Consider the following 113,369-nt stretch of genomic DNA (forward strand, 5'->3'; position numbering starts at 1 on the left):
GTCGCCCGGCTGCACCTGGACGCGCTCGGGGTCAACCTCACCCGCATGACCAAGGCCCAGGCCGAGTACATCGGCGTCGACGTCAACGGGCCCTACAAGCCCGAACACTACCGCTACTGATCCCGAGTGAACGGACTGTTCGTCCCACTAGATCGGTCACACGGTCCGTTCACTCGGCACGGTCGGCCACCGCCCGGAGCCGCAGCGCCCGGGCGGTGGCGGGCCGGAAACCCCAGCAACGCCGGTCGAGGAGGCGGCGGTCGGCGGGGCGCCGTCATCGGCCCAAGTGGGTCTCCTGGAAAACGCCCATCCGCAGCGCGTTGTGGTAGCGGCCAGCGGAGAAGAACTCCTCCTTCAGCTCGCCTTCCACGACGAATCCGAGCTTTTCGTACACGCGGATCGCCTTGCGGTTCTCGGTGCTCACCAGCAGGTAGATCTTGTGCATGTTCAGCACCGAGAAGGCGTAGTCCAGCGCTCTGCGAGTCGCTTCGGTGGCCAGCCCGCGCCCCTGGTGATCCGGCGCGACGATGATCTGGAACTCCGCGTTGCGGTGGATGTAGTCGATCTCCACCAGTTCCACCAGACCGCCCCGCGCGCCGTCCACCTCGATCACGAACCGCCGCTCCCGCGTGTCGTGGATGTGCCGGGCGTAGATGTCCTGCAGCTCGACCAGCGCTTCGTACGGTTCCTCGAACCAGTAGGTCATGATCTGCGAGTTGTTCGTCAACCCGTGCACGAACGGCAGATCCTCGCGCTCCAGCGCGCGCAGTCGAAGCGTCATGGGTGCATCCTCACCGATGCCGCGCCGGCCGACAAAGCAGGCGGAAGGGCGCGGCAACGTACGATCCCGCGAATGCGCATCGACCTGACCGCGCTGGTCGTCGACGACTACGACCGCGCCATCGAGTTCTTCGTCGACGCCCTCGGGTTCGAGCTCATCGAGGACAAGCCGTCGCTGACCAACGACGGCCGCCCGAAGCGGTGGGTCGTCGTCCGGCCGCCAGGAGCGGAAACCGGCATCCTGCTCGCTCGCGCCGATGGCCACGAGCAGGCCGCCGCCGTCGGGCACCAGTTCGCGGGCAGAGTCGGCTTGTTCCTGCGCGTTGACGACTTCGACGCTGCTCACGACCGCATGACCGCGGCAGGCGTCGAGTTCGTCACCGCGCCGCGCGCCGAACCCTACGGGCGGGTCGCCGTCTTCCTGGACATCGCGGGCAACCGGTGGGACCTGCTCGGTCCGGCCTGACAGCGCCCGCAGCCCCTAGCCCGCGGAACCGCCGCGCCCGTCTCCGCTGATCTTGCGGGAGTCGTGGGTCTGCGGATAGGAGAGCGGTTCGACTCTGATCAGCACCCGGTTCGCGCTGTCGAGCAGCCGATGCATCCGATCCGGCGCGGCCGGTTGGAGGCGGGCGCTGAACAGTGGGAGCACCGCGTCGAGCGTCTCGCGGTCGCGGTGCACCGCGGCGCGTCCCCGCACGCGGACCATCCGGCGGCCGGGCAGATCCGTGCCGAGACTGCTGATCACCAGGCCCACCCGCGGGTCGGACTCGGCGCCCACGACGTGCGCGCGGCCGGACACCGCGGTGAGCCAGAAGACCTCGTCGTGGAAGAGGTGGCTCATCGTCACGCCGCCCGGCCAGCCCTCCGCGTCCAGGAACAGGAAGGTGCATTCCCGCGCTGCCTCGAACAATTCCCGGCGCGCGGCCATGTCCAGCCGGGCCTGATCCATCCGCTCGAGGTCGTTCTCGCCCACAGCCATGCGCGGCAGTACACCGCACTGCGACCCGCGCAGACCACACCCGGCGGTTCACCGTTCGAGCCGCGAACCGCCGGAGTTCCCACCCACGGCGATCGGGATCGTCCGCTCGGCCGGGAGGTCCAGCTCGCCGCTCATCCGCCGCTTCACCGGCAACGTCGAAGCAGCAGCGGTGCCGCGAGCGCGCTCCGCCCGGGCCACCGGCAGACAGCAGGCGAAGGCGAGCGCACCTGCCGCGCCCATCAGGACGATCGACAGCGCCGGCGGGAAGACCGCCGCCATGGGACCGGCCAGCAGCGGCCCTGCGGACTGCCCGGCGAGCAGGAAGCTGTTGGCCGTGCCGATCAGACCGCTGCGGCGATCCGCGGGCGCGTGCCTGCTGACGTGGAAGAACAACGACTGGGCCAACCCGGCGAACGCGGCTCCCTGCACGAGCCGCAGCAGTGCCAGTCCCACCGCGCCGAGTGGAAGCGCCTGCGCGGCGATGCTCACCGCGCAAACACCGGAGGCGATGGTCAGCGCGCGCACCGGCCGCTGCGCCAGGTCGTTGTGGCGGCCCCACCAGAACGACCCGAGCAGCGTCGCGCCCCAGGTCAACGACTGGAACACGCCGACCCACATCCCGGCGCCGTCCGCCGGATAGCTCCGCTGGACGTGCTCGGCGAAAACCGGGATCAAGCCGTACACGCCGAAGTAGGCCGCCACCGCCGCCACCGCGAGCGGCAGAGCACCGGGTAGCCGACGGAACCCGCCGCGCGACGCGTGCCCGGTGCCGCGAACGGCGGGTTCGGCCGAGCGCGGTTCGCGCAGGCCCGCGGCGCACGCCACCGCGAGCAATCCCGCAATGGCCCCGACCGCGAGCATGAGCCCGCTGAGACCGCCGGCGCCGACGAGGAAACCCCCGGCCAGCGGACCGATCAGCGATCCCGCGGCGGTAGCGCTGAACGACTTCCCCAGCGCGGCTCCCCGCTTGCCGCCCGGCGCGGCCGAGCCTGCGAACGCCTGGGCCGCTTCCACGACGCCACCCAGGCTCCCTTGCAGCAGTCGCCCGGCGACGAGCACCACCGGGTTCGCGGCCAGGGCCATGACCACCATCGACAGCGCCAGGCCCGCCAGGGCGCGAACCACCATCCAGTGCCGCCCGATCCGGTCGCCGAGCCTGCCCCACAGCGGGGTGGCCGCGGTCAGCGCCAGCGCCGGGGCCGCGATGGCGACTCCGGCCCAGGTCTGCACCTGCGCCGTGCCGGTCACGCCCATTCCCTCGATGTAGAACGGCATGATCGGCACCAGCATCATCAAACCGGCGGTGTTGGTGAACTGCCCGGCCCACAGCAGCGCGATGTTGCGCCGATGGCGGTGCTCGGCGGTGCTCACGGCGCCTCCGCCAGGTCGCTGCCGACGTCGTCGCGCAGCACTTGTTCGGCCCACGCGTCGTCGTAGACGGTGTCCAGGTAGCGCTCGCCCCGGTCGGGCAGCAGCGCGACCACCCGCGCCGACTCCGGCAGGCGGGGCAGCAGCCGGTCCAAGGCGGAGATCACCGCGCCGGAGGAACCGCCGCCGAGGACGCCTTCGGTCCGGACCAGCCGCCGGCATCCGGTGGTGCTGGCGGCGTCGCCGACGTGCAGGACCTCGTCGACTTCCGCGGCGTTGAGGATCTCCGGGACCCGGCTCGCGCCGAAGCCGGGGATGCGGCGAGTGCCGGGCTCCGCCCCGAAGATCACCGATCCGACGGCGTCCACCGCCACGACCAGCATCGCTGGATGGACCTCCCGCAGGCGGCGTGCGGTGCCCTGCAACGATCCCGTCGTCGAGACGGGGGCCACGAGGCAGTCGATCGGCCCGCTGACCGCGCTGAGGATCTCAGCTCCCACCGATTCGTAGTAGGCGCGCCAGTTGCGCTGGTTCGCGTACTGGTTGATCCAGACGACGCCGGGGTCCGCCTGCGCGTGCGCCTGCGCGCGGCGCACGCGGGTGTGCAGGTAGCCGCCCGCGTCGTCCGGCTCGGTGACCATGTCGACGTCGGCGCCGAACAGCTCCAGCAAGCGGAGGTTCGTCGTCGAGGTGTTGGGGTCGACCACGGCGGTGAACGAGAGCCCGTGCGTCCGGGCGGCCACGGCGAGCGCGATGCCGAGGTTGCCGGAGGTGCTCTCCACCAGCCGCATCCCCGGCACCAGGGTTCCCTCGCGCAGGCCCTGCTCGACGATGTAGCGGGCCGGGCGGTCCTTCATGCTTCCGCACGGGTTGAGCATTTCCAGCTTGGCGAGCACGTCTCGGCCCGGGAAGCATCGGCGCAGGCGCACCAGCGGGGTGGCGCCGACGCAGTCCAGAACGGAGTCGAATTCCACTGCGACACCCTCCCGGCCGCGCAGGTTCCGGCCGCGCGGCCGAATTCACGGGAAACACCGCCGCCCACACGCGGGGGCGGTGCACGAACGGAGAAATACGGGACGCGGCCGTGCGGCGGCGAAGGCGCCGCACGGATCATCACCGGTGAAATGAGAAAAGCGCCGCGACCGCTCAGGGAATTCTCAGCTGGAATTCAGCGAACAGCGCAGCGCCGGGGCGCGAATCAGGTGCGCGACACGCCGAGGGAGATCAACAGGGGGAAGCCGGCCAGCGGCCGTCGCGGTCCGGTCGACCAGGACGACACCGGCCGCGATGAGCCGGGGCGCAGCAGGCCCGCCGCGACGATCAGCGCCAGAGCGAGCAATCCCAGCAGCTCTAGCTGCGAAGACTGGGACGGTGGCAGCGGGACGGCAACGTGCGAACCACCGACGGCGTGGCACACCGGGCCGGTGCCGGAGTGGTCGTCGTGCCCGTGCGCGGCGCCTGGTGAATGTGTGGAACCGGAGTCGTCCGCCGCCGGCGCGGAAGCGGAAACGGCGGCCGCGTTCGCCGCCGGACTCGCTTCGGCGTGCGGTGCGTGCGGCGGCAATGCGCACATCAGGAAAGCTGAAAGGGCGAACAGTACCAGCGGGGCGAACCGCCGCTGGGAAAACCTGATCCCTTTCCGCATGACGCCAGCCTAACAATGCCTTCTCCGATCACGGGCCGGGCATGGTGGTCGTCACTCGGCCGGGATTTCTCGGCGCACCTGCAACCGGCATTCCCGGCGTGCCGCGCGATCTCCCGGCGGGGGCGGCACGGTGGAACCGGCGCTCGTGCGGTTCGCGGCCGAACCGCCGCTCGGAATCCCGGCGGCCCGCTCGTGGTTGGCGCCCGGTGTGGATCGGCAACAACGAGGAGGCCCGAATGGCACGCGCTTCCGGCACCCCGTCGGACGGCTTCCGAGCTGACGCGGCTGGGACGCGTCCGGACCGCGCCCGCGGGCAGGTGACGGGATGGCCCGCGGTCGCGCTGGTGGCCGTGGCGTTCGGGGTCGCGATGCTCGGCACGACGCTGCCGACGCCGCTGTACCCGTTGTACGAGCAGCTGTTCGGGTTCGGCGGGCTGATGACGACCGTGGTGTTCGCGGTCTACGCCGCCGGGGTCATAGCGGGCCTGCTGCTGTTCGGGCACTGGTCGGACCAGGTGGGGCGGCGCCGGATGCTGGCTGCCGGACTGGTGCTCTCGGCGGTCTCGGCCCTGGTGTTCGTGCTGCACCCCGCCGTGGGCTGGCTGCTGGTGGGGCGGGTGATCTCCGGGTTGTCGGCCGGGATCTTCACCGGGACCGCGACGGCGACGATCGTCGACCTCGCGCCGGATCCGAAACGGGCCGGACTGGTCGCGGCGGCGGTCAACATGGGCGGGTTGGGCGCCGGGCCGCTGCTGGCGGGCGCGGTGTCGCAGTACTTGCCGCTGCCGCTGGTGATGCCGTTCGTCGTGCAAGCGGCGTTGGTCGTGCTCGCACTGCTCGCACTCGTATTCGTGCCGGAGCCGGTGCGCCCGGTCGACCGTCCGCAGTTGCGGCCGCAGCGCGTCCAAGTGCCCGCCGAGATGCGCGGCGTGTTCATCCGCGCGGGCATCGCGGGATTCGCCGGGTTCGCGGTGCTGGGGCTGTTCACCGCGGTTTCCCCCTCGTTCCTGGGCGAACTGCTGGGGGAGCACAACCGCGCGTTGATCGGCGGTGTGGTGTTCGTGCTGTTCCTCGCGTCCACCGCGGGGCAAACGCTGTCACCGCGGCTGGGCGGGCAGCGCGCTTTGATCACCGGCTGCGGCGGGCTCATCGCCGGGATGGTCCTGGTCGGTTCGAGCCTGCCTGCGCGCTCGCTCGGCCTGCTGCTCACCGGCGCCGTCATCGCCGGGCTGGGGCAGGGGCTCAGCTTCCGCGCCGGACTGGGATCGGTCACCGCGGCCGGTCCCGCCGCGCGGCGCGGCGAGATCACCTCGAGCTTCTTCGTGCTGCTCTACGTCGGCATCGCCATCCCGGTGATCGGCGAGGGCGCCGCGTCCGAAGCGTTCGGGCTGATCCCGTCCGGCATCACCTTCGCCACTTTCGTGGCCGCACTAGCCGCGACCGCCGTCGTGCTGCTCACCCTGCGCGCCCGCGCGGACACTCCCTAGTCCCGGTGCGCGGTGCGCACAAGCGGCCACTCATATGAAATTCCGTGAGATTCCGCGCACCGATGCCGGATAGCCGCGATCGCCGTGTCAGGGTGTGGCCCCATGCGAGTGGAGCAGGTGGTCACGTGGATCGCTGCCGGACTGGCGATCATCGCCGTGGGCGTCGCCGGCTGGCAGCTGTGGCTGGCCCGCCGGGAGGCCCGGCAGGCGATGCAGCGCTCGGAGTCGATCCGCCGCATGGCCGCGGCTTCCGAGAGCAACGCCGAGAAGGCCGCCGAGGCGGCCCGCAACTCCCACACCCAGGCGGAACGGGCCTGGGAGCAGGTCAAGCACGCCCGCAGCCAGCTCGAAGAGGCGCGCCAGGAACGCCGCGCCAGCACGCAGGCCGAGCAGTGGGAATGGGCCTACGCGGTGACCATGAGCGCCCGCGAACTGCTCGACACCAGCAATGAGCTGGTCCGCGTCGCGCTGGACTCCGGGGTGGCGCCGCACTACCGGCTCGCCGCGGACCGGCACTACCACCAGTCCGCCCAGCGGTGGCAGGAAACGATGGTGAAGGCGGTGGCGCGCACCGGGCCGGACCTGGAGCTGCAGCAGCAAGTGATCACCTTCAGCACGGTGCACCAGCGGTTGCACGGCCACCTCGGAGTGCTCCTGCGCGCGATCGAAACCGGGTCGCTGGCCGAGGGGGACAAGCTCACCGACCAGGTCAACGGCTTGCGCAAGGAGCTCGGCAACGCGCATCGGCACTTGCAGCGCACCGTCAGCGCCAGCTTGGCGACGCCGGACACCCCGACGCAGCAGATCACCGCCGCGCGTTCGCAGCAGCCGTCGACCGAGCAGTCCTCAACCGGTCGGCCGCCGACCGGTCAGTCGCCGACAAGCCAGCCGTCGGCAAGCCAGCCCTCGACAAGCCAGCCGTCGGCAAGCCAGCCCTCGGCAAGCCAGCCCTCGACCAGCAGGACGACCGGCTAGGACGCCGACCGCTCAGCTTCCGGCGATGTCGACGACGACCCGGCCCCGGGTGCCGCCCTGCAAAATCTCGCCGGCCAGCCGCGGCACGTCGTCGAACGAGTGGACCGTCGTCGACTCGTCCAGCTGCTCCAGCGGCAGGTCCCGCTCCAGCCGCTGCCACGCCTTGGTGCGCACCGCGGTGGGGCACTGCACCGAGTCGACGCCGTGCAGTCCGATGCCGCGCAGGATGAACGGCATGATGCTGGCGGGCAGATCCGTGCCGCCCGCCATCCCGCACGCCGCGACCGACCCGCGGTAGGAGGTCTGCGCGAGAACGTTGGCCAGCGTGCTGCCGCCGACGGTGTCCACCGCCGCCAGCCAGCGCTGCTTGTCCAGCGGCCGACCGGAACCCGCGGCCAGTTCCTCGCGGCCCACGAAGGCGCTCGCGCCCAGTCGGCCCAGGTAGTCGTGCGCTTCCGGGCGGCCGGTGGCGGCCGTGACGCGGTAACCCAGGTGCGCCAGGATCGCGACGGCGACGCTGCCGACACCGCCTGCCGCGCCGGTGACGAGCACTTCGCCGTCGAGGTCGGGGGACAGGCCTGCTTCTTCGAGTTCCAGCACGCACAGCATCGCGGTCAGCCCGGCCGTGCCGATCGCCATCGTGCGCAGCTGCGTCAGGGCCTCCGGTTTGCGCACCAGCCAGTCCGAACGCACGCGCTGGCGCTCGGTGTACCCGCCGGGGTGCGTTTCGGACAGGCCGCAGCCGGTCAGCACGACCTCGTCGCCGGGCTCGAACTGCGGGGAGTCCGATGCGGACACGGTTCCGGCCAGGTCGATCCCGCAGACCATCGGGAACCGGCGGGCGATCTTGCCGTTGCCGGTGACGGCGAGCCCGTCCTTGTAGTTCAGCGAGGAGTACCGCACGTCGACCGTGACGTCACCGTCCGGCAGGTCGGTCTCGGAGAGTTCTTCGAACCGGGCCGGTCCGTCGCCGTGCGAGACCAGAGCGCGATGGGTTGCCATGCCGCCGTTCTACCCTGGCGGCCGCGGCACTGCCAACACCGGCCACCGTGGACAGGATGCTCCGCGCGGCCCGCGCGAGTTGATCGTAATAGCCTGCGAACGGTCAGTTCACACGATGCGATCGAGGAGGGGCAGCTGTGGCGAAGCCACCGGTTCCCGAAGCGGTGAAAGAACTTCTGGAGAAGCCGAACCCCGCGGTCATCACCAGCGTGCGCCCGGACGGCCAGCCCGTCTCGGTGGCCACCTGGTACCTGTGGGTCGACGGCCGCGTGCTGGTCAACATGGACGAAGGCCGCAAGCGGCTGGACTACCTGCGCAGCGAGCCCCGCACGACGCTGACGGCGCTCGACTCCGACGACTGGTACACCCACATCAGCCTGCAGGGCCGGGTCGTCGAGCTGGTGGACGATCCCGACCTGTCGGACATCGACCGGATCGCCCGGCACTACACCGGGAACCAGTACCACGTGCGGGACCGCAACCGGATCAGCGCGTGGATCGAAGTCGACCGGTGGCACGGCTGGGGCTCGATGGAGAACAAGGACGTCGCGCACCACTAGGAGTCCGTCGACAGGGCTTGCGCAGCGATACCGGTTGCTCGGGTGATCGCTGCTCAGCGGCTCCGCCGCTGACAAGAGCAAGACCAAGAAGTGAGCGGACCGCCGCCCCGGAGCGCGAGGTCCGCTCACTCGTCGCTGATCGGGTGTGTGCCCATGGCTGTGCGTGCGGTGCTGGTGACGCCGTTGTCCGGAGCGCTGGCGGAATACGGCCGGGCCGGCGCCGCGGGACTGCGGTTGTGGGCCGATCGGTTCGCCGATCCCGGGCCGGTGCGCCTCGCGGTCATCGATGCGCACCCCGATCCGCGGGCAGCCGTGCGGGAGGCCGAACAGCACGAGCCGGACCTGCTGTTCGGTCCGTACGGCAGCGGCCCGATGGCGAAGGTCGCGGCGGCGACCGAACTGCCGGTGTTCAACCACGGCGGCGCACGGTTGGAACCGCGGGAGCACGTGGTGAACGTTCTCGCACCCGCGGCGAGCTACTTCCGCGGGGCGTTGGAAGCGCTGCAGCGGGAAGATCCCGGGATTCGCCGTGTTTCGGTGCTGCACGGCGAAACCGGCTTCGGTCGCGGTGTCGGCCGGGGTGCCGAGAAGACCGCGGAACGGCTCGGTCTTGCCGTCGAGCGCGTTGCCCTGCCCGTCGAACCGCCCGACGCCGACGTGCTGCTGGTAGCCGGCCGGTTCGAGGAAGAACTCGCCGTTGCGCGCCGGCTTCGGCGGGGGAGATGGGCGGCTTTCGTCGGTGCCGGAGTCGATGAAGTCCTCGCGGAACTGGGAGATCGCCGGGAAGGACTTCTCGGCCCCGCGCAGTGGCTGCCGTCCGCCGCGCCCGAACCCGACGAGGGGCCGACAGCGGCGGAATTCGTTGCCGCGTACCGGAATTCGACCGGCACCGAGCCGCCTTACCCCGCGGCGCAAGCGTTCGCTTCGGGAATCATCGCCGCCCGCTGCTTGCGCGAGGCCGGTGTACCGGACCGTTCCGGGTTGCTGGCGGCGGCGCGAAGGCTCGACCGCACGACGCTGTTCGGCCGCTTCCGGCTCGATCCTGCGAGCGGGCGGCAAGTCGGGCACCGCGTGCTGACGGTGCAGTGGCAGGACGGCGAGCGGGTCGTGGTGTGGCCGCCGGAGCAGGCGCGCGCGACGCTGCGCCGGCCACGAGCTAGGTAGCCGGTTCGATCAGGCTGGAGATCGACGTGGCGACCGCGTCCAGCGCGTGCGTGTCCCGTGTGGACAGTGCGATCACGAACGCGCCCTGGATCAGCGCGAGGATGCTGTCGGCCAAGTCGCCGGTGCTGCTGTCGGTGCGCACGTCGCCGCGTTCGCGGCCGCCTTCGAGCAGGTCGACCAGCTGCTGCTTCCACTGCAGCAGCTGCTCGCCGAGCCGGGCGCGGAACGGCTCCGACGCCGCGGCGACCTCGGTGGACAGCTTTCCGGCGAGGCAGGCGCGCTGGTGGCCGGATTCGACGAACAGCTCCGCCATCTCGCCGAAGTAGCCGGTGATCCGCTCAGCGGTGCGCAGCTCGTCGCGGGCGGACCAGCGCTCCAGCAGCTCGGCCTGGAACCGCCCGTAGCGGTCCAGCACGGCCTGCGCGAAGGCGTCCTTGGAACCGAAGTGGTGGTAGAAGGAGCCCTTCGGCACGCCGGACTCCGCCAGCAACGCGTCCACGCTGGTGCCGTGGAAACCGTTGGCGTAGAGCATCTTCATGCCCTGGCGCAGCAGTCGCTCCTTGTGCGACATCCCCGCCGTGCGCGTCGTGTTCATCCGGTCAGTCCTGTTCCTGGGGAAGCGAGCCTGCTCGGATCCTATCTGTTGACGGTTCCGTCTAGACGACTTAGTCTAGCGCCGCTTCCGATCGCTCGAACCCGCCGGGCAGCAGGCAGTTCCGCGCCCGGCCGCGAAACCCCGAAACACAGGAGCGGCAGTGCCCGACCAGGACGAGCCCGGCACCGTGACGATGCGGACCGAGGGCCGCATCGCGGTGATCACCGTTGAGAACGAGGCGAAGAAGAACTCCTACACGCCGGAGATGATCGAGCAGCTCAGCGCGCACCTGACCGCCTTCGACGAGGACGACGAGCTGTGGGCGGCGGTGTTCTGCTCGGCCGGTGAGCACACCACGGCCGGGCTGGACATGCCGAAGTTCTTCGGCCCGGACGCGACGGCGAAACCGCAGCGCGACGACATGGTCGACCCGTTCGGACTCGGCGAGCGGCGCTGCCGCAAACCCGTCATCGCCGTCGTGCAGGGCATCACCTACACCGTCGGCATCGAGATGATGCTGGCTGCCGACATCGTGGTGGCCGCCGACACCGCGCGGTTCCAGCAGCTCGAATCCCGCCGCGGCATCGCACCGCTGGGCGGTGCGCACTTCCGCTACCTCACCCGCACCGGATGGGGCAACGCGATGTACCACCTGATGCTCTGCGAGGAGTTCGACGCGCAGCGCGCGCGGGAGATCGGGTTCGTCCAGGAGGTCGTGCCGTACGGGCGGCACGTCGAGCGGGCCTTGGAACTCGCCGCCAAGATCTGCGAGAACGCGCCGATCGGAATCCGCGCGACGAAGCAGGCGGCGCGCACCTTCATCGACACCGCCGAAGAAGCCGCCATCGCCGAAATCCCCCGCATCCGCGGGCAGGTCTTCGACACCGAAGATTTCGGCGAAGGCATCAAGTCCTTTGTGGAGCGCAGGCCGGCGGAGTTCCGCGGCCGCTGAGCGCACGGCGGGTGCGGCGCAGGCGGGACGCCGCACCCGCTGCGATTCCTACACCGGCTCGGGTTCGGTCAGGGCGTCGATGCGAACGCCGTTGGCGGTGTTGCCCTCTCGTTCGATCATCACTTCGACCAGCACCGGCCTGCTGGTGGCCGCGGCCTCCGCGCGCGCCCACTCGATCGCCTCGGCCAGCTCGCCCGGCTCGTCGACCCGGCGGCCCGAGCAGCCGTAGGCTTCCATCACCTTGACGTTGTCCGTGCCGCGCTCGTCGTAGTGGATGTCCACTTCGGTGTTCATGCCGTAGCCTTCCTCGGCCATCCGGATCAGGCCCAGGTACTCGTTGTTGAGCATGATGAGCACGAACGGCAGCCGGTACTGGGCGGCGACGGCGAGTTCCTCCACCAGGAACTGGAACGAGTAGTCCCCGACGACCGCCACGACCTCGGCATCCGGCTCGGCGGATTTCACCCCGATCGCGGCCGGGATCTCCCAGCCGAGCGGGCCGGTCTGCCCGCACACCTGGTAGTGCCGTGGCCGGTGGGTGCGCTGGAACTGCCCGGACCAGATCTGGTAGAGCCCGATCGCGGTGACGAAGTAGGTCTCCGGACCGAAGATCTCGTTGATCTCCTTGAACACCCGCGGAGCCTTGATCGGGGTGGTGTCGTAATCCTCCGGCCGGGTCAGGGTCTTCTTCAACTCACCGATCCGGTCCAGCCACCGCGAGTAGTCCGGCTGCGCTTTTCGCCGCCGTGCCGCGGAGATCAACGCTCGCAGGAACAGCTCGGTGTCCGACACGACGCCGAGGTCCGGGCCGAACACCTTCCCGATCTGCGTCGGGTCGATGTCCACGTGGATGAACTCCCGCTGCCCGCGGTAGACCTCCAGCGCGCCGGTGTGCCGATCGCCGAACCGCGCACCCAGCGCCAGCACCAGGTCGGATTCCAGGAACGACTGGTTGCCGTAGCGCTGGCTGGTCTGGATCCCGGTCATCCCGGCGAAGCGCTCGTGATCCTCCGGGAACGAGCCCTTTCCCATCAGCGTGACCTGCACCGGAATCCCGAGCAGGTCGCTGAGTTCGCGAAGCTGCTCGTGCGCGTCGGCCAGCACCACTCCGCCGCCGGCCAGCAGCAGCGGACGCTGCGCCGCCAGCAGCATGTCCAAGGCGCGTTCCACCCGCGGCTGGTGCGGCTCGACGGGATGCGCGGGAAGCGGTGCGTCCAGCGCCGAATCCCACTCGATCTCCTGGCGTTGGACGTCCAGCGGCAGGTCGATCAGCACCGGGCCCGGTCGACCGCAGCGGGCCGTGCGGAACGCCTCGCGGAAGATCCACGGCGCCTGCGCGGCCTCTTTGACCTGCACCGACCACTTCGTGACGGGTTCGGCGACCGAGACGATGTCGACGGCTTGGAACGCCTCCTGGTGCAGCTTCGACGACACCGCCTGCCCGGTTATGCAGACCATCGGGATGGAGTCGGCCTGCGCGGTGTACAGCCCGGTGATCATGTTGGTGCCCGCCGGGCCGGACGTGCCGATGGCGGTGCCGACGCGGCCGTTGGTGCGCGCCCAGCCGTCGGCCATGTGCGTGGCGCCCTCTTCGTGCCGCACGATCAGATGTTTGATGTCGCGGTGCTGCAGCGCCTGGTACAGCGGCAGGATGGCCGCCCCTGGACAGCCGAAGACGGTGTCCACGCCCTCGGACTCCAGCACGTCGGCGACGGCCTGCATGACAGGGACTTTCGGCATGGTGTAGAAACCCCTCTCGGGTGCGGTCCGCGCACCCAGGCCGGGTGCGGGTGCGGGTGCATCGGTGCTCGGAGCGGGTGGGGCGGTTCGGATGCTTGGCGGCGCTGGACCGCCCACTCGCGGCTGGAGCGGCGCATCACTCCCGTCCGCTGAGGCGGGCGATCTGGCGCTGCAGCGCGGAGTGGTCGAGCGCGCCGTCGCCTTGCGCCAACGCCGCTGCCATCAGCTGCGCGGCGACGGCGGTCATCGGGGTGACCACGCCGCGTTCCCGCGCCGCGCTCTGCGCGATGCCGAGGTCCTTGTGGTGCAGTTCGACCCGGAATCCCGGCCCGAACTCGCGATCGCGCATCTTGGCGTTCTTGGCCTCCAGCGCTTTGCTGCCCGCCAGTCCGCCGCCGAGCACGCGGAACGCCGATTCGGTGTCGACGTCGTGGGCTTCCAGGAACGTCAACGCTTCGGCGATCAGGCTCAGGTTGCCCGCGACGATCAGCTGGTTGGCGGCCTTGACGGTCTGCCCGGAACCTGCCGGTCCGACGTGGACGATCGTTTTGCCGACGATGTCGAGGACTTCCCGTGCGGCCGCGAAGTCCTCGGCCGACCCTCCGGCCATGATGGACAGCGCACCGTCGATCGCGCCCTGTTCACCGCCGCTTACCGGGGCGTCCAGCGCCCGGATTCCGCGTTCCGCGGCGGACTCGGCCACCTGCCGGGACACGTCGGGGCGAATGGTGCTGAAGTCGATCAGCAGCGCGCCTTCGCGGGCGTGCGCGAGAACGCCGTCCGCGCCGAGCACGACCGCTTCGACGTCCGGGGAGTCCGGCAGCATCGTGGCCACGACATCGGCGTCCTGCACGGCTTCGGCCACCGACGCGGCCGCCTTGCCGCCCCGCCCGACCAAATGGTCCACTTTGGACTTGCTGCGGTTGTAGCCGATCACTTCGTGTCCGGCCGCGGCGAGGTTGGCCGCCATCGGGCCGCCCATGATGCCCAGTCCGACGAAACCGATCCTCATGCGTTGCCTCCGTTCAGCTCGTTGATCCAGTCGAAGCTCGCGGCGCTGGCGCCGCTGGGTTTGTACTCCAGTCCGATGTGGCCTCGGTAGCCGGTTCGGGACAGCGCGCGGAAGTAGTGCGCGAAATCGATCTCACCGGTGCCGGGTTCGTTGCGTCCCGGGGCGTCCGCGATCTGCACGTGCCCGATCGAGTCACCGCTGCGCTCGATCACCGCGGTCGCGTCGTCGCCGTTGACCACGAGGTGGTACAGGTCGAGCAACAACCGCAGATTGCCCACCGGACCGGCCCGGTGCACGCGGTCGATCACCGCCAGCGCGTCGGCTGCGGTCTTGAGCGGGTAAGCGGGTGTTCCGCTGACCGGCTCGATCAGCACGGTCGCGCCGATGCGCTCGGCAGCCCGCGCCGCCCGCAGCAGGTTCTCGGTCGCGACTTCGTCCTGCTCGGCGGGTTTCGCCTCGTCGAGGCGGTTTCCGTACAGCGCGTTGAAGGCGCCGCAGCCGAGGCGTTCGGCGATGCCGACGGCCACTTCGACGTTGTCGGCGAACTCGCCGGAGCGGGCGGGGTGCGAGAGCACGCCGCGCTCGCCGCCCGGCATGTCACCGGCGAAGAAGTTCAACCCGGTCAGCGACACCCCGGCTTGTTCGATCGCGCGCGCGAACCGGTCCACTTCGTGGTCGGACGGCACCGGTTGCGGGAACGGCCACCAGAACTCGACCGCGTCGAAGCCGGCGGCCTTGGCTGCCGCGGGGCGTTCGAGCAGGTCGAGTTCGGTGAACAGGATCGAGAGGTTGACGGTGTAGCGGCTGGGATCCATCGGCCACCTGCCTTCGTCGTGTCGGGAGCGGGTTCCACGATTCGGCTTCCGCGGACTCCGCAGAGCGGAATCATAAATTTCGTAATACGAAAATATACTTTCGTGTGTCGATAGATTAACGACCCGGGTTTCGATGGTCAATGACGCGCTGTGATCACTTGCGGTGCCGGTCGGTGCCGGTCCTCGAGTACCGGCGGCTCGACGACGACCGTCCACAGTGGGCACCTGATGGGCCGTCCGTGGACGGAGATGTCGGCGCGGCGCTGGTCGTCCGGGAAGCGGCGCCGCTCGGAACGGCCCGGCACGGCGTGCCAGCACGCGCCCTTTACCTGCGAATGATTATATGCTTTTCTCGGTTCCATGCCGGGTTCGCGGAATGCCGAGGACACCAGCATCGGAGGCTGGCTCACCGGCGCCGCCGGGCGTGCGCGCGACCGCGCGACACTGCTGGTCGACGGTGCAACCATCCGCTGCGGCGAGCTGGACGCGGCGGCCGAGCGGCTGGCCGGCGGGTTCGCTGAGCTCGGATTGCGACCGGGCGACCGCGTCTGCCTGATGATGCGCAGCAGCACCGCCGCGTTGCAGGTGTGGTTCGCCGCGGCGAAGGCGGGTCTGGTCGAGGTGCCGCTGAACGTCTCCAGCGGCAGGTACCTGCTCACCTACTTCCTCCGGCAAGCGGGCGCCAAAGCCGTGGCCTGCGACGCCGAGTTCGAGCCGTTGGTCGCGGAGTGCGCGGCCGAGGTGCCCGAGATCGTCCACATCGTCGTGCACGGCGAACCCGAAACCGGTCAGCGGCTCGCCGACCTGGCCGCGCACTCCGCCGGACCGCTGCCCGCGGTGCGGCCTACCGACCCGGCGGTCGTGCTCTACACCTCCGGCACGACCGGCCCGCCGAAGGGCGTCGTGCTCAGCCACCGCGCGAACATCAACCTGGCCAGGCACACCGTCGAGCTTCTCGGCTACACCGCGGCCGACCGGCTCTACAGCGTTTTCCCGCTGTTCCACAGCAATGCCCGCTACTGCAGCGTGATGGCCGCCATCGAGGCGGGCGCCGATCTGGTGCTGGACCGGCGGTTCTCGGCGAGCGGGTTCTGGGACATCTGCCGGGAGCACGGGATCACGGCGTTCAACTACCAGGGCGCGATGCTCAGCATCCTGCACAAGCAGCCGCCGCGGCCGGACGACGCCGACAATCCGGTGCGGCTGGCCTTCGGCGCGCCCTGCCCGCCGGAGATCTTCGCGGACTTCGAGCGCCGGTTCGGGCTGCGGCTCACCGAGATCTACGGCAGCACCGAGGTTTCCATCGTCACCGACATGCCACCAGGCAGGCGCAAGATCGGCACAGCCGGCAAGGAGTCGGCGAACTACCAGGTGGCGGTCGTCGATGAGCGCGACGAACCGGTTTCTTCCGGCACCGCAGGGGAAATCGTGGCCCGGCCGAAGAAGCCGGGGTGGATGTTCGACGGCTACCACGACATGCCCGAGGCGACCGCGAAGAGCTGGCGCAACCTGTGGTTCCACACCGGCGATCGCGGTTTCCTCGACGAGGACGGGTTCTTGGTGTTCCTCGACCGGCTCAAGGACACGATCCGGCGGCGTGGCGAGAACATCTCGACTTGGGAGGTCGAGCGGGTCGTCGCCGACCATCCCGCCGTGGCTCAGGCCGCGGCCTACGGCGTGCCGTCCGAACTGTCCGAAGAGGACGTGATGGTCGCGATCGTGGTGCGCAACGGGAAGCTGGTTGAACCGGCCGAGTTGCTGCGGCACTGCACGAGCGGCCTGACCGATTTCGCGGTTCCGCGCTACGTGCGGGTGCTCGACGAGCTGCCGATGACACCGAGCCAGCGGGTGGAGAAGTACAAGTTGCGCGAACAGGGCGTCACCGCCGATACGTGGGACCGGGAGAGCTCATGACCGACGAGCTGCTGCGCTTCACCCGCAACCAGAACGGGAACGTCCTGCTGTTGACGATGGATCGTCCCGAGAAGCTCAACGCCATGGACCGCACCTGGTTCCGCGAGCTGCGCGAGATCATGCAGGAGGCCGGGGTGGGCGACGACGTGCGCGCGATCGTGCTCACCGGATCCGGGCGGGCGTTCTCCGCGGGCGGGGACATCGACATGTTCCACGACCTCGCCGGTGACGTGGAAAAGGTGCGCCCGCACCTGAAACTCGTGTACGAAGCGTTCAACTCGGTGGAACGGTGCGCGGTTCCGGTGATCGCCGCGGTAAACGGTCTGGCCTACGGCGGCGGGACGGAGCTGGCGCTGGCCTGCGATGTCGTGCTGGCCGGGGAATCCGCGCGGTTCGCGTTCAAAGAACCGCACGTCGGACTCATGCCGGGTTACGGGATCGTGCGCGGGCCCGAAGTGATGGGGCGGCATTGGACGCGATACCTGGCTCTGTCCGGAAGGACCATCGACGCGCAACGTGCGGTGCGGGCGGGTCTGGTGCAGGAGGTCCACTCCGACGAGGCGCTGCTCGCCGAGGCGATGGGGCTGGCGGGCGAGATCGCGGCGAACTCACCGCTGTCGGTCCAGGTGGGGAAGTCGTTCATCAACCGCGACGCGGTCGGCGGATTCGCCGAATCCACCGAGGCGACGGCGCTGCTGTTCGGCTCCGGCGAACACCGCGCGGCGGTCGAAGAATTCCGACGCGCAAGGGGTCGGTGAGACCTCTTCTGAGACGATGGAGCGAACGGACCGTTGGTCCCAATAGATTGGGCGAGCAGTCCGTTCACTCGGAACGACGCAACGATTGCTCAGAGCGCGAACCGCTCCCTGTCCTCGGCCGCGACGAGGTCCAGGTAGTCCGGGTGCTTGGCGATGAACCCCCGCACGAAGGCGCAGAACGGCTGGACCTTGAGGTTCCGCTGCCGCGCATCGTCCAGGGCGCCCCGGATCAGTTTGCTGCCGAGTCCTTGGCCGGAGTAGGCCGGGTCGATCTCGGTGTGCAGCAACGCCATGAGGTCCCGGTGCAGGTGGTATTCGACGTGCCCCGCGGCCGCGCCGTCGGCGGTGAGCTCGTAACGGGTGCGGTCGGGCTGGTCGTTCACCTCGGTGTGCACGGGAGCTCCTCGGTTGCCGGATCGCGAGCTGCTGCGCCCCCATGGTGCTGCTCGGCGGCAGCGGAGGCCACCGGCTGTCAGGCGCATCACTCGGCTGCCTGCGACGCGTGATCAGCCCGTCAGCGGCGATGTCCAGGGATGACGCGGGACGCCGGAGCGGCCGAGTTCCGGCCACCCCGGCCCCACGATCTTCGATCACGACAACCACGAGCCTGCGAGGGCTCAGTCCGCGATCCGGCACAGCGCGGCACCTTGCGCGATGGAGTCCCCGGCCGCGGCCTCCAGCCCGCTGACCGTTCCGCTCTTGTGCGCGGTGATGGAGTTCTCCATCTTCATCGCCTCGAGCACCAGCAGCAGATCACCGGTTTCCACCTGCTGGCCGTCCTCCGCGGCGATTTTGACGACGGTGCCCTGCATCGGCGCGGTGACCGAGTCGCCCGAGGGCTGGGTGCCCGAACCACGCCGCTTGCGCGCCGGAGCCGGTTTGGCGCGCTGGGCGGGGGGAGCCGGAGTCGCCGCGAAATCCGCGGGCAGCTTGACCTCCAGCCGCCGGCCGCCGACCTCGACGACGACCTCACGACCGTCCTGTGCGGACTCCGGAGCCTCCGGCGCGGGAGCCGGCGAGATCGTGTTGGCGAACTCGGTCTCGATCCAGCGGGTGTGCACGTCGAATCCGGATTCCGCGGTGAACGCGGGATCCCGCACCACGGCACGGTGAAACGGCAGCACCGTGGGGATTCCTTCGACCGTCATCTCCTCCAGAGCGCGGCGCGCCCGCTGCAGCGCCTGCGCGCGGGACGCGCCGGTGACGATGAGCTTCGCGAGCAGCGAGTCGAAGTTCCCGCCGATCGTGGTGCCCTCGTCGATGCCGCCGTCCACCCGGACACCCGGGCCGGACGGGGTGCGCAGGCGGGTCACCTTGCCGGGCGCGGGCATGAAGTCGCGTCCCGGATCCTCGCCGTTTATGCGGAATTCGATGGAGTGGCCGACCGGCTCCGGATCGGTGGTGTGCCGCAGCCGCTCGCCCTCGGCGATGCGGAACTGCTCGCGCACCAGGTCCAGTCCGGTGGTCTCCTCGGAGACCGGGTGCTCGACCTGCAGCCGGGTGTTGACCTCCAGGAACGAGATCGTGCCGTCCTCGCCGACGAGGAATTCCACCGTGCCCGCGCCGGAGTAGTGCGCTTCGGCGCAGATCGCCCGCGCCGCCTGGTGAATCCGGTCGCGCTGCTCGCCGGTCAGGAATGGGGCCGGGGCCTCCTCGACGAGCTTCTGGTGCCGCCGCTGCAGGGTGCAGTCGCGGGTGCCGACCACGACCACGTTGCCGTGCTGGTCGGCCAGCACCTGGGCTTCGACGTGCCGCGGCCGGTCCAGGTAGCGCTCCACGAAGCACTCCCCGCGGCCGAACGCCGAAGCGGCCTCGCGGAACGCGGACTCGTAGAGTTCGGGGATTTCTTCCAGCGTGCGCGCGACCTTCAGCCCGCGGCCACCGCCGCCGGATGCGGCCTTGATGGCGACCGGAAGACCGTGCTCGGTGGCGAACCGCACGACCTCGTCGGCGTCGCCCACCGGGTCCTTGGTGCCCGGCACCAGGGGCGCTCCCGCGCGGTCGGCGATGTGCCGCGCGGTGACCTTGTCGCCGAGGTCGCGGATCGCCTGCGGGGACGGGCCGATCCACACCAGACCGGCGTCGAGCACGGCCTGGGCGAAATCGGCGTTCTCGGACAGGAATCCGTAACCGGGGTGCACCGCATCGGCACCGGAGCGCCGCGCGGCGTCGAGGACCTTCTCGAAGTCCAGGTAGCTGTCCGCGGCGGTCTGCCCGCCGAGGGCGAACGCCTCGTCGGCCAGCCGCACGAAAGGTGCTTCGGCGTCCGGCTCGGCGTAGACGGCCACGCTTGCGATCTCCTCGTCCTGGCAGGCGCGGACCACGCGCACCGCGATCTCGCCGCGGTTGGCGATCAGCACCTTCTTGAGCGCAGCGCTGGGCAGGTCAGCGCTGGACTGGTCGCTGTGAGGCATGTTCGTTCTGCTCCCGCAAGTAGTCGCCGAGCGGTGCTCGGTGTCGGAAACTCCCGCTGCGCGGTGTCGGAAATGCGCGAGGCGCGGTGTTTGATGTGCGCGTCGCGCGGTGTTTGATGCGCGCGTCCGCGCGGTGCATCCTCACCAGGAAGCGGGTGAGGGCGACCAGGCGTTCGGCGGCTGGTAGCCGAACACCTGCCAGCGCGCGGGGGTCGTGGGTCGTGGTTTCGCGGGCTCCGGCGCGGAACCGGCCGCCGCGCCCAGCGCGATCAGCGCCGCGGCGAGCTCGGGATCGTCCGGATTGCCGCGCAGTACCCGGAAGTTCTGCTCGTCGTGCATGTCGGTGTCCACTTCGGTCACATCGGCGGGATGCCGTGCCTGCGGTGCGGCAGGCTCGCCTTCTTGCGGCGCAGCATTTCCAGCGTGCGGGCCAGCACGTGCCTGGTCTCGGCCGGATCGATCACGTCGTCGACCAGGCCGCGCTCGGCCGCGTAGTAGGGGTGCATGAGTTCTTCGCGGTATTGCTCGGTGAGGTCGGCGCGCGCTTGCTCCGGATCCTCGGCCGCGGCGATCTCCTTGCGGAACACGATGTTGGCGGCACCGTCCGCGCCCATCACGGCGATTTCGTTGCTGGGCCAGGTGAACGACACGTCGGCGCCGATGGAGCGCGAGTCCATCACGATGTACGCGCCGCCGTACGCCTTGCGCAGGATGACCTGCACGCGCGGAACGCTCGCGGAGCAGTAGGCGTAGAGCAACTTGGCTCCATGCCGGATGATTCCCTGGTGCTCCTGATCGGTACCGGGGAGGAAGCCGGGCACGTCGACGAGCGTCACCAGCGGAATGCCGAACGCGTCGCAGGTGTGCACGAACCGCGCGGCCTTCTCGGACGCGTTGATGTCCAGCGCCCCGGCCAGCGTCTGCGGCTGGTTGGCGATCAGCCCGACGGGATGCCCGTCGATGCGGGCGAACGCGCACAGCACGTTGTTCGCCCAGTGCTGGTGCACTTCGAGGTAGTCCCCGTCGTCGGCGACCTCGTCGAGCACCGCGCGCATGTCGTAGGAGCGGTTCGGTTCGGCGGGCACCAGCTCGGTCAGCGAGTCGTTGCGCCGGTCGGCGGGGTCGCCGCTGTCGCTCACCGGCGGCGTTTCCTGGTTGTTGGACGGCAGCAGCGTAACCAGGTACCGCACGTCCTCGAGGCATTCGCGCTCGTCGTCGTGCACGAACGCGGCCACTCCGGACCGGGTGGAGTGCACGTCGGCTCCGCCGAGCTCGTCGTGCGTGACCGCTTCGCCCGTGACGGCCTCCACCACCTCGGGACCGGTGATGAACATCTGCGAGATGTCCCGCACGATGAACACGAAATCCGTCAGCGCGGGGGAGTAGGCCGCGCCACCGGCGCACGGTCCGAGCATCACGCTGATCTGCGGGATCACCCCGGAAGCACGGACGTTGCGGCTGAAGATGCCGCCGTAGCCGGCCAGCGCCGTGACGCCCTCCTGGATCCGGGCGCCCGCGCCGTCGTTGAGACTGATCAGCGGCGCACCCGCCGTCTCGGCCATGTCCATGATCTTGTGGATCTTCTGCGCGTGCGATTCACCGAGCGAGCCGCCGAAAACGCGGAAGTCGTGCGCGTAGACGAACACCGTGCGGTCGTCGATCTTGCCCCAACCGGTGATGACGCCGTCGGTGTGCGGGCGGTTGCGTTCCAGTCCGAAACCGGTGGCGCGGTGCCTGCGCAGTCCTTCGACCTCGACGAACGAATCAGCATCGAGCAGGGCCTCGATCCGTTCCCGGGCGGTGAGCTTGCCCTTGGCGTGCTGGCGCTCGGTGGCCTTCTCGCCAGGCCCGTCGTGGACGGTCCGGCGCTTTTCGTGCAGCTGGTCCACTCGGGAACGCATGTCCTGGGGGATGGACGTCTCCGGCGGTGCCGGAGTGCTGTCCTGGGCGTCGTTGACGCGGGTCATGGAAGAACTCTGCCAATCAGGGAAGCAGGGGCGATCATGGATGAGCGGCCGATCGAGGAGCGGCCGACATGTTGGCTCGACACCGTCCGATGAGGACCGATGCGATCGATTTGCTGCACCGTCCGGCACCCGCACCGGACATCGTCCGGGACGGGCGCCGAGCGGCGCGGATTTTCCGGCGGCGGAGGGAAACGAGGTGGTCAGCCTCCGCCAGGCGCCCCATTGCGCGGTCGTTGCGGCACCCGCGGTCCCGCGGATGCCGCGATCTCAGGCGGGGACCGGGGTTTCGCGGTCGGTGACCAGCCGGGCCCGCCGCTGCCCGTGCCCGCTCGCCTGCTCGAAGGCGTACCCGATCCGCAGCAGGTCGAGATCGCGCTGCGGCGGGCCGACCAGCTGCACGCCCATCGGAAGCCCGCTTTCGGTGAAACCGGCCGGTACCGACAGCGCGGGCAGGCCGGTGACCGAGACCCACGAGCACGAGCGCATCCAGTCGAGGTAGCTCTCCTGCGGGATTCCCGTGATGCGCTGCGGGAATTCCTGCGCGAGGTCGAACGGCGCAACTTGGCTCACCGGCAGCGCCAGCACGTCGTAGTGCTCGAAGAACGCCTGCATCGTGTGGAACAGCTTGGTGTGCAGCATCGCGGCCCTGCCGATGTCCGGCCCGCTGAGCCTGCGGCCGTGCTCGATGTTGCGCGCCAGGCTGGACTTGACGTGCTCGCGGTGCTTGTCGAACAGCTCGCCCAGGGTCATCTCCAGGCTCCAGGACCGCAGCACCTGGAACGCTTCGTCGGCGCCGGTGAAGTCCGGGCAGGTGTCGTCGACCTGGCAGCCCAGTTCCTCGAACACGGCAGCCTGGCGCTGCACCAGCTCGGCGGCCTCCGGCTCCACCGCCAATTCCCCGCCGAAGTCGGGGGAAACGGCGACGCGCAGTCCGCGAACATCGCTTTGCAGCGGCACGGCGAACTGCTCGCCCGGATCGTTCAGCGACTGCGGGCAGCGCTGGTCCGGCCCGGCGATCACGGACATCGCAAGTGCCACGTCGGACACCGAGCGGGCCATCGGCCCGTGCACGGTCAGCCGGTCCCAGCCGTACTTCGCGCGGATCGGCACCCGTCCCGGGGAGGGCCGGAACCCGACGACGTTGCAGAACGCCGCGGGGAACCGCAGCGAACCGCCCATGTCGCTGCCGTCGGCGAGGGGATGCATCCCGGCGGCGAGAGCGGCCGCGGCACCGCCGCTGCTCCCACCCGGCGTGCGGGTGAGGTCGTAGGGGTTGCGGGTCGGTCCGAACAACGGGTTGAACGTGTGCGCCCCGGCGGAGAACTCCGGGACGTTGGTCTTGCCGATGGTGATCGCGCCCGCGGCCCGCAACCGCTCGACGATCAGCTCGTCGCGCTTCGGGGTGCGGTCCCGCAGGATCGGCGAACCGGATGTCGTGCGGATCCCGGAGGTGGCGTGGGTGTCCTTGTGCGCGATGGGAATTCCGTGCAGCGGGCCCACTTCGGCCCCCGACGCGAGCTGATCGTCGGCGGCGCGGGCCTGCTCCATCGCCTGTTCGGCGACGAGGGTGACGATCGCGTTCACGTGCGGGTTGAGTTGCTCTACCTGGTCGAGGTGGCTTCGCACCACCTCGCGGGCGCTGAGCTCGCCGGACCGCACAGCGGCGGCGAGTTCACCCGCGGTTTGCCAGTGGACGGGGGTCATTGTTTCCTCCAGCGCAGCCGGCGACGGCCCGCGCGGCGGTGAGCGGGCTGGAGTCGGAGCGGACGACGTGAGCAACACTAAAGACGAAATTTTGCGAAAAGTTGAACAGGGGGCGCACAGCGTCATAATCAGGACACCGCCGGACAATCGTGCGGTATCGCGACCTGCGAGGACAATCTTCCGCGCGGCATTGAGTGACTTCGACCACGCCCTATTGGGTGCACCGCGGAGAGTACTGGATTTCCGGCTGGATTCGGCTCGGATCAGTGCGCGGAAGCGTTCAGGTGCCTGGCCATTTCGAGTCCTGCGGTATGGGCGTGACCTGCTGCGATCGCTTCGGCGATGCGTGCGTGCTCGGCCGCGGCCGACCCGCTGCGGGGTTCGCAGGGCGGGCTTTCCGCGTATTCCGCGGCTTCCCGCGCGAAATCGGCCAGCAGTGGGTTGTGCGCCGCCTCGCGCACCGTTTCATGAAAATGTTCTAATATTCCTTGACCGTGCGCGGTCACTGCCGAGTCAAGGCTTGCGAGATCGGTGTCACCGCGATTCCGCGCGGCGAGTTCGGCGAGCTTCACCTCCAATGCCCGGTGCGCCTCGACCGCGGTCTCCGCGGCGTCCCGATCCGTGCGCGGTTGCGCGCCCGCCGCGTCGAGGTCGGTCCGGAGGTAGGTGCCGTTGCCGTGGCACACCTGCACGACGCCCTCGGATTCCAGTGCCACGACGGCTTGTTTGACCGAAGCGCGGCTCACGCCCAGCAGTTCGGCGAGCCTGCGTTCCGGTGGCAGGCGATCGCCCGTGCGCAGCCCTTCCGCGGCGATGTGCTCGCGCAGTTGGGCCAGCACCTGCTCGTAGAGCCGGGAGCGGTTCACTTCGCGGAAAACGGTCGGCAAGTGGCACCTCGCTGGAGTCGGGCACTTCGGACGATCCCGAATTTAGACAGCCGAAGTGGCCGAGTGGCTGAACCAACTGTGACGCGCCGGTTAACAGAGCTCGCGTAAGGATGAGATCTGCCGCACAGGACGGTGTCCTATGTGGACCGTCCGCACAATTCGGTTGGTGCGGAGCGCGGCGCTACTGGTGCCAAGCGCGGCGAGGCGTTGCGGAGCACCGGCCGGATTCAGTGCAGCCGGTCGCTGTTGTCCAGGATGGCTGCGGAAAGCGCCGCGGCGGGCCCTTCGTCCGTGCCGTAACCGCCCAGCAGCACGAACTCCACCTCTCCCGGGTCGGGAAGCCGGGCGTGCGCGGGCAGCTGGCGCAATCCTTCCGGCACCAGGCTGCGAGCGTGCACCGCGACCCCCAGCCCGGCCAGTGCCGCGGCGCGCAATCCGCTGAAGCTCCCGCTGGTGCACGTGATCCGCCATGAAAGTCCTTGCCGTTCCAGCGTTTCCAGCGCCTGCGCGCGCGTGATGCTCGGCGGCGGGTACAGGATCAGCGGCACCGGCTCGCCCGGATCCAGCGACAGATCCTCGCGCCCGATCCACACCAGCGGTTCCCGCCACACCAGCCTGCCCACCGACTGCCCGGGGCGGCGCTTGCCGAAGACGAGGTCGAGTTCGTCGTTGTGCAGCTGCTCGTGCAGCGTGCCGCTCATCCCGACGGTCAGCTCCAGGTCGACCAGCCGGTGCGAACGCCGGAACTCGGCCAGGATCTCCGGCAGCTTGGACAGCACGAAGTCCTCCGAGGCGCCGAAGCGCAACCGCCCGCGCAGTTCGGAACCGGCGAAGTAGCTCGTCGCGCGCTCGTTGGCCGCGAGGATGCTGCGCGCGAAACCCACCATCGCCTCGCCGTCGGCGGTGAGCGCGACGGCGTGCGTGCTGCGGGTGAACAGCCGCCGGGACGCGACCTGCTCGAGCTTGCGGACGTGCTGGCTGACTGTGGATTGCCGCACACCGAGCCGCTGCGCGGCCTGGGTGAAGCTCCGCGTCTGCGCCACCACGAGGAACGTCCTGAGCAGGGCCGGAGGGAACATCGACGGCCACGTTATCGCGCTTCGCGATAACCGTCACCACGGAAATCGTGGTTCACAGCCAACCGAGCGGTGGCTGAGACTCGCGGCGAGTCAACCCGTCCGGTGAGGAAGGCACATGAGCACGCTGCTGCGCCGTCTGCGCCCCGATCCCTACGTCCTCGCCTTGCTGGCCACCGTCGGCGTCGCCGCGCTGGCGCCCGCCAGCGGTGCGGGCGCGACCGTCGCCGACAGCGTCACCGACGTGGCCATCGCCGGGCTGTTCTTCCTCTACGGCGCGCGGCTTTCATCCCGCGCCGTCCTCGATGGACTCAAGCACTGGCGGCTGCACGTCGTGGTGTTCCTGTGCACCTTCGCACTGTTCCCGCTGCTCGGGCTCGGCGCGAACCTGCTGGTTCCGGTGGTGCTCACGCCCGCGCTCTACAGCGGTGTGCTGTTCCTGTGCACGCTTCCGTCCACTGTGCAGTCTTCGATCGCTTTCACCGCCACAGCGGGCGGAAACGTGGCGTCCGCGATCTGCTCGGCGTCACTGTCCAACATGGCCGGTATCGCGCTCACGCCGTTGCTCGTCGCACTGCTGATGGGTGGCGACGGCGGCGGGATCTCCGCGAGCTCGGTGCTGAGCCTGGTCTTCCAGCTGCTGCTGCCGTTCGTGGTGGGACACCTGTCGCGGCGCTGGATCGGCGACGGGATCGAGCGGCACAAGAAGGTGCTGAGCTACTACGACCGCGGCTCCATCCTGCTGATCGTCTACGTCGCGTTCAGCAAGAGCATGGCGGGCGGTATCTGGCAGCAGATCGGCGTGCTCCAGCTCGCGGCGCTGTTCGCGGTGATCGCGGTGCTGCTGACCGCGGTGCTGCTGATCACCAGGGGAGCCGCCCGCGTGCTCGGGTTCGACCGCGGCGACGAGAAGGCGATCGTGTTCTGCGGCTCGGTCAAGAGCCTCGCCACCGGGTTGCCCATCGCGAACGTGCTGTTCCCCAGCACCTTGGTCGGGCTGGTCGTGCTGCCGGTGATGCTCTACCACCTGACGCAGCTGATCGTGTGCGCGGTGCTGGCGCAGCGGCAGGGCAGCGCCGCCGAGCCGCAGCGCGCGCCGGAACCCGAGGTCGCGGCCGCACGCTGAGCAGCCGCGCACCCGTGCTGCGCGTACCGGTGACGCTCCTTGCCAGCTCCGCGCGCTTCTCCGTAGCGTAATCGTCGTGAACTGGGCCACGGGGCGGTCCAGGTGTCTGTCGTTCCGCGGTGATCCCGTCGGCGCCCGCGACCCGATCCGCGGCACTCGACCACGGGCTCGACGAGGAGCACGATGATGACGACGCGAGCAGCCGAGCAAGCACCGGCACATCCGCTCGACCGCCTGCAACCGGCAGAAATCCGCACCGCCCGCGAGGTCCTGCGCGAAACCGGAGCCGCCGGAGCATCGACCCGCTTCGCCTACCTCGGCCTGGAGGAACCGCCGAAGGCCGACGTGCTGGCGTTCCGGGACGGCGACCCGGTACCGCGCCGCGTCAAGGCGCTGCTGCTGGAGACCGGCAGCGGCCGGGTCACCGAGGCCGTGGTGTCGCTGCCGGATCGCGCGGTGGGATCGCTGCGCGAGGTGGACGTGGTCGCCGAAGGGCAGCCGCCGATCCTCGGCGAGGACCTCGCAGGTGTCGGCGAGATCGTCGCCGCCGACGAGCGGTGGACCTACGCGCTGGCCCGGCGCGGCATCAACGACACCGCGCAGGTGCGCGCCTGCCCGCTGTCCGCGGGCGTGTTCGACATCCCCGGCGAGCAAGGCCGCCGGATGGTGCGCGTGCTCAGCTTCCTGCAGCACCGCCCGGAGGATCACCCGTGGGCGCACCCGATCGACGGCCTGGTCGCCTACGTGGACCTGATCGAGCGCAAGGTCCTCGACGTGATCGACCACGCGCTCGTGCCGATCCCCGCCGAGGAGGGGAATTTCGACGATCCGGAGCAGACCGGGCCGGCCCGCACCGACTTGCGGCCGATCGAGATCAGCCAGCCGGAAGGACCCAGCTTCACCGTCTCCGGCGATGCGGTGAGCTGGCACGACTGGCGGTTCCGGATCGGCTTCGACGCCCGCGAAGGCTTGGTGCTGCACCAGATCCACTACCGGGACGGGGACCGGCTGCGACCGATCGTGCACCGCGCGTCGATCGCCGAGATGGTCGTGCCCTACGGCGATCCGGGCCCGGTGCGGTTCTGGCAGAGCTACTTCGACGCCGGGGAGTACCTGCTGGGCAAGCAGGTGAACTCGCTGCGGCGCGGCTGCGACTGCCTCGGCGAGATCCGCTACTTCGACGTCACCGTCGCCGACGACCACGGCGAACCGCTGACCGTCGACAACGCGATCTGCCTGCACGAGGAGGACGCCGGGCTGCTGTGGAAGCACACCGACATCTTCACCGGTTCCAAGCAGGCGCGGCGGCAGCGCAGGCTGGTCATCTCCTTCTTCGCCACCATCGGCAACTACGACTACGGCTTCTACTGGTACCTCTACCTGGACGGCACGATCCAGTTGGAGGTCAAGTCGACCGGTGTCGTGTTCACCTCCGCTTACCCGGGGACTGCGGACCCGGGGGCTGCGGACCCGGGGGCTGCGTACCCGGACGGCGGGTATCCGTGGGCGAGCGAGCTCGCGCCGGGCCTCGGGGCGCCGTTCCACCAGCACCTGTTCGGCGCGCGGCTGGACATGATGGTGGACGGGCTGCGCAACGCCGTCGACGAGGTCGAGGTGCGGCGGGTGCCGATGGGCGCGGAGAACCCGCACGGCAACGGATTCACCCGCACCTCGATCCGGCTGGAGACGGAATCCGGGCGGATGGCCGACAATTCGGTCGCGCGGAGCTGGCGGGTGACGAACCCGGAAGTCACCAACCGGCTCGGCCGACCGGTCGGCTACGTGCTGCATCCGCAGGGGCAGCCGACGTTGCTGGCCGATGACGACTCCCCGAACGCGCGCCGGGCGGTGTTCGCGACCAAGCACCTGTGGGTGTCGCGGTACCGGGACGGGCAGCGCTGGCCCGCGGGTGAGCACGTCAACCAGAACGCGGGCGGTGCCGGGGTTCCCGAGTACGTCGCCGCGGGCGAATCGATCGACGGTGCCGATCTGGTGCTGTGGCACACCTTCGGCACGACGCACTTCCCGCGCACCGAGGACTGGCCGGTGATGCCGATCGACACCTGCGGATTCACGTTGAAGCCCAACGGATTCTTCGACCGGAACCCCACATTGGACGTTCCCGCACCGCCCTGCCACTGACCCTCCCACTGCCACGAGCCTGGAGCGAACGGCCTGTTCGCCCAATCTATTGGGACCAACGGTCCGTTCACTCCGGTATGAGTGCGCGGATCGAGCGGCGCCCGCGTGTGTCGGCCGAGTGCCCCTGATCGCGGAGTGAACGGCCTGTTCGTCCAATCTATTGGGACCAGCGGGCCGTTCACTCCGGGCGCAACGTGCTCGGAAACCGCGTACCCGGCGCGGTTAGGGTGGCGTGCCGGACACGCAGGGAGGGCATCACCGGATGGCACAGCAAGGCCCGCGGCTGCCGGGGGCGCGCCGCGGGGCAGCAGGCGAGCAGGCCGGGCACGAAGCCCGCGTCGAACAGGCGTCGCCGGACGAACGGCTGGTCGGCACCGCGATCTACGTCGACGGCCGGCGCGCGCGCTCGCCGGAGTCGCTGGCCGAGACCAGTCGCGCGCTGGCGGACGAGGACGGCGCGATGGCCTGGGTCGGGCTCTACCGCCCCAGCGCCGAGGAACTGCAGGCCGCGGCCGAGGAGTTCGGGCTGCACGAACTCGCCGTCGAAGACGCCATCCTGGCCCACCAGCGGCCCAAGGTGGAACGCTACGACGAAACGCTGTTCGTGGTGCTGCGGCCCGCGCGCTACCTGGACGAGACCGAGCAGGTCGAACTCGGTGAGCTGCACCTGTTCATCGGCCCGGACTTCGTGCTGACCGTGCGGCACGGCCGCTCCCCGGACCTGTCCGCGGTGCGCGACCGCATGGAAGCAGCGCCGGAGCTGTTGCGCCGCGGGCCGCACGCGGTGCTCTACGCCGTGCTGGACGCCGTGGTCGACGACTACGCGCCGGTGGTGGAAGGCGTGCAGCACGACATCGACGAGATCGAAACGCAGGTGTTCGGTGGTGACCCGAACGCATCCCGGCGCACCTACCAGCTCTCCCGCGAAGTCATCGAGCTGCAGCGGGCCACCAGCCCGCTGCTGGGAATCCTGGAGGAAGTCGGCGCGAACTACGCCGAGCGCGACGCCGACGCGGAACTGCACCGCCGCTTGCGGGACGTGACCGACCACGCGACCACGGTCGCCGAGCGGGTCGGCGGCTTCCGGCAGATGATCTCCGACATCCTCTCGGTCAACGCCACGCTGGTCACCCAGGAGCAGAACGAGAAGATGAAGAGCCTCACCGAGGCCAGCTACGCGCAGAGCGAGCAAGTCAAGAGCATCTCCTCGTGGGCGGCGATCCTGTTCGCGCCGACGCTGGTCGGCACCGTCTACGGGATGAACTTCGACGCCATGCCCGAGCTGCACTGGAGCTTCGGTTACCCGATGGCGGTCGGGCTGATGATCGTCGTCTGCGTGCTGCTGTACGTGGTGTTCAAGCGGCGCGACTGGCTCTGAGGGCGTGCCGGGAAATCGCCGCCGTCAGCGGGAAATCGCGGTGCGGAACCAGTCGAGCGTGGTCTCCAGCGCGGTCACCAGCGGGGTCGGTCGCGTGCCGAAGGTCCGCTCGAACGCTCCCGAATCCATCACCTGGTGCTCGGTGTGCTGGTAGAACAGCTCGGCGTACTCGCCCATGAAGACCTCGTCGAACGGTCCGAACGGTTCGGGCTCGCGCAGCACGTGGACGTCGAGCGGGCGGCCCGCGAGCTTGCCGATGATCTCGTGCACCTCCCGCGTCGTGCTCGCCGGTGCGGTGGGCAGGTGCCAGACCTGCCCGTCCGATTCCGGGTGCTCGCCGAGCGCGGCGAGGCCCGCGGCGACGTCGTCGATGAAGGTGTAGCTGTGCAGCAGGTCGAGGTTCCCGAAGCCCAGCACCCGGCCGCCGGTCAGCGCGGGCGGGAACGCGGTCGCCCCGAGCGTCGAGTTGAATACGCCGGGGCCGAAGAAGTCCGCTGACCGGCCCAGCGCGACCCGGACCCGGCCCGAGCGGTGCGCGGCGAGGTAGTTCTCGTCCAGTTCGGCGCGCATCCGGCCCTTGCGGGTGGTCGCGGTCATCGGGGTGCGCTCGGTCATCACCGCCCCGCCCGTTTCGCCGTACGGGTAGAGCGTGTCCAGCACGACGAGTCGCGCGTCCGCTTCGGCCGCGGCCGCCAGCACCGCGTCCTGGACCTTCGGCAGCACTTCGACCTGCCGGTGGTATTCGACGTTGACGCAGTGGTGCACGACGTCCGCGCCGTGCACGGCGGTCCGCAGCTCGGCGGCGTCGAGCACGTCCGCGCGCGCCCGCTCGACCCCTTCGGCGTCCGGGCCTGCGCCGCTGCGGTTGACCAGACGGGCGCGGTGACCGCGGCGGGCGAGTTCGCGGGCCAGCGCCGTTCCGGCCGGACCCGCTCCCAGCACGACGTGCAGCTGCTGCGGCATGGATGCTCCTTGTTATGGTGTGTCGCCTTAGTTATGGACCGTAACTAAAGCTAGACTAGGTCGCGGAACGTGGCAAGGAGGAACATCTGTGGCCGAGGGCGCGACGACACCGCGGGACCGGTTCCGCGAGCAGACCAGGGGCGAGATCAAGGCGATCGCCCTGCGGCAGCTGTCCGAAGGCGGGATCGGCGCGATCGCGCTGACCCGGATAGCCAAGGAGCTCGGCCTGTCCGGGCCCGCGCTCTACAGGTACTACGCCGGGCGGGACGAGCTGATCAGCGAGCTGGTCCGGGACGCCTACGACGACTTGGCCGCGGCCGTGTCCGCCCCTGCCGAGCCGGATTCGCCGCCGCGCGCCCGGTTGTTGCGGCTCGGGCGCGCGTACCGGGCGTGGGCGCGCGAACAACCGCACCGCTACCTGCTGATCTTCGGGTCACCGCTGCCGGGCTACGCAGCGCCGCCGGACACCGTGGCCAACGCGCGCGCGGCGCTGGAACCGGTGGTGCGGGTGTTCGCCGCCGCGCGCCCCGATCAGCAGCCGCTCGTCGACCAGCTGCAACGGTGGAACGAACGAGATCCCGCCGTGGCGGCCTGGACCGGTGCGCACGTCGAACCCGCAGCGGCCGGAGCCGCGCTGGCCGGGGCGGTCACGGCGCTGTCCCGCCTGCACGGCATCGTCGGGCTCGAAGTCAACGGCCAATTCGCCGGCATGGGGCACGATCCGGGCGAGTTGCTGGACGCCGAACTCGGGCTGCTCGCCGACACCTACCGGCTGCCGTGAGCGTCCCGGCCGGAGCGGGACTTCGGCTCAGGACCGTTCGGCGCGGCGCGGCTTCCGGGCGACGCCCGCCCAGACCAGGGACTCCGACGGGTCGTCGAAGCTGATCGCGGTCTGCCCGTCGCCGTGCTCCGGGCGCCACAGCGGGGTCCAGGTGGCTCCCGGCTCGGCGACCTCGAAGTCGCCGAAGAGCGCCTCGATCTCGCGGTGCGAGCGCCACAGCACCGGAGTGGCGGTGTGGTCGTACATCGCCGCGCACTCGGCCATTTCCGTTGCCAGCCCGTCCGGCACGTCGTCCGCGGTGCCGTGCGACAACGCCAGGTAGGAGCCGGGGGAGAGCAGTTCGCGGAACCGCTCGACGCAGGCGGGGCCGATGTCCTGGCCTTGATCGTCGAGCTGTTGCACGTGCAGCACCGCGATCATCAGCAGCGCGACGGGCTCGCGCAGCTTCAGGATTCCGGTGCCCGCCACGGCTTGCCACAGCTCGTCGGGTTCGCACAGGTCGGCGCGGAGCACGCCGTGCCGCCGCGGGTCACCGTTGCGCTCCAGCTCCAGTTCGGAGTGCGCGACGGCCACCTCCTCGTTGTCCACGTAGACCACCCGGGCCTCGACACCGGCGTCCGCGGCGATCTGGTGGGTGGCGCCCATCGTGGGCACGCCCGCGCCGACGTCGATGAACTGCCGAATTCCTTGGGACAGCAGGTAGCGCACCACGCGGTGCAGGAACAGCCGGTTGGCCTTCGCCACGGATTCGACGAACGGGAAGCGTTCCAGCGCGCGCCTGCCGAATTCGCGGTCCACCGCGTAATTGGCCTGCCCGCCCAGGTAGAAGTCGTAGACGCGCGCGACGTTGGGCTGGTGCGTATCGATCTTGCGTTGCCGGACCACGGGGATCTCCTCACCGAACGAGCACGCCGATCACGACCGAAGAACGCGAAGGCCAATGGTTACCACACGTGGCCGGAGGGCAGTCGACCGCCTACTGGCGGACCGTGCTCGTGGCCGGACTCAGAACACCTGCGGCCGTGGCTTGCGGGCGACGCCCGCCCAGCCGATGGACTCCGAAGGATCGCTGAACCCGAGGTCCGGCTCGCTGGAATCGCCGTACTCCGGGCGCCACAGCGGGGTCCAGGTCATGCCCGGCTCGACCAGTTCGAAGTCCCCGAACAGCGCCTCGATCTCGGATTGCGAGCGCCAGATCACCGGGGTCGCGGTGTGGTCGTACATCGCCGCGAACTCGGCCATCTTGGTGGCCCGCCCGTCGGGAACCTGATCGTCGGTGCCGTGCGAGAGCGCGAAGTAGGAACCGGGCGAGATCAGCTCGCGCAACCGCGCGACCGATGCCGGGCCGACATCGCGGCCGGCGTCGTCGAGCTGCTTGACGTGCAGCACGGCCAGCAGCAGCACCGCGACCGGTTCGCGCAGCGTCACGATTCCGGAGGTCGCCACGGCCTGCCACAGCTCGTCCGGTTCGCGGAGGTCGGCGCGCACCACGGTGTGCCGCCGCGGGTCGCCGTCGCGCTCCAGCTCCAGCTTCGACTGCGCCACCGCGACGTCCTCGTTGTCGACGTAGACGACGCGGGCGCCACCGGCCTCGGCGGCGATCTGGTGCGTCGCGCCCATCGTGGGCACGCCCGAGCCGATGTCGATGAACTGCCGGACGCCTTGGGACAGCAGGTAGCGCACGGTCCGGTGCAGGAACAGCCGGTTCGCCTTCGCGACCGATTCCACGAACGGGAACCGCTGCAGCGCGCGTTTGACGAACTCGCGGTCCACCGCGTAGTTCGCCGCCCCGCCGAGGAAGTAGTCGTAGACGCGGGCGACGTTGGGCTGCTGCGTGTCGCTGCTGCGCTGCCGGACCAACAGGGCTCCTCACCGCCCGGTGGCACCGGGTGTGGTTGAAGAAGTGCTTGCCGTGTCGATCAAGGTTTACCACATCGTCCCACTTTGGAGGTAATCGGCTACGCCGGGTGGCTGTTCTGCGTCGGGAGCTCCCGCCCGGCCGCCGTTCCGGTGCGGGTCGAGCTGACCGCGAGCAATGCCCTCGCCGCATCGGAACATGCGAAAACGGTGTTAGATCCGCATCCGGGCTCGTCCTAGTCTTCGATCCCGCCGGACCGTAGGCGGGCGAGGCGGCGCCGCCGGTTTCGCACCGGGAAGGACGACGATGTCTGAGACCGAACCGAGGGTCAGCGCGGAAAATGGGGCAGGCGCGGGAAGTCCGGCCGGGCCCAGGGTGCCGACCCGGATGCTGGTGCTCGCGCTGATCTTCGTGATCACCACGGTGAACTACGCGGATCGCAGCAGCCTGTCGATCACCGGTAGCAGCGTGCAGGCCGATCTGGGCTTCAGCACCGTGCAGCTGGGCTACATCTTCTCGGCGTTCAGCTGGGCCTACGTGATCGCGCAACTGCCCGGCGGCGTGCTGCTCGACCGGTTCGGCGCGCGCCGGATCTACGGCCTGAGCCTGGTGCTGTGGACGTTGGTCACGCTCGCGGTGAGCCTCGTCGGGCTGATCACGACACCGGTGCTGGTGGCCGTGACGACCATCTTTGTGCTGCGGCTGCTGCTGGGCGCCTTCGAATCCCCGGCGTTTCCCGCCAACGCCCGGGTGGCGACGACCTGGTTCCCGACCGCGGAGCGGGGCAGGGCCACGGCGGTGTTCAACTCCGCGCAGTACTTCGCCACCGCCGCGTTCGCGCCGGTCATGGGGTGGCTGACGCACCAGTTCGGCTGGCGCTGGGTGTTCGTGATGCTCGGTGCGCTGGGGCTGGTGCTGGCCGTGCTGTGGTTCCGGTGGATGGATTCGCCGCGGAACCATCCGCGCGTGAGCGCGAAGGAGCTGGGAACGATCCGCGACGGCGGCGGGCTCGTCGACCTCGATGAGGCGGGTGCGCGCGGCGCATCGCGGGAGGCGCTGAACTGGCGCAGCCTCGGGAAGATCTTCACCTTCCGCGGGCTGTGGGGCGTCTACATCACGCAGTACGCGATCAACGCGCTGACGTACTTCTTCATCACCTGGTTCCCGGTTTACTTGGTGCAGGGCCGCGGATTGTCGCTTCTCGAAGTCGGTTTCGTCGCGGCGCTCCCGGCGCTGTGCGGGTTCGGCGGCGGGCTGCTCGGCGGCTTCTTCTCGGACGCGTTGCTGCGTCGCGGGCTTTCGGTGACCGCCGCGCGCAAAATCCCTTCTGTGCTCGGGATGGTGCTGGCCACCAGCATCGGGCTGTGCAATCTCACCGACAGCAGCGCGCTGATCATCGCGCTGATGACGCTGGCGTTCTTCGGCAAGGGGCTCGGCGCGCTCGGCTGGGCGATCACCACCGACATCGCGCCGCCGGAGGCCGCGAGTTTCGTCGGCTCGACCATGAACGCGTTCGGCAACGCCGCGGGGATCGTCACGCCGATCGTCATCGGCTACACCGTGCAGGTCACCGGTTCCTTCCACACCGCGTTGTGGTTCGTGGCCGCGCACGGACTGCTCGCACTGGTCGGTTTCGCGGTGATGGGCCCGATCAAACGAATCCAGTTCGACGCGGACTGAGTAGTCCTCTGTGGAGGATCCGTTCGCTGAAGCGCCGCACACGTCACGAATGGAGCGACCATGAGCACGGGTTTCGACCGGATCAGCCGGGTGAAGATCTCGTCGATCACACTGCCGCTGCCGACCGCGATCTCCGACGCCAAGGTGCTCACCGGCAGGCAACGGCCGATGACCGAGGTCGCGATGCTGTTCGCCGAGATCAGCACCGACGACGGCGCGGAAGGCATCGGCTTCAGCTACTCCAAGCGCGCGGGCGGACCCGGCCAGTTCGCGCACGCGCGCGAGATCGCACCGGTGCTGCTGGACGAGGATCCCAGCGACATCGGCAAGATCTGGGACAAGCTCGTCTGGGCGGGCGCCTCGGTCGGGCGCAGCGGACTGGCGATCCAGGCGATCGCCGCCTTCGACGTCGCGCTGTGGGACCTCAAGGCCAAGCGCGCGGACTTGCCGCTGGGCAAACTCCTTGGGGCGCACAGGGATTCGGTGCGCTGCTACAACACATCGGGTGGATTTCTGCACGCGCCGATCGAAGAAGTCGTGGAACGCGCCGCGAGCTCGGTGCGCGACGGCATCGGCGGGATCAAGCTGAAAGTCGGGCACCCGGACGGCGCCGCGGACCTGGCCAGGGTCAGCGCGGTCCGGGAGAAGCTCGGCGATTCCGTCCCGCTGATGGTCGACGCGAACCAGCAGTGGGACCGGACCGCGGCGCGCCGGATGTGCCGGGCACTCGAACCGCTGGAACTGGTGTGGATCGAGGAACCGCTGGACGCCTACGACTCCGCGGGCCACCACGCGCTGGCGTCCACATTCGACACTCCGATCGCGACCGGCGAGATGCTGGCGAGCACCGCCGAGCACGCGGAGCTCATCCGGCTCGGCGGCGCCGACGTGGTGCAGCCGGACGCTCCCCGCATCGGCGGGATCTCGCGATTCCTGAAGGTCATGGCGCTGGCCGAGCAGCAGCACCTGCAACTCGCGCCGCACTTCGCGATGGAGATCCACGTGCACCTCGCCGCGGCGTATCCGCACGAACCGTGGGTGGAGCACTTCGAGTGGCTGGACCCGTTGTTCAACGAGCACTTGGAGATCTCCGACGGGCGGATGCACCTGTCCGCGCGTCCCGGGCTCGGCGTGACGCTCAGCGATCAGGCCCGCGCGTGGACCGTCGCCGAGCACGAGGTCACCGGCTGATCACCCGGCCGCCGCAGCGATCCGTGCGGGCAACGGTCATTCGGGCAACAGCAGTCTTCCGACCGGCCGAAGTCACCCGGGCAGCCACCGGGGAGTCACGCTGGGCACCACGACTTCCCCGGTGCAGCGCCCGGATTCGTCCAGCAGCCAGCCCATCCGCTTGGCCACCCGCAGCACCAGCACCCGCTCGTTGATCGACAGCCGCGGCAGCTTCTCGGCCAGCAGCAGCTCCAGCCGCCGCAGATCGGCGGGCGAACGCGCCCACAGCTGGAAAAGCAGGTTCGCCTTGCCCACTGTCGACACGCACAGCCGCAGTTCGGCGAGGGTGCGCAACGAGCGCACCGTGCGGTCCAGTTCCGCGGCGGGCAGCTCGGCCAGGAAGATGCACGACATCGGCCACTGCGAACGGACCTGCGCCACGTCGCAGCGGAAGGACAGCTGCTCCGAGGCCAGCAACCTGCCGACCTGCCGCCGCACCGTGGCCGGATTGCGGTCGAGGACGCGCGCGATGTCGGCGGCGCTGCGCCGTCCATCGTGGATCAGCGCCTCGACCAGCGGCCAGTAGTGCTCCGGGAGCGAGGTGAACCCGTCAGTCCGCGGTGCGGCGGCCTGCAGCTCGGATCGCTGTGCCGGGTCGAGCGCGTCGAGCCGCCAGCGGCTGCCCTCCGTGTGCACCTTCGTCGCCAGGTGCGTGTCGACCCGCTGCACGCCCGGGATCCGCGGCAGCTCGTCGAGCGCGAACCGCGTCAGCGAGTCGTGGTCCGGAGTCAGCACGGTGATGATCAGGTCCCGGCCGCTGGCGGTCTCGTCGATCGTGGCCGCCCGCGGGTCGCGGCACAACGCGCCGATGACCTCGCTCCGCCGCTGCGGGGCGACGTCGAGCTCGACGAACGCGAGCGTGACCGTGCTCAGCTTCCCGCCCGCGTGCGCGGTGACCCACGCCGTTCCGCTGGAGCGCAGCCGTTCCCAGCGCGCGGCCAGCGTCGTCGCCGTCGAACCGAGCACGCGCGCGGCATCCGCCCAGCTCACCCGAGGTGCGATCTGCAGGGCGTGCAGCAGTGACAGGTCCTGCTCGTCCAGCAGCGGATGCACGAATCACCTCCAGCAGCGCTTCGCGGTGCACGAATCCTTCGATCTGTTCGACCGTTGTTCCCGCAGCAGCACACTGCCTGTCACCTCAGCACGCCGTGTCGCCGATCACTCCGCGGGGTCCGGTGCCCGGTGGTGCCCAGTGCGAGCCGGGGCTCGTCGAGCCCGGAGCTGCCGCCGCGATGGACGCCCGCAGCCGGGTGCCGGACCGCGAGGTCCCCGGCTGAAGTGAAAGCAGGTGCCGAAGTGACCGAGCCGAACCACCCACCGAACGGCGCCGCACCGGCGCCACCGGCCGTGCGCCGCAAAGCCGTGCTGGCGGCGTCGATCGGCAACTTCGTCGAATGGTTCGAGTTCACCCTCTACGGGTTCTTCGCCGCCGCCATCGCGGTGAACTTCTTCCCCGTCCCGGACGGCACGAGCTCGCTGATCCCCACGTTCGCCGCGTTCGGCATCTCGTTCGTGCTGCGCCCGCTCGGCGCGCTGGTGTTCGGGCACTTCGGTGACCGGCTCGGCAGGCGCGGCACGCTCGCCGTGTCGCTGATCGGGATGTCGGCGGCCACCTTCGTGATCGGCGTGCTGCCGAACGCCGACACCATCGGTGTGCTCGCGCCGATCCTGCTGATCGTGGCGCGGGTGGCGCAGGGGTTCTCCGCCGGTGGCGAGTTCGGCGGCGCGACGGCCTACATGGTCGAGTACGCGCCCGAGCACCGGAGGAACTTCTTCGGCAGCTGGCAGTTCTTCACCCAGATGCTGGCCGGGCTCGCCGGTTCCGCGGTCGGTGCTTCGCTGAGCGCGGTGCTCAGCGAGCAGGCCCTCAACGCGTGGGGCTGGCGGATTCCGTTCCTGCTCACGTTGCCGCTCGGCGTCATCGGCTTCTACCTGCGGCTGCGCCTGGACGAGACACCTCAGTTCAAGGCCGAGCAGGGCGGCGAACGGGGCGCGCCGCTGCCGACGGTGCTGCGCGAGCACTGGCCGAACGTGCTGAAGGTGATCGGCTTGATGATCACCGGCACGACGTTCTTCTACATGGTGCAAGCGTTCTTCCCGGCGTTCCTGGTCGAGCAGGTCGGTCTCGCGCGCGGGCAGATGTTCGCCGCGATGATGATCGGTACCTGCGCGCAGCTGGTGCTGATCCCGCTGTGGGCGCTGTACGCGGACCGCATCGGGCGGCGCAGGCCGATGCTCGTCGGTTCGCTGGCCGTGCTGGTGGTGTGCGCGGTGCCCACGTACCTGCTGTTCCTGCACGGCACGTTCGGCTCGGCCGCGCTCGGTTACCTCGTGCTGGCCGTGGTGCTCGCGCCGATGACCGGGTGCTTGGCCACGGCGCTGGCCGAGAGCTTCCCGACCAGCGTGCGCTACAGCGGGCTCTCGGTCGCCTACAGCGTCTCCGTGTCGGTGTTCGGCGGCTTCACGCCGCTGATCCTGAGCGCGCTGGCCGCGAGCGGCCGGCTGGCACCCGCCTACTACCTGGTGGGGGCTGCGGTGCTGTCGCTGGTGGCCGCGCTGCTGCTGCCGGAGTCCGCGCAAAGCAGCGATCCGGCGTCGGATCGCGACGGCGCCGCGGTGTGAATTCGGGATTCTCAAGGGGAAAGGGGCCATGGTGTCCATAGTGGAGGATGCGCGCGAGATGTCCGGCGAGCTGGTGCGGCTGCGCCGCCACCTGCACCGCGAACCGGAAGTCGGCCTGCAACTGCCGCGCACGCAGGACAGCGTGCTCGCCGAACTCGACGGGCTCGGCCTGGAAGTGCGCACGGGCGGGCAATGCACGTCGGTCACCGCGGTGCTGCGCGGCTCAGCGCAGTCACAGCGCACGGTCCTGCTGCGCGCCGACATGGACGCCTTGCCCGTCCACGAGCGCACCGGGCTCGACTACGCCTCGACGAACGGCGCGATGCACGCCTGCGGGCACGACCTGCACACTGCAATGCTCACCGGCGCGGCCCGGCTGCTCTCGCAGCACCGCGACCGGCTCGCCGGAGACGTGGTGCTGATGTTCCAGCCGGGCGAGGAGGGCTACGACGGCGCCGGGACGATGATCGACGAAGGAGTGCTCGACGCCGCCGGTCGCCGGGCCGACACCGCCTACGCCATGCACGTGTTCTCCTCCGCCGCGCCGCACGGGAAGTTCGTCAGCAGGCCCGGCGCGGCGCTGTCCGCATCGGACGAGCTGAAAGTGGTGGTTCGAGGCGCCGGCGGGCACGGTTCCGCACCGCACCGGGCGCACGATCCGGTTCCCGCGATGGCGGAGATGATCACCGGGCTGCAGACGATGGTGGGGCGGCGGTTCGACATCTTCGACCCGGTGGTGGTCACGGTCGGCACGGTGCGCGCGGGCACCGCGCACAACGTCATCCCGGACACCGCCGAGTTCGGCGCCACGGTGCGGTCGTTCTCGGCGGACGCCCGGGCGCGGGTCCGCGCGCTGACCGAGGAGTTGCTGCACGGCATCGCAGCCGCGCACGGCGTGACCGTGGACGTCGAGTTGGCCGAGGGCTATCCGGTCACGGTCACCGACGCCGCGGAAACCGGGTTCGTCGCCGCCACGATCGCCGAGCTGTTCGGCGACACCCGCTACGAGGAACTGGCCAACCCCCTCGGCGGTTCGGAGGACTTCTCGCGGGTGCTCCAGCACGTGCCGGGCGGCTTCGTGGGGCTCAGCGCGGTGCCGCCGGAGGCCGACCCCCGCACGGCGCCCTACAACCACAGCCCGCTGGCGGTCTACGACGACTCGGTGCTCGCCGAAGGCGCCGCGCTCTACGCCGAACTGGCCGTGCGGCGGCTGATGCTGCACGAGTAGGCCGGTCGACGTGCGCGCCGTCCCGGAGGCTCGGGTCGCTCGCACGGTTGATCGAAGCCGGATGTCAGGCCCGCAGGCAGCGGTCACTCCCGGAGGGGCGGGCGGGGGTGCGCTCCGCCGCGAACGACCCGGCGAAGAATTGCGGACGCCCGCGCTAATTATCGGGCGCTGCTCTTTTCGGATTCCCGGTGCGACTCGTCCGGGTGTAGCACCGCATCGGGTTTCTCCGCGCCATTCCCCGGTGTCCCGGCCGCTGTTACGGTCCGAAGTGCGGCGCATTTCGCAGTCGATTCCAGAGCATTGTCCGGACGCCGCATTGTTCGGGCGCCGCATCGTCCGGAAACAGCGCAGGCGCGCGCCGTTGAGGCGGCGGTTCGTCCGAGAGGCGGCAGCGATGGCTCGACCCGACCTGGCGGAAACCTCCGAACAACCCCCGATGGTCCCGCTGGAGCTCCTGCGCCGGGACGTGGACACCGTGCTGGAGCGGTTCATGGGCTCCTGCTCGGCACGCGCCCCCGATCCCGGCCTGCCGCCGCTGATCGAGGTCGTCCGGGACTTCCAGGCGGGCGGCAAACGGCTGCGCCCGCTGTTCTGCTGCGCCGGATTCGCCGCAGCGGGCGGGGATCCGCGCAGCGAGGTGGTGCTCGGCGTGGCAGCGGCGCTGGAGCTGTTCCACTCCTTCGCGTTGATCCACGACGACGTGATGGACGGTTCCGACCAGCGGCGCGGCAAACCGACCGTGCACCGCCGGTTCGGGGCGCAGGTGCCGGAACAGCGTGGTGCACCGGGAGCTTCCGGCGCGGCACCGGCTCCGGTCGATGCCGGGTTCGGCGTCAACGTGGCGATCCTGCTCGGCGACGCGTGCCTGGTGTGGTCCGACGAGCTGTTGCACAGCGCGGGGATCCCGCAGCAGCGGTGGGCGGACGTGCGGCCGTTCGTGCAGGCCATGCGCACCGAACTCATCGCGGGGCAGTACCTGGACCTGGCGGGCGAGGGCGCGCTGGACCCGCTGGACCAGGCGTGGCGGGTGATCCGGCACAAGACCGCGGCCTACACCGTGGCCCGGCCGATGCAGATCGGCGCCGCGCTCGCCGGTGCGGACCGCGAGCTGCTGGCCCGCTGCGCGGAGTTCGGCTTCCTGCTCGGCACGGCGTTCCAGCTGCGCGACGACCTGCTCGGAGTGTTCGGCGACCCGGCCGTGACCGGGAAATCCAGGCTGGACGACTTGCGCGCGGGAAAGCCGACGGTGCTCATCGGACTCACGTGGCGGCGCGCCACCGAGCAGCAGCGCCGCACGATCCGGCGGCTGCACGGTGCGCCCGGGCTCGACGAGGAAGGGGCGGCGCAACTGCGCGGCATCATCGACGAAACCGGGGCGCACCGGGCGGTTCGCGAGCTGATCGAGCAGCGCACGGCCGAAGCGCTGGGTGTGCTCGGGCGAATGCCGGTGCGCCGGCCGGTGCGGGAAAGCCTCGCGGAACTCGCCGGGCAGGCCACCCGGCGGCAGCGCTGAACGCCGCCCGTTGCGCGAGTGCCACCACGCAATCGAAAACGAATGCAATGAGGAGGATCGCAAATGGGCACCATCGACACTTTTCGCGACCTCGTCGGAAACATCGCCGACGATGCGAAAAAAGCGTTCGACGAACTCCTGGATCGGCGCTGCGACGATTGGGACGGGGATTACTGGGACGACCCGTGGGACTGCGATCCGTGGGACTGGGACGATCGGCCCGGGGATGATTGGCGCAGGGGTGATCGGCGCACCGGGAATCGGCGCGGCGACTACCGCCGCCGCGGCCAGCGCCGCGGCAGTCCCCGAGTGGTCGAGGCCGGCCGCTCGCACCCGGCCGTGGCCGAGCCGCGGCGCAGCCCGGAGGACGGGCTGCCGGACCAGATAAGGCAGCTCAACGACTCGGTCGACTCGTTGCGGGCTTCGCTGCAGCAGGCACCGGGCCCGGCCGCGCCCGAGCACCGGACCTGATGGGCCTGGACCGGCTGCGGCGAGTCGCCGGGGTGCTCGGTGCGCTGTGCCGCACCGAGCTCACCCGGACCGTGCACCGCGGAACCGGCGACGCGGCCCCGCACGAGCGCGCTCGCGAGGTCCGGCGGGCGCTGGAGGAGCTCGGCCCGTTCTACATCAAGCTCGGGCAGATGCTCTCCACCCGCCCGGACATCGTCTCCCGGACGATGATCGCCGAGCTGGAGAACCTGCACGACCACGTGCACCCGCTGCCGTTCTCGGATTTCGAGTCGGTGCTGGCCGCCGACCTGGGCAGCGAGTGGAAGGAGCAGTTCCGCGACTTCGACATCCTCGAACCCGTCGGCACCGCCTCGCTGGCGCAGGTCTACCGGGTCACGTTGCGCGACGGCTCGCCCGGCGTGGTCAAGATCCAGCGCCCGGACGTGGCCGCGACCGTGCTGGAGGACATGGCGCTGCTGCGGAAAGCGGCGCGCATCGTCGGCAAGGGAGCGCCGCGGTTCAACGCGGTCGTCGACATCGACGCGATGCTGGGCGTGCTGTTCGACGCGATGCGCCCGGAACTGGACTTCACCGCCGAGGCCGCGAACATGCGCGAAGCCCGCAAAGCCGTCCGCGACTTCCCGACGCTGGACGTGCCGACGGTGGTGCAGGCGACCCGGCACGTGCTGGTGCAGACGCTGGCACCGGGCCGGTCGGTGCGCGAGATCGCGCCCGAGGAACTTCCCGCGGCGCTGCGCAAAGCGATCGGCACGGACCTGCTGGCGTTGCAGTTCCGGGGTTTCTTCGTGAACCGCATGTTCCACGCCGACCCGCACCCGGGCAACATCTTCGTCGACGGCGAAGGCCGGGCCACGCTGATCGACTGGGGCATGGTCGGCCGGGTCGACCGCCGCACCAGCATGACGATCATGCTGGTGCTGTTGCACCTGGCGCGCAACGACGGGCACGGGCTGGCCAAGGCGTGGACCGAACTCGGCCACGCCACCGCCTGGGCGGACGTGCCCGCGTTCGCCGCGGACATGGCCGCGCTGACGCCGCAGATCGCGGCGGCCTCGTTGTCCGAGCTGAACTTCGGGGTGACGCTGACCAGCGTGCTGCAGCAGTCCACCAAGCGCGGCATCAAGACCAACCCGGTGATCTCGGTGCTGGGCAAGTCGTTCGCCAACATGGAAGGCTCGGTGCGCTTCCTCGCCCCGGAACTGTCCATCACGGACGTGTTCCAGCAGCAATTGGCGCGGATGCTGGCCGAACTTGCCAAGGATGCACTGTCAGCGGGCAACGCCGCGCGCACGCTGGTGGAGCTGATGCTTGTCGCGGACACGCTCACGGAGCAGGCGCGCAGCGTCACCGGCGACCTGTCCGATCGGGAATTCACCTTCCACGTCAACCAGAACGCGCCCGCGCGGACCCCGCGTTCCACGAGGCTGCGCGACGGCTTGGCGGGCGCGGCGCTCGCCGCGCTGTGGGCGCGCCGCAACCGGTGATCGGAGTGAACGGCCCGCTGGTCCCACTAGATTGGACGAACAGTCCGTTCACTCGGAACGTTCCGGCGGGTGCGTTTGGAGTGAACGGAACTTTGGTCCCACTAGATTGGTCAAACGGTCCGTTCACTCGGGGCGAAAGGTTCCGGGGGCGGGCAGCGATGTTGGAGGAGAGCACATGACGCGACAGGTGACGGGATGGCGGAAATCCAGCCGGTCATCACAGCAGACCGCTTGCGTCGAGGTAGGCCGTGCTGCTGGCGGCGCAGCGGTGCGTGACACCAAAGATCGCGCCGCCGGGTACTTCACCACGACGAGCGGCCAGTGGACCGCGTTCGTCGAAGCCGTCAAAGACGGGCGCTTCGACGGCTGAACCTAGCGATGATCCCCGGCGGAACGCGACCGCCGGGGATCACGCATGAGGCGACCCCGCAACGCGGCCGACTAGTCGAGTTGCGTCCACCACCAGGCGATCGACGGGAAGGGCAGCGGCTCCGCGCGGCGCACTGCAGGAGAGTCCACAACGGACCCATTCAACCGCAGCCGTACGGCCGGAGTGATCCCGTCCGCGGCGTAGAGCACGGTGTACCGGGGAGTCCGCAGGCTCCAGTCGATGTTGGCGCGGATGCCGTGGGCGAGGCTGTCCAGGTAGATCCGCAACGGCTCGGAGGCGCCGCGGCGGACCTGCTCGCGCAACCGCAGGAACAGCAGCATCAGCCGGTCCCGGTAGGCGATCGCGGTCGCCTCGGCTTCCTGCACATCGGTGCCGGTGACGGTGCGCACCGCGTCGTTGAGGTTGTGCCCGTCCTGCTGGCCGAGCATTTCCTTGTGCCGGGAGACCCGGTCGTTGTCCAGCGCGGCCACCATCCAGAACAGTTCGGTCAGCGCCCGCACCGGCGCGGCGTGCAGTTCGGAACCGGGAATTTCGGCCGCATTGGCGAATTCGAACATGGATTGGGTCGGCGGGCCGCCGCAGTCGTGCAGGCGGACGACGAAGAAGTCGTCGAGGGTCTTCGGTCCACCCGCGGCGCGTTGCGCGTTCAGCTGCACGACTCCGAACAACCACCTGCGGTGCGCGTTGATCCACCGTTCGGTCTGGGCCGGAGTCGCCAGCCGCCGGTAGGAATGCGCCAGATCGCAGAGCCCGAGCAGGTGCGGATCCCCGCGGCACAGCGATTCATCACCGGTGTCCAGGATGCGCAGCAGTCGCGCGGCCACCGGGATGAACCGGGTCGGGTCCGTGCAATTGCCGCCTTCGTCGCAATGCGCGTCGTCGAAGGAGAATCCCCAATACACCCAGTTCGCGGCGATCTGGTAGTGCTCGGTCACCGCGTTCGGCACCATTCCGCCGTAGAAATCGGCCGAGGTGGAGGCGTACCAGCGCTCCAGTTCGCCCGCGTTGCGCACCAGGCCGAGCCGCTGCGCCCACTGCCCGGAACGGCGGTGCACCGCGTCCTTGTCCGGGTGCATCACGGGTTCGATCGGGCAGAAGAAGGGCGGGATTTCGATGTGCTGCTCGGTCGGCCCGGCGTCGGGCTCCGCCGGTGCCGCGCTGCTCGTCCGCACGTCCATGTTCACCCCGAGATCGTCGTTGCGGCGGTTCACCTGGGAAAGCAGAGCCGGAGCGCCGGGTGGGGCCGGCGCTCCGGGCGGGCTCACGTCCGGGTCAGGTACAGGACGAGCCCGTAGGGCTGGTGCAGCCAGATCTGCTGTCCGGTGCCTTCCAGCCGCGAGTTGTCGAATTCCCGCGGACGGTATTCCGGGTTGACCACCACCCAAACCCGTTCGACCAGCCAGCCGGGGTACTCGCCGGCCGGGTGCATTCGGATGTAGGTGGGAAACCGCTCCAGGTCCTCGGTTTCCAGTTGCGGACGTCTGGGGTCTTTGTACTGGGCGTCGGTGACGTTGGCTCCTTCGCCGAGCACGAACCGGTCGGTCTCGCCGCGCCGGAAGTCGTCCCGGCCGGTGCTGAGCCCGAATTCGCGTCCGGCGATGCCGAGGTAGACATCGCTTCTGGTGTCCGCGTTCGCTGCGTCGGCGGTGGCGATGTTCGCTTCGATCCGGGTGATGGACGCCATGCTCGCCTCACTTCCTCTGCTCGTTCCGGCGCTCCCGCCGGGTTTTCGGAAACGGCGGAGTGTGCTGGTAGCGGAAATGTCCCGGGAACGGAATCGATTCTAAGGCTCGCGCGGCGGCGTCGGCACTGCGCTGAGCGGGTCACGCCCGTGACACTTTGGTGCGCGGGTGCCGAATTGTTCCCGATCGAGCTCGGGGTGTTCCGGTGTCGCGGAAAATTGCGGTTTCAGCGCGGTGCCGGCCAGGACTCCAGCGTGCGCCGGGTCTCGAAGCGCCGCAGCAGGCCGGTGCGCGGATCCCGGAATTCGAGCACGGACGCGAGCAACTGCAACGGGTCGGTGAAGTCGTCGTCGGCGCGGTCCCGGACCTGCGGGTAGAGGTCGTCGCCCGCGATCGGCACACCCAGCGCGGCCAGGTGCACCCGCAGCTGGTGGGTGCGTCCTGTCGTGGGCAGCAGCCGGTAGCGGCCCAGGCCGTCGCGGTGCTCGATGAGCTCCACGCGGGTTTCGCTGTTCGGCGGGCCAGGAACCTCTTGCGCCTGCAGCACACCGCGTTCTTTGACGATCCTGCTGCGCACCGTGCGCGGCAGCACCAGCTGTGGATCGTGCCGGGCCACGGCGAGGTATTCCTTGCGCACCGCCCGGTCCTGGAACAAGCCCTGGTACTCGCGCCGCGCATCGGGCCGGACGGTGAACAGCACCAGCCCGGCCGTCATCCGGTCCAGCCGGTGCGCCGGGCTCAGCTCCGGCAGCTCCAGCTCGCGGCGCAACCGCACCAGCGCGGTCTCGGTGATGTGCCCGCCGCGCGGGGTCGTCGCCAGGAAATGCGGCTTGTCCGCGACGAGGATGTCCGCGTCCCGGTGCAGCACCTCGACGGAGTGCGGAACGGGCGGTTCCGGCGCGGTTTCGCGCTGCATCCACAGCGAAGTGCGCGGCGCGAACGGGGTTTCGGCATCGACGAGCCCGCCCGGACCGGCGACCCGCTGCTCGCGCAGCATCCGATCGACCTCGGCTGCGGCGATGGGCAGCCGGTCGACGAGGTGGTCCCGCATGGTCGGCCACGTCCCGCCGTCCGGCGTGCGCAGCCGCACGGCGTCCAAGCCGTCCCGCTGCGGGAACGGGGAACGGGGTTTGCGTCGCATCGCTGCCCAGCTTATGAGCCCGTCTTTGAACTCGTTTTGGGTAGGTGCCCGGGTAGCGGAACCTCATGCGCCGGTGCTCGGGTTGCGTACGTGGCGGAACCGGCTGACGCCGCTTGAAAAGGACAAACACCCAGAGCCGAACTTGGGATCCAAGACCGGCGCCAAGGGCTCCTCGCAGACGCATCTGCGCAGGTGATAGCGGGCCCAGCGGCTCGTTGCGTGATCGACCACTTCGCGGACAGCGCCCGTTCGGCGCAACTCGCGCCCACGCTGTGGGACGGCTCGGGCGGCGATTGACGCCCGGCACCGGTGGCGCAAGAATCCTCGGCATGAGTTCTGGTCTGGTCGCTCGCTTGCACGTCGATCTGCGGCGGCACGCAAGCGCGATCTGTGCTCGCTGAGCCGGAACGCGGCCGCGCCCGTCGTCCTTTGTGGACTTCCGTGGCGGAGTGACCGAGCGGCTAGGTAAGGGCCTGCAAAGCCCTTCACGCGGGTTCGAATCCCGTCTCCGCCTCAAAAACCAGCCCGCACGTCCGTCCATTCCGGACAGGAATCGGCTGATCCTCGACGGACGCCCGATGCGCGTTCCAGGTCGAGCGCACCTGCCGCGGCCCGAAGCCGAGCAGCAGCGGGCTTTCCGGCCGCAGTCCCGCAATCGCCGGGCGCGCGGCTCGGTGGACCACATCGAAACTCCTGTGGAGGAGGCAGCGTTGACGCCGCTTTCGGTCCTGGACCTCGCACCGGTTTCCGCCGGGAGCACCGCTGCCGAGGCGCTGCACGACACCGTCGACCTCGCGCGGCACGTCGACCGCCTCGGATATCGACGCTTCTGGCTGGCAGAACACCACCTGGCGCCCGGGGTGGCATCGTCATCTCCCGCGGTGCTGATCGGCTCCGTGCTCGGCGCCACCGGCCGGATCCGGGTCGGCTCCGGTGCCGTGCTGCTCGGCCTGCACACGCCGCTGCGCGTCGCCGAGGACTTCGGCACCCTCGCGCACCTGCACCCGGATCGCGTCGACCTCGGCCTCGGGCGTTCCGGGCTGGCCAAGGCCGCCGAGCTGGCCACCGCACGACAAGGGGCGCCGCGACCGCTGGAATCCCGAGTGGTGGACGGTTTGCCGGTGCCGCGCGCGGCGCTGCGCCCGGGTTCGCGGGCGGCGGCCGAGCGGCTGGCCGCGCACTCCCGGCTGCTCGGCGCGAACGGCGGCGACGACGACTACGGCGAACAAGTCCGCGAAGTCCTCGCGTGGCTGGATGGCACGTTCCTCGACGGCGACGGGTTGCCCGCGCGGGCGGTGTCCGCGGAAGGCGCGTCGTTGCAGGTGTGGATCCTGGGTGCCAGCGCGGGCCAGAGCTCGCGGACGGCGGGTGAGCACGGGCTGCCGTTCGTCGCGAACTACCACACGGTACCGGGCGCGGTACTGGAAACCGCCGCCTCGTACCGGGAATCCTTCCGGCCTTCGGCCCAGCTGGCCGAGCCGTACCTGATCGTCTCGGCGGACGTGCTGGTCGCCGAGGACGATGCGACCGCGCGCCACCTCGCCGAACCCTTCGCGGAGTGGGTGCACGAGATCCGCTACGGCGAGGGCGCTCCGCCGTACTCGACGCCTGCGGATTCGGCGGGCCGTGGCTGGACCGAGGGCCAGCTGGAAGGGGTCGCCGACCGGTTGCAGACCCGCATCGTCGGCTCCCCGGAAACCGTCGTGGAACGGCTGGACGTGCTGCGCCGCGTCACCGGCGCGGACGAGCTGCTGATCACCACGATCACCCACGGGCACCGGGATCGGCTGCGGTCTTTCGAGCTGCTCGCCGAAGCCTGGGCGCAGCGCTGATCGGCCGCGGACTCGCCGGGCCGCGGGCAGGGGCCGCGGCTGTCAGCACAACGGCGAGATGGCCGTCGGGTAGGCGATCGTGGATGTCGCGCTGGTGATGTTCTCCGGCTCGTGCCGCGGCGGCCAGATCCCGCGCGCGAGCGCGTCGCCCCGGATCTCCTGGCGCGCCTTGAGGTCCGGGTACGGCCAGACGTGGGTGATGCGGGGTGCCCCGTCCAGCGCGAACATCGCCGTCGTCAGCGGATACATCCGGGTTCTTCGCGGTAGTGCGTCGTGCCATCCCGACATCGTGGGCGTCAGCCCGCCGATTCTGAGGTGGTAGGTGTGGAACTCGTAGACCCCGCCGAAGTGTCCGGTCTGGATCGGCGGCAGGTACGGGAACGGTGCGAACGTCTCGATGTGGAACCGTTCCAGGTGCGCCCCGATGCCGAACGGGTCGCCGGTGGTCAGCACCCGCTGCCGTTCTTGGGCGATCTGCTGGGCATCATCGAATTCCCGCAGCAGCAACAGGTCGCCGCCGTCCGCGCCGTGCTCGGTCTCCCAGCAGCCCAGCAGCCGTCCTCGGGTGCCGTCGCTGGTGTAGATTTCCAGCGCGGTGAGGGCGTCGGAAATCGCCCCCGGCTTCATCGACAGCGTGGTGAGTTCGTGGAGCTGCATCCGGTTCCTTCCTCGGACTGGCCGCGAGGTGTTCGCGCGGCGGCGCGCCGCGGTAGCGTACTGAGCGCGTCAATGATCCGTTGTGGACAGGTCCCGTTCAGTCGAACCTGAGACGATCTCAAATTTTGCGTTCGGCCGCGTCAGCCGCGGAAATGCCGTGGTGGTGCCGGTTTCGCGCGAATTCGCCCGAGCCGCCGAGCCGCTGTGCCGCCGATGTCCGTCCTCATCGGACAAGGGTTTTCCCTCGGTTTCGGCTAGCGGTGTTGCGCCGCCGCGGACAGATCCGGCACGACGTTGTCGATCAGGTGCGGAATCGCCAGCACACCGGGTTCGCGCAACGCCAGCCAGGAATCCGCGAGCACCGGCAGGTAACCGCCGCGCCGCACCACGTTCAGATTCCGGAAAACCGGGGAACTCTCCAGCTGCGGGCGCAGGGCCGGATCCGGGTAGGAAGTCAGCAGCACGTCGGTGTCCACTCGGTGCAGGCTTTCCGCGCTCAGCTGAGCGGAGAATCCTTTGCCCGGAAGATGTTGTGCGGCCGAGGCGAACCGCATTCCGAATTGTGCGAGTGTGCGGGCTGTGACGTCGCGCGGTGTGCGGATCACGCCGAGCCCGCCCGGGCTGTGCGCGAGCGTGATCGCGAACTCCGCGCCTGCCAACTGCGGGTGCGCCGCCGAAGCATCCCGCATTCGGCGCTCCACATCGGACACCAGGTCGTCCGCTCGGGCGGATTCGCCCAACGCTGCGCCGACCTGCCGCGTGGTGGCCTGCCAAGGTTCCTCGTCCGGCGCGGTTTCGAATGCCGTGGTCGGCGCGATCGCCGACAGCGCCGGGTATTCGCGGTCGATGTAGTAGTCGCTGCCCGCCAGGATCAGGTCCGGGTGCAAAGCGGCGATGGCTTCGGCCGAATATCCCTCGGAGGTCGGCCGCAGCGTCGTGGGGTGCCAGTCGGGACGCCGCTGCCACGGCGGCAATTCCGCCGACAACGGCAGTCCCACCCCTACTGGTCGCACGCCCAGCGCCAGCGCCGCGTCCACGTCGGCAGGACCGAGCGCGACCACTCGCGCCGGATGTCGCGGCACGAACGCCGTGCCTAGCCGATGCGCCACCGGAGTCCGCGGCTCGGCGGGCGGCGGAGCGGTCCCCGCGCACCCGCCGAGCAGGACCAGCAGCAGCAACACCGCCGCCACGCGTTTCGTCCCGGAGGGCTGAGCACGTCCCGCAGCGATCACGCGAGTAAGGCTACCCTTGCTCGCGGCTCGGTCGGGAGCGCCGGATTCCGGCCGAGCGGGCTCGTGCCGGTTGCTCGGTCGGAAAACCGCAGCGCGGAGCCGCGCGCGATCTCCGGTCGGGAATCCTCAGTCCTGCACCGGTTCCAGCACGAACACCGGGATGACCCGGTCGGTCTTGGTCTGGTACTCGGCGTACTGCGGGAACGTCTCCACGGCCCGATCCCACCAGCGGGCGCGCTCGTCGCCTTCGGCCAGGTGCGCGCGGTACTCCCGCACATCGGCACCGTCCTGCAGCCGGACCAGTGGGTTCGCGCGCAGGTTGTGGTACCAGTTCGGGTTCTTCGGGGAGCCGCCGAGCGAGGCCACCGCGGCGTACCGCTCGCCGTCGCTCACCCGGATCACCGGTGACTTGCGGACCGCCCCGCTCTTGGCTCCCTCGGTGGTCAGCACCACGCACGGGTACCCGTTGATCGTGCGGCCCTCCGCGCCGCCGGTGGCCTCGTAGCGGGAGACCTGGTCGGCCACCCAGTCGAACGTGCTGGGAGCGTATTCGCCTTGGAAGGACATGCGGTTTCCTCCTGCCGATCGGTAGTGCCCGCGCAGCGGGTCCACAACCGGCAACGCCTGCGGGGCTGCGAACAATCCCGGCACGTCGGCGCGGTCCGGGACGGCGGGCCGAATTCTTTCGGCATCCATTGTGGACGGAACTGGTGCCGCGCGGAACGCACCGCCTTCGGCGAGTCGGCCCGAATGCGGAGCCGATCTCGCGGGGGTCGTCGGCCGCGCCACGTTTCCGGGAATTGATCTTGGTCGACGGTCACCGAATCATAGGTTACTGTGACACATGTGTGGATAGACGTCCTCCTGCTGGCGAATCTGGCCGAACAGCCGTGCCACGGATACGAACTCCGCAGGAGGGTCGAGCACAGCACCGGCTACGCCCTGTCCAACAACTCGCTGTACCCGGCGCTGCGACGATTCACCGAAGCCGGGGCCGTCACGCGCACCCAGGAGCCGCAAGAGGGCCGTCCGCCCCGGCACGTCTACGAACTCACCGACGTAGGCCGGGAATTGCTGCACGACATGCTCGCCGACCTGCCCGAGGAACTCGCGCGGGACGAGCCGGAGTTCATGTCGCGGCTGGCGTTCTTCGACTGGCTCACCCCGGACGAACGGCTGCGCGTGCTCGACGCGCGCCGCAGCGCCTTGAAGAACCGCCGCGAGCGGATCGCCGCGTTCTGCGCGCAGGCCGAGCCGGGCGGCTGGAGCCACGAGGCGCTGCGCGAGACGAGCCGCCGCATCCACGCCGAACTCGACTGGCTCGACCAGGTGCGCACCGGCGCGCCTGATGGTCCACCGCGAAAAGAGGAGATCGGATGACCGCGCCCGCCCTGCCGCAGCTACCTTTCGACCGTCCGAACGTGCTGGAACTGGCCCCGCTCTACGACGTGCTGCGGCGGCAGGCGCCGATCTCCCGGGTGCGCACGCCCGCCGGTGATCAAGCGTGGCTGGTGACCTCCTACGACGAGGCTCGGGTGCTGTTCGCCGACCCGCGGTTCGGCCGCTCGCACCCGGCGCCGGAGCGGGCCGCGCGGATCTCGAACGCCGCGATCATCAACGGGCCCACCGCCGACTACGACACCGAACGCGCCGAGCACACCCGGATGCGCAAGCTGCTCACGCCCGCGTTCTCCGCGAAGCGGATGCGGCTGCTGACCGATCACGTGCGGGAGATCGTGGACGAGCGCCTCGATGCGTTGCAGGCGGCGCACGACCGGGCACCGGGTGAACCGGTGGACCTGCACGAGCACCTGTCGTTCCCGCTGCCGGTCCGGGTGATCTGCGGCCTGCTCGGGGTGCCGTTCGCCGACCGCGAGTACTTCCACGGCCTGTCGGACCGGATGAACCGGATGAGTTCCGGTGACGACCCGCAGGACGCTGCGGAGGAGTTCCGCGCCTACATGGGCAGGCTCGCCGAGGCCAAGCGCGCCGAACCGGGCGAGGACGTGGTCTCCGACCTCGTGGCCGCGCAGCGGGACGACCCGGACTTCGACGACGCGGAGATGACGAAACTGGCCCGCGGGCTGCTGTTCGCCGGGCACGAGACCACGGTCAACCAGATCGACATCGGTGTGCTGATGCTGCTGACCGATCCGGCGCGGCGGGATGCGTTCGCCGCCGACCCGGAAGGTCTGGTGCAGCAGACCGTGGAGGAGATGCTGCGGTTGTCCGCGCCGGGTGGGCTCGGCCTGCTGCGGTACGCGCACGAGGACGTCGAGATCGGCGGTGTGACGATCGAGACCGGTGACGCGGTGGTGATCTCGCAGGCCGCGGCGAACCGGGACGCGGCGGTGTTCGCGGACGCGGAGGACTTCGACCCGTCGCGGCGGCCCAACACGCACCTGGCCTTCGGGCACGGCGCGCACTTCTGCATCGGTGCGAGCCTGGCCCGCACCGAGCTGCGGGTGGTGTTCACCGCGCTGTTCCAGCGCTTCCCGCAGCTGCGCCTCGGCGTCGGGCTGGACGAACTGGTGGTGCGCAGCGACCGCGTCACCGGGGGAGTCGAGGGGCTGCCCGTCACCTGGTGAGCGCTGAACCCAGCTGAGCGAACGGACCGCTCGTCCCAATAGATTGGACGAACGGTCCGTTCGCTCGTCAGCCGAGTTCGGTGAGCACCCGGTCGACGATGGTGTTGCGGGCGAGTCCGTAGCGTTCGTGCAACGTGGGCAGTGCGCCCGCGTCCAGGAACTCGTCCGGCAGCGAGATCGGTGCGACCCGGGTGCCGCGGCCGGCTTTGACCAGCTCGGCGGCCAGCGTCTCGAACAGCCCGCCGACCACGGTGTGGTTCTCCAGCGTGACCACCAGCCGGTCGCCTGCGGCTTCGGCTAGCACGGTCTCGGTGTCGAACGGTTTGATCGTGGGGCTGTGCACCACCGCGACGTCGACGTTGTGCGCGGCCAGGTCCTCGGCTGCCTGCAGCGCGCGCATCGTCATCAGTCCACTCGAGACGAATACGACGTCGTTGCCGCCGCGCAGCACGGAAGCCTTGCCCAGCTGGAAGGTGTGGTCGTACTCGTCGAGCACGGTCGGCACCTTGCCGCGCAACAGCCGCAGGTACGTAGGTCCCTGCGATGCGGCCAGTTGCGGTAACGCCTGCTCGATGTCCACCGAGTCGCATGGGTCCACAATGGTCAGATTCGGCATCCCGCGGAAGATCGCGATGTCCTCGGTGGCCTGGTGGCTCGGGCCGTATCCGGTGGTAAGGCCGGGCAGGCCGCCGACGATGTTCACGTTCAGGTTCGGCTCGGCGATGTCCAGGCACAGGAAGTCGTACGCGCGCCGGGACGCGAACACGCTGTAGGTGGAGGCGAACGGCACCAGGCCGACCTCGGCCATCCCGGCGGCCGTGCCGAAAAGCAGCTGTTCGGCCATGCCCATCTGGAAGTAGCGGTCCGGGTGGGCCTCTGCGAACACGTGCATGTCGGTGTACTTGCCCAGGTCGGCGGTGAGCCCGACGATCCGCTGGTCGCGCTCGGCCGCGGCGGCCAGCGCGTGGCCGAACGGCGCCGGAGCGGTGCGCTGGTCGGCATCGGCGAACGACGCGATCATCGCCGAGGTGGTGAGGCGCTTCTTGGTGGGCGTGCTCATCGTGTCGTCGCTCCTTCGCCGTCGGTCAGCTGCTCGCGGCACTGTTGCCACTCGTGCTCGTCGATGCGCATGAAGTGCGCCTTCTCGCGGGTTTCCAGCAACGGGACGCCGCGTCCGATCCGCGTGTCGCAGAGGATCACCGACGGCCGCCCGCGCGAACTCGCCTGCTCCGCGGCGGCGTCGAACGCGGCAAGCAGCGCTTCGACGTCGTTGCCGTCCACGCGCTGGGTGAACCAGCCGCAGGCGGCCCACTTCTGCTCGGCGGGTTCGATGCCGAGCACGCCGGCGGTCTTCCCGTCGGCTTGCAGCGCGTTCATGTCCACCATCGCGGTCAGCGCGCCGAGTTCGTGGTGCGCGGCACCCATGGCGGCTTCCCAAGTGGAGCCCTCGTTCAGCTCCCCGTCGGAGAGGAAGTTGAACACCCGGGCCGGGTTGTCCTGGTGCCGCAGCCCGAGCGCCATCCCGACGGCCACGGTCAGCCCGTGCCCGAGGGAGCCGCCGGAGATCTCCATTCCGGGCGTGTAGGTCGCCATCCCGGACATCGGCAGCCGCGAGCCGTCCGAGCCGTAGGTCTCCAGTTCGTCCACCGGAACGGTTCCCACCTCGGCCAGCGCGGCGTACAGCGCGATCGCGTAATGCCCGGTGGACAGCAAGAAACGGTCGCGTTCGGACCAATGTGGATCGTCGGCTCGCAGCCGGAGCTGGTCGACGTAGCTGACCGCGAGCATGTCGGCGACGCCGAGCGCTTGGCCGACGTAGCCCTGCCCTTGCGCCTCGCCCATGTTGAGGATGTGGTGGCGCATCCGGTATGCGGCGGCGCGCACCCGCGCGGCCCGTTCCGCGAGTTCCGGACTCGCGGTAAGCGGCTGGTCCACTGTGGTCATGGTATTCCTTCCTCTTGTAGCGGAGTCGGAATTCGTTGCAGCGAGGCCGCAATCGGCGACCGGTCCGAATCCGGGCAGCACGACGCGGCGCGCCGTGCGGGCGCGGGGGAGTTCGCCGCTGTCAGCGGCCGGTCAGCGAGGACCACACCTCGAAATGGCGTCGCATGGCCGTTCGGGCGCCTTCGCCGTCGCGTTCCGAAACCGCGTCGACGATTCCGTAGTGGACGGTGTCGATGGCCCGGGTCTGGCCCGCTTTCAGGGTTTCCTGGCGGACCGCGGTGTGCCTGCGCTCGACCACCTCGTCGCGCAGCACGTGACCGAGCCCGTCGTGCAGCATCGTGAAGATCGGGTTGTCCACAATGACGAACAGGTGCCGGTGGAACTCCAGGTCCGCCTCCAGCGCCCGGTCGTCCGCACCGGCGGCGCTTGCCTGCACCATTTCGTCGACCAGACCGCGCAGCGTGTCGACGTCGTCGGCGGTGGCCTGCCGGGCGGCGGCCTCGGACATCGAGATCTCCAGCATTTCCCGGGCGGCGCGGAACTGGCCACCGCCGAGCTGGCCGAGTTCGCTGGAGAGGTCGAAGTACAGCTGCAGGAAGCTCGCGTCCGGCACGCCCAGGTAGGAGCCGCGGCCCTGGGTCCTGGTCAGGAACCCCATCGTCTCCAGCATGGACAGCTGTTCGCGCAGCGAGCCGCGGCTGATCTCCAGCGAGTCCACCAGCTCCCGCTCGGTCGGCAGCCGCAGGTTGCCGGTGCCGGGCTCCTGGTTCGCCTGCTCGGCGAGGCTGCGCACCAGATACGCGAGATCGACTCCCACCGGAACCTCCCAGGCCGACTTGGTAGGACCAATGCCGAAAACCTAGTTACCAGCCTGAGCGCCTGTCAACGCTTTGGTTAAACCTTTTCGTTCCCGGTCCGGACGACGACACGCCCGGCGCTCACCCGGACGGAGCGGACCGCGTGGAGCGAAGGACTCCTTCTACCGAACGGGCGACGAGGTCCTTCACTCCGAACCGGTGGGGGTGCGGCGCAGCGCGTCCGGGGTGAGGGAAGCGGGGGAGGTGTGGCCGCTGAGGCCGAGGGTCAGGTCGAACTCGGCGACTATGTCGGCGACCGCGTCGTGTGCGCCGTCCGCGCCGTTGACGGCGAGCCCGTACAGGTAGGGCCTGCCGACGGCGACCGCATCGGCACCCAGCGCGAGTGCTTTGAACACGTCGGCGCCGCCGCGGATGCCGCTGTCGAACAGCACCGTGAGCGCATCACCGACGACGGGCGCGATCTCGGCGAGCGCGTCCAGCGCGGCGATCGAGCCGTCCACCTGCCGCCCGCCGTGGTTGGACACCACGATTCCGTCCACTCCGGAGTCGGCCGCGCGCCGCGCGTCGTCCGGGTGCAGCACGCCCTTGAGCACGATTGGCAAGTCGGTGCGGTCCCGCAGCGTGGCGATGTCCGACCAGCCCAGGGACGGCCGCGAGTAGGTGTCCAAAAAGGTCTGAACTGCCGCCCGCGGTTCCGGTGAACGCAGATTTCCCAGCAGCGAGCCGGGAAAACGACGACTCATCGACAGCAATGCGCGGATAGCCGAGAGCGTGACCGAAACCGCTGAGCCACTGTCCTTTCCGGACTCGACCCGTTCGCGGATCATCTGCCGGAACCGCGGATCCGATGTGTACTGCGCGATCCCGCGTCCTTGGGCGAACGGCAGCGAACCGAGGTTGAGGTCCTGCGGCCGCCATCCGAGCAGCGTCGTGTCCAGCGTGACGACGATCGCCTCGGCGCCGCAGCGCTTCGCCCGGTCCAGGAAGCTGTCGACCAGCTCCTCCTCGGTGCTCCAGTACAGCTGGAACCACCGCGGCGCGTCACCCATGGCAGCGGCGCACTGCTCCATCGGTGTGCAAGCCTGGCTGGAGAACATATACGGCAGGCCGAGCCTTGCCGCGGCGGTGGCGATGCCGATGTCGGCGCTGGGATGCACCAGGTCCGCGGCGCCGATCGGGGCGAACAGGACCGGTGCGGGGATCCGGCGTCCGAACAGCTGCACGCTCAGGTCCCGCTCGGACACGTCGCGCAGCATCCGCGGCACGATCGACCACCGGTCGAAGGCGTCGCGGTTGGCGCGCATCGTCGCACCCGAGCCTGCGCCACCAGCGACGTAGGCCCAGCCCCGTGCCGTGGTCTTGCGCTTCGCGAGCCTGCTCAACGCGGCGAAGTCGGTGGGTACGGCCGGTCGTCGGCCGGAAACCCCGGCGCGGTAGATGGCCGACTGCCGGTCGCGGCCGTAACCCTGCGCGTCGGACATCTCCCAGCCCTCCCTGTCGATTTGCGGCACGACGATGTTCCGCTTTCGGGGTCCGATCATCGCCGCAGGAGCGCACCGCGTCCACACCGGGTCACCCGCCCGGCTCGCCGTACCAGCGCCACGAAGTCCGGCGCGGCAGCCCGGGCAGCTCGATCCGCCCGGTCGCCCACAACAGGCTCGGCCACGGCTCCGCTCCGGTGGACACGTCCGGGAACAACCGCTCCAGCACGAGCTCGCACAGCTCCGCGGGCGGATCCCAGTCGAGCCCGAGGCCGTGTGCCAGATCATCGGTGTGCACAAGGGTTTCCACGATTCCCATCGCTGCGAAACCGGCCGCGTCGGAGGCGCCGAAGATGTGGTGCGCGCGGACCTGCGGCGGCGTCGTGCGCACCATCGCGCTCAGCAGCGCCCCGCTCGCCTCGAGCGCCCGGAGGAGCCCGTCCGGTCCGGCACCGCGGTCGGCGTGCACGGCGTTCATCGGCCCGCCCGGGCGGCGTGCCGAGTACGAGAAGCCGATCAGGTCGTCCAGCGGGGGAGTCCGCGGGCCGAGCTGGGCCGCGTAGCCGAACAGGTCGTCGCCGAGGTGCTCGGCCGTCTCCCAGCAGTCCCATTCCAGCGCTCCGGCGGTTTCGCCCCAGGCGTCCGGCGGTGCCTGCCGCAGCAGGTCCACGGCGAGGTGCACGGCGCGGTCGAGGTGTTCAGCGGTGATGGTCGGCATGGCACGAACCTTGGCACCGACCGCGCGCCCGGGCTATTCCTTTTCGAGCCGGGCCAGGCCGCGGTACTGCGCATCGATCACTTCGGCGAGCCTGTTGAGCTGCCGCGCGAGCTGCCACCGCTCGTCCGGGCTGAATTCCGCGTAACCGGCGGCCTGCGCGCGGCGCTGGCGGGTGCGCAGCCGGTCCAGCTCCGCGGCTCCTTCGGGAGTGAGCCCGATCAGCACGCGTCGCTCGTCGTCCGGGCTGCGGCGGCGGGTGACGAAACCCTTGCCTTCGAGCTGCTTGAGCATCCGGGTCGCGGTCGGCAACGCGACGCCCGCCGCTACCGCGAGGTCGCCGACGGGCAGTTCGCCCTCGCCGGCCAGCGGCAGCACCAGTGCGAGCTGGGCGAGCGAGAGGCCGCCCGCGCCGGCGTTGGCGGCCCGCGCGCGGCGCATGGCCAGGAACAGCGCGTCGGTGGCCCGCGAGAGCTCGGATGTCCCGTCGTGCTCGGGATTTTGCGGCGCTTGCGACATGGCTGCTACCTTACCGGAAAGGTAGTTAGCAAGCTAAGTAATTCGGAGGAGACATGACCGGGCGCATCGATGTCCACCACCACGTCGTGCCGCCCCGCTACCGGCAGCGGCTCTCGCGCGCCGGCGTTTCCGCGGGCGGCCGCGGGATTCCGGAATGGAGTGCGGATGCCTCGCTGGAGCTGATGCAGCGCAACGGGATCGAGGCGGCCATCCTGTCGATCACCACTCCCGGCGTGGAGCCTTGGCTGAACGACGGCGCCCGCGAGTTCGCGCGCGAGCTCAACGAGTTCTGCGCCGGGCTGGCTGCGGAACATCCCGGACGCTTCGGATTCTGGGCCACGTTGACGTTGCCGGACGTGAACGGTGCGGTGCACGAGGCCGCCTACGCGCTGGACGAGCTGCACGCGGACGGAGTGGTGTTGCTTGCCAACAGCAACGGGACTTACCTCGGCGATCCGGAGTTCGACCCGTTGATGGCCGAATTGGACGCTCGTGCGGCTGTGGTGTTCGTGCACCCGTCCGAGCTGCCCGCCGAGCCCGTTCCCGGGGTTCCGCCCTATGCGGCGGATTTCCTGCTCGACACCACCCGGGCGGCGGTGAACCTGGCCGCCCGCGGCGTACCGCGCCGGTTCCCGAACATCAAGATCATCTTGCCGCACGCGGGCGGGTTCCTGCCGTACGCGGCCGAACGCATCGCCGGTTCGCTCGCCCTCGACGATCCGAGCCGTGATGCCGGGCAGCTGTTGGCGGACCTGCGCGGCTTCTACTTCGACACCGCGCTGTCGGCCTCCGAGTACTCACTTCCGGCGCTGACCCGGTTCGCCGAGCTCGGGCACGTGCTGTTCGGCAGCGATTTCCCCTACGCCACGGCAGAAATGGCGACCTGGTTCACCGGCAAGCTGGACGCCTGGGACGGAATCGACCACGCCGAAGTGGACCGGGTCAACGCCGGGCGGCTGTTGCCCCGGTTCGGTTGACGCCGGTTCCCGGACGTGCGCCCGGCGGTCAGAGCCAAGATCCCGAACAGCAGAATACGATTCTCGGATGAAGAACAAGCCGCCGTACGCGCTCAGCTCCGTCGACAACGCGTTGCTGCTGCTGCAACTGCTGCGCGACCAAGGTGGGCTCCGGGTCAGCGACGCGGCAGAAGAGCTCGGCATCGCCCGTTCCACGGCGCACCGGCTGCTTTCCATGCTGGTGTACCGCGATTTCGCGATCCAGGACGACAACCGGACCTACGTTCCCGGCCCGGCGCTGGCGGCCGGCCGGGTCTCCGGGCGGCCGAACCAGCTCCTGCGCCGCGCGGTTCACCCGCACATGGACGCGCTGTGCGAGCGGGTGCAGGAAACGGTCAACCTGCTCGTGCGGGTCGGCACTCAGACGAGGTTCCTCGCTTCGGTCGAATCGACGCGGCTGCTGCACGTCGGCGATCGGCAGGGCGGAGTCCTGTCCGCACACCTTTCCTCCGGTGGCAAGGCGCTGCTCGCGGAACTGGGGCAGGACCAGCTCGAACAGCTCTACCGCAGGGAAGGGGATGCCGACCGGTTGTCCGAGAAGGACTGGAAAGCGCTGCTGCGGGAACTTCGCCTGGTGCGCAAGCAGGGTTACTCGATCAACCGGGACAAGACCGAGACCGGGGTGTCGGCAGTGGGCGCGGTGCTGCGCGACGCGTCGGGCGAGGCGGTGGCCGCGTTCTCGGTCTCAGTGCCCTCGGCCCGATTCGACGCCCAGCGGATTCCGCACCTCGTGCGGGAAATGCGTGCCGCTGTGGCGCGGGCCGAAACGGCGTTGCACAGCACCGAGTCGCGCTGAGTTCAGCGCGAGGCCGAACGGTCCCGCGCGGGCAGCCGGTCCACCGGCACCGGCTTGCCGAAGTAGTAGCCCTGCCCCTGGTCGCACCCGATGTCGCGCAGGATCTCCAGCTGCCGCGGGGTTTCCACGCCCTCGGCGACCACCGAGAGCCCGACCGCGTGCGCCATCGCCACGATGCTGGTCACGATCGCCTCCACGTCGTCGGACTCGCCGAGGTCGGTGATGAACGACCGGTCGATCTTGAGCGTGTCCAGCGGCAGCCGCCGCAACTGCGCCAGCGAGGAATACCCGGTGCCGAAGTCGTCGATCGCCAGGAACACGCCCAGCCCGCGCAGCGCCCGCAGCATCCGCACCGCCGAGGTCGCGTCCTGCATGAGCGCGTTCTCGGTGACCTCCAGGCACAGCGCGCCCGGGGGCAGCCCGGACTCCGCCAGCGCGGCCCGCACCTTCGACTGCAACCGCGGGTCGCCGAGCTGGCGCGGTGAGAGGTTCGCGTTCAGCTGCAGCGGACCGCCGTGCCGCTGGCGCAGCGCTGCGACCTCGCGGGTGACCGTGCGCAGCATGAACTCCCCGATGTTGTTGATCAGGTCGCTCTCCTCGGCCAGCGGGATGAACTCGCCGGGCGAGATCGTGCCGTGCTCCGGGTGGTCCCAGCGCAGCAGCCCCTCCACCGCGACCATCTCGCCGGTGCGCAGATCCACCACCGGCTGGTGCGCCACCCACAGCTGCTCGAGCGCGGCGGCATTGCGCAGATCCTGTTCCAGCAGCATGTGCCGCTGCACCCGCTCGCGGAGTTCCACGTCGAAGAACGCGTAGCGGCCGCGGCCCTCGGACTTGGCCCGGTACATCGCCACGTCGGCGTCGCGCAGCAGGTCCTGGGCGCTGCGGTCGTCCCCGGGCGCGGAAACGACGATGCCGACGCTGGCGTCCACGTGCAGCCGGATGCCCTCCACGTGCGTCGGCTCGGTGAGCGTGCGCAGCAGGTGCTCCGCCCGCACGCACCGCTGTTCGTCGTCGAGCTCTTCGTGCGTGGCGACCACGAACTCGTCCCCGCCGAGCCTGCCGACCAGATCGCCCTCGGAGGTGGCCCGCACCAGCCGCTGCCCGATGTTGCGCAGCACCTCGTCGCCGACGCCGTGGCCCAGCGAATCGTTGACGAGCTTGAAGTTGTCCAGGTCCACGAACAGCACCGTCATCGGGCGGGTGCGCGGATCGGCGCGGACGGTGGCCTCCAGGTGCTGCAGCACCATCGTGCGGTTCGCCAGCCCGGTCAGCGGGTCGTGCGTGGCCTCGTGCTCGAGCCGTTCGCGGGCCGCGCGGCTCTCGGTGATGTCGGTGAACGACACCAGCACCCGGTGCGGCGGCCTGTCGTCCGGGTTCAGCGCCCGGGCCGTGGTGGCCAGCCACACGCTGCTGCCGTCCCCCCGCTGCACCCGCACCACCCGCGAGTTCACCGGACGGCCGGTGCGCTGGGTGACCCGGGACGGGCGCTGGTCCAGCGGCACCACGCGGCCGGTCTCGTCGAACATCGGCCAGCTGGCCAGCTCCGACCCGACGAGCTCGGCGCGGTTCGTGCGCAGGATCCGCAGCGCCGCCGGATTGGCCGACTCGAAGGTTCCGTCCGGCCCGCCGACGAGCACCCCCTCGTCCAGCGCGTCGATGACCGTGGCGAAGTGCCGTTCGGCGCGGCGGCGCGCCGTCTCGTCCGCGCAGACCAACACGAAGCCGTCGTCCATCTCGGCCACCGAGATCCGCACCCGCAGCGCGTGGCCGTCGACGTCGCGGTGCAGCGACTCCAGCACCCCGCCCTCGGCTCCCAGCAGGTCGGCGGGCCGCAGCGGGGCGCCGACCAGGTCGCCGACGTGCCTGCCGAACGCCTTGCCGGACGCCACCCCGTAGACCGCCTCGGCCGCCGGGTTCCAGCTGGTGACCACGCCCTCCCGATCGGTCGCGATGATCGCGTTGCTGACGTGCTGGACCAGTGCGGCCTGGTAGCGCAACGTGGCCTCGGCGGCCTTCTTGGTCGTGATGTCGCGCAGGATCACCTGCAGCGCCGGGTGGCCTTCCCAGCTGGTGCGTACCGAAACCAGCTCGACCGGGACGACCTTGCCGTCCTGGCGGGTCAGTTCGGCCTCCGAGGGCTTGGTGCGGGAACCGGGCGCCGTCAGCCCGCGGAGGCGTTCGTACATGGCGGTCAGCGAGCGCGGCCGCACGAACTCGGTGATCGGGCGTCCGATCAGCTCGTCGTAGCGCAAGCTGAGCATCTCCAGCGTGGAGGAGTTCGCGTAGCGCACCAACCCGTCCTGGTGCACGCAGATCGCGTCCGGGCTCAGCTCCACCAGCAGCCGGTACCGGTCGGCCAGGTCGGTGAGGTTCTGCCGATCCTGGCGCGCCTTGGTGACGTCGCTGGCCACGCCGATCAGGTCAGCGCCGCGGTCGGCGCCCATGCGGCGCGCGTGGAAGCGCACGAACCGGGTCTCGCCGTTCGAGTCCTGCACCGGCTGCTCCAGCTCGAGGTCTTGCCAGGCATCGGTGGTGCGGGCCGAGAGCGTCAGCGGCTCCAGCAGCTGGTGCAGGCGGGTGCGCAGGTCTTCCACACCGGATCCGGGCACGCCGAGAAGGACGTCCATCCCGGACGTCCAGGCGGTTCTGCCGTCGGCGAACCGCAGCGACCACTGCACCGCACCGTGCGCGGCAAGCGCCAGGTCGAGGAACTCGTGATCCAGTCCGGCGCCGAGCGGTTCCGGATCAACGTCCATGAATCATCCAGTGCACGCCTTCCACATTGCTCGTCACCGTTGGTGGTGGCGCTCCGTCACTGATCACCGCCGGTGACATCCCAGAGTGTCAACTTACGCCGATGGCCGCCTCGCCCACAGTTTCCCATGCGCCCCACTCCGCGACTGTCCTGAGTGGTCGCCGGGAAATCACGGATGGCTCGCGAAGGCGGCCGTTCCGGACGGGACGTCCGGATTGGACCGTACGCGCGGTAGTGCGCTGCGGCGCCAGCGTGTCGATCAGATTGGTCTGTCCGAGCGAGAATCCGTGACGGTAGGTGCATGCTCTGCCCAATCGGCCCTTGAATGCTCACTCTAAAGAGGAGTCTCGACACTCCGCGATGACGGCATGTAGTTCGATCTCGATGCCTGGGAAGCATTCCTTGATCGGCGAGCTGTGGAATTCCGCGCCGCCGCGTGCCGGATCATTCCGCGGCCGATGAAACCGCGGCCCGGCCAATCCGAGCGGTCCGGCGGAATCGACAAGATCGTACGACGAGAAAAGCGGATCATGTCCGGAGAAATATGCATCGGCGGCACCGGCTACGACCGGGGAGGCGAGCCGCTCGGGGCGGTAGCGGGCGAGGTCGCCGCCCGCCGGATCCCCGGCCGCGGACCGGACCGGGGCCGCAAGGCCCGGGTGGCGCGCGTACCTCAGCCCGGGTCGGCGCGGGTGGGCACAACTCCGCCGCAGCGCCGGCCCCGCGTGCTCGGCGGGCGCAGCGAAGTCGCGGCGGTGGCGCCACGTGACCGGCAGGCCGATGCCGGAACCGATCGACCGATCTGAGTCTTCGCAATACCCCGCAATGAAGATCACTCGTTCGTAGCTTCGACTGCTGGACGCTTGAATCGAAGATCGTCGGCGCAATACGCTCGGCCGGAAACGCGGTAGCTACCGCGAAAACATCGGAGGAGGCCGAGATGGTCGGTTCAGGAGCGCGCGGCCGCTGGGTATTGACGGCGACGGCGGTCGGGCTGCTCGCTTTCGTTCCGTTCAGCACGGCTGCGGCCGAGAGCGCACCACGGCAGGAACCGACGCAGCTCACGGAACGAGCGCCGGTGGGGGAGTGCCCGCAGAAGGACGGCCCGTTGCCGACGTACCTGCCGGATGACAGCGATCCCAATGCCTTCTACGCGTGCGACAAGGGAGTTCCGTACAAAAGCAACTGCCCGCCGAACCTCATCTGGGATCAAGACCTGGTGACGTGCGTTTACGAATGATTCGACGGTGCGCGGGATCGTCGACTGGCCCGGATCCAACCGGCCGGGCTCTGCGGCGGTGCCTTCTGGCCGGTTCCGGAAAGCGCGCCTTCGGAGGCACGAATTGTCGCCGACCGGCCCGCCGGGTTTCCCGCGCGGCCCGGTCACTCCACTGAGCAGGCGGCGACCTCGGCCAGGTATGCGGCTTTGCGCGGCTCGTCGAGGAAGGACGCGGTGAACGAGTTCGCGGCCAGCCCGCGCAGCTGCTCGCCGTCCACGCCCAATTCCCGCTGCACCGCGGCGAAGTTCTCCCCGACGTGACCGCCGAAGTACGCCGGGTCGTCCGAGTTGATCGTCACCAGCAGGTCCTCGGCCAGCAGCCGCGGCAAGGTGTGCACCTCCAGGCCGGGGAAGCAGCCGAGCCGGACGTTCGACAGCGGGCACACCGTCAGCGGCACCCGGTCCCGCCGCAGCCGCGCCACCAGCTCCGGATCTTCCAGCGCGCGGATGCCGTGGTCGATGCGCTCGGCACCGAGCAGGTCCAGCGCTTCGGTCACGTACCCCGGCGGGCCTTCCTCGCCCGCGTGCGCGACCGCGCGCAGCCCGAGCGCGCGGGCGCGGCGGAAGACCTCGGTGAACTTCGACGGCGGGTGCCCGACCTCGGCCGAGTCCAGCCCCACGCCGATGATCCGGTCCAGGTGGGGCTCGGCCGCGCGCAGCACCTGCTCGGCCGACTCGGCGGACTCGTCGCGCAGGAAGCACAGGATCAACTCGGCGGACACGTCGCTGTCGGCGATGGCGCCGGTGAGCCCTTCGATCACGGTGCGCACCGGCACGCCCCGTTTGGTGTGCGCCTGCGGATCGAAGAAGATCTCGGCGTGCCGCACCCCATCTTCGGCGCATCGGCGCAGGTAGGCCGCCGCCAGATCGCGGAAGTCGGCTTCGGTGCGCAGCACCGCCATGTTCGCGTAGTAGATGTCCAGGAACGACTGGAGATCGCTGAAGCGGTACTTCGCGCGCAGCTGCTCGACCGAGGAGTGCGGCAGCGCGATGTCGTTGCGCCGCGCCAGCTCGAAGACCATCTCCGGTTCGAGGGTGCCCTCGATGTGCACGTGCAGTTCGGCCTTCGGCAAGGGAGTCGGCGCGTTCATCCGGCCGAGCATATAGCCGGGGCGCCGTCGATCGGCCCGACTCCGACGCGGCTCACACTGCTCGGCTGCGGTGCGCGGCGTCGATGACCCGGTGCAGGGAGCCGTTCAGCGCCTCCAGCTCGGAGACGTCCATGCCGAGCTGCTCGACCACCCGGTACGGGATCTCCTCCGCCTTCGCGCGCAGCGCCCGCCCGGCTTCGGTGAGTTCCGCGGTCAGCAGCCGCTCGTCGTCCGCGCTGCGCCTGCGGGTGAGGTACCCGACCGTCTCCAGCCGCTTGAGCAGCGGGGACAACGTTGCCGAGTCGGCCTGCAAGGTGTTGCTGAGGTCTTTGACCGAGCGCGGGGAGGACTCCCACAGCGCGAGCATGACGAGGTATTGCGGATGGGTCAGGTTGAGCGGTTCGAGCAGCGGCCGGTACAGCGCGATGACGCTGCGGGAGGCGACCGACAGCGCGAAGCAGACCTGCCGATCGAGCGCGAGGGGATCCTCGCCCAGGTCGACCTGCTCCATGCGGCACCGTCCTTCCTGCTCGCCGATCACCACGTTAGCATCGCACGCAGAACATTAGTGCATTAACGATTAGTGCCTTCGACGGCGGCAGCGCCTTCGACGGCGCTGCCGGGCTCGGCCCGCCGGTGCGATGGGAGCGGTGCGCGATGGGTGCGTCGAAGCGGGTTCGGCCCAACCCGGTGCTGTGGATCTGGTACGCCTACGGCGGCCGGTTGCCGCAGCGGTATTCCGAGTGGGTGTTGCACGACGTCAGCGCCCGCACGTGGATGGTGCGGCACGCGTTGCGCAGCCTCGTGCAGCTCTCCCCGGGCCTGCTGTTCCTGCTGATGCCCGGCCCGTTGTGGATCAAGGCGATGGCGTTGCTGGGCGGGGTGATCCTCGGGCTGTGGTACTCGCTGGCCTACGCCGAGTTCACCGTCGAACACCGGGCGCACAAGCAGGGATATCCGCTGGGCACGGCCCGGCGGACGCGCGAAGAGGCGAAGGCGAAGCTGCGCGCCGAGCAGCACGAGCGCTACGCGGCGATCTACCGCGACAGCGGGCAGTAGTCCGCCGAACCCTGTTGCGCACGCGCGTCCCGCATGTTTCATGCTGGTGAAGCGCCGTCCGCGTGCCCTCGGCAGGCCCGGGCGGCGATCGGCACCGAGGGTTCGCCCGCGCCCGGATCCCGCGGTGCGCGGCGGGCGGAGCACGAGAGGAAGGCAGCGAGATGACCACGACGCTCGGCACCTTGATCACCGCGATCGTCACCCCGTTCGACGAGGAGCTCGAGGTCGACGAGGAAGCCTTCGTCGCGTTGCTGCACCACCTGGTCGACAACGGTTCGGACGGCGTCGTGGTCTGCGGAACCACCGGCGAGGCGGCGACGCTGACCAACGCCGAGCACCTGCGGATGGTCGAACTGGCCTGCCAGGAACGCCCCGCGGGCTGCAGCGTGATCGCCTCCACCGGTTCCAACGACACAGCGCAGGCGTGCCGGATGACCCGGCAGGTCACCGAACTCGGCGCCGACGGCATCCTGTCGGTCACGCCGTACTACAACCGCCCCAACCGGCGCGGCCTGGTGCGGCACTTCAGCGAGGTCTCGCGGGCCACCGACAAGCCGGTGGTGCTCTACAACATCCCGTCGCGAACCGCCACGGACATGCCCAACGACCTGCTGGCCGAGCTCGCGCAGATCGAGCGGGTGGACTACGTCAAGCAGGCCAACGACGACAACCTCGCGCTGGTCGACGGGCTCGGGGTGTACGCGGGCAACAACGAGACCTTCGCCCGCACCCTCGACATGGGCGGAGCGGGCGGCATCGTGGTGGCCAGCCACGTCGCCGGGCCGCAGATGCGGCAGATGATCGTCGAGCCGCAGCGCCGCGCCGAGCTGGACGCCGCGCTCAAGCCGCTCTACTCGGCGCTTTCGGTGACCACCAACCCGATCCCGGTGAAGGCGGCGCTGAACCTGCTCGGGCACCGCGCGGGCGGCCTGCGGCTGCCGCTGGTCGAGGCGGACGAGGCCGAGACCGAGGTGGTGCGCGCCGCGCTCCTGGAAACGGGCCTGCTGGCCGGGGACTGACGATCAGTCCGGGCCCGCAGGCTCGGCGGGTCAGCAGGGACAGCGGGGCGGCCGGATCAGCAGGACCGGACGACCGGCAGGCCCGGGTGGCCGGCGGGACCGGGCGAACACCAGGGCGGCAGGACCAGCGCAGTCCGACGATCTGCGCGGCCGCCCTTTCGGCGGCGACCGCGCGGACCGCTCCGCTGAGCCGGACCGGCGATCCTCAGCGCGCCGCCTTGGCCGGTTCTGCGGCGGGCAGCACGAAGTCGTAGCCGGACTTCCGCCCGCGCGGCACCGAGACCCGCCCGGCCGCGGGCACCGCGCCGGGCGCGGAGGCCACCACCGTGACGAACCGGTCCGGCAGGTCGTGCACCTCGTAGCCGCCGTCGGCGTCGGCGTCCACCCGCGCGATCTGCTCACCGGCCGAGTCGGTCACGGTGACCACCGCGGAACCCGCGGCGGCTCCGCCCGCGTGGCTGATGGTGCCGACCAGCGTCCGGTGGTGCGCGGGCAGCGGCGGCTCGAAGGACGGGTCGACGACCGCGCCGCTGTCGTCCTTGTGCTCGTAGGAACCGGCGGAGTCCACCGCCTCCGGATCGTTCTCCGCGGCCCGCTGCGCCCGCAGCTGCGTGAAGATCACCAGCGTCACACCGATCAAGCACCACGCGGCCAGCCCGATGACGCCGGGCGCGACGCGTGCCCCGCCGAAGTACAGCACCCCGCGGATCGAGTCGACTGCCTGCCCGAGCGGCAGCAGCGGGTGCAGGTGCTGGAAGAACGTCGGCACCAGCTCCTTCGGGATGGCCCCGCCGCTGGAGGGCATGCTCAGCAGCACGAACAGCGTCATCGCCACGCCCGGGATGAACTGCTTGACCAGCGGCACCAGCCCGAACGCGGTCCAGGCGATGCCCTGGGTCAGCAGGAACCCGATCAGCATCACCAGCGGATTCGGCGGGATCACCCCGATGGTCGCGCCGAACGCGAAGCAGAACACCGCGGCGAACGCGCCCACTCCGACCAGCGACAGCAGCTTCTGGCGGGTGGTGAGTTCGGCGCGCAGCAGCACCATCACGGTGACGTAGGGCGGGATGTTCATCGCCATCAGCAGGTAGAACAGCCCGGTGCCCATCACGTCGCCCGCGGCGGTGGGGGCCAGGTCGTGCAGCGACAGCGCGTGCCCGCTCGCGGCGGCGACCGGCGCGAACATCTTCTGCAGGAACTGCATCAGCGCCGCGCCGTTGGCCTTGCCGTAGAACAGGTCGCCGGTCGCGGGGTCGTAGGCGGCGACCGCCTGCCGGTCGGTCACCGCTTGCCGGGCCTGTTCGGCGGTGTCCACGGCGCTGACGTCCACCCCGCCGGGCATGGCCTTGTCGAACGAGGCGCTCAGCTGCGTTGCGGTCTGCTCGCCGACCGCGACCACCGGCATGTCGTGCGGTGCGGGCGCGTGGAACGGCAGCAGGTAGAAGACCATGAACCCGACTACGAAGAAGATCGGGAACCACAACGCCGACGCCAGGGTGCGCGCCAGCGACGCCGGCTGCTCCTCGGACACTGCTCCTCCTTGTGCTCGTTCACGGCGCGCGGTTGGCGGCGCGCGAAGGCCGGCTCGGCGGCGGTGCCGGCGGCGGAATCCCCAGTGCAGAACTTCGCCGATCTTAGCATTATCTGCATCGGGTGCAATAATGCAGTCCTGCAAGTTGTTTGTCCGGTATGGGTGAGTGCGACCGGAGCCGCGGGCTCGGCCGCAACTACCATGAACGGCCCGGCGTGCATCCGGTCGCGGCGGATCGTGAAGGGGAGCACCAGGATGTCCAGGACGACGGCGCCGAGCAGCGCCTCGCGCGCCTCCGGGGAAGCGCCCGGCGAGGGCCTGCGCGAACGCAAGAAGCGCGCCACCCGGCAAGCTCTGCAGCAGGCCGCGGTCAAGCTGTTCCGGGAACGCGGCCCGGCCGCGGTCACCGTCGAGGACATCTGCACGGCGGCGGAGGTCTCGCCGCGCACCTTCTTCAACTACTTCACCGCGAAGGAAGAGGTGCTGGTCCCGTGGGACCCGGCGACGGTCGCGGGCGCCCCGGAGCGCATCGTGGCCCGCCCGGCGGACGAGTCGCCGCTGCGGGTGCTGCAGGTGGTGCTCGACGACGCGCTCGACACCGCGATGGCGGGTCCGACCTGGCGCGATCAGGCGCTGGTGCTGCGCGATCATCCGGAACTGGTGAGCAGGGTCGCGCTGGCATCGCGGGACTTGGAATCGGCGCTGTGCGACGGGCTCGGGCAGCGGATCGGGACCGGTCCGGACGAGTACGTGCGGCTGCTGGCCGCGACGGCGGTCACCGCGCTGCGGGTCTCCATCCAGTGCTGGCAGCAGGCCGATGCGGACGCCACGCTGCGCGACTTCCTGCAGCGCGCGTTCCAGCGGCTCGCCGACGGCCTGCAGCCGTGACTCCCGCACGATCTTGGCGGAGTGAACGGCCTCCTCGCCCGATCTATTGGGACGAACGGTCCGTTCGCTCGAAAATGTCCCTCGGGCGGAGGCATCTGCTGGTCGCCTGCGTGTAGGCGCCGGCGGACGGATCTCTTGCCTGGCCGGATTGGTCGAATGGCCCGTGCGGTCCGGATGGGGCAGCGGGCGAGCGTCGGCCGGACCGGCCGCGGTTCGACTGATCGGCGGAAACGTGCCGCCGTTTGCGCGGTTGATGCCCAGTGATGATCACATATGGTGATCAAGTTATGGGGATTCCGGGTGAACCGCGGCCGTCGGCGTTTCGATTGTCGCCCGGCCGCGTCGGCGCCGAACTAGGCGCGGGTGCCGTGGTGGCGGCGGTGGTGAGCTTGGCCGTGCAGCTGCCGATCGCCCGGCTCGGGCTCAGCGAGCCGACCGAGCTGCCGGAGGTCGCCGCGACCGCGACGGCGGCGTTGCTGCTGGCCGCGCTGTTCGGAGCCGTCGTGCTCAGCGGTTGCCGGGCGCCTGCCTGGGACGGCCTGCGCAGGAAGGCGCTGCGGCTGCGGCTGCCCGCCGCGTGGGTCGCGTTGTCGGCGCTGGCCACGACCGTTCTCGCCTGGCCGCTGGAACCGACGAAGCTCTTCTATGGCGGCACGTCCGTGGACCAGGCGTTCCGGCTGCAATACCTCACCAGGCTCACCGACTCGCCGGTGCTTTCGGACATGAACTACGCCGGGCTGCCGCCGTACTACCCGGCGGGCTGGTTCTGGCTCGGCGGGCGGTTCGCCGCGCTGACCGGGAATCCGGCGTGGGCTGCTTACAAACCTTTCGCTCTGCTGACCATCGCGGTCACCGCGGTCGCGGCGTTCACGTTGTGGAGCGTCGTGATGCGCAGGCGGGTGGCCGTGCTGCTGGCGATCGCCACCACGTTGAGCGGGTTCCTGCACGGATTCGACGAGCCCTACGCCTGGCCGTCCGCGGCGTTGCTGCCGCCGGTCGCGGTGGCGGCGTGGCGGGTGCTGCGGTGCCGGGAACACCGGCACCGGGCCGCGCTCGCGGGAATCGGGCTGTTCCTCGGCTTCACCGCGCTCACGTACACGCTCTACTTGGCCTTCTCGACGGTGTTGCTGATCGCGATGGCCGCGGTGCTCGTCGTGCGAAGAGCGAACAGGCCCGGCCCGTTGCTGCTGCGCTTGCTCGGGATCGGAGCCGTGGCCGGGCTGGTGGCGTTGCTGGTCTGGACGCCGTTCGTGCTGGCCAAGCTCGGCGGCGCGGAATCCGCCGGTGCGGCGAACAACTACCTCCCGGCGGAGTCCGTGCCGCCGTTCCCGTTCCTGCAGCCCACGCTGTTCGGCGCGCTTTGCCTGGCCGGTCTGTGCTGGCTCGTGCTGTCGTGCCGCCGCAACGCGGTGGCCGCCGCGCTGCTGGTGGTGACCGGTGTCGTCTACCTGTGGTTCGGGCTGTCCACACTGGCGATCGCCGCGCACACCACGTTGCTGGCGTTCCGGGTGACCACGGCGTTCAACGTCCTGCTGGCGGTGGCCGGAGTGCTCGGCCTGCTGGAACTGTTCCGCTGGGCCAGGTCGCGGCTGCCCGAGCGGTTCCGTGCGCAGGCGGTAGCGCTGGCGGTCCTGCTGGGACTGGCCGGATCGGTGAGCACCGTCGAGACCGCACTCGCCACCGAAGTGCACAGCGCCGCCCAGCCCGCCTACACCGATTACTACCCGACGGGCAGCAACGCCCAGCGCCAAGCCGACCCTGCCGCGGACGGTTCCTGGCACGACGAATTGCTCGGCGCATTGCTGGAAACCACGGACCGCGCGCCGTCGGAGACGGTGCTGCTGAGCACCTACCACCCGATCAAGTCCTTCGCGCCGTTCCGCGGCTTCCAGCAGGAGACTCCGCACTACGCCAACCCCCTCGCGCGGTACGAGGAACGGGCCTCGGAGATCCGGGACTGGGCGTCCGCGCGCGATTCCGCCGAGCTGACCGCGAAGCTGCGCGGCAGCGGGTTCACTCCGCCCGATGCGTTCGTGCTGCGCCGCGCACCCGATGGCCTGCACCTCACGCTCGCCCACGACGCCTTCCCGCACCAACCCAACGTGCAGGTCTACGATGTGCGGTTCGACCCGGCGCTGTTCGACTCGCCGGGTTTCGCGCGCCGGGACACAGGACCGTTCGCGGTGATCGCGACACGTTGATCTTTTCGGGGTGCGCTACGTGAAAGCACTCGACGATCAGGTTAGCCTTGCCTCAGAGAGTCGCGTGATGAGGAGGGGCTGATGACCCAAGCCAGTAAGAACCGGCCGGTGACCCGGCTGCGCGTGCTGCGCAAGGAACAACTCACGCCGCACATGATCCGGATCGTCGCCGGCGGGGACGGACTGGCGAACTTCGAGCCCAACGAGTTCACCGACGCCTACGTGAAGGTGCTGTTCCCGCGCCCGGACGTGATCTATCCGCAGCCGCTGGACATGGGCGTGATCCGCGCTGAGATGCCGCGCGAGCACTGGCCTGCGATGCGCAGCTACACCGTGCGCCACTACGACGAGCAGGCCGGTGAGCTCGCACTCGACTTCGTGCACCACGGCGACAGCGGGCTGGCCGGGCCGTGGGCGGCGAACGCGCAGATCGGCGACGAGCTGCTGCTGTCCGGACCGGGCGGGGCCTACGCGCCGGACCCGGCGGCCGGTTGGCACCTGCTGGTCGGCGACGAGAGCGCGCTGCCCGCGATCGCGGCTTCCCTCGAAGCGATGCCGCCCGGCGCGACCGCGCGGGTGTTCCTGCTGGTCGACAACGCCGCGGAGCAGCAGACGTTGGCCACCAAGGCCGACGCCCAGGTCCGCTGGCTGTACCGCTCGGCGGGCGAGGACCTGGTGGACGCGGTGCAGACCGCCGAGTTCCCGGCCGGGGAGGTGCAGGCGTTCGTGCACGGTGAGGCGGGGTTCGTGCGCGTGCTGCGCCGCTACCTGCTCAACGAGTGCGGGGTGGGCAAGGAGCGGCTGTCGATCTCCGGCTACTGGCGGGAAGGCAAGACCGACGAGCAGTGGCGCGCGGAGAAGGCGGCCGAGAAGGCCGCCGACAAGACCTGACGAACATCGCCGCGGGGCCCGCGATCAGCCGCTGATCGCGGGCCCTTTTTGCGTTTCCGGCAGCGGATTCACCGCTCAGGGCGCAGCCGCGGGCACTGCGCCGGACGAGTAATCATGACGATCAATATAACGGTCAACGTTGACTTTCCGATCGGCGTCGCTGCACGGTGGCGGTGGCGTCGATCACATTCGCGGCGCGTCGTGGTCTTCTGGTCCTGGCTGCCTCTCGAGAAAGCGGGTGCCCCGCATGGCGAACACGTCACCGCGCGCCACCGAGCGGCTCGACGCCGTGATCGTCGGAGCCGGCTTCACCGGGCTGTACATGCTGCACAAGCTCCGCGAGTCGGGCCTGCGCGCCCGGATCTACGAGGCGGGTTCCGACGTCGGAGGAACCTGGTACTGGAACCGCTATCCGGGAGCGCGCTGCGACGTCGAGAGCATGGACTACTCCTACTCGTTCTCCCCGGAACTGGAGCAGGAGTGGAACTGGCAGGAGCGCTATCCCGCGCAGCCGGAGATCCTCGAATACCTGCGGCACGTCGCCGAACGCTTCGACCTGCGCCGGGACATCGTGTTCGACACCCGGGTGGCGGCCGCGCACTACGACGAGCCGAGCGCGACGTGGACGGTGTATCCGGAGCAGGGCGATCCCGAGCAGGGCGATCCGGTGCGCGCCACGTTCTGCGTGATGGCGACCGGCTGCCTGTCGGTCCCGCAGATCCCGGACATCCCCGGTCTCGACGAGTTCGCGGGACCGGTCTACTACACCGGCCGGTGGCCGCACCGCGAGATCGACTTCACCGGGCAGCGGGTCGGCATCATCGGCACCGGTTCTTCGGCGGTGCAGAGCATTCCCGTGCTCAGCGAGCAGGCCGCGCAGCTCACCGTCTTCCAGCGCACCCCCGCTTACACGGTGCCCGCGCGCAACCACCCGCTCGAACCGGAGGTGCAGCGCGAGATCAAGAAGAACTACCGCGAGCGCAGGCGGCTGGCGCGGCGCTCGCAAGCGGGCATGGTGCGCGAGGACACCGCGACGTGCGCCCTCGAAGTCGACGAGCAGGCCCGGCGCGCGGAGTACGAGCGGCGTTGGGAGATCGGCGGTCCGATGCTGCTCGGCGCCTACGCGGACCTGGCCAGCGACGCGGCGGCGAACGAGACCGCGGCGGAGTTCGTGCGGGAGAAGACCCGCGAACGGGTCGACGACCCGGACGTCGCCGAAGCGCTGACCCCGCGCAGCTATCCGTTGGGCACCAAGCGGATCTGCGTGGACATCGACTACCTCGAAACGTTCAACCGGGACAACGTGTCCCTTGTGGACTCGCGGGCGGAGCCGCTGCGGGCGATCACCGAGCGCGGGGTGCGCACCGCGGGCGGTGCGCACGAGTTCGACTCGCTGGTGCTGGCGACCGGTTTCGACGCGATGACCGGTGCGCTGACCAGGATCGACGTCCGCGGGCGGGATGGCGCGGAGCTGGCGGCGAAGTGGTCGGCGGGTCCGCGCACCTACCTCGGGCTGGGCGTGGCCGGGTTCCCGAACATGTTCCTGCTGGCCGGGCCGGGAAGCCCTTCGGTGCTCACGAACATGATCACTTCCATCGAGCAGCACGTGGAGTGGACCGCGCGCTGCATCGAGCACGTCCGAGCGGGCGGCTACGAGTCGATCGAGGCCACCGCTGCGGCCGAGGACGAGTGGGTCGCGCACGTCAACGAGGTGGCGGACGGAACCCTGTTCCCGCGCGGCAATTCCTGGTACCTCGGAGCGAACATCCCCGGCAAGGAGCGGGTCTTCATGCCCTACGCGGGCGGGTTCGCCACCTACGAGGACACCTGCGAACAGGTCGCCGCCGACGACTACCGCGGCTTCTTGCTCAAGTGAGCGATTCCCCGCCGGTTCCGAGTGAACGGCCTGCTCGTCCAATCTATTGGGACCAACGGTCCGTTCGCTCACGGTCCACCGCGCATAGGCACCCCGTGCTGACACCCCGACGCGCCACCCCAACTGGGCAGGTTGAGCCGAGTGAACGGCCTGTTCGTCCCACTAGATTGGTCAAACGGTCCGTTCGCTCGGTTCGGCAGTGGGGGAGACGGCGGGTGTCCGCGGGGTGGCGGAGTGTGGCGTGCCGGGGGTTACGGGCGCGGACCGTTGCCATCCGAGGTGCGGATTCTTAGCGTTGCCACGGCATCGTGCGCTGCCGGGACTCCGGCGGCGGTTGGGAGGCGTGGCATGGCAACGGTGACGAGGCGGCGCGAGCGCACGGCGGGCGGACGCCGGTGAAGCCCTTCCACGCCCTGCTCGTGCTGCCGGTGATCGCACTGCTGGGCACCCCGTTCTTCCCGTTCGTCAACAGCGCAACCCCGTGGTTCGGCCTGCCGCCGGTGCTGGTGTGGGTGTGCGCCTGGTGCGTGCTGACCAGCCTGATCCTCGCGTTCGTGCTGCGCCGCGACGAGCGGTCCGGGCGGCTGGCGCCGGATGCGGAGGACGGCGCATGATCGTCACCGCGCTGGCCGGACTGTTGCTCATTGCGGTCATCGGCCTGCTGGGCAGGCGCGGCGGCGGGTTCGACCTGTCGTCCTGGACGGTCGGCGGGCGCCGGTTCGGGGCCGTGGCGACGTTCTTCCTGCAGGCCGGGGAGATCTTCACGACGTTCACGTTCCTCGGCATCTCCGGGGTGGTGCTCGGCGGCGGTGTCGCCGCGATGTACATGCCGTCGTACCTGGTGATCGGCTACGTCGGGATGTTCCTGGTCGGGCCGCTGGTGTGGCGGCTGGGCAAGCGGCACGGCTATCGAACCAACCCGGACATGCTGCGGCACCGGTTCGGCTCGCCGGTGCTCGGCGGGATCACCGCGGTGCTGTCGATCGTGTTCTTCATGCCGGTCATCCAGGTGCAGCTGATCGGGCTCGGCACGATCGTGTCGTTCATGACCGGCGATGAGACCACGGGCACGACGAGCATCGTCGTGGCGATGGTGCTGGTGCTGCTTTTCGTGGTGTGGTCCGGATTGCACGGCGTGGCCGCGACCTCCTACCTCAAAGACGTGCTCATGGTGCTCGCGCTGGTGATCATCGGGGCCGGTGTGCTGCTGGCGCGGCAGCCGGAGGGCGGGCTGTTCGCCTCGGTGCTCGGCGGCGCGCGCGAGCTGCTCACGATCCAGCCCGGCGGCGAGTACGGCACGGTCTGGTACGTCTCCAGCGTGCTGGTCAGCGGCGCCGGGTTCGGCTGCATGACGCTGCCTTCGAGCTGGCCCGCGGTGCTTTCCGGGAATTCGGCGCGGGCAGTGGCGTCCAACCACGTCTTCCTCCCGCTGTACACGGTGGCCGTGGCGATCCCGGTGCTGGTGGGCTTCTACGCGGTCACGGACGGGCGTTCCGCGGACGGCAACGCCGCATTGCTCGGCATGGCCCGGGAGACGTTGCCGCCGTGGCTGCTGGCCGTCGTGCTGATCGCGGGTGCCGCGTGCGCCATGGTGCCCGCCGCCGGCGGATTGATCTGCGTCGCGACGCTGGTGTCGAGCAACCTGGTGCCGAGCGGGATGCCTGCGGAGTCGCGGCTGCGGGCCAGCCGCGTCACCGCAGGGGTTGTTTCGGCGCTGGTGCTGGCCTTGACGCTCGGGCGCCCGGAGCTGATGGCGGACCTGTACCTGCTGACCTACAGCGGAATGATCCAGCTGGCACCGGCGAACCTGCTCGCACTGCGCGAGCGCGTGCCGGTGCGCGCCGGGGCGGTGCTGGCCGGAGTGATCGCGGGCGAGTGCGTGGTGCTGGCTTCGGCGGTGACCGGGGTGACGCTGTTCGGCGTCAGTTCCGGGCTGGTCGGTCTCGCGCTGAACGTGCTTGTGCTGGGCGCGGTTTCGGCCGTGCTGCGCCGGTCCACGCCGGAGGCTGCGCCCGAGGTGGTCCGCAGCGGCCGGTGAGCCGCCGATCCCGGCGAACCTGCTCCGGGGGCGACTCGTTGAAGCGGCGAGACCGCCGCGGCGCTGGTACCGCGGCGGAGCAGGGCGGCGGTACGCGGATCGGTTTTTAGCTGTGACGTGAGCGGCACTGGGCCCCTACGGCTCCGTAGCACGGCGAAAATCGTGCGGACGATTCACGACCCGCACGGGAGTGGCATGACGCTGACCGCGCTGCTGATCTTCGCCGGAACGCTGGCGCTGGTGATCTGGCGGCCGAAGGGGCTCGGCATCGGCTGGAGCGCGCTCGGCGGCGCTGCCGTGGCACTGGCGACGACCGTCGTCGGCTTCTCCGACGTGCCCACGGTGGTCGGGTTGGTGTGGAACGCCACCCTGGCGTTCGTCGCGATCGTGCTGGTGTCGCTGCTGCTCGACGAGTGCGGTTTCTTCGAGTGGGCCGCGCTGCACGTGGCGCGCTGGGGACGCGGCGGCGGGCGCCGGCTGTTCGTGCTGGTCGTGCTGCTGGGCGCGGTGATCTCGGCGGTGTTCGCCAACGACGGCGCCGCGCTGATCCTCACGCCGATCGTGCTGCGGGTGGTGCACGCGCTGCGGTTCCCGCAGCGGGCGGTGCTCGGGTTCGCGCTGGCGACCGGGTTCGTCGCCGACACCGGAAGCCTGCCGCTGGTGGTGTCGAACCTGGTCAACATCGTCTCGGCGGACTTCTTCGGCATCGGGTTCACCCGCTACGCGCTGGTGATGCTGCCGGTGGGGGTGGTGTCGGTGGCCGCGAGCCTGGCGGTGCTGTGGTGGTACTTCCGCCGCGACGTGCCGCAGCGCTACAGCACCGACGCGCTGGGCGAGCCGGCTTCGGCCATCAGCGACCGGCTCACCTTCCGGGCAGGCTGGGTGGTGCTGGTCCTGCTGCTGGTCGGTTACTTCGCCGCCGAACCGCTCGGGGTGCCGCTGTCGGCGGTGATCGGAGCGGGTGCGCTGGTGCTGCTGTCGGTCGCCGCCCGGTGGCCCGCATTCGCTTACGCCGCAACGGAATCCCGGCTGGTGCCGGCCAGCAGCCCCAGCAGTTCCGTCGGGCTCGGCGATTCCGGTGCTGCGCGGCGCATCCCGGTCGGCAAGGTGGTCCGGGAGGCGCCGTGGCAGATCGTGCTGTTCAGCGTCGGCATGTACCTGGTCGTTTACGGACTGCGCAACCAGGGACTCACCCGCGAACTTGCCGGGCTGTTCGGCTGGTTCGGCGCGCACGGGCTGCTCGCCGCGGCGGTGGGCACCGGTGTCGTGGCGGCCGCGCTCGCTTCGGTGATGAACAACCTGCCGACGGTCCTGATCGCCGCGCTGGCGATCGGCGCGACCAGCGCACCGGGCCTGGCGCACGAGGCGATGGTGTACGCCAACGTCATCGGCTCCGACCTCGGGCCGAAGATCACGCCGATCGGCAGCCTCGCCACGTTGCTGTGGCTGCACGTGCTCGAACGGCACGGGGTGCGGATCGGATGGGGCCGCTACTTCCGCACCGGCATCGTGCTCACCGTGCCCGTACTGCTGGTGACGCTGTGCGCGCTCGCCGGCTGGCTCGCTGTGCTGGACGCCTAGGTAGGGGTCATAGACACCTGAGAACCCGCCGGTTGTCCGGCTGAGTCCCCGGGCGCCGCAAGCGGTTGCCGCTACTTCTCAAGCAGAACCCGCGGCAGCGCGCCGCTCGCTCAGCTGAGCTTGAAATCCCCGTCGCCGGGCAGCAGGCGGTCCTCCATCGGCTGGCCGTGCTGGCCGTTCGAGGCGCGCCGCCGGTAGTTCGCCAGCGCATTGCCCAGCCGGTCCCGGGCGGCCCGCGCCACCGAGTCGTCGGCTCCGATTCCCACGTGGGCGCACACGGCCGCGGTCAGCTGTGGGCGCGCATTGTCCAACTTCTCCTCCACGCCACCCAGTGTGCAGCCACCGGAAGCCGATCTTCGCAGCGGGCCGCCCGGAAGAGTTCCCCGTCACGCCGGGGAACTGCGCGCCTCGGCCGACCACTCGTGCAACATCTCCGCGGTGACGGGAACTCCCGGGAAGCGGGTCATCCGCTCGGCCGGGATCGCCCGCACGAGCTTGATCAGCTGCGGATCGGAGACCAGCTCGCCCATCATTCCGCCGCCGCCCAGCGCGGACAGCAGCCGCGGGCCGAGCACCGGGTGGTCCAGCCAGGTGCCGAGCTCCGAGCCCGGAGTCGGCACGCCCCGCACGGTTTCGCCGGTCAACTCGATGGTCGTGCGCAGCCGGATGTCCCGGGAGGAAGTGCCCGCGTGCAGCACGAACTCGCCGCCTTCCACGACCCACCGGCCCATCGAGGTGTGCCAGTAGGCGAACGCGCGGCTGCCGAGTTCGAGCGAAACCCGTTGGCTCGCACCGGGTTCCAACGCGACCTTGCGGAACGCCTTGAGCTCCTGCTCCGGCCGCTGCGCGGCGGAGACCGGGTCGCCGACGTAGAGCTGGGCGACCTCGGAGCCCGCCCGGCCGCCGGTGTTGGCGACGGTGAACTCCACGCGCACGCTCGGTTCCGGACCGTCGTCGAGGATCCGCACGTCCAGGTCGCGGTATTCGAACGAGGTGTAGGACAGGCCGTGGCCGAACGGGTAGCTCACGTCGAGCCCGCGCGCGTCGTACCAGCGGTAGCCGATCAGCGGCCCCTCGCCGTAGCGGACCGCGTCGAACTCTCCGGGGAAGTTGCCGAACGCGGGAGTGTCGGCGTAGCGCACCGGGATCGTCTCGGCGAGCTTGCCGGACGGGGTGACCGCGCCGGTGAGCACGTCGGCCAGCGCGGCACCGCCCGCTTGGCCGGGCAGCCAGCCGTGCAGCAGCGCCTTGGCGTGCTGCTGCCACGGATCGACCGTCACGACCGAGCCGCCTGCGAGCACCACCACGATCCGCTCCTGCACCTCGGCTACCGCGTGCAGCAGTTCGAGCTGCTCGGCTGGCAGGTCCAGGTGATCGCGGTCGAAGCCTTCGGACTCCGCGTCCGGCGGCAGGCCGAGGAACAGCACGGCGACATCGGCGCGCGCGGCCACCTCGACCGCCTCGGCGATGCCGTCGGAGCTGCCGGAATCGACGGAATAGCCGGGTGCGAACGGCACCTCGCCGGGCAGCGCCGCGCGCAGTGCGCTGAGCGCGTCGTCCAGCCGGGTCGGCACCACCTGGGAGCTCCCGGCGCCCTGGTAGCGCGGCGCCCGGGCCAGTTCGCCGAGCACCGCGACCGTGGAATCACCTTGCAGCGGAAGGATTCCGTCGTCGTTCTTGAGCAGCACGGCGCTGCCCGCGGCGGCTTCCCGGGCCAAGGCGTGGTGTTCGCCGGAGTCGTACTCGCCGCCCTCGCGCAGCGCCGGTCGCGTGCGCTCGACGAGCCGTAGCAGGCGCTGCACGGCGAGGTCGATCTCGTCCTCGCTGACAGTGCCCGCCTCGTAGGCGTTGCGCACCACCGCGCCGCCCAGTCCGCCGGAAGTCGGCATTTCCAGGTCGAGTCCGGCCCGCAGCGCGTCGTCGCGGCTGCTGACCGCGCCCCAGTCGGAGACCACGAGCCCGTCGAATCCCCACTCGCCGCGCAGCAGGTCGGTCAGCAGCCACCGGTTCTCGGAGGCGTAGACGCCGTTGATCCGGTTGTAGGAGGACATCACCGTCCACGGGCGGGCCGTGGTGACCACGTGCTCGAACGCGGTGAGGTAGATCTCGCGCAGGGTGCGCTCGTCGACCTCCGCGGAGATCGACATCCGCTCGGTCTCCTGGTTGTTCACCGCGAAGTGCTTCAGCGAGGTGCCCACGCCCTGCGCCTGCACGCCTTCGACCAGGGCGGCCGCCAGGTGCCCGGCCAGCAGCGGATCCTCGGCGAAGTACTCGAAGTTCCGCCCGCACAACGGCGTCCGCTTCATGTTCACGCCCGGGCCGAGCAGCACCGAAACCCCTTCGGCGCGGCATTCCCGGCCCAGCGCCGCACCTACCCGGCCGAGCAGGTCCACGTCCCAGGAGCAGGCCAGCGCGGCCGCGGTGGGGAAGCAGGTGGCGGGCACGCTGTCGCCGATGCCCAGGTGGTCGCCGCCTTCGGGCTGCTTGCGCAGGCCGTGCGGGCCGTCGGTGAGCGTGATCGACGGGATGCCGAGGCGGGGGAGTGATTCGGTGTGCCAGAAGTCCGAGCCGTCCAGCAGCGCGATCTTCTCGTCGAGCGTCAGCGCCGTGCTGTGGAACTCCTCGGCACTTGACGTGGTCATGGCGGCCTCCTCGCACGATCTCCGGTCGGCGCTCACGCGCCCGCTCCGTCCACTCCTACCTGAGATCGTCCCCGGTCGTCGCACCTCGCCGCCGCCCGCCGGGCCTGGTGGACGATCTTGGTGCGCAACGTCTCACGAGGGATTTCCCGAGCGGATGTTCCCTCCGGCGGCGCGGACCCAGCCGGATTCGCCCGAATCGTCGCAGGTCATCGCCCTGCTCGGGCTACACGTCGGTACCCAGCTCGTGCCCGGCTTCTGTCCAGGGGTCTAGCGCACTCCCGATCTAGTGTCGAGATGCGACGACCGGCGGTGCGAACGGCGGGTCGGATGAAGACGGGGGAGGCTTTCGCGTTGACCGACGGCTGGTGTCCGCAGTGGATGGTCCGGCTGCGGCGCACCGCGCCGAAGCGGCGCGGTGCGGTGGCGCAGGCCGTGCTGTTCACCGGGGTCGGCGGCCTGACCACCGGGATCAACGCGGTGCTGTACCTGTTGCTGCGCAACATCCTCGACACCGGACCCGCGAACCTGCTGTCGCTGCTGCTCACGACGCTCGGGTCCACCGCGGTGCACCGCCGCATGGTGTTCACCGGTATGCCGGTGCACAGGCTGCGGCTGCACCTGCAGAGCGCGGCGACGCTCGCTTTCTATTGCGTGTCCAGCACAGTTGCGCTGGCCCTGCTGCATCTGGCCGACGACGATCCCGGCAGCGTCGCCGCGATGAGCGTGTTCGGCGGCGTCAGCCGATTCGCGCTGCTGCGCCTCTGGGTCTTCCAGCGCACCCGCCGGGGGCTCGTGCGGAGTGAGCGGACCGCTCGACCGGTGAGAGCGGGCGAACGGTCCGCCGACCCGGATCGATCCTGCTGTTCGGGGAGCGGAGCCGGACCTTGACCGTACCGATCGGTACATCTACTGTCGGCCCTGTCGATGTACCGGTCGGTACAAGATCAGGGAGGTCGAGGTGACGGAGCACGAGCCGCAGGTGGCCATCGTCGGAGGCGGCATCGGCGGCCTGACCCTGGCCATGGCGCTGCGCGGGCGCGGAATCCGCGCCGAGGTGCACGAGCAGGCGCCCGAGCTGCGCGAAGTCGGCGCCGCGGTCGCGTTGTCGGCGAACGGGACGAAGCTGCTGCGGCGGCTCGGCGTGGGCGATCAGCTCGCGGAGTGCTCGGCGGAACCGACCGAGCTGATCTACCGGCACTGGCAGGACGGCAGGCGGCTGGCCGCGCATCCGGCGGGGAAGGATTACGAACGCCGCTTCGGCGCGCCCTTCTACGGGATCCACCGCGCCGACCTGCAGCGCGTTCTCGCCGGAGCCTGCGGGCCGCAGCAGGTGCGGCTGGGCAGCCGGATCACCGAGCTGACGCCGGGCGCCGACAAGGTCGGGTTGACCTTCGCCGACGGCAGCACGTCCGAGGCGGACCTGGTCGTCGGAGCGGACGGCGTGCACTCGCAGGTGCGGAGTCTCGTGACCACCGAGGACCCGGCCGTCTACTCCGGCACCAGCGGATTCCGCGGTCTCATCCCGGTTTCGGAGATGCCGCAGCTGCCGGACCCGGGCGCGATCCAGTACTGGACCGGACCGGGCGCGCACGTGCTGCACTACCCGATCGGCGACGGTTCCGTGGTCAACTTCCTCGCCGTGGTGGACGCGCCGCACGAGTGGACCTCGCCGACCTGGACCATGGCCACGTCCCGAGCGGAGATCGCCGAGTTCTTCGCGGGCTGGCACCCCGGTGTCGTCGAGATGGTCACCGCCACCACGCTGCACCAGCGCTGGGCGCTGTTCGGGCAAGAACCGCTGGGGCGGTGGAGCCGCGGCCGGATCACGCTGCTCGGCGATGCGGCGCACGCGATGCTGCCGCACCACGGGCAGGGCGCGAACCAGACGATCGAGGACGCGATCGCGCTCGCCGACCTGCTCGCCGGGCACACCGACCGGACCGCGGCGCTGGCCGCCTACGAACGGGTTCGCCGTGCGCGCACCCGCAATGTGCAACGCAGCTCGTGGGTCGCCTCGGAGCTGCTGCACCTGCCGGACGGTCCGCGCCGCGAAGCCCGCGACCGCGCCCTGAACTCAGAACTGCCCGCGATGCTGTCGTGGATCCACTCCCACGACGCCGGGATCCCCCCGCGACTTCCGGGGTGAGGGACTCCCGCACCGTCGTCGCGGCCCGCACGTGAAGAGCTCCGTCGGCCGAGTTGTCGGGGTGAAGTTCCCGCCGTTCCGGAAGAGCCCGATCAGTCCGGAAAGGACGGCGGGTCACTCGGCGAAAGCGTCGAGGAAGGCGTCGCGGGCGTCGGAAGAGGTGTGCTGCGGCCAAATCGCCTGCACCGGCACGTGCGCGGCGGGCTGCACCTCGACCACCCGGACCTGCCCGTCCGCGGCCGATCCCAGCGGTGCGGTGACGAACGCGACGTGGTCGGTGCCGAGCACGGCGGTCACCGGCGGCGTGCCCTGGATCGGGTTTCGATGCATCCGGGGTTCGAAACCGGCCCGCCTGCAGTGCTCGATCAGCAGATCCGTGTACGCGGACTGCCCGGGACGGCCCCACACCACGATCTGTTCCGCGTCTAGCTCGGACAGCTCGACCCGCTCGCGCCCGGCGAAGCGGTGCCCCGCGTCCACGGCAAGGTGCAGCCGCTGCTGGATGAGAGTGGTGCGCGTGAGCCCGTGCGCCGGAATCATCGCCCGGCACAGTCCCAGATCGAGCTCGCCCGCGAGCAAGTTGCCGGTCAACTCCTCCGGATAGCGCTGGTTGACCTGCGTGCCCAACTCGGGTCTGGCGTCGTGCGCCCTGCGCAGCAGGGCGGTGATCTCGTCGCCGGTGACGGCCGGGGTGTGCCCGATGCGCAGCAGTTCGGTCTCGCCGCGGCCGATGCGCCGGGCGCGCTGCAGCGCCGAACGCGCCACGCCGCGCAGCACCCGCGCGTCGTCGAGCAACGCCTGTCCGGCGGGCAGCACCGTGACTCCGCCGTGGTTCCGGCTCAGCAGATCGACCCCGACTTCGCGTTCCAGGGCGCGGATCGAGGTGGACAGCGCCTGCTGGGAGATGTGCAGCTTCGCGGCGGCGCGGGTGAAACCGCCTTCCTCCGCGACCGCAACGAGATGTTCCAGCTTGTGCAGGTCCACCGGTGCTTCCCCCTTTCGCCGCGCCGGACCATCATCCCGGCCGCGAAACGCGGGGCGGCGGGTGGCTCCCCGAACATCCGCCGCCCCGCTCGCGAGCTCACCGAGTGGTGTAGCCGCCGTTGGGGAACAGCGTCTGGCCGGTGAACCACCAGCCCTCGGTGGCCAGGAACTCGATGATCGGGGCGATGTCCTCGATCTGGGTGAGCTGGTTGCCGAGCCCCTGCGACTTGTGGAACTCGACCCGCTCCGGCGTTTCCTGCGGGTAGAAGAACGGGGTGTCCATCGGCCCGGGAGCCACGGTGTTCACCGAGATGCCCCGGTCGGCGAACTCCTTGGCGGCCGCGCGGGTGAAGTGCTCCAGCGGAGCCTTCCCGCCCGCGTAGGTGGAGTAGCCGTCGGTGAACGCCGCCAGCAGCGAAGTCCCCAGGCTGATGATCTTGCCGTTGTCGTTGATCCGGCGCCCGGCTTCCTGGATGAAGAAGTACGCCGCCTTGGCGTTGATGCCGAACATCCGGTCGTACTCTTCTTCGCTGGTCTCCAGGATCGGCTTGCGCAGCACCATCCCGGTCGTGTTCACCGCGACGTCGACGCCGCCGAAGGCGTCCACCGCGGTGTCGAACAACCGCCGCACCTCGCTGACCCGAGTCAGGTCACCCTGCACGGCGACCGCGTCGGTCCCGGCGTTCTTGACCGCCTGCACGGTCTTTTCCGCGTCGTCGGCGGAGGATTCGCTGTGGTAGTGCACGACGATCCGCGCGCCCGCGGCGGCCAGCGTGGTCGCCACCAGGCTGCCGAGGTTCTTGGCGCCGCCGCCGATCAGCGCTACTTTGCCTTGCAGATCCCGCTCGGCCATAGCCGCTCCCTTCAGGCGTCAATGCTGATCAGAGCCGCTTTTCCGACTCCGCGAGCGACCTTATGCGGGCGCCGCGGGCACTGGGAAACAGCAGTTCCGGGTGAGTCCACAAAAGACTTGGATACCCGGCGACCAAGCTCGGTACCGGACGCCATCGCAGCGGTGCTGCTAGTTCCGTCCGCTGTGGTCGGTCCCGGTGCCGGCGCGTGCACCCGCGGCGTCCGATCAGGCGCAGAGCATCTCAGCCGAGCACGACCCGGTCGACCGACTCCCGGGAGAACAGCTCGTCGGCGATCATGCAGCCGGTGCCGGCGATGCCGGCGTCCCCGCCCAGCGGCCCGCGCACGATCCGCAGGTCGCGCGTGGCCAGCGGGGTGGCGCACTGGTGGACGACCTCGCGGACGCCGGCCAGCAGGTGCTCCTCGGCCTCGGCCAGCGCGCCGCCGATCGCGACGACCGACGGGTTCAGCAGGTTCACCGCGTCGGCGACGGCTTGCCCCAGCACCCGGCCCGCGGTCCGGATCGCCTGCCGCGCTTCGAGGTCGCCGGTGCGGGCCAGCGCGGCGACGTCCTCCGCGGTGTGCACGTCCTTGCCGAGTTCGCGCAGGTCGCGCACCAGCGCCCAGCCGCCCGCGTAAGCCTCGACGCAACCTCGGTTCCCGCACCGGCACGGCGCCGAACCGGGCTCGCGCGCCGGGGTGTGCCCGAGGTCGCCTGCCGAGCCCTGCGCACCGCGGTGCACCGCACCCCCGAGCACCAGGCCGGAGCCGATGCCGGTGCTCGCCTTGATCATCAGCAGGTGCGGTTCGCCGGGCCAGCTCAGGCGGTGCTCGCCGAGCGCCATGCAGTTCACGTCGTTGTCCACGGTGACAGGGCAGTCGTACTCGGGGGCGAAGAACCGCGACACCTGGTAGCCGTCCCAGCCGGTCATGATCGGCGGGGACACCACGCGCCCCGCCGCGAACTCGACCGGCCCGGGCACCCCGATGCCGATGCCCCGCACCGCGTCGCCGCCGTGGCCGAGTTCGCCCAGCATCTCCCGGAACTGCTCCGCGACCGTCCCGAGCACCGGCTCCGGTCCTTCGCCCACGTCCCGCTGCGCCGTGCGCGTGGCCAGCGGCGCTGCTGCGAGGTCGGTGATCGCGGTGTGCAGCCTCCGCCCGCCGATCGCGGCGGCGAGCAGCACACCGCCGTAGCGGTTGAGCCGGAACATCCCGGCCGGGCGCCCGCCCGTGGACTCCTCGGCGGTGACCTCCCGGATGTAGCCGGCGCGCACCAGCGCGTCGAGCCGTTGCGCCACGGTCGAGCGGGAAAGGCCGGTGCGGCGCATGAGCTGCGCGCGGGTGCTGGCCGCGTCGGTGCGGATCAGGTGCAGGATCGCGCCGGGCCCGGAAGCGGCGGCGCGATCGATGGTGCGCGGCATCCGGCCTCCTTCCGCTGCTGACCCGGTTGTCCGGCAGCCGGAGCTTAACGCACCGAACGCGCTTCTTTTGCTTGAATATCAGTCATAAGTCGTTTAGGTTCTGCCTCGACCGGGACCGGCCGCGACCCGGGACCGCCGACCGCAGGAGGCGAACGTGACCGAACCACCCCGCAACCCGCTCGGCGTTCATGCGCTGGTGTGGGCGGGCGGCACCGATCCCGAGTCGCTGCTCGGCGCGATCCGCTCCACCGCGCGCGCCCGCTACGACCTGCTGGAAATCTCCTTGCACGACACCGAATCCCTCGATGTCGTGCGCACCAGGCAGGCCGCCGAGCAGACCGGGCTGGCGCTGGTGTGCTCCCGCGGGCTGGCGTTCGACGCGGACATCTCCTCGCCGGACCCGGAGGTCTCCGCGCGCGGCGAGCGGCTGCTGACCGATTCCGTGCGCATCGCGGGCGATCTCGGCGCGGAGTACTTCGCCGGTGCCCTCTACAGCGCGCTCGGCAAGTACGACCGGCCGCTGGATCCGCGCGGGCGCGAGCACGCCGTGGCCGGGCTCGGCAGGGTCGCCGGAGTCGCCGCGGACGCCGGGATCACGCTCGGGCTCGAAGTGGTCAACCGCTACGAGAGCAACGTGGTCAACACCGCCGAGCAGGGCCTCGCGCTGCTCGACGAGGTGGGTGCGGACAACCTCAAGCTGCACCTGGACACCTACCACATGAACATCGAAGAGGACGATCTGTCGCGGCCGGTGCGACGGGCCGGGGACCGCCTCGGGTACGTGCACATCGGGGAGAACCACCGCGGCTACCTCGGCTCCGGGCATCTGGACTTCACCGCGTTCTTCCACGCGCTGGCCGACATCGGCTACACCGGGCCGATCACGTTCGAAAGCTTCTCCTCCGCGGTGGTGGCGCCGGGCCTGTCGCACGACCTGGCGATCTGGCGGAACCTGTGGTCCGACAGCGCGGACCTGGCCGAGCACGCGCGCGAGTTCATGGCCAACAAGCTGCGCGCGGCGGGTCTGCGATGAGCGCGGGGGAGCAGGCCGCGCTGCAGCGCGCGGTGGAACTGGCCGGTGCGGGCGAGCGGCGGATCGTGGGCGTGGCCGGTCCGCCCGGCGCCGGCAAGTCGACGCTGGCGCAGCGGGTCGTCGCCGAGCTCGGGCCGGTCGCCGCCTACCTGCCGATGGACGGGTTCCACCTGTCCAACACCGAGCTGGAGCGGCTCGGCAGCCGCGAGCGCAAAGGCGCGATCGACACCTTCGACGGCGCGGGTTTCGTCTCGCTGCTGCGGCGGGTCCGCACCGAACCGGGCACCGTCTACGCGCCGACGTTCGACCGCTCCCTCGAAGAGCCCATCGCGGGCAGCATCCCGATCCCGGACTCCGCGCAGCTGGTCGTCGTCGAAGGCAACTACTTGCTGGTCGACAGCTCCCCGTGGTCGGAGATTCCCGCACTGTGCGACGAGGTCTGGTATGCGGAGATGGATGAGGAGACGCGGCTGAACGGCCTCATCGCCCGGCACGTGCTGTTCGGCATGGCCCCGGACGAAGCCGAGGAATGGGCCATGGCCGTCGATCAGCGCAACGCCGAACTCGTCCAGGAAGGCAAGCACCGGGCGGATCTGGTGGTGCAGGTGGAGATCGCGCCGCAGCCGGAGCGGCGGTGAGCACCGCAGCGTTATCCGCCGCGGCGGCCGGGACGCTGCAGCTCAATGCCCTCGACTGGGGCATCCTGATCTTCTACTTCGGCATCGTCGTGGTGATCGGCGTGCTGGCGCGGCGCGCGGTGCGCACCAGCTCGGACTTCTTCCTGTCCGGGCGGTCGCTGCCCGCGTGGATCACCGGGCTGGCGTTCGTCTCGGCGAACCTCGGCGCGCTGGAGATCCTCGGCAACGCGGCCAACGGCGCCGAGTACGGCGTCGCGGCGGTGCACTTCTACTGGCTCGGCGCGATCCCGGCGATGGTGGTGCTCGGCGTCGTGCTGATGCCGTTCTACTACGACACCGGCGTGCACAGCGTCCCGGAATACCTGCGCAGGCGGTTCAACCGGCCGACGCACCTGCTCAACGCGGTGATCTTCGCGATCGCCCAGGTGCTGATCGCCGGGGTGAACCTGTTCGCGCTGGCACTGGTGATCCGCAGCCTGCTCGGCTGGCAGCTGTGGATCTCGATCGTGGTGTCCGCGGCGTTCGTGCTCACCTACATCACCCTCGGCGGGCTGTTCAGCGCGATCTACACCGAGGTGCTGCAGTTCTTCATCATCTTGGCGGGGCTGCTGCCGATCGTGGTCATCGGGCTGCACCAGGTCGGCGGGTTCGACGGGCTCTACGACCGGATCGCCGACCCGGCGCTGTTCCGCACCTGGGAAGGCACCGGGGTCGGCTCGTGGACCAACCCGCTCGGCGATTGGGTCGGGCTGGCGATGGGGGAGGGCTTCGTGCTCTCGTTCGGCTATTGGGCCACGAACTTCGCGGAGGTGCAGCGGACGCTGTCGGCCAAGGACCTCTCCGCGGCCCGGCGCACTCCGATCATCGGCGCCTTCCCGAAGATGTTCTTCCCGCTGCTGACGGTCGTGCCCGGCATGATCGCGCTGGTGCTGGTGCCGAAGCTGGGCGAACCCGGCGGCCCGTCCTACAACGACGCCATCCCGGAGCTGATGGGGCGGCTGCTGCCGAACGGGGTGCTCGGCGTCGCGCTGACCGGGCTGCTCGCGGCGTTCATGGCGGGCATGGCCGCGAACGTGAGCGGGTTCAACGCGGTGTTCACCTATGACCTGTGGAAGCCGTACGTGGTGCGCGGGCGCGACGACGGTTACTACCTCAAGGTCGGGCGGATCGTCACGGTCATCGGCATCGCGGTGAGCGTGGGCACCGCGTTCATCGCCGCCGGTTACAGCAACATCCAGGACTACATCCAGCTGCTTTTCTCGTACTTCAACTCGCCGCTGTTCGCGACGTTCATCATCGGGTTGTTCTGGAAGCGAACCACTCCGTGGGCGGCGTTCTGGGGCATCGTGACCGGCACGGCGGCCGCGGCCGGGATGCACTGGACGGCTTACTCCATCCCGTACTTCTACCCGGGCGGGGTGCTGGATCCGAGCGGCGAGACCATCAACGCGCAGATGGTCAACTTCTACAGCGCCATCGCGGCGTTCGTGGTCGACGCTGCGGTGATGGTGCTGGTCTCGCTGGTCACCCGGCCGAAACCGGACAGCGAGCTGACCGGTCTGGTGTGGGCGTTGCGGGACCGGCGGCCGCGGGAGCGCGCGGTGTGGTGGCAGTCCCCGGCCGTGCTGGCCTCGCTGGCGCTGGGGCTGGTCGTGCTGATGTCGGTCGGCCTGGTGCTCGTCTACTGAAGCGGAGGTGTGCGATGCCGAAGCGGCGGATCTTCGACCTGCGGGTGCTGATCGGCGCGGTGTTCGTGATCTACGGCATCGCGCTCGGCGTGGCCGGGTTGTTCGACGGTCCGGCGGATCTGGCGAAGTCGGGCGGCTTGCCGATCAACCTGTGGACCGGCGCGGGAATGCTCGCGCTGGGCGTTTTCTTCTTGCTGTGGGCCAGGTTCGGCCGCGGCGAGGGGCGCCCGGAGGACACCTCAGCGCAGTGATGCTCACAACCGCAGGTGCATCACGTGCAGGCCGACGTAACCCCGCGCGGGATCGTGGAACGCTTCCGGCACCGTCCCGATGATCTCGAATCCGAGGGACTCGTAGAGCCGGATCGCACCGGTGTTGGTCTCGGTGACCGCGTTGAACTGCATCGCCCGGAACCCGGCCGCCCGCGCCCAATCCAGGCTCTCCTCGCACAGCCGCCGCCCCACGCCGCGTCCGGCGTGGTCCGGGTCGACCATGTAGCTGGCGTTGGCCACGTGCGAGCCGGGGCCGTGCCGGTTCGGCTGCATGTGCGCGCTGCCCAGGATCGTGCCGCCGTCGGCGACGGCGACGGTCGCGCGGTCCGGGGCCGGGCTCAGCCAGGCCCGCCGGGCTTCGGCGCTGCTCATGTCGGGCGGGTAGGTGTAGGTCTCGGCCGCGGCGACGATGCGGTGGAAGAACGGCCAGATCAGCGGCCAGTCCTCGGCTGTTGCTTCCCGGATGAACATGTGCCGATCCTCGCACCGCCGGAATCACGATCCACTCCTGCGCTGGCAACGGCGGTTCGCCGCGCTGTTTCCAGTGAGTACCGAAAGTGACGACATCGTTACACTCCGGAGCAAGTGTTCTTGATCGGGGCTGGATGCTGCTCTTCGCGGCAAGCCTTCGGCCGGCTGGTCCGATGAGTTTTGCCACCGGCATCGGTCCACCCCCTGCGTAGGCACTTGTTCGACAGGGAGCGACGATGAATCTGCCCGAGATCGTTTCGCCGGAGCAGTGGCGCGCGGCGCGCGTGCGGCTGCTGGCGCAGGAGAAGGCCGCGACGAAGGCGCGCGACGCGCTCAACGCCGACCGCAGGCGGTTGCCGATGGTGCGGGTCGAGTCCGATTACCGGTTCCACGGCCCGGACGGTGAGCTGCGATTGCCCGACCTGTTCGACGGCCGCCGCCAGCTCGTCGTGTACCACTTCATGTTCGACCCGGAGTGGGACACCGGTTGCCCGAGCTGTTCGGCGTTCGTGGACCAGCTCGGCGACCTCACGCACCTGCGCGCCCGGGACACCAACCTCGTCGCGGTCTCCCGCGCGCCCTGGGAGAAGATCGAACCGTTCCAGCGCCGGATGGGCTGGACGGTGCCCTGGTACTCGTCGAACGGCACGCGGTTCAACCACGACTTCCACGTGACGCACGACGAGTCGGTGCGGCCGATCGAGTACAACTACCGCAGCAAGCAGGAACTCGACGAGGCCGGCGTCGGCTACTACCTCGGCGACTCGCAGCCGTTCGAGCTGCCCGGCCTGAGCGTGTTCCTGCGCGACGGGGACGCGGTGTTCCACACCTACTCGACCTACGCACGCGGCATGGACGGGCTCGGCAGCACCACGAGCCTGCTGGACCTGACCCCGCTCGGACGCCAGGAGGAGTGGGAGGAACCGAAGGGCCGCGCCACCGAATACGGCGCCCCGGCGGGCAGCGATCGAGTCCTTTACCACGACGAGTACTGACCCGGTGACCGTGCGCGCGACGCGGGTCAAGGTCTTTCGCGTCCTTGTCCCGCGCGAACTAGCCGGTCCTGGCCGTATGTGCGCAGCTGCGCGGAAAGCACCGCGGGCACAGCGGAAGTGGCCACTGTGGGGACGCCGGCGGCACGCAAACGGCCCCGCACTCGGCCAATCCGAGCCGCCGGCTTCGACCGACCGGGACGCGCCGGGCGTTCGCTTCGGTGACGTGGTGCAGCCGGTCGCCGGTGAACACGCCTCGCCAGCTGCGCGCCGGATCGATCGTTGACTGCACGGCGCCTCCAGGGGGCGGAGGAGACGTGCGGCCGGTGACCTTGTCGGGGAGGAGGAATTCGGCCACCGGCCGCACGCCAGCGATGGGAGGATCGCTAAGTAGAAGTTATAAGCGGCAATGCCGTCTGAACAATCGCTCTATAGGGGGATCTTGATCGGCGCCGGGACGCGGCAGACTGTGCCTCGACGGCAAGGAGGACGCCGGGACATCAAGGAGAACGTTGTGACGAACCCAGGCCCGGTCATCCGCCGCCTCGAACTCGGCTTGGAACTGCGGAGAATTCGCGAAGCCGCCGGTGTGGACGTGAAGGAGATCGCCGAGCTGCTGCGCTGGGATGTCTCGAAGGTTTCGAAGCTGGAGAACGGCGCCCGCACGTTGTCGGCCGCGGAGCTGGACAAGATCATCGATCGATGCGGTGTCGGGGACGACCGAACCGAGCGCATCCATCAACTCGCTCAGGAAGCGCGCAAACGTGGCAAATACGGGCGAGTGCAGGACTGGGCGCGGTCGTATGTCGGCATGGAGGCCGAGGCGAGCGAGTTGCTGATCCACTACGGCGACATGATCCCGGGGATCTTGCAGACCAAGGCTTACGCGCAGGCGTTGCTGGCGCAGGCGATCTCGGTCCGGGCCGAGGACGTGGATCTGATCGCGGAGAGCAGGGTGGCACGGCGGTTGCGGCTCACAGGGCCGAATCCACCGGAACTTTCGGTGATTCTGGGTGAGCCTGCGATCCGGGGTGTCGTCGGTGGGGGCGACGTGATGCGGGAGCAGCTCGAGGTGCTCCTTGACTTAGCGGCAATGCGACATGTGACGCTGCAAGTACTTCCGCTGTCGAACTGGGGTCACCTGGCGCTCGGATCGCCTTTCACGATCTTGAGCCTTGCCGAGCCGGTCAAGACGATCCTCTATCTGGAAGGGCTGACCAACGCCGACTATCTTGCTGGTCCGCAGCACCTCAAGTCCTATACGGTTGCCTTCAACCGGTTGCGGGTTGCGGCGCTCAACGAATCGGCTTCCGCCGACCTCATCCGGGATGCACTCGCGAAACTCCCGTAGTGATCGAAGAAGGTGGCAGCCATGACCGCCCACGTAGGTCCGGACGCGATCTGGCGGAAGTCCGCCCACAGCAACGCGAACGGCGGTGCGTGCGTCGAGGTCGCCGTGGGTGTCCGCCGTGCCGCCGTCCGTGATTCGAAGCAGGGGGTCGCAGGGCCGGTGCTGGCGTTCGGCGCGGCATCCTTCGGTTCGTTCCTCAGCGCTGTCAAAGCCGGGAAGCTGGATCGCTGACGATCGCCCGCGCGGCCGGTCGCAACCGGCCTGTCACTCTCGGCACAGCAGCCGGGTGGTTTCTTGACAAGACCTGATCCGCCTTGAAAGCTTGTCGCGCAGTCCATTGCGACGGTGCGCAGGAAGCCCGGTGCGAATCCGGCGCGGTCCCGCCACTGTGAATGGGGAGTTCCGTCCACTCGGGCCACTGCCGGTGCTCGGTGGGAAGGCCGGGCGGAGCGTCGATCCATGAGTCAGGAGACTGGCGCCGTCGCAGCAGATTCGACGGGGTCGCGGAGCCCCGGAGGAGGTTTCCCGTGCGCCCGAGCGCCGTTCCCGCACCTGGTACGTCTGCCGCCGTTCGACCGGCGTGAGCGCCGTGATCGGCCGCAGGCGGCTGCTCGCCGCGGCCGCGGGCGCGTTCGCCGCGGTGCCGCTGGTTTCCTGCACCGGTTCGGGCGGGTCCGCGGGCCGGTTGCGCGTGGCGTTCCCCGCGGGCGGCACCACCGAATCCCTCGACCCGCACACCGGTTCGCTGTTCGTGGACCAGGCCAGGGCGAAAGCGCTGTTCGACACGCTGGTCGGCTACGCCGACGACATGAGCGTGGTCCCGCGGCTGGCCGAGTCGTGGGCACCGGACGCGACCGGAACCCGCTGGCGGATCCGGTTGCGCCCGGCGAAGTTCCACGATGGACGGCCGGTCACCGCCGATGACGTCCTCTACACCTACCGTCGCATCGCCGACCGCAGCACCGGCGCGCAGGCTCGCTCGCACTTCGCCGACGTCGATTTCGCCGCCAGCAAGGCGTTATCGGCGACCGAGCTGGAACTCGTGCTGGGCGGCCCGAACTTCGAGTTCCCCGCGGCGTGGGGCGCGCCGAGCACCGAGATCGTGCCCGCGGGGACCACTGACTTCAGGCAACCCGTCGGTTCCGGGCCGTTCCGGTTCGTGTCCTTCCAGCCGGGCGGCCCGGCTGTGTTCGCCCGCAACGAGCAGCACTGGTCCGGCCCGCCGGTGCCCGCCGAGCTGGAATTCGTGCCGGTGGAGGAGGAAAGCGCGCGGGTGACCGCGCTGCTTTCCGGGCAGGTGCACTACGCGCACGACGTGAGCGCCAACTCGGTTCGGCTGCTGGAGCAGGACGGGCGCGCGCGGGTCTTCTCCGAGCCGCACGGCACGATGCAGGCCGTTCTGCTCAAAGTGGACCGTCCGCCGTTCGCGGATCCACGGCTGGTGCAGGCGGTCCGTGCCGGGGTGGATCGGCGTGCGCTGGTGGACATCGCGTTGAGCGGGAAGGGCCGCGTCGGCAACGACCTGTTCGGCCTGGGGCTGCGCTACTACCCGCGTGATCTGCCGGAACCGGTGCGGGACGTGCAACTGGCGCGCTCGCTGGTGCGGCAGGCCGGGGCCGAGGGGCTGAGCTGGGAATTGCGCACCAGCACGGCCGATCCGTACTTCGAGTCCGCGGCGAGCTTGATCGGCCAGCAGCTCGGCGAGATCGGCATGACGGTCACGCCGCGGATGATGCCTTCGGAGACCTACTACTCGGACATCAAGAAGCAGGGCGTCGCCGCGCACAGCCGGACGGCCGCGCTTCCGCTGCCGACCTTCCTCGGTCAGCGCATGATCTCCACCGCAGGCAACAACAACTACACCGGCTACCGCAATCCCGAGTTCGACTCGCTCTACTACCGCGCACTGTCCACTGCGGACGAAAAGCGGCGCGCCGAGCTGCTCGCTTCGGCGCAGCGCCTCGCCCGGGAGCAGAGCGGGATGCTGGTGTGGGGCTTCAGCGGTTGGAACGTCGCGACCGCGGACGGCGTCACCGGTGTCCGGGCAGCGCCGCCGAACTCCCTGGACTGGGCGCGTTTCGACCGGGTGAGCCCGGGTTGAGCGCGCTCGCCGCACCCGGCAGGGGAGCGGTGCTGCTCGCAACCCGGCTGGGCATCGCGCTGGGCCAGATCGCGATCGTCGCGGTCGCCGTTTTCGCGCTGACCGCACTGCTTCCCGGCGACACCGCGGTGGTGTTGCTGGGCGAGCAGGCCGATTCCGGGCAGGTCGCCGCGCTGCGGGAACGGCTCGGTCTGGACGAGCCGCTCGGGCAGCGATTCCTTAGCTGGGCAGCCGGAATCCTGCACGGTGACCTCGGAACGTCGTTGCGCACCGGCATTCCGGTGGCGACCGAGCTCGGCCAGCGGGCGGCCACCACGCTGGTCCTTGCATTGCTGACGCTGGCCGTCGTGCTGCCGCTGGCACTGTCCGCCGGCGTCCTCAGTGGACTTCGTGCCGGCTCGAAGTTCGACCGGGCGGTGAACTTCGCGGTGGTGCTGCTGAACTCGGTGCCGGAGTTCGCCGTTGCGCTGCTGCTGGTGGGCGTGCTCTCGGTGCAAGCAGGCCTGTTGCCCGCCACCGCGGTCGGGTTGTCCGGCTGGTCGTTGCTGAGCGATCCCGCCGTGCTGGTGCTGCCGGTCGCCGTGCTGGTCGGCAAGCAGCTGTGCGCGCTGTCGCGGCAGGTCCGCACCGGCGTCGTCGCCGCCGACGGATCCGAGTTCGCCACGCACGTGCGCCGCGCCGGGCTCTCCGAAAGCGCCGTCGTGCTGCGGCACGTGCTGCCGAACGCGGTCGGACCGGTGCTGCAGCAACTCGCGCGCACGGTGGACGGTCTGCTCGGCGGAGTCGTGGTGATCGAGGCGCTGTTCGCGCTGCCCGGCCTCGGATCGGGCTTCGTCGAGGCGGTCAAGGCCCGCGATCTTCCTGCGGTGCAAGGATATGCGCTGGTGTTCGCGGCCGTGACGATCGGTGTCAACCTCGTCACCGACCTCGCCGCCCGCCACTTCCGGGCGGAGACGCGATGAGGCCGGTGGCGAAAGCGGTGGGTTGGACGCTGGTGATCGTGCCGGTGCTGGCCGCGTTCTTCGGGCCGCTGCTGGTCGGCCCGGTGCGTTCCGAAAGCGCACCGCTGCTGCCGCCGGATGCGAGCCATCTGCTCGGCACCGACGTGCTGGGCCGCGACGTGCTCTCGCTCGCGTTGACCGGCGGCGGTTCGGTGCTGGCGCTGGCCGGAACCGCACTCGCACTGTCCTATGTGGTCGGAGTGCCGCTCGCGCTGGGCGCGGTCGGCCAGCCGCACCGCTGGATCGACCGCGCACTCACCCGCTCACTGGACCTGGTGCTGGCCATGCCGGGATTGCTGGTGCTGATGGTGCTGGCCGCGACCGGGCGGCGCACCGCGGCCGCGCTGATCATCGCCGTCGCGGTGCTGCAACTGCCCGCGGTGGTCCGGCTGGTGCGCGGCGCAGCGCTCACCGCGGGCCGCCGCGGCGCGGTGGAAGCGATGCGGATGCAGGGCGAATCCTGGTGGCGCATCCACTTCGGCTACATCGGACGCAGCGCGCTCGCACCGATAGCCGTCGATGCGGGCAGCCGACTGAGCCTGGTGCTGTACCTGATCGCCTCGGCGAACTTCCTCGGACTCGGCCTGGACCCGGGCACCACGGACTGGGCGGTGCTGGTGGAGCGCAACCGCGAAGCCCTGTTCCTGCAACCGTGCGCGGTGCTGGTCCCAGCCGGCCTCCTGGTCGCCCTGTGCACCGGCACCAACCTCGTGGTCGACCAGCACATCGCGACCAGCCGCTCGACCCACCACCGCCGGACACGAAGACTCGCTCGGCATGGCGAGACCGTCCGCGCCGACTCGATGTAGTGCACGTGTCCGCGCCCGCACGTTGCGGAGTCGGACGCGAACGCGCGGTGGAACCGGACGAATTTCCGTGACCGAACACGGCCGATCGTGACCGCTGACACGGTGCGCAGGGCCGTTGCTCAGGTAGCTTGCTGGCCATGTCCGACGACGCGCCCGCCACCCCCGCCGAAGCCTACGACCTGCTGGTGCAGGGCAACCGCCGTTTCGTGGAAGCTTCCCCGCAGCACCCGAACCAGGACGCCGAGCTGCGCACCTCGCTGGCCTCCGGGCAGCGGCCGTTCGCGGTGCTGTTCGGCTGCTCCGACTCGCGGCTCGCCGCCGAGATCATCTTCGATCGAGGGCTGGGCGATCTGTTCGTGGTGCGCACGGCCGGGCACGTCGCCGGTGCCGAATCGCTGGGCAGCATCGAGTACGGGGTGAACGTGCTCGGCGCGCCGCTGGTGGTGGTGCTCGGGCACGACTCCTGCGGAGCCGTCACCGCCGCTTCGAACGCCTACACCGATGGCAACTCGCCGACCGGGTTCGTTCGCGACGTGGTCGAGCGGGTGTACCCGAGCGTGCTCAGCGCACGGGCGGCCGGGACCACCGAGGTCGACGAGATCGTGGACGAGCACATCCGCCAGACCGTCGACTTCCTCCCGGAACGCTCGGTGGCGCTGGCCGAGCGGGTGCGCGAGGGCAAGTGCGCGATCGTCGGCCTGTCCTACAAGCTCAGCGAAGGCACCGTCCGGCTCGTCGCCTCCCGCGGCCCGATCGGTGAACAAGCGGGCTGAGCGTGCACGGCCCCGGTGCGCCCATCCGACGGCCGCTATCCGCGTCCGCTCGGGTTGAGTCCGCTTCCCGGTAGCAGCTTCGCGAAGCACCAGAAACAGTTCTCCGTCGAACGCGGGCGGCGTCCGGTGAACTCCAAGTCAGCCGTCGCCGAGCTCGCCGGAGCCGCTCACTCCGGTTCGTCGCGGAACCTGGCGGCCAGTTCGCCGCGGGAGCCGATGCCGAGCTTCCCGTAGATGCGGGTCAGGTGGTACTGCACCGTCTTCACCGACACGTAAAGCTCGACCGCGGCCTGCTTGTTGGTCATTCCCGCCGCGACCAGCCGCGCGACCGCGGTCTCCTGCGCGGTGAGTCCGGTGAGGTCGACCGCGCGGCGCGCGTGCATCCCGCCTGCCTTCAGCTCCCGCTCGCAGCGCTCGACGTATGCCCGCGCGCCCAGCTCGCGGTAGGCGTCGCGCGCCTGCGACAGCACGACGTCCGCCTCCCGCCGCTTCCCGGCGCGGCGCAGCGTCTGGCCGTAGGGGAACAGCACCCGAGCCCGCTCGTACGGCAGCGGCAGCGAGCCCAGGTTCTCCAACGCGGTGTCGAACGCACGCCGGGCCGCATCCAGGTCGCCGCGGGCTCCTTCGATCCGCCCGCGCACGTAGCCGAGGCGGGCCAGCGTCGAGTGGTGGCCGCGTTCGGCGGCGAGTTCTTCTTGCGGGCGCAGGAAATCCTCCGCCTCGTCGGCCCGGTTGGTCACGATCAGCGCGTTGGCGTACACGTCGTGCCACGGCCAGAAGCCGGGTTCGTCGATGCCGCGCAAGTCCACCAGCGGGCGCAGGTTGCGCAGCACCGACTCGTAGTCCGCGCGGGCCTCCGCGCATTGCGCCTGCGCCAGCGCCGCCGGAATGATCATCACTTCGTAGGTGTGCGCCCCGGTGGCCGAGTGCCGCAGGTGCTCGTAGGCCGCGTCCCAGTCGCCGCGCAGCGCGTTGACCTGCGCGCCCGTCCAGTGCACCAGCGGGCGCACCAGTTCGAGGCCCGCGTCCTCGAGGTGTGCCGCTGCCGCGTTGACGGTGCGCAGTGCCTCGTCCCAGTCGCCGAGCACGAAATCCGCGCGGGCCAGCCACGCCTGCGCCCACAGCGAGATGCGGGTCGATCCCTGCTGGTATTCGGTCGGCACCGCGCCTTGCAGCGCGCGCCGCGCGGCCAGCGGATCGTCTTGGGCGAGCTTGAGCCAGCCCTGCCCCATCTGCACCCGCTGGGCCTGCGCGCCCGCGCGGACCCGGCTCGACGCGCTTTCGTACGCGGACAACGCCTGCGGAATCCGGCCGGTCGCGGCGAGTCCGAGTCCGAGGATCGCCTCGGACTCCACCACCGCCGGATCGTCCCGAGTGGTCAGCCGAACCGCCCGGCGGCTCCAGCGCACCAGTTCCACGCCGTCCCAGTGCCCGAGCGCGTGCAGCACCCGGCGCTGGCAGACCAGTGCGGCGATGTGCGGATCGTCGTCCGGGTCGCAGCGCTGCCACGCGCTGGTCAGCAGCGCCTCCGCCTCGGCGGGGCGGCCTTGCATAATGCCGAGGTAGGCCAGCACCGCATCGCGCAGCGCGCTCGGCGCGAACCCCTCCATGGCCGGGGTCAACGCCTGCGCCCGCGGAATGTCGCCCGCACCGGCCAGCGCGTCGACCGCGCGCACCAGGCGTCGCTCGCGGTCGGCGGGCTCGGGGCTGAGCCGCCCGGCGTCGATCAGCGCGTCACCGGCCGCCGACCACGCGCCGCGATCCGCCTGCCGGTCGGCGAACGAGTCCAGCTCGGCGGCCAGCCCGGCGTCCGGGAACGGGGTGAGCGCGACCCGGTGCGCGAACAGCTCCTGCTCGTCGTCGACCACCCGGGTCGCCGCGCGGTGCGCTTCCTGCCGCCGCAGCGGTGTGAGTCCGGAGTAGACGCACGCGCGCACCAGCTCGGAGGAGAACCGCAACGTGCGCAGTCCGCTACCTTCCGCGGGCAGCAGCACACCCGCTCGCGTGGCCTCGTCCAGCGCCGCGATCGGTTGCCGCACACCGGAAAGCTCCGCCGCGCGCGCGAACGGCACGCTCACACCGAGCACCGCGGCCGCCTCGACCAACGTCCGCGTCGGCTCCGCCCAATCCCGCATGGTGCGCGCGATCCCGCTGATCAGAGCGCGTGGCGCGGGCAGGTTCGACGGCCAGCCGCGCCAAGTCTCCGGCGGCAGTTCACGCAGGAGTGCGCGGATGTGGCCGGGATTTCCGCCGGTGTGCGCGGAAAGCCGCCGAGCCGTGGCGGGAGCGAGATCGACTCCGGCGTCGCGCAGCGCGAACTCGCGCACGTCCGAGGCGCTCATCGGGCCTATGTGGACGATGGATTGCCGTTGGTGCGCGAGGAAATCCCGTACTTGTGGCGAACTGTCCTGATCCTCGTCGGCGACCAGCAGGGTCAGCACCTGCTCACCGCTCATCCGCCGCTCCGCCGAGGCCAGCGCGCGCAGCGACTCCGGATCGGCCCAATGCGCGTCATCGACCAGCACGATCAGCGGCTGCCGCTGCGCCCAGGTCGACAGCAGCCGGGTGCCTTCCTCGGCGGGGTCGCCGCCCGGCCGGTGCCCGGTGCCGCGCAGCAGGATCTCCAGCACGCCGAACGCCCGCGACTGCTCCCACTGGACACCGGAGGCCCGCAGCACCTGCACGTCTTCTTGATCGCGCAAGAAGTGCTCGACGACGGTGGTCTTGCCGGTGCCGGGCGGCCCGAGGACCAAGGTCAGCGACGGCTCGCCGGACCGCGCCTCGGCGAGCAGGCGGGCCAGCGCGCCGAGCTCCGCCCGGCGCCCGACGACGTCGTACTGCTCACCTGTCATCGCCTCACCATAAGCATCACCGCCGGGGTGCTGCGGCCGCCGCTGTCCACGCCGCTCGGCGAGTGCTTCTCCGTGGCGAAGAACAGCCCGAGCCGCGGCTCCGGCAGGAACAGCGGAACTTGTCGGCCGAGCTACGCGCCCAGTCGAAGACGTGGGCCGAGGTGGCGGCGGTGTTCGCCGAGCGCTATCACGTCAACATGCGCGCGGCGTTCCGCCTGGCGCACGGGTGGAGTCAGCGCGAAGCGGCCGACGTCTGGAACGAGCGTTGGCCCGCCGACCCCAAGACGTTCAAGAACTTCTCCTACTGGGAGCAGTGGCCGGCCGAAACCGGGCACGCCCCTTCCCTGGAGGTGCTGGGCAAGCTCGCCGAGCTCTACACCTGCCAGCTGTCCGACCTCGTCAGCGACGCCGCCGACTTCCGCTCGGCCGACACCGCTCACCAGCAGAACGAACAGCTCGCCGCCTTGCACAGCGCCGACGACACGGACGCCGCATTTCGCGACTTCGCGGCCCGGCTTGACCAGATCGATGTCCACGAGCTCGCTCGGATGACGGTGGCCCGGGCTCAGAAGGTCGAGCATTGCGCCAGCCGCCGGGCGTTGCTGCTCAAGATCAGCGCCGCACTGTCGATGGCCGCCATGGCGCCCTCACTGGCTCCCGAGGCCGATGCAGAGCCAATGCCTATGACCTCCACCGTCGAGGGCGAGCTCTCCGGAATCTGGCACAGCCGGTACCGATATACGAGCACCGGCAGGGGGAAGACCTTCGACGGCGAGCACTACGTCCCACTGCGCCACGCCGGTGACCGGCTCGTCGGCGAGAGCCTGCCCGTCGAGAACGGTTCACGACTCCGACTCGACTTGGTGCCGAACGGCTCCGTGGTCACCGGCACATGGTCCGAGCGAACCTCGCCGACCGGCTATTACAGGGGCTCCGTCTACCACGGAGCACTCCAGCTCGTTCTCGACCCCATGGGCAAGACCATGCGTGGCAAATGGATCGGATTCGATCGGGAATTCACTGTAGACAGTGATGTCTGGGAGCTGAACTGGATGTGCGAGGACACCGGAAAGACCGCACAACGCGCCTACCACTTCAGGGCCTAGGCATCCGCGAGCCGTGACCGTGACGGACTGGGATTGCGCTCCTGAACCCGTTCACGGCCGGCAGGAACCGCGGCCACCGGACCAAGCGTCGGCGGCCGACGCGCTATACGTCCGTTGTGGACAGATGGTCGCCGGATTTGCCGTTCGTTGCGGGGTTTTGCGGTTCGCGTCGGGTGAGTACCAAGGGGGTGTCCGCGGTGACGGCGACCGTGTGTTCCGAGTGGGCCGTGCGGGAGCCGTCGGCCGAGCGGATGGTCCAGCCGTCGGGGTCGTAGACGATCCGGTCGGTGGTGCGGGCGAACCAGGGCTCGAGCGCGAGCGTCAGTCCCGGCTGGAGCTTCGGGCCGCGGCCCGGCCGCCCCTTGTTGGGGATGTGCAGGTCCTCGTGCATGGTGCGGCCGATGCCGTGACCGCCGAACTCGGTGTTGACCGGGTAGCCGTGGTCGCGGGCCACCGCCCAGATCGCCGCCGAGATGTCGCCGAGCCGGTTTTCCGGGCGCGCGGCATCGATCGCCGCTTCCAACGCCTCTTCGGTGGCGCGGATGAGCCGCAGGTCTTCCGCGGCCGCGGTGCCGACGACGACCGTGCGAGCCGAGTCGGCCGCCCAGCCGTCGACGCGCAGAGCGAGGTCCGCTTTGAGCACGTCACCATCGCGCAGCGCGTAGTCGTGCGGCAGGCCGTGCAGCACGGCGTCGTTGACCGACAGGCAGATGACGTTGCGGAACGGCCCCTTGCCGAAAGACGGGGCGTAGTCCCAGTAGCACGACTCCGCGCCGCGCCGTTCGATCATGCCGCGGACGTGGTGCTCCAGGTCCATGAGGTTGACGCCCACGTCGGCGAGCCTGCCGACCTCGGAGAGCACCTCGGCGACGAAGCGCCCGGCCACGTGCATGTTCTCGATCTCCGCAGGCGTCTTCAGCTCGATCACGGATACCTCGCGTCCTGGTCGGTATAGTTATACCGGAACCTAACACTTGCCGGTAAAGTAATACCAGCCGTATCCTGACCGCATGGTCCGCCACCCGCTCACACCGGAGCAGATCGAAGCAGGCAGGCGCCTCGGCGCCCTGCTTCGCCGCGCGCGAGCAGAACGCGACCCGGCCGAGGTCGCGCAGGCGGCGGGCATCTCGCCGGAAACCCTGCGCAAGATCGAGACCGGGCGGCTGCCGTCTCCCGGATTCGGCACGATCATCTGCCTCGGTGCAGCGCTCGACCTGCCGGTGCAGGAGTTGGCGGCCACTTGGCGCGGCAGCGACCTGCCGGTGGGAGCCGGGTAGCCGGCTGTCGTCGCGCCGAACCTCGGCTGCGATCGCCCGCGTCACCGCCGCGGGGCCGATGCGGTCCTGCCGAGCTTACAGCTCTCGAACGGGCCGCCTCCCCGAAACGGCGCGACCGGACCGGCCGTGCGGTTTTCGCCGCCTTGGCGGGAAAACACCGCTGCGACCCGCCGCACCGCCTCATCCCAAGTCACCACCGGCGACCGGCAGCACCGTGCCGGTCAGGTAGGACGCCTCGTCGGAAGCCAGGAACAGCACCGCGGCGGCCTGCTCGTCGAGCGTGCCGTAGCGCTTCAGCAGCGAAGAATCCACGGTCTGGTCCACGACCTGCTGGTACCAGCCCTGTTCCCGAGCGCCGTCCGGGCCGGGTCCGCGCGGCACCTTGCGCGGCGGTGCCTCGGTGCCGCCAGGAGCGGTGGCCACGACCCGGATGCCGTGCTGAGCGGTCTCCATCGCCAGCGAAGCCGTGATCGCGTTGATCCCGCCCTTCGCCGCCGAGTAGGGCACCCGGTGCACACCGCGGGTGGCGACCGAGGAGACGTTCACGATCTGCCGGAACCCTGCTCGATCAGCTGCGGCAGCACCGCCCGGCAGGTCCACAGCGTCGGCAGGAGCGAACGCCGGATCTCGGCTTCGATCTGATCGGGCTCGTAGTGCTCGTACGGCTTGGCCCAGATCGTGCCGCCCACGTTGTTGATCAGCAGGTCGATCCGCCCGTGCAGCTCGACCGCCTTCGCCGCGGCGGCCTCGGCCCCGGCGAACGTCTCCAGATCGGCCACCACGCCGTCCGCGCGCCTGCCGTCCGCGCGCAGCTTCTCGGCGCTTTCGTGCACCAGCTCCGAGCGGTCGACCAGCACCACCGCGGCGCCCTCGGCCGCCATCCGCTGCGCCACGGTCCAGCCGATGCCCTGCACGGCACCCGTGATCACCGCGGCCTTCTCGCCGAACCTGCCGTGGAATGCCGTCATCATGCCGCTCCCGCCGGGTTGAACTTCTCGTAGTGGAAGTGCGCCGGGGTGACGCCGCGCCCGGCGAGGTCCGAACGCACCGCCTCCACCATCGGCGGCGGCCCGCACAGGTAGACGTCCACGTCGCCGTCGGCGAGGTGCTCCGGGCCGACGAACTTGGTGACGTAGCCCTTGTTCGGGTGCTCGCTGGACTCCTCGGCCACGCAGGTCTCGAAGGTGAACTGCGGCAGCGCCTCGGCGTAGTCCTGCAACCGCTGCACCTCCACCAGGTCCTGGTCGGCGGTCACGCCGTAGACCAGGTGCACCGGATGTTCCAGGCCGGTCTCGCGCAGCTTCTCCAACATCGCCAGCAGCGGCGCCAGACCGGTCCCGCCGGCCAGCAGCAGCGCTCTGCGGTTGATCTCCCGCAGGAAGAACCCGCCCATCGGGCCGGTGAACTCGACGCGGTCGCCCGCGCGCGCCCGCGTCTTCAGGTATTCCGACATCGCGCCGCCCTCGGTGTAGCGGACGAGGAACGAGACCTGCTTGTCGTCCGGTCCGTTCGAGAACGAGTACGACCGCGAGCAGTCCGCGCCCGGCACGGCGACGTTGACGTACTGGCCCGGCAGGAACGACAGCGCATCCCGGTCGTCGAGCTCCAAGGTGAAACCGATCGTGCTGTCCGAGTGCAGCACCACGTCGGTGACGGTGGCCTGGTGCGTGGCCGCGCCGGTCTTCGCCGCCTCCGAGGTGCCGGCGATCTGCACGATCATGTCGCTGCGCGGCATCGCCTGGCACGCCAGCAGGTAACCCCGCTCGGCTTCCTCGTCGGTGAGGGCGTCCTCGATGTAGTCGCCGCCGTCGTAGTCACCCGACTCGCAGAACGACTTGCACGTCCCGCACGCACCGTCGCGGCAATCCAGCGGGATGTTGATCCGCGCCTTGTACGAGGCGTCCGCGACGGTCTCGTGCGGCGCGCAAGTCACGAAGCGGGTGATCCCGTCCTCGAAGCTCAACGCGACCTGATGATTCATGGCAGCCTCCTGCCGGAGATCAAATGTGGTAGATGTCGACCACGTGGTGGATGTAGTCGTTCTTCAGGACCACTTTCTTCCTGGTGATCAGCGGTTCTTCCCCGGACATGTCCAAGGTGTAGAACGACGTGCCGAAATAGGTGTCGACGTTCTGGTACCGGTAGTACAAGGTGAACCAGTTGAACCGGATGTCCACCTCGTCGCCGCGGTCCTCCACCACTTCGACGTTGTTGATGTTGTGCCCGGTGCGCGGTTCCGGAATGCTGGTGGCGGCCGACCGGTCGGTGCGGATCCGGAAAACCCGGTCCTCCAGTCCGCCGCGGTTCGAGTAGTAGATCAGCGAGATCTCGGTCTGCGGATCCGTGGTGAGCGTGTCGTCGACGTCCCAGGCGGGCATCCAGAATTCGACGTCGGGGTGGTAGCACTCCAGCCACTTCTCGAATTCCCGGTCGTCGAGGTAGCGGGCCTCGCGGTACAGGAAGGCCTGGATTCGTTCCAGCTTGCTGGTCTGTTCGGCGATCGCGGTCATCTCTGCGGCCTCCCTCACTCGGCCCGGTCCACGGGCGACTTGCCGGCCATGCCGCGTTGCAGCGCGGTCTGCCAATAGCCGTGCTGCACCCGGTAGAGCCCCTCGTCTTCCGTGCGCACACCGCTGACCAGCGGTTTGATGCCGAGCTTGGCCGCGTCCTCGTCGGCGCCTTCGAGTTCGTGCGTGGCGCCGCGGCTCATGTCGTTCCACGGGGCATTGGTGGCCAGGTAGGTCTTCTGGCAGGAGCGGAACTCCTCCAGGTCGTCCGGGGTGGCCATGCCGGAGGCGTTGAAGAAGTCCTCGTACTGGCGGATCCGGTTCGCCCGCGCATCGGCGCTTTCGCCCTTCGGTGCGATGCAGTAGATCGTCACCTCGGTCTTGTCCACCGAAATGGGCCGGAAGTGGCGGATCTGCGAGCCGAACTGGTCCATCAGGTAGACGTTCGGGTACAGGCAGAGGTTCCGCGAATAGCCGATCATCCAATCGGCCTTGGCCTGGCCGAATTCGGCCACCAGCTCGTCGCGGCGCTCGTTGAGCGACCGGTTCGACGGATCGGCCCACTCGGTCCACAGCAGCAGGTGGCCGTGCTCGAAGGAGTAGAAGCCGCCCTTCTGCTTCGACCACGTGCCCGCGTCCATGTTCTTGGTCTCGTTCGCCGACTCGCCGTTGGTGCGCCGGGCGGTGGTGGCCGCGTAGTTCCAGTGCGTCGCCGACACGTGGTAGCCGTCCGCGCCGTTCTCGGCCTGCACCTTCCAATTCCCGTCGTAGGTGTAGCTGGACGCGCCGCGCAGCACCTCCAGGCCCTCCGGGGACTGGTCCACGATCATGTCGATGATCTTGGTGGCTTCGCCGAGGTGCTCGGTCAGCTCCAGCACGTCCGGGTTCAGGCTGCCGAACAGGAAACCGCGGTAGTTGCCGAACCGCGCCACCTTGGTCAGGTCGTGCGAGCCGTCGGTGTTGAACTGCTCCGGGTAGCCGGCGTCGCGCGGGTCCTTGACCTTGAGCAGCTTGCCGTCGTTGCGGTAGGTCCAGCCGTGGAACGGGCAGGTCAGCGTGGTGCGGTTGTCCGTCTTGCGGCGGCAGAGCATCGCGCCGCGATGGCTGCACGCGTTGATCAGGCAGTTCAGTTCGCCCTGCTTGTCCCGGGTGATCACCACCGGCTGGCGGCCGATGTAGGTGGTGAAGTAGTCGCCCGGATTCGGGATCTGGCTCTCGTGCGCCAGGTAGATCCAGTTTCCTTCGAAGAGGTATTTCATCTCCATTTCGAAGATCTCTTCGTCGGTGAAGATGCTGCGGCGGGCGCGGTGCAGGCCGTTTTCCGGATCTTCGACCAGTGCGTCGTCCAGAACGGCTCGGGCATGTTCGGAAACTGCGGACATGATTCCTCCACTCTGAGGTTCGTGTTCGCCGGTGGCGGTCACTGTTGCACCGCGTGGCCTGCGTCACCCCAGGTGTTTTCCCAGGGTTGACCTAGGTGTCCTTCCATATGCGGTGCATATCGAACAACCTGGATTAAGTATTTGTCCGGCCCCAATGCGCCGACCTACGCTGGTTCGGCATGTGAACGGGGCCACAGCGGAGCGGAGGTGATCGCCGGTGGAGATCCGCCTCCTGCGCTATTTCGTCGCGGTGGCCGAGACCCGGCACTTCGGCCAGGCGGCGCAGCGGCTGCACATGGCGCAACCGCCGCTCTCGCAGGCGATCCGGCAGCTCGAGGCCGACCTCGGCGCTGAGCTGTTCGCCCGCACCACCCGGCGGGTCGATCTGACCGAGGCCGGGCAGGCGCTCTACACCGATGCGCTGCGAATCCTGCGCTCGCTGGACGATTCGGCGCGGCGGGTGCGGCGCATCGCGGGCGGCAGCCACGGGCTGCTGCGGGTGGGGCTGACCGGTTCGGCGGCCTACCGGCAGCTGCCGAAGCTGGCCGGGCTGATCAAGCGGGAACTGCCCGGAGTGGCGCTGGAGATCCACTCCGAGATGCTCACTCCCGCGCAGGAGGCTGCGCTGCTGGACACCAGCATCGACATCGGCCTGCTGCGCCCGCCCACCCGCGAGGACGGCATCAGCCACCGCACCGTTGCCACCGACCGGCTGGTGGCCGCGCTGCCGCAGGAGCACTGGCTGGCCGGCGAGTCCGTAGTGGGAGTCGGCGACCTGCGCGCCGAGCACTTCGTCATGTACTCGGGTTCCTCGGTGGTCAACGACGCGGTGGTGCGCAGCTGCCTGGCTGCCGGGTTCTATCCGCACCGCGAGCACGAGGTCGGCGAGACCTCGATCCTGCTGGCGCTGGTCGCCGCCGGGCTCGGCGTCGCGCTCGTGCCGGAGTCGGTGCGCTCGATCGCGCTGGAAGGCGTCGCGTTCGTGCCGGTGGGTGAGCCGGAGTCGGTGCGCATGGCGCTGGCCTGGCGCACCGGCGACGAGTCCCCGCTGCTGCGCAACCTGCTGTCCGTGCTCGACGAGCACGCCGTGTTCGACCAGCATTCCGTGTTCGACTCATGAGTGACTGTCTTGGAACCTGTGTGGGCCTGGTGTTCTGCATTTCTCAAGCGGCGTCAGCCGCTTTCGCCACGTACGCAACCCGACCACCTACGCAAAACGAGCTCAAAGACATGCCTTGAGGAGCGCCGTGAAGATCACCGGAGTTGAGGCGATTCCGTACGCCATCCCGTACCGCAAGCCGTTGCGCTTCGCTAGCGGCGAGGTGCACGCCGCCGAACACGTGCTGGTGCGGGTGCACACCGACGCCGGAGTCACCGGCGTGGCCGAGGCGCCACCGCGTCCGTTCACCTACGGCGAGACCCAGCAGTCGATCATCGCGGTGGTGGACCGGATCTTCGCCCCCGAGCTCGTGGGCCTGAAGCTCACCGACCGCGAGGTGATGCACGCCCGGATGCACCGCACCGTCGGCAATCCGGCCGCGAAAGCGGCGATCGACATGGCCGTGTGGGACGCGCTGGGCCGCTGCCTGGACCTGCCGGTGACCGAACTGCTCGGCGGGTTCACCGACCACCTGCGGGTTTCGCACATGATCGGTTTCGCGCCGCCGGAGAAGATGGTCGCCGAAGCCGAGCAGGTCCGCTCCGACTACGGCATCACCACGTTCAAGGTCAAGGTCGGCAGGCGCCCCTACACGCTGGACGTGGCGGCCTGCCGGGCGCTGCGCGAGCACTTCGGCGCCGACGTCGAGCTGTACGTGGACGGCAACCGGGGCTGGAGCGCCTCGGAATCCGCGCGGGCGCTGCGCGAGATGGACGACCTCGACCTGACGCTGGCCGAGGAGCTGTGCCCGGCCGACGACGTGCTCGGCAGGCGCTGGCTGGTGCAGCGCTGCCCGGTTCCGTTCGTGGCCGACGAAAGCGCGACGAACCCCGGTGAGGTCACCCGCGAACTGTTGGCGGGCTCGGCGAACGCGCTGAGCATCAAGACCGCGCGCACCGGTTTCACCACCTCGCACCGGATACTCGCGCAGGCCGAAGGGCTGGGCACCGAGGTGGTGCTGGGCAACCAGATCGACGGCCAGCTCGGCACGATGTGCAGCGTCGTGTTCGGCTCGGCCTTCGCGGCGACCGCGCGCCGCGCCGGGGAGCTGTCGAACTTCCTGGACATGAGCGACGACCTGCTCACCGAGCCGCTGCAGATCCGGGACGGCACCTTGGCGGTGCGGTCCGGGCCCGGACTCGGCGTGCAGATCGATCCGGACAAGCTGGCCCACTACCGCCAAGACTGAGCGCTACGACGCTGGACAAAGACTGAGCGCTACCGCGCTGGGCAAGGACTGAGCGCTACCGCGCAGCAATGGGCGGCGGCCAACAGAGAACCCGAGCACTGCAACCAATGAAGCAGGAGTGCGCAGCAATGACCGAACAACTCGCTCCCACCGCCGCCGGATCCGGCAACTCCGCCACCGAGCAGTTCCGCCAGAAGCAGCTCGCCGCCGACACCCCGCCGGAACGGGTCGATCAGCTCGCCACCGAGGTGATCACCGCGGTGCACGAGGTGATCCGCAAGCACAAGGTCACCTACGACGAGTACGACGCGTTGAAGTCCTGGCTGATCCGGGTCGGCGAGGACGGCGAGTGGCCGCTGTTCCTCGACGTGTGGATCGAGCACGTCGTCGAAGAGGTCGCCAACGAGAACCGCGAAGGCACCAAGGGCAGCATCGAAGGCCCCTACTACGTGCCGGACTCCCCGGAGTTCCGGGCCGAGACGACGCTGCCGATGCGCGACGACGAGGCGGGCACGCCGCTGCTGTTCCAGGGCCGGGTCAGCGCAGTCGACGGCACCCCGCTGCAGGACGCCCGGGTGGAGATGTGGCACGCCGACGACCACGGGCTCTACTCGCAGTACGCGCCGGGAATTCCGGAGTGGAACCTGCGCGGCACGGTGCTCACCGGCGACGACGGCGGCTTCAAGTTCCGCACCATCCAGCCGGCGCCGTACCAGATCCCGACCGACGGGGCGTGCGGCAAGCTGATCGCCGCCGCGGGCTGGCACGCCTGGCGCCCGGCGCACCTGCACCTGAAGGTCTCCGCGCCGGGATACCAGCTGATAACCTCGCAGCTGTACTTCGAGGGCGGCGAGTACGTGGAGAACGACATCGCCCAGGCGGTCAAGCCGGAGCTGATACTGCACCCGACCCCGGCCACCAGCGGCAACGAGGTCACCTACGATTTCGTCCTCGACCCGGCCTGAAACCGACGAGTTTTCCGAGTGAACGGCCTGTTCGTCCGGCTAGATTGGTCAAACGGTCCGTTCGCTCCAGTTGAGACAGGAGAGGAGCACCCCGGTGCTGTTCGCGGTGAACATGGACGTGCAGCTGCCTCCGGACATGGACCCTGAGGTCAAGGCCGACATCCTGGCCAGGGAGAAGGCGTACTCGCAGCAGCTGCAGCGGGACGGGTACTGGCCGCACATCTGGCGCTGCGCCGGGCAGTACTCGAACCTGAGCATTTTGGACGTCGAGAACAACGACAAGCTGCACGAGCTGATCTCGGGCCTGCCGCTGTTCCCGTACATGACGATTCGCGTCACGCCGCTGGCGCAGCACCCTTCGGACATCAACGCGCGCTGACTCCCGGGACCGTCCCGCCGCGCTGAATCCACTGTGGGAGCGCGTGGCGTCGTGCCGGGTGCTGGACGGATGCGGCATGATCATGTCCGGGAGGGATGGTCATGAACGCAAGCCGCGTCGTGCAGGCCGCGGCGGGTACCTACCTGGTCACCGGCAGCCAGACCAACTGGGTCATCCTCGTCGAGGACGACTCGGTGACGCTGATCGACGGCGGCTATCCGCGGGACGCGGACGCCGTGGAGGCGTCCGTGCACGAGGTCGGCCACCGGATGCGCGATGTGGAGGCGGTGCTGGTCACGCACGCGCACGTGGACCACATCGGTTCGTTGCCGTGGTTGAGCCGGAAGTACGGCATACCCGTGCACGCGGACCCGGTCGAGGTGGGCCACGTGCGCCGGGAGTACCTCCAGCAGGCCACGCCGAAGGACATCCTCGCCAACGCCTGGCGACCGCGGGTGCTGCCGTGGGCGGCGCACGTGCTCGGTGCGGGAGCGTTGAAGCCGTGCGCGGTGCCCACGGCCGAACCGTTCCCGCGCCAGGGCGCGCTGGACCTGCCGGGGCGGCCGGTGCCGGTGTCCACGCACGGGCACACCTCCGGTCATTCGGCCTTCCACCTGCCGCACAACGGCGTGCTGATCAGCGGCGATGCGCTGATCACCGGGCACGGCACGTCCGGGGTGCGGGGACCGCAGATGCTGCTGCCGATGTTCCACCACGACCGGGCGCGCGCGTGGCAGGCGCTGGATTCGCTGGAGGAGCTCGAAGCCGACGTGATACTGCCCGGGCACGGTCCGATGTGGAACGAACCGCTCGGCAAAGCCCTCGGCAAGGCCAGGGAGAACGCCGCACGGCACCTCGGCTGACCACTGTGGACCGACATCGGCGATGTGCGTCCGGTGCGGACTCGTGCCGGCGCGAGCGCAGTGGGCGCCGGCGTCGGCGAGCACGACATTCCTAGTCGCGAGTCCACCGCGCACGGTGCTGAACACGAACGCGAGATGATGGCCTAGGCGGTGAAGCGCAGCACCGGGAGCATCGCGTACTCGTCGGCTTCTTCCGGTGCACCGGTGCGGCATTCGGCGAGCCCGTCGTGCAGCGCCGCCTCGTCGATGCCCGTTCCGATCAGCACCAGACTGGTCCTACGCGGTTCACCTGCGGACCACGGTGTGCGCAGGAATCGCACGTAGTTGCCGACCGCGTGCAGGACGAACCGTTCGCGGTAGCCGGGGATTCCGAAGTGGACGGCGCCTTTGATCCGGTAGAGCCCGGCGGGCAGGTCGTCCAGAAAGGCCGCCAGCGCACGTGGATCCATCGGCTGCTCCGAGCTGAATTCCACGCTCTGGTAGGCGGAATGCGCGTGCTCGTGGCAGTCGTCGTGCTCCACGATGTCCGAAAAGGACAGTTGTCGCGGGATGTCGTCGCGCACCGGGCGCTGCGCACGGTCGAAGAGGAAGTCCGGGTCCACCCGGCCCTGCGAGGTCTCCAGCACCGGGGTGCCGGGTGCGTACTCGGCCAAGCTCGCCCGCAGCTCGCCGAGTTCGGCGACCCGGTCGGTCTTGTTCAGCACCACCACGTCCGCGTACTGCAGGTGCTGGGCGAACTCCGGGTGCCGGGCGCGGGTCGCGTCGAACTCGGCGGCGTCGACGACCTCGACCAGCCCGCCGTAGGAAATGCCCGGTTCCGCGCTGCCCAGCAGCATCCGGATCAGCTCCCGCGGGTCGGCCAACCCGCTGCTTTCCACCACGATCACATCGACGTCGGCCTGCGCCAGCTTGGAAAGCATGGCGTCGAGTCCGCTGGAGTCGACCGCGCAGCACAGGCACCCGTTGCTCAGCGAGACCATCGAGTCGACCTGGCCCGCCACGCTCATCGCATCGATGTTGATGCTGCCGAAGTCGTTGACCACCACGCCGATCCGGGTACCGCCCGCGGTCGCGAGCAGGTGGTTGAGCAGCGTCGTCTTGCCGGATCCGAGGAAGCCCGCGACGAGCACGACCGGTGTCCTGCCGGATGCCACTCGGCCCCCTTCCGTTGCACCGCCCGGCCCTGCCGGAATTCAACCAGACCAGGCGGGTGATC

General features: G+C 69.9%; 107 protein-coding genes, 1 tRNA gene, 1 pseudogene and 1 riboswitch. Of the genes and pseudogenes, 58 read left to right on the forward strand and 51 right to left on the reverse strand.

What is annotated here, in order from left to right:
- On the forward strand, positions 1–120 hold a 120-nt coding region (locus INP57_RS21715; RefSeq protein WP_200070770.1), incomplete at its 5' end, for an adenosylhomocysteinase.
- Between the two features lie 154 nt (positions 121–274).
- On the opposite strand, the gene speG is transcribed toward INP57_RS21715, so the two are convergent.
- Positions 275–781 carry a spermidine N1-acetyltransferase gene (gene speG / locus INP57_RS21720; RefSeq protein WP_200072160.1) on the reverse strand — a complete coding sequence of 169 codons (507 nt, stop codon included), beginning with the start codon at positions 779–781 and terminating at the stop codon, positions 275–277.
- 72 nt (positions 782–853) lie between these two features.
- Between speG and INP57_RS21725 the strand changes: the two genes are divergently transcribed.
- Positions 854–1,246, forward strand: a complete 393-nt coding sequence (locus tag INP57_RS21725) for a VOC family protein (RefSeq protein ID WP_200072161.1) — start codon at positions 854–856, stop codon at positions 1,244–1,246.
- Between the two features lie 15 nt (positions 1,247–1,261).
- Here INP57_RS21725 and INP57_RS21730 read toward each other — a convergent pair whose 3' ends face one another.
- The 4 genes from INP57_RS21730 to INP57_RS21745 form a co-directional block, all read right to left on the reverse strand.
- Positions 1,262–1,759 carry a pyridoxamine 5'-phosphate oxidase family protein gene (locus INP57_RS21730; RefSeq protein WP_200072162.1) on the reverse strand — a complete coding sequence of 166 codons (498 nt, stop codon included), beginning with the start codon at positions 1,757–1,759 and terminating at the stop codon, positions 1,262–1,264.
- A 48-nt stretch (positions 1,760–1,807) separates the two neighbouring features.
- The gene (locus INP57_RS21735) at positions 1,808–3,130 is read right to left on the reverse strand and encodes an MFS transporter (protein ID WP_200072163.1); all 1,323 of its coding nucleotides are present in this window, start codon (positions 3,128–3,130) and stop codon (positions 1,808–1,810) included.
- The gene (gene sbnA / locus INP57_RS21740) at positions 3,127–4,101 is read right to left on the reverse strand and encodes a 2,3-diaminopropionate biosynthesis protein SbnA (RefSeq protein WP_200072164.1); all 975 of its coding nucleotides are present in this window, start codon (positions 4,099–4,101) and stop codon (positions 3,127–3,129) included. The genes INP57_RS21735 and sbnA overlap by 4 nt, the downstream gene beginning before the upstream one ends.
- A gap of 224 nt (positions 4,102–4,325) precedes the next feature.
- On the reverse strand, positions 4,326–4,772 hold the full coding sequence (locus tag INP57_RS21745; RefSeq protein ID WP_200072165.1) for a hypothetical protein: 447 nt from the start codon (positions 4,770–4,772) through the stop codon (positions 4,326–4,328).
- Positions 4,773–5,008: 236 nt separating this feature from the next.
- Here INP57_RS21745 and INP57_RS21750 point away from each other — a divergent pair, with 236 nt between their 5' ends.
- On the forward strand, positions 5,009–6,259 hold the full coding sequence (locus tag INP57_RS21750) for an MFS transporter (RefSeq protein ID WP_200072166.1): 1,251 nt from the start codon (positions 5,009–5,011) through the stop codon (positions 6,257–6,259).
- A 102-nt stretch (positions 6,260–6,361) separates the two neighbouring features.
- Positions 6,362–7,234 (forward strand): hypothetical protein, encoded by an 873-nt coding sequence (locus INP57_RS21755; protein ID WP_233628054.1) that lies wholly within the window; start codon positions 6,362–6,364, stop codon positions 7,232–7,234.
- Positions 7,235–7,246: 12 nt separating this feature from the next.
- On the opposite strand, the gene INP57_RS21760 is transcribed toward INP57_RS21755, so the two are convergent.
- Complete coding sequence (locus tag INP57_RS21760; RefSeq protein WP_200072167.1) at positions 7,247–8,236, reverse strand: MDR family oxidoreductase; 990 nt, start codon at positions 8,234–8,236, stop codon at positions 7,247–7,249.
- A 137-nt stretch (positions 8,237–8,373) separates the two neighbouring features.
- On the opposite strand from INP57_RS21760, the gene INP57_RS21765 reads away from it, so the two are divergent.
- Together INP57_RS21765 and INP57_RS21770 are read left to right on the forward strand one after the other, a co-directional pair.
- Entirely contained in the window at positions 8,374–8,796 is a 423-nt protein-coding gene (locus INP57_RS21765; protein WP_200072168.1) for a TIGR03618 family F420-dependent PPOX class oxidoreductase, read from the forward strand.
- A gap of 153 nt (positions 8,797–8,949) precedes the next feature.
- On the forward strand, positions 8,950–9,960 hold the full coding sequence (locus INP57_RS21770; protein WP_200072169.1) for an ABC transporter substrate-binding protein: 1,011 nt from the start codon (positions 8,950–8,952) through the stop codon (positions 9,958–9,960).
- On the opposite strand, the gene INP57_RS21775 is transcribed toward INP57_RS21770, so the two are convergent.
- Entirely contained in the window at positions 9,953–10,555 is a 603-nt protein-coding gene (locus tag INP57_RS21775; protein WP_200072170.1) for a TetR/AcrR family transcriptional regulator, read from the reverse strand. The genes INP57_RS21770 and INP57_RS21775 overlap by 8 nt on opposite strands.
- A gap of 160 nt (positions 10,556–10,715) precedes the next feature.
- Between INP57_RS21775 and INP57_RS21780 the strand changes: the two genes are divergently transcribed.
- Entirely contained in the window at positions 10,716–11,507 is a 792-nt protein-coding gene (locus INP57_RS21780) for a crotonase/enoyl-CoA hydratase family protein (RefSeq protein WP_295145260.1), read from the forward strand.
- Positions 11,508–11,555: 48 nt separating this feature from the next.
- Here INP57_RS21780 and gcl read toward each other — a convergent pair whose 3' ends face one another.
- The 3 genes from gcl to INP57_RS21795 all read right to left on the reverse strand — a co-directional run bounded on the left by gcl (position 11,556) and on the right by INP57_RS21795 (position 15,074).
- Positions 11,556–13,247, reverse strand: coding sequence for a glyoxylate carboligase (gene gcl, locus INP57_RS21785; protein ID WP_200072171.1), 1,692 nt, complete (start codon positions 13,245–13,247; stop codon positions 11,556–11,558).
- Positions 13,248–13,383: 136 nt separating this feature from the next.
- On the reverse strand, positions 13,384–14,289 hold the full coding sequence (locus INP57_RS21790) for a 2-hydroxy-3-oxopropionate reductase (protein WP_508620966.1): 906 nt from the start codon (positions 14,287–14,289) through the stop codon (positions 13,384–13,386).
- Positions 14,256–15,074, reverse strand: coding sequence for a hydroxypyruvate isomerase family protein (locus INP57_RS21795; protein WP_200072173.1), 819 nt, complete (start codon positions 15,072–15,074; stop codon positions 14,256–14,258). Before INP57_RS21795 ends, INP57_RS21790 begins: the two co-directional genes overlap by 34 nt.
- A gap of 360 nt (positions 15,075–15,434) precedes the next feature.
- Here INP57_RS21795 and INP57_RS21800 point away from each other — a divergent pair, with 360 nt between their 5' ends.
- Together INP57_RS21800 and INP57_RS21805 are read left to right on the forward strand one after the other, a co-directional pair.
- The gene (locus INP57_RS21800) at positions 15,435–16,988 is read left to right on the forward strand and encodes an AMP-binding protein (RefSeq protein ID WP_200072174.1); all 1,554 of its coding nucleotides are present in this window, start codon (positions 15,435–15,437) and stop codon (positions 16,986–16,988) included.
- On the forward strand, positions 16,985–17,746 hold the full coding sequence (locus INP57_RS21805) for an enoyl-CoA hydratase/isomerase family protein (protein WP_200072175.1): 762 nt from the start codon (positions 16,985–16,987) through the stop codon (positions 17,744–17,746). The genes INP57_RS21800 and INP57_RS21805 overlap by 4 nt, the downstream gene beginning before the upstream one ends.
- Before the next feature lie 89 nt (positions 17,747–17,835).
- Here the strand turns inward: INP57_RS21805 and INP57_RS21810 are convergent, their stop codons facing one another.
- The 7 genes from INP57_RS21810 to INP57_RS21840 form a co-directional block, all read right to left on the reverse strand.
- Complete coding sequence (locus INP57_RS21810) at positions 17,836–18,141, reverse strand: GNAT family N-acetyltransferase (protein WP_295145278.1); 306 nt, start codon at positions 18,139–18,141, stop codon at positions 17,836–17,838.
- A 222-nt stretch (positions 18,142–18,363) separates the two neighbouring features.
- Positions 18,364–20,160 carry an acetyl/propionyl/methylcrotonyl-CoA carboxylase subunit alpha gene (locus INP57_RS21815; protein ID WP_233628055.1) on the reverse strand — a complete coding sequence of 599 codons (1,797 nt, stop codon included), beginning with the start codon at positions 20,158–20,160 and terminating at the stop codon, positions 18,364–18,366.
- Between the two features lie 141 nt (positions 20,161–20,301).
- Positions 20,302–20,520, reverse strand: a complete 219-nt coding sequence (locus tag INP57_RS21820; RefSeq protein WP_295145283.1) for an acyl-CoA carboxylase epsilon subunit — start codon at positions 20,518–20,520, stop codon at positions 20,302–20,304.
- On the reverse strand, positions 20,517–22,127 hold the full coding sequence (locus INP57_RS21825) for an acyl-CoA carboxylase subunit beta (protein WP_200072177.1): 1,611 nt from the start codon (positions 22,125–22,127) through the stop codon (positions 20,517–20,519). Before INP57_RS21825 ends, INP57_RS21820 begins: the two co-directional genes overlap by 4 nt.
- A 267-nt stretch (positions 22,128–22,394) precedes the next feature.
- Positions 22,395–23,831, reverse strand: a complete 1,437-nt coding sequence (locus tag INP57_RS21830; RefSeq protein WP_200072178.1) for an amidase — start codon at positions 23,829–23,831, stop codon at positions 22,395–22,397.
- Positions 23,832–24,094: 263 nt separating this feature from the next.
- A complete protein-coding gene (locus INP57_RS21835; RefSeq protein ID WP_200072179.1) occupies positions 24,095–24,718 on the reverse strand; it encodes a FadR/GntR family transcriptional regulator in 624 nt (207 codons plus the stop codon).
- A 227-nt stretch (positions 24,719–24,945) separates the two neighbouring features.
- Positions 24,946–25,797: a LysR substrate-binding domain-containing protein gene (locus INP57_RS21840; protein ID WP_200072180.1), complete on the reverse strand. Its 852-nt coding sequence runs from the start codon at positions 25,795–25,797 to the stop codon at positions 24,946–24,948.
- 115 nt (positions 25,798–25,912) lie between these two features.
- On the opposite strand from INP57_RS21840, the gene INP57_RS21845 reads away from it, so the two are divergent.
- From INP57_RS21845 to INP57_RS21855, 3 genes are all read left to right on the forward strand, one after another.
- Positions 25,913–26,920 carry a bile acid:sodium symporter family protein gene (locus INP57_RS21845; protein WP_200072181.1) on the forward strand — a complete coding sequence of 336 codons (1,008 nt, stop codon included), beginning with the start codon at positions 25,913–25,915 and terminating at the stop codon, positions 26,918–26,920.
- Positions 26,921–27,106: 186 nt separating this feature from the next.
- The gene (locus INP57_RS21850; RefSeq protein ID WP_200072182.1) at positions 27,107–29,062 is read left to right on the forward strand and encodes a primary-amine oxidase; all 1,956 of its coding nucleotides are present in this window, start codon (positions 27,107–27,109) and stop codon (positions 29,060–29,062) included.
- A 262-nt stretch (positions 29,063–29,324) separates the two neighbouring features.
- Positions 29,325–30,440 carry a magnesium and cobalt transport protein CorA gene (locus tag INP57_RS21855; RefSeq protein ID WP_200072183.1) on the forward strand — a complete coding sequence of 372 codons (1,116 nt, stop codon included), beginning with the start codon at positions 29,325–29,327 and terminating at the stop codon, positions 30,438–30,440.
- A 24-nt stretch (positions 30,441–30,464) separates the two neighbouring features.
- Here INP57_RS21855 and INP57_RS21860 read toward each other — a convergent pair whose 3' ends face one another.
- A complete protein-coding gene (locus INP57_RS21860) occupies positions 30,465–31,403 on the reverse strand; it encodes an NAD-dependent epimerase/dehydratase family protein (protein WP_200072184.1) in 939 nt (312 codons plus the stop codon).
- 88 nt (positions 31,404–31,491) lie between these two features.
- Here INP57_RS21860 and INP57_RS21865 point away from each other — a divergent pair, with 88 nt between their 5' ends.
- On the forward strand, positions 31,492–32,184 hold the full coding sequence (locus tag INP57_RS21865) for a TetR/AcrR family transcriptional regulator (protein ID WP_200072185.1): 693 nt from the start codon (positions 31,492–31,494) through the stop codon (positions 32,182–32,184).
- A gap of 27 nt (positions 32,185–32,211) precedes the next feature.
- Here the strand turns inward: INP57_RS21865 and INP57_RS21870 are convergent, their stop codons facing one another.
- Positions 32,212–33,069 (reverse strand): SAM-dependent methyltransferase, encoded by an 858-nt coding sequence (locus INP57_RS21870; protein ID WP_295146246.1) that lies wholly within the window; start codon positions 33,067–33,069, stop codon positions 32,212–32,214.
- A 120-nt stretch (positions 33,070–33,189) separates the two neighbouring features.
- A complete protein-coding gene (locus INP57_RS21875; RefSeq protein WP_233628056.1) occupies positions 33,190–34,044 on the reverse strand; it encodes an SAM-dependent methyltransferase in 855 nt (284 codons plus the stop codon).
- Between the two features lie 304 nt (positions 34,045–34,348).
- Between INP57_RS21875 and INP57_RS21880 the strand changes: the two genes are divergently transcribed.
- Entirely contained in the window at positions 34,349–35,722 is a 1,374-nt protein-coding gene (locus INP57_RS21880) for an MFS transporter (protein WP_200072186.1), read from the forward strand.
- A 60-nt stretch (positions 35,723–35,782) separates the two neighbouring features.
- On the forward strand, positions 35,783–36,913 hold the full coding sequence (locus INP57_RS21885) for an L-talarate/galactarate dehydratase (protein ID WP_200072187.1): 1,131 nt from the start codon (positions 35,783–35,785) through the stop codon (positions 36,911–36,913).
- A gap of 72 nt (positions 36,914–36,985) precedes the next feature.
- Here the strand turns inward: INP57_RS21885 and INP57_RS21890 are convergent, their stop codons facing one another.
- Complete coding sequence (locus tag INP57_RS21890; protein ID WP_200072188.1) at positions 36,986–38,005, reverse strand: Lrp/AsnC family transcriptional regulator; 1,020 nt, start codon at positions 38,003–38,005, stop codon at positions 36,986–36,988.
- A 243-nt stretch (positions 38,006–38,248) separates the two neighbouring features.
- Here INP57_RS21890 and INP57_RS21895 point away from each other — a divergent pair, with 243 nt between their 5' ends.
- From INP57_RS21895 to INP57_RS21920, 6 genes are all read left to right on the forward strand, one after another.
- Complete coding sequence (locus INP57_RS21895) at positions 38,249–39,574, forward strand: MFS transporter (protein WP_307850208.1); 1,326 nt, start codon at positions 38,249–38,251, stop codon at positions 39,572–39,574.
- Positions 39,575–39,605: 31 nt separating this feature from the next.
- Positions 39,606–40,802 carry a M20 metallopeptidase family protein gene (locus tag INP57_RS21900; protein ID WP_200072190.1) on the forward strand — a complete coding sequence of 399 codons (1,197 nt, stop codon included), beginning with the start codon at positions 39,606–39,608 and terminating at the stop codon, positions 40,800–40,802.
- Positions 40,803–41,196: 394 nt separating this feature from the next.
- Entirely contained in the window at positions 41,197–42,315 is a 1,119-nt protein-coding gene (locus INP57_RS21905) for a polyprenyl synthetase family protein (protein ID WP_200072191.1), read from the forward strand.
- Positions 42,316–42,378: 63 nt separating this feature from the next.
- The gene (locus tag INP57_RS21910; protein ID WP_200072192.1) at positions 42,379–42,786 is read left to right on the forward strand and encodes a hypothetical protein; all 408 of its coding nucleotides are present in this window, start codon (positions 42,379–42,381) and stop codon (positions 42,784–42,786) included.
- Positions 42,786–44,270 carry an ABC1 kinase family protein gene (locus tag INP57_RS21915; RefSeq protein WP_200072193.1) on the forward strand — a complete coding sequence of 495 codons (1,485 nt, stop codon included), beginning with the start codon at positions 42,786–42,788 and terminating at the stop codon, positions 44,268–44,270. The genes INP57_RS21910 and INP57_RS21915 overlap by 1 nt, the downstream gene beginning before the upstream one ends.
- A gap of 175 nt (positions 44,271–44,445) precedes the next feature.
- The gene (locus INP57_RS21920) at positions 44,446–44,640 is read left to right on the forward strand and encodes a DUF397 domain-containing protein (protein WP_200072194.1); all 195 of its coding nucleotides are present in this window, start codon (positions 44,446–44,448) and stop codon (positions 44,638–44,640) included.
- Positions 44,641–44,711: 71 nt separating this feature from the next.
- Here the strand turns inward: INP57_RS21920 and INP57_RS21925 are convergent, their stop codons facing one another.
- From INP57_RS21925 to INP57_RS21935, 3 genes are all read right to left on the reverse strand, one after another.
- Positions 44,712–45,872, reverse strand: a complete 1,161-nt coding sequence (locus INP57_RS21925) for a terpene synthase family protein (RefSeq protein WP_200072195.1) — start codon at positions 45,870–45,872, stop codon at positions 44,712–44,714.
- Between the two features lie 50 nt (positions 45,873–45,922).
- Entirely contained in the window at positions 45,923–46,345 is a 423-nt protein-coding gene (locus INP57_RS21930; protein ID WP_200072196.1) for a hypothetical protein, read from the reverse strand.
- Positions 46,346–46,569: 224 nt separating this feature from the next.
- Positions 46,570–47,484, reverse strand: a complete 915-nt coding sequence (locus tag INP57_RS21935; RefSeq protein ID WP_200072197.1) for a pseudouridine synthase — start codon at positions 47,482–47,484, stop codon at positions 46,570–46,572.
- 329 nt (positions 47,485–47,813) lie between these two features.
- Between INP57_RS21935 and INP57_RS30560 the strand changes: the two genes are divergently transcribed.
- From INP57_RS30560 to INP57_RS21945, 3 genes are all read left to right on the forward strand, one after another.
- Entirely contained in the window at positions 47,814–47,885 is a 72-nt protein-coding gene (locus tag INP57_RS30560) for a putative leader peptide (RefSeq protein ID WP_367269089.1), read from the forward strand.
- A 42-nt stretch (positions 47,886–47,927) separates the two neighbouring features.
- Positions 47,928–47,998: transfer RNA gene (locus tag INP57_RS21940), tRNA-Cys, on the forward strand.
- Positions 47,999–48,062: 64 nt separating this feature from the next.
- Positions 48,063–49,316, forward strand: coding sequence for an MsnO8 family LLM class oxidoreductase (locus INP57_RS21945; protein ID WP_200072198.1), 1,254 nt, complete (start codon positions 48,063–48,065; stop codon positions 49,314–49,316).
- Positions 49,317–49,358: 42 nt separating this feature from the next.
- Here INP57_RS21945 and INP57_RS21950 read toward each other — a convergent pair whose 3' ends face one another.
- The 3 genes from INP57_RS21950 to INP57_RS21960 form a co-directional block, all read right to left on the reverse strand.
- Positions 49,359–49,973 carry an NIPSNAP family protein gene (locus INP57_RS21950; RefSeq protein ID WP_200072199.1) on the reverse strand — a complete coding sequence of 205 codons (615 nt, stop codon included), beginning with the start codon at positions 49,971–49,973 and terminating at the stop codon, positions 49,359–49,361.
- Positions 49,974–50,227: 254 nt separating this feature from the next.
- Positions 50,228–51,205, reverse strand: coding sequence for an iron-siderophore ABC transporter substrate-binding protein (locus INP57_RS21955; RefSeq protein WP_200072200.1), 978 nt, complete (start codon positions 51,203–51,205; stop codon positions 50,228–50,230).
- A 126-nt stretch (positions 51,206–51,331) separates the two neighbouring features.
- Positions 51,332–51,772: a nitroreductase family deazaflavin-dependent oxidoreductase gene (locus tag INP57_RS21960; protein WP_200072201.1), complete on the reverse strand. Its 441-nt coding sequence runs from the start codon at positions 51,770–51,772 to the stop codon at positions 51,332–51,334.
- A gap of 279 nt (positions 51,773–52,051) precedes the next feature.
- Here INP57_RS21960 and INP57_RS21965 point away from each other — a divergent pair, with 279 nt between their 5' ends.
- Both INP57_RS21965 and INP57_RS21970 read left to right on the forward strand, forming a co-directional pair.
- Positions 52,052–52,585 carry a PadR family transcriptional regulator gene (locus tag INP57_RS21965; RefSeq protein ID WP_200072202.1) on the forward strand — a complete coding sequence of 178 codons (534 nt, stop codon included), beginning with the start codon at positions 52,052–52,054 and terminating at the stop codon, positions 52,583–52,585.
- On the forward strand, positions 52,582–53,793 hold the full coding sequence (locus INP57_RS21970) for a cytochrome P450 (protein ID WP_200072203.1): 1,212 nt from the start codon (positions 52,582–52,584) through the stop codon (positions 53,791–53,793). Before INP57_RS21965 ends, INP57_RS21970 begins: the two co-directional genes overlap by 4 nt.
- 67 nt (positions 53,794–53,860) lie before the next feature.
- Here INP57_RS21970 and INP57_RS21975 read toward each other — a convergent pair whose 3' ends face one another.
- From INP57_RS21975 to INP57_RS22000, 6 genes are all read right to left on the reverse strand, one after another.
- The gene (locus INP57_RS21975) at positions 53,861–54,853 is read right to left on the reverse strand and encodes a transketolase family protein (protein WP_200072204.1); all 993 of its coding nucleotides are present in this window, start codon (positions 54,851–54,853) and stop codon (positions 53,861–53,863) included.
- On the reverse strand, positions 54,850–55,737 hold the full coding sequence (locus INP57_RS21980) for a transketolase (RefSeq protein ID WP_200072205.1): 888 nt from the start codon (positions 55,735–55,737) through the stop codon (positions 54,850–54,852). The genes INP57_RS21975 and INP57_RS21980 overlap by 4 nt, the downstream gene beginning before the upstream one ends.
- A 121-nt stretch (positions 55,738–55,858) precedes the next feature.
- A complete protein-coding gene (locus INP57_RS21985) occupies positions 55,859–56,554 on the reverse strand; it encodes a FadR/GntR family transcriptional regulator (RefSeq protein WP_200072206.1) in 696 nt (231 codons plus the stop codon).
- 186 nt (positions 56,555–56,740) lie between these two features.
- Positions 56,741–58,066 carry a lactate 2-monooxygenase gene (locus INP57_RS21990; protein ID WP_307850209.1) on the reverse strand — a complete coding sequence of 442 codons (1,326 nt, stop codon included), beginning with the start codon at positions 58,064–58,066 and terminating at the stop codon, positions 56,741–56,743.
- A gap of 61 nt (positions 58,067–58,127) precedes the next feature.
- Complete coding sequence (locus tag INP57_RS21995) at positions 58,128–58,754, reverse strand: maleylpyruvate isomerase N-terminal domain-containing protein (RefSeq protein WP_233628057.1); 627 nt, start codon at positions 58,752–58,754, stop codon at positions 58,128–58,130.
- Between the two features lie 33 nt (positions 58,755–58,787).
- On the reverse strand, positions 58,788–59,270 hold the full coding sequence (locus INP57_RS22000) for a MarR family winged helix-turn-helix transcriptional regulator (protein ID WP_200072207.1): 483 nt from the start codon (positions 59,268–59,270) through the stop codon (positions 58,788–58,790).
- 53 nt (positions 59,271–59,323) lie between these two features.
- Between INP57_RS22000 and INP57_RS22005 the strand changes: the two genes are divergently transcribed.
- Together INP57_RS22005 and INP57_RS22010 are read left to right on the forward strand one after the other, a co-directional pair.
- Complete coding sequence (locus INP57_RS22005) at positions 59,324–60,247, forward strand: amidohydrolase family protein (RefSeq protein ID WP_200072208.1); 924 nt, start codon at positions 59,324–59,326, stop codon at positions 60,245–60,247.
- Positions 60,248–60,314: 67 nt separating this feature from the next.
- Positions 60,315–61,082, forward strand: coding sequence for an IclR family transcriptional regulator (locus tag INP57_RS22010; protein WP_200072209.1), 768 nt, complete (start codon positions 60,315–60,317; stop codon positions 61,080–61,082).
- Between the two features lie 2 nt (positions 61,083–61,084).
- On the opposite strand, the gene INP57_RS22015 is transcribed toward INP57_RS22010, so the two are convergent.
- Both INP57_RS22015 and INP57_RS22020 read right to left on the reverse strand, forming a co-directional pair.
- Positions 61,085–63,841 carry a sensor domain-containing protein gene (locus INP57_RS22015; RefSeq protein WP_200072210.1) on the reverse strand — a complete coding sequence of 919 codons (2,757 nt, stop codon included), beginning with the start codon at positions 63,839–63,841 and terminating at the stop codon, positions 61,085–61,087.
- A 328-nt stretch (positions 63,842–64,169) separates the two neighbouring features.
- Positions 64,170–64,676, reverse strand: coding sequence for a hypothetical protein (locus tag INP57_RS22020; protein WP_200072211.1), 507 nt, complete (start codon positions 64,674–64,676; stop codon positions 64,170–64,172).
- 104 nt (positions 64,677–64,780) lie between these two features.
- On the opposite strand from INP57_RS22020, the gene INP57_RS22025 reads away from it, so the two are divergent.
- Positions 64,781–65,080, forward strand: coding sequence for a carbohydrate-binding module family 14 protein (locus INP57_RS22025; RefSeq protein WP_200072212.1), 300 nt, complete (start codon positions 64,781–64,783; stop codon positions 65,078–65,080).
- 143 nt (positions 65,081–65,223) lie between these two features.
- On the opposite strand, the gene INP57_RS22030 is transcribed toward INP57_RS22025, so the two are convergent.
- Together INP57_RS22030 and INP57_RS22035 are read right to left on the reverse strand one after the other, a co-directional pair.
- On the reverse strand, positions 65,224–66,210 hold the full coding sequence (locus INP57_RS22030) for an adenosine deaminase (RefSeq protein WP_200072213.1): 987 nt from the start codon (positions 66,208–66,210) through the stop codon (positions 65,224–65,226).
- Positions 66,211–66,262: 52 nt separating this feature from the next.
- Positions 66,263–66,721 (reverse strand): MarR family winged helix-turn-helix transcriptional regulator, encoded by a 459-nt coding sequence (locus INP57_RS22035; RefSeq protein WP_200072214.1) that lies wholly within the window; start codon positions 66,719–66,721, stop codon positions 66,263–66,265.
- A gap of 146 nt (positions 66,722–66,867) precedes the next feature.
- On the opposite strand from INP57_RS22035, the gene INP57_RS22040 reads away from it, so the two are divergent.
- On the forward strand, positions 66,868–67,269 hold the full coding sequence (locus INP57_RS22040; protein WP_200072215.1) for a DUF5313 family protein: 402 nt from the start codon (positions 66,868–66,870) through the stop codon (positions 67,267–67,269).
- Between the two features lie 161 nt (positions 67,270–67,430).
- Positions 67,431–68,288 (forward strand): 4-hydroxy-tetrahydrodipicolinate synthase, encoded by an 858-nt coding sequence (dapA, locus tag INP57_RS22045; protein ID WP_200072216.1) that lies wholly within the window; start codon positions 67,431–67,433, stop codon positions 68,286–68,288.
- Positions 68,289–68,493: 205 nt separating this feature from the next.
- On the opposite strand, the gene INP57_RS22050 is transcribed toward dapA, so the two are convergent.
- Positions 68,494–69,822, reverse strand: a complete 1,329-nt coding sequence (locus tag INP57_RS22050; protein ID WP_200072217.1) for a carboxypeptidase regulatory-like domain-containing protein — start codon at positions 69,820–69,822, stop codon at positions 68,494–68,496.
- Between the two features lie 255 nt (positions 69,823–70,077).
- Here INP57_RS22050 and INP57_RS22055 point away from each other — a divergent pair, with 255 nt between their 5' ends.
- The 7 genes from INP57_RS22055 to INP57_RS22085 all read left to right on the forward strand — a co-directional run bounded on the left by INP57_RS22055 (position 70,078) and on the right by INP57_RS22085 (position 79,297).
- Positions 70,078–70,710, forward strand: coding sequence for a TetR/AcrR family transcriptional regulator (locus INP57_RS22055; protein WP_200072218.1), 633 nt, complete (start codon positions 70,078–70,080; stop codon positions 70,708–70,710).
- A gap of 371 nt (positions 70,711–71,081) precedes the next feature.
- A complete protein-coding gene (locus INP57_RS22060; RefSeq protein WP_200072219.1) occupies positions 71,082–72,911 on the forward strand; it encodes an arabinofuranosyltransferase in 1,830 nt (609 codons plus the stop codon).
- A gap of 81 nt (positions 72,912–72,992) precedes the next feature.
- On the forward strand, positions 72,993–73,802 hold the full coding sequence (locus INP57_RS22065; protein WP_200072220.1) for a siderophore-interacting protein: 810 nt from the start codon (positions 72,993–72,995) through the stop codon (positions 73,800–73,802).
- A 247-nt stretch (positions 73,803–74,049) separates the two neighbouring features.
- Positions 74,050–75,678, forward strand: a complete 1,629-nt coding sequence (locus INP57_RS22070; RefSeq protein WP_200072221.1) for a flavin-containing monooxygenase — start codon at positions 74,050–74,052, stop codon at positions 75,676–75,678.
- A gap of 308 nt (positions 75,679–75,986) precedes the next feature.
- Positions 75,987–76,292: a DUF3311 domain-containing protein gene (locus INP57_RS30405; RefSeq protein WP_307850210.1), complete on the forward strand. Its 306-nt coding sequence runs from the start codon at positions 75,987–75,989 to the stop codon at positions 76,290–76,292.
- Positions 76,289–77,716 carry a sodium:solute symporter family protein gene (locus INP57_RS22080; RefSeq protein WP_200072222.1) on the forward strand — a complete coding sequence of 476 codons (1,428 nt, stop codon included), beginning with the start codon at positions 76,289–76,291 and terminating at the stop codon, positions 77,714–77,716. Before INP57_RS30405 ends, INP57_RS22080 begins: the two co-directional genes overlap by 4 nt.
- A gap of 195 nt (positions 77,717–77,911) precedes the next feature.
- Entirely contained in the window at positions 77,912–79,297 is a 1,386-nt protein-coding gene (locus INP57_RS22085; protein WP_200072223.1) for an arsenic transporter, read from the forward strand.
- Positions 79,298–79,407: 110 nt separating this feature from the next.
- Here the strand turns inward: INP57_RS22085 and INP57_RS22090 are convergent, their stop codons facing one another.
- Together INP57_RS22090 and INP57_RS22095 are read right to left on the reverse strand one after the other, a co-directional pair.
- A complete protein-coding gene (locus tag INP57_RS22090; RefSeq protein WP_200072407.1) occupies positions 79,408–79,620 on the reverse strand; it encodes a hypothetical protein in 213 nt (70 codons plus the stop codon).
- A gap of 63 nt (positions 79,621–79,683) precedes the next feature.
- Positions 79,684–81,939 carry a glycoside hydrolase family 3 C-terminal domain-containing protein gene (locus INP57_RS22095; protein ID WP_200072224.1) on the reverse strand — a complete coding sequence of 752 codons (2,256 nt, stop codon included), beginning with the start codon at positions 81,937–81,939 and terminating at the stop codon, positions 79,684–79,686.
- Positions 81,940–82,266: 327 nt separating this feature from the next.
- Here INP57_RS22095 and INP57_RS22100 point away from each other — a divergent pair, with 327 nt between their 5' ends.
- Complete coding sequence (locus INP57_RS22100; protein WP_200072225.1) at positions 82,267–82,827, forward strand: GtrA family protein; 561 nt, start codon at positions 82,267–82,269, stop codon at positions 82,825–82,827.
- 70 nt (positions 82,828–82,897) lie between these two features.
- Positions 82,898–84,085, forward strand: a complete 1,188-nt coding sequence (locus INP57_RS22105; protein ID WP_295149817.1) for an FAD-dependent monooxygenase — start codon at positions 82,898–82,900, stop codon at positions 84,083–84,085.
- Between the two features lie 114 nt (positions 84,086–84,199).
- On the opposite strand, the gene INP57_RS22110 is transcribed toward INP57_RS22105, so the two are convergent.
- The 3 genes from INP57_RS22110 to INP57_RS22120 form a co-directional block, all read right to left on the reverse strand.
- A complete protein-coding gene (locus INP57_RS22110; protein ID WP_200072226.1) occupies positions 84,200–85,069 on the reverse strand; it encodes a LysR family transcriptional regulator in 870 nt (289 codons plus the stop codon).
- A 97-nt stretch (positions 85,070–85,166) separates the two neighbouring features.
- Positions 85,167–85,922 (reverse strand): SDR family oxidoreductase, encoded by a 756-nt coding sequence (locus tag INP57_RS22115; RefSeq protein WP_200072227.1) that lies wholly within the window; start codon positions 85,920–85,922, stop codon positions 85,167–85,169.
- A gap of 241 nt (positions 85,923–86,163) precedes the next feature.
- Complete coding sequence (locus INP57_RS22120; protein ID WP_200072228.1) at positions 86,164–87,345, reverse strand: ROK family transcriptional regulator; 1,182 nt, start codon at positions 87,343–87,345, stop codon at positions 86,164–86,166.
- 154 nt (positions 87,346–87,499) lie between these two features.
- On the opposite strand from INP57_RS22120, the gene INP57_RS22125 reads away from it, so the two are divergent.
- From INP57_RS22125 to INP57_RS22140, 4 genes are read left to right on the forward strand one after another with little or no spacing between them, the layout of a single operon-like run.
- Entirely contained in the window at positions 87,500–88,378 is an 879-nt protein-coding gene (locus tag INP57_RS22125; RefSeq protein ID WP_200072229.1) for a sugar phosphate isomerase/epimerase family protein, read from the forward strand.
- Complete coding sequence (locus tag INP57_RS22130; protein WP_200072230.1) at positions 88,375–89,016, forward strand: nucleoside/nucleotide kinase family protein; 642 nt, start codon at positions 88,375–88,377, stop codon at positions 89,014–89,016. Before INP57_RS22125 ends, INP57_RS22130 begins: the two co-directional genes overlap by 4 nt.
- A complete protein-coding gene (locus INP57_RS22135; protein ID WP_307850211.1) occupies positions 89,013–90,704 on the forward strand; it encodes a sodium:solute symporter family protein in 1,692 nt (563 codons plus the stop codon). Before INP57_RS22130 ends, INP57_RS22135 begins: the two co-directional genes overlap by 4 nt.
- Before the next feature lie 14 nt (positions 90,705–90,718).
- Positions 90,719–90,955 carry a hypothetical protein gene (locus INP57_RS22140; protein ID WP_200072232.1) on the forward strand — a complete coding sequence of 79 codons (237 nt, stop codon included), beginning with the start codon at positions 90,719–90,721 and terminating at the stop codon, positions 90,953–90,955.
- A gap of 3 nt (positions 90,956–90,958) precedes the next feature.
- Here INP57_RS22140 and INP57_RS22145 read toward each other — a convergent pair whose 3' ends face one another.
- Entirely contained in the window at positions 90,959–91,447 is a 489-nt protein-coding gene (locus tag INP57_RS22145; RefSeq protein WP_200072233.1) for a GNAT family N-acetyltransferase, read from the reverse strand.
- Positions 91,448–91,683: 236 nt separating this feature from the next.
- Between INP57_RS22145 and INP57_RS22150 the strand changes: the two genes are divergently transcribed.
- The 7 genes from INP57_RS22150 to INP57_RS22180 all read left to right on the forward strand — a co-directional run bounded on the left by INP57_RS22150 (position 91,684) and on the right by INP57_RS22180 (position 98,474).
- Positions 91,684–92,442: a DUF899 domain-containing protein gene (locus tag INP57_RS22150; protein WP_200072234.1), complete on the forward strand. Its 759-nt coding sequence runs from the start codon at positions 91,684–91,686 to the stop codon at positions 92,440–92,442.
- A gap of 511 nt (positions 92,443–92,953) precedes the next feature.
- Positions 92,954–93,790: a helix-turn-helix domain-containing protein gene (locus INP57_RS22155; RefSeq protein WP_200072235.1), complete on the forward strand. Its 837-nt coding sequence runs from the start codon at positions 92,954–92,956 to the stop codon at positions 93,788–93,790.
- A 21-nt stretch (positions 93,791–93,811) separates the two neighbouring features.
- The gene (locus INP57_RS22160) at positions 93,812–94,021 is read left to right on the forward strand and encodes a DUF397 domain-containing protein (RefSeq protein WP_200072236.1); all 210 of its coding nucleotides are present in this window, start codon (positions 93,812–93,814) and stop codon (positions 94,019–94,021) included.
- A gap of 95 nt (positions 94,022–94,116) precedes the next feature.
- Positions 94,117–94,287, forward strand: a riboswitch (cobalamin riboswitch).
- Between the two features lie 83 nt (positions 94,288–94,370).
- Positions 94,371–95,891 (forward strand): ABC transporter substrate-binding protein, encoded by a 1,521-nt coding sequence (locus INP57_RS22165; protein WP_307850212.1) that lies wholly within the window; start codon positions 94,371–94,373, stop codon positions 95,889–95,891.
- Positions 95,888–96,853, forward strand: coding sequence for an ABC transporter permease (locus INP57_RS22170; protein ID WP_233628060.1), 966 nt, complete (start codon positions 95,888–95,890; stop codon positions 96,851–96,853). The genes INP57_RS22165 and INP57_RS22170 overlap by 4 nt, the downstream gene beginning before the upstream one ends.
- Positions 96,850–97,701, forward strand: coding sequence for an ABC transporter permease (locus INP57_RS22175; RefSeq protein WP_200072237.1), 852 nt, complete (start codon positions 96,850–96,852; stop codon positions 97,699–97,701). Before INP57_RS22170 ends, INP57_RS22175 begins: the two co-directional genes overlap by 4 nt.
- Positions 97,702–97,838: 137 nt before the next feature.
- A complete protein-coding gene (locus INP57_RS22180; protein WP_200072238.1) occupies positions 97,839–98,474 on the forward strand; it encodes a carbonic anhydrase in 636 nt (211 codons plus the stop codon).
- A gap of 167 nt (positions 98,475–98,641) precedes the next feature.
- On the opposite strand, the gene INP57_RS22185 is transcribed toward INP57_RS22180, so the two are convergent.
- A complete protein-coding gene (locus INP57_RS22185) occupies positions 98,642–101,326 on the reverse strand; it encodes a helix-turn-helix transcriptional regulator (RefSeq protein WP_200072239.1) in 2,685 nt (894 codons plus the stop codon).
- Positions 101,327–101,445: 119 nt separating this feature from the next.
- Between INP57_RS22185 and INP57_RS22190 the strand changes: the two genes are divergently transcribed.
- Entirely contained in the window at positions 101,446–102,432 is a 987-nt protein-coding gene (locus INP57_RS22190) for a helix-turn-helix domain-containing protein (protein ID WP_200072240.1), read from the forward strand.
- 103 nt (positions 102,433–102,535) lie between these two features.
- On the opposite strand, the gene map is transcribed toward INP57_RS22190, so the two are convergent.
- Positions 102,536–103,360, reverse strand: coding sequence for a type I methionyl aminopeptidase (map, locus tag INP57_RS22195; protein WP_200072241.1), 825 nt, complete (start codon positions 103,358–103,360; stop codon positions 102,536–102,538).
- An 82-nt stretch (positions 103,361–103,442) separates the two neighbouring features.
- Here map and INP57_RS22200 point away from each other — a divergent pair, with 82 nt between their 5' ends.
- Complete coding sequence (locus INP57_RS22200; protein ID WP_200072242.1) at positions 103,443–103,709, forward strand: helix-turn-helix transcriptional regulator; 267 nt, start codon at positions 103,443–103,445, stop codon at positions 103,707–103,709.
- 180 nt (positions 103,710–103,889) lie between these two features.
- Here the strand turns inward: INP57_RS22200 and INP57_RS30565 are convergent.
- From INP57_RS30565 to benA, 4 genes and pseudogenes are all read right to left on the reverse strand, one after another.
- Positions 103,890–104,680: pseudogene (locus tag INP57_RS30565) on the reverse strand (1,6-dihydroxycyclohexa-2,4-diene-1-carboxylate dehydrogenase).
- Positions 104,677–105,690: a benzoate 1,2-dioxygenase electron transfer component BenC gene (benC, locus tag INP57_RS29760; protein WP_233628061.1), complete on the reverse strand. Its 1,014-nt coding sequence runs from the start codon at positions 105,688–105,690 to the stop codon at positions 104,677–104,679. Before benC ends, INP57_RS30565 begins: the two are co-directional and overlap by 4 nt.
- 19 nt (positions 105,691–105,709) lie before the next feature.
- Positions 105,710–106,219, reverse strand: a complete 510-nt coding sequence (gene benB / locus INP57_RS22210; protein WP_200072243.1) for a benzoate 1,2-dioxygenase small subunit — start codon at positions 106,217–106,219, stop codon at positions 105,710–105,712.
- 14 nt (positions 106,220–106,233) lie between these two features.
- Positions 106,234–107,598: a benzoate 1,2-dioxygenase large subunit gene (gene benA, locus INP57_RS22215; RefSeq protein WP_200072244.1), complete on the reverse strand. Its 1,365-nt coding sequence runs from the start codon at positions 107,596–107,598 to the stop codon at positions 106,234–106,236.
- Between the two features lie 217 nt (positions 107,599–107,815).
- Between benA and INP57_RS22220 the strand changes: the two genes are divergently transcribed.
- The 5 genes from INP57_RS22220 (at position 107,816) to INP57_RS22240 (ending at position 112,153) form a co-directional block, all read left to right on the forward strand.
- On the forward strand, positions 107,816–108,718 hold the full coding sequence (locus tag INP57_RS22220; RefSeq protein ID WP_200072245.1) for a LysR substrate-binding domain-containing protein: 903 nt from the start codon (positions 107,816–107,818) through the stop codon (positions 108,716–108,718).
- A 127-nt stretch (positions 108,719–108,845) separates the two neighbouring features.
- Positions 108,846–109,946 (forward strand): mandelate racemase/muconate lactonizing enzyme family protein, encoded by a 1,101-nt coding sequence (locus INP57_RS22225; RefSeq protein WP_200072246.1) that lies wholly within the window; start codon positions 108,846–108,848, stop codon positions 109,944–109,946.
- A gap of 128 nt (positions 109,947–110,074) precedes the next feature.
- The gene (gene catA, locus INP57_RS22230; protein ID WP_200072247.1) at positions 110,075–110,911 is read left to right on the forward strand and encodes a catechol 1,2-dioxygenase; all 837 of its coding nucleotides are present in this window, start codon (positions 110,075–110,077) and stop codon (positions 110,909–110,911) included.
- A gap of 94 nt (positions 110,912–111,005) precedes the next feature.
- Complete coding sequence (gene catC, locus INP57_RS22235) at positions 111,006–111,290, forward strand: muconolactone Delta-isomerase (protein ID WP_200072248.1); 285 nt, start codon at positions 111,006–111,008, stop codon at positions 111,288–111,290.
- A 101-nt stretch (positions 111,291–111,391) separates the two neighbouring features.
- Complete coding sequence (locus tag INP57_RS22240) at positions 111,392–112,153, forward strand: MBL fold metallo-hydrolase (RefSeq protein WP_200072249.1); 762 nt, start codon at positions 111,392–111,394, stop codon at positions 112,151–112,153.
- A gap of 143 nt (positions 112,154–112,296) precedes the next feature.
- Here INP57_RS22240 and INP57_RS22245 read toward each other — a convergent pair whose 3' ends face one another.
- Positions 112,297–113,307: a CobW family GTP-binding protein gene (locus tag INP57_RS22245; protein ID WP_200072250.1), complete on the reverse strand. Its 1,011-nt coding sequence runs from the start codon at positions 113,305–113,307 to the stop codon at positions 112,297–112,299.
- Positions 113,308–113,369 lie beyond the last annotated feature (62 nt).

This window comes from Saccharopolyspora galaxeae, from assembly GCF_016526145.1.
GTDB classification, from domain to species: domain Bacteria; phylum Actinomycetota; class Actinomycetes; order Mycobacteriales; family Pseudonocardiaceae; genus Saccharopolyspora_C; species Saccharopolyspora_C galaxeae.

Coding starts and splice junctions, on each gene's coding strand:
- INP57_RS21980 (WP_200072205.1), bottom strand. CDS start 55,737: ATGACCACAGTGGACCAGCCGCTTACCGCGAGTCCGGAACTCGCGGAA.
- INP57_RS22175 (WP_200072237.1), top strand. CDS start 96,850: ATGAGGCCGGTGGCGAAAGCGGTGGGTTGGACGCTGGTGATCGTGCCG.
- INP57_RS21970 (WP_200072203.1), top strand. CDS start 52,582: ATGACCGCGCCCGCCCTGCCGCAGCTACCTTTCGACCGTCCGAACGTG.
- INP57_RS21910 (WP_200072192.1), top strand. CDS start 42,379: ATGGGCACCATCGACACTTTTCGCGACCTCGTCGGAAACATCGCCGAC.
- speG (WP_200072160.1), bottom strand. CDS start 781: ATGACGCTTCGACTGCGCGCGCTGGAGCGCGAGGATCTGCCGTTCGTG.
- INP57_RS21800 (WP_200072174.1), top strand. CDS start 15,435: ATGCCGGGTTCGCGGAATGCCGAGGACACCAGCATCGGAGGCTGGCTC.
- INP57_RS22055 (WP_200072218.1), top strand. CDS start 70,078: ATGTCCAGGACGACGGCGCCGAGCAGCGCCTCGCGCGCCTCCGGGGAA.
- INP57_RS21850 (WP_200072182.1), top strand. CDS start 27,107: ATGACGACGCGAGCAGCCGAGCAAGCACCGGCACATCCGCTCGACCGC.
- INP57_RS22085 (WP_200072223.1), top strand. CDS start 77,912: ATGACGCTGACCGCGCTGCTGATCTTCGCCGGAACGCTGGCGCTGGTG.
- INP57_RS21770 (WP_200072169.1), top strand. CDS start 8,950: ATGGCTGTGCGTGCGGTGCTGGTGACGCCGTTGTCCGGAGCGCTGGCG.
- INP57_RS21975 (WP_200072204.1), bottom strand. CDS start 54,853: ATGAGCACGCCCACCAAGAAGCGCCTCACCACCTCGGCGATGATCGCG.
- INP57_RS22080 (WP_200072222.1), top strand. CDS start 76,289: ATGATCGTCACCGCGCTGGCCGGACTGTTGCTCATTGCGGTCATCGGC.
- INP57_RS21825 (WP_200072177.1), bottom strand. CDS start 22,127: ATGACCCGCGTCAACGACGCCCAGGACAGCACTCCGGCACCGCCGGAG.
- INP57_RS21840 (WP_200072180.1), bottom strand. CDS start 25,797: ATGTTCCCTCCGGCCCTGCTCAGGACGTTCCTCGTGGTGGCGCAGACG.
- INP57_RS22150 (WP_200072234.1), top strand. CDS start 91,684: ATGAATCTGCCCGAGATCGTTTCGCCGGAGCAGTGGCGCGCGGCGCGC.
- INP57_RS22140 (WP_200072232.1), top strand. CDS start 90,719: ATGCCGAAGCGGCGGATCTTCGACCTGCGGGTGCTGATCGGCGCGGTG.
- INP57_RS21760 (WP_200072167.1), bottom strand. CDS start 8,236: ATGGCAACCCATCGCGCTCTGGTCTCGCACGGCGACGGACCGGCCCGG.
- INP57_RS22120 (WP_200072228.1), bottom strand. CDS start 87,345: ATGCCGCGCACCATCGATCGCGCCGCCGCTTCCGGGCCCGGCGCGATC.
- INP57_RS22200 (WP_200072242.1), top strand. CDS start 103,443: ATGGTCCGCCACCCGCTCACACCGGAGCAGATCGAAGCAGGCAGGCGC.
- INP57_RS21830 (WP_200072178.1), bottom strand. CDS start 23,831: ATGACCCCCGTCCACTGGCAAACCGCGGGTGAACTCGCCGCCGCTGTG.
- dapA (WP_200072216.1), top strand. CDS start 67,431: ATGACCACGACGCTCGGCACCTTGATCACCGCGATCGTCACCCCGTTC.
- INP57_RS21730 (WP_200072162.1), bottom strand. CDS start 1,759: ATGGCTGTGGGCGAGAACGACCTCGAGCGGATGGATCAGGCCCGGCTG.
- INP57_RS21905 (WP_200072191.1), top strand. CDS start 41,197: ATGGCTCGACCCGACCTGGCGGAAACCTCCGAACAACCCCCGATGGTC.
- INP57_RS21920 (WP_200072194.1), top strand. CDS start 44,446: ATGACGCGACAGGTGACGGGATGGCGGAAATCCAGCCGGTCATCACAG.
- INP57_RS21745 (WP_200072165.1), bottom strand. CDS start 4,772: ATGCGGAAAGGGATCAGGTTTTCCCAGCGGCGGTTCGCCCCGCTGGTA.
- INP57_RS21725 (WP_200072161.1), top strand. CDS start 854: ATGCGCATCGACCTGACCGCGCTGGTCGTCGACGACTACGACCGCGCC.
- INP57_RS21915 (WP_200072193.1), top strand. CDS start 42,786: ATGGGCCTGGACCGGCTGCGGCGAGTCGCCGGGGTGCTCGGTGCGCTG.
- INP57_RS22040 (WP_200072215.1), top strand. CDS start 66,868: ATGGGTGCGTCGAAGCGGGTTCGGCCCAACCCGGTGCTGTGGATCTGG.
- INP57_RS22010 (WP_200072209.1), top strand. CDS start 60,315: ATGAAGAACAAGCCGCCGTACGCGCTCAGCTCCGTCGACAACGCGTTG.
- INP57_RS21860 (WP_200072184.1), bottom strand. CDS start 31,403: ATGCCGCAGCAGCTGCACGTCGTGCTGGGAGCGGGTCCGGCCGGAACG.
- INP57_RS21795 (WP_200072173.1), bottom strand. CDS start 15,074: ATGGATCCCAGCCGCTACACCGTCAACCTCTCGATCCTGTTCACCGAA.
- INP57_RS21960 (WP_200072201.1), bottom strand. CDS start 51,772: ATGTCCTTCCAAGGCGAATACGCTCCCAGCACGTTCGACTGGGTGGCC.
- INP57_RS22035 (WP_200072214.1), bottom strand. CDS start 66,721: ATGGAGCAGGTCGACCTGGGCGAGGATCCCCTCGCGCTCGATCGGCAG.
- INP57_RS21805 (WP_200072175.1), top strand. CDS start 16,985: ATGACCGACGAGCTGCTGCGCTTCACCCGCAACCAGAACGGGAACGTC.
- INP57_RS22000 (WP_200072207.1), bottom strand. CDS start 59,270: ATGTCGCAAGCGCCGCAAAATCCCGAGCACGACGGGACATCCGAGCTC.
- INP57_RS21815 (WP_233628055.1), bottom strand. CDS start 20,160: ATGCCTCACAGCGACCAGTCCAGCGCTGACCTGCCCAGCGCTGCGCTC.
- INP57_RS22115 (WP_200072227.1), bottom strand. CDS start 85,922: ATGGCCGAGCGGGATCTGCAAGGCAAAGTAGCGCTGATCGGCGGCGGC.
- INP57_RS21750 (WP_200072166.1), top strand. CDS start 5,009: ATGGCACGCGCTTCCGGCACCCCGTCGGACGGCTTCCGAGCTGACGCG.
- INP57_RS21755 (WP_233628054.1), top strand. CDS start 6,362: ATGCGAGTGGAGCAGGTGGTCACGTGGATCGCTGCCGGACTGGCGATC.
- INP57_RS21880 (WP_200072186.1), top strand. CDS start 34,349: ATGTCTGAGACCGAACCGAGGGTCAGCGCGGAAAATGGGGCAGGCGCG.
- INP57_RS22160 (WP_200072236.1), top strand. CDS start 93,812: ATGACCGCCCACGTAGGTCCGGACGCGATCTGGCGGAAGTCCGCCCAC.
- INP57_RS22005 (WP_200072208.1), top strand. CDS start 59,324: ATGACCGGGCGCATCGATGTCCACCACCACGTCGTGCCGCCCCGCTAC.
- INP57_RS22180 (WP_200072238.1), top strand. CDS start 97,839: ATGTCCGACGACGCGCCCGCCACCCCCGCCGAAGCCTACGACCTGCTG.
- benC (WP_233628061.1), bottom strand. CDS start 105,690: ATGAATCATCAGGTCGCGTTGAGCTTCGAGGACGGGATCACCCGCTTC.
- INP57_RS21885 (WP_200072187.1), top strand. CDS start 35,783: ATGAGCACGGGTTTCGACCGGATCAGCCGGGTGAAGATCTCGTCGATC.
- INP57_RS21950 (WP_200072199.1), bottom strand. CDS start 49,973: ATGCAGCTCCACGAACTCACCACGCTGTCGATGAAGCCGGGGGCGATT.
- INP57_RS22025 (WP_200072212.1), top strand. CDS start 64,781: ATGGTCGGTTCAGGAGCGCGCGGCCGCTGGGTATTGACGGCGACGGCG.
- INP57_RS21945 (WP_200072198.1), top strand. CDS start 48,063: ATGCGCGTTCCAGGTCGAGCGCACCTGCCGCGGCCCGAAGCCGAGCAG.
- INP57_RS22015 (WP_200072210.1), bottom strand. CDS start 63,841: ATGGACGTTGATCCGGAACCGCTCGGCGCCGGACTGGATCACGAGTTC.
- INP57_RS21775 (WP_200072170.1), bottom strand. CDS start 10,555: ATGAACACGACGCGCACGGCGGGGATGTCGCACAAGGAGCGACTGCTG.
- INP57_RS21845 (WP_200072181.1), top strand. CDS start 25,913: ATGAGCACGCTGCTGCGCCGTCTGCGCCCCGATCCCTACGTCCTCGCC.
- INP57_RS22030 (WP_200072213.1), bottom strand. CDS start 66,210: ATGAACGCGCCGACTCCCTTGCCGAAGGCCGAACTGCACGTGCACATC.
- INP57_RS21855 (WP_200072183.1), top strand. CDS start 29,325: ATGGCACAGCAAGGCCCGCGGCTGCCGGGGGCGCGCCGCGGGGCAGCA.
- INP57_RS22145 (WP_200072233.1), bottom strand. CDS start 91,447: ATGTTCATCCGGGAAGCAACAGCCGAGGACTGGCCGCTGATCTGGCCG.
- INP57_RS22095 (WP_200072224.1), bottom strand. CDS start 81,939: ATGACCACGTCAAGTGCCGAGGAGTTCCACAGCACGGCGCTGACGCTC.
- INP57_RS22100 (WP_200072225.1), top strand. CDS start 82,267: ATGAAGACGGGGGAGGCTTTCGCGTTGACCGACGGCTGGTGTCCGCAG.
- gcl (WP_200072171.1), bottom strand. CDS start 13,247: ATGCCGAAAGTCCCTGTCATGCAGGCCGTCGCCGACGTGCTGGAGTCC.
- INP57_RS21935 (WP_200072197.1), bottom strand. CDS start 47,484: ATGCGACGCAAACCCCGTTCCCCGTTCCCGCAGCGGGACGGCTTGGAC.
- INP57_RS22240 (WP_200072249.1), top strand. CDS start 111,392: ATGAACGCAAGCCGCGTCGTGCAGGCCGCGGCGGGTACCTACCTGGTC.
- INP57_RS21995 (WP_233628057.1), bottom strand. CDS start 58,754: ATGCCGACCATCACCGCTGAACACCTCGACCGCGCCGTGCACCTCGCC.
- benB (WP_200072243.1), bottom strand. CDS start 106,219: ATGACCGCGATCGCCGAACAGACCAGCAAGCTGGAACGAATCCAGGCC.
- INP57_RS22185 (WP_200072239.1), bottom strand. CDS start 101,326: ATGACAGGTGAGCAGTACGACGTCGTCGGGCGCCGGGCGGAGCTCGGC.
- INP57_RS22130 (WP_200072230.1), top strand. CDS start 88,375: ATGAGCGCGGGGGAGCAGGCCGCGCTGCAGCGCGCGGTGGAACTGGCC.
- catA (WP_200072247.1), top strand. CDS start 110,075: ATGACCGAACAACTCGCTCCCACCGCCGCCGGATCCGGCAACTCCGCC.
- INP57_RS22070 (WP_200072221.1), top strand. CDS start 74,050: ATGGCGAACACGTCACCGCGCGCCACCGAGCGGCTCGACGCCGTGATC.
- INP57_RS21930 (WP_200072196.1), bottom strand. CDS start 46,345: ATGGCGTCCATCACCCGGATCGAAGCGAACATCGCCACCGCCGACGCA.
- INP57_RS22065 (WP_200072220.1), top strand. CDS start 72,993: ATGACCCAAGCCAGTAAGAACCGGCCGGTGACCCGGCTGCGCGTGCTG.
- benA (WP_200072244.1), bottom strand. CDS start 107,598: ATGTCCGCAGTTTCCGAACATGCCCGAGCCGTTCTGGACGACGCACTG.